Below are 114,688 nucleotides of genomic sequence, written 5' to 3'. Positions count from 1 at the left end.
TCGCGATAGCGTCACCGGCGAACAGAGCTCGTACCACCTTGGAGGTGAGGGTGTCCCAGATCGCAGGCGAGCCCGGGACCCAGGACTTCGTGGAAGTCCGGCTGCCCGCTGCGGGTGCCTACCTGTCTGTGCTGCGGACGGCCACGGCCGGCCTCGCGGCACGTTTGGACTTCACCCTCGACGAGATCGAGGACCTCCGCATCGCGGTGGACGAGGCCTGCGCGATCCTGCTCCAGCAGGCCGTGCCCGGCTCCGTCCTCAGCTGCGTCTTCCGCTTGGTGGACGATTCGCTGGAGGTGACCGTCTCCGCCCCGACCACCGACGGCCGGGCGCCGGAGCGCGACACGTTCGCGTGGACGGTCCTCTCGGCTCTCGCCGGGAAGGTCGAGGCCACGGTCGAGGAGAACAAGACGGTGAGCATCAGCCTCTACAAACAGCGCGGCGCGGGACCAGGCCCGGCGTGAGCGGCGGGGAGGTCCCGGTGCGGGGCGGGGATCGGCCCCGGGTAGGACACGAGGTCGACGGCGGCATTCCGGAGCAGCAGCACGCCCGGCCGCACCCGGCTGACACGGATGCGGAAAACGGCTTTTTGGACTCGGCGGAGCGACGGGCGGGCCCTGTGAGCGAGAACCAGCACGACCAAACACTGCCGGTCCAGCCACCGGGGGCCGCTGCCACGGCCCAGCCGGTGACCCCGGCCCCGGACACGCCGGACGCGGCCGCCGCGGACACCCCCGGAGCCTTCGCGGCCCCGGTGTTCACCGCGCCGCTGCCCCTGCCGGATCCGCGCGACCGCAGCGGCGCGCGGGCCCTCTTCATCGAGCTGCGGGCGCTGCCCGACGGCTCGCCGGAGAAGGCGGAGCTGCGCAACCGGCTCGTACGGATGCACCTGCCGCTGGTCGAACACCTGGCCCGGCGCTTCCGCAACCGCGGCGAGCCGCTGGACGACCTGACCCAGGTCGCCACCATCGGTCTGATCAAGTCCGTGGACCGCTTCGACCCGGACCGCGGGGTCGAGTTCTCCACGTACGCCACGCCCACGGTGGTCGGCGAGATCAAGCGCCACTTCCGCGACAAGGGCTGGGCGGTACGGGTCCCCCGGCGCCTGCAGGAGCTGCGGCTCTCGCTGACCACGGCGACGGCGGAACTGTCCCAGCAGCACGGCCGCTCCCCCACGGTGCACGAACTGGCCGAACGGCTGGGGATCTCCGAGGAGGAGGTGCTGGAGGGCCTGGAATCGGCCAATGCCTACAGCACGCTCTCGCTGGACGTCCCGGACACCGACGACGAGTCGCCGGCGGTCGCGGACACCCTGGGCTCGGAGGACGAGGCGCTGGAGGGCGTCGAGTACCGCGAGTCCCTCAAGCCGCTGCTCGAAGGGCTGCCGCCGCGAGAGAAGCGGATCCTCCTCCTCCGGTTCTTCGGCAACATGACCCAGTCGCAGATCGCCCAGGAGGTCGGCATCTCCCAGATGCACGTCTCCCGGCTGCTGGCCCGCACCCTGGCCCAGCTCCGCGAGAAGCTCCTGGTCGAGGAGTAGCAGGCCCCGCGCACGAGCGGCCCGTACGGGCTATCGGGCCTGCTCCGCGGGCCCGATGCCCAGCGCTTCGGTGGCCTTCGGGTTCACCAGCAGGGCGGTGACGCCCACCGCGGCCAGGGCCAGCGCCACGGCCGCGGCCTTCATCGCCCCTCCCGCGGTCCACAGCATCCACGCCACCGGCAGCGCCATCAGCTGGGTGATCAGCGCGGGGCCGCGGCTCCAGCGCCGGCCCAGGAGCAGCCCGCGCGCCGCGACCAGCGGCAGGGCGGCCAGCACGAGCAGGGTGACCCCGCCGGTCGCGGCCTGCAGGGAGTCGCCGTCACCGGAGACGGCCGTATAGAGGTCGGCGACCCCGGGCCCGGCCACGGCCAGCCCCTCCAGCGCGGTCAGCGCGGCGGCCGCGGTCAGCCGGCGGGGCAGCGGGACGGGGACGGCGGACGCGGTGGGACTGGGCTTCGTACTCACCCCAGCAGCGTAGCCGCGCCCCGGCCGCGCCCGGAGGGGACGGCCAGTATGGGCGGCTCCGGAAGGGGTCGGTAGGCTGACGCCCATGCGTGCACTCCTCGTGGCCAACCCAGCAGCGACGACCACCAGTGCGCGCACGCGCGACGTCCTGACCCACGCCCTCGCCAGCGAGATGAAGCTGGAGGCGGTCACCACCGAATACCGCGGCCACGCCCGGGACCTGGGCCGCAGGGCGGCCGAGACCGGCATCGACCTGGTCGTGGCCCTGGGCGGCGACGGCACCGTCAACGAAGTGGTCAACGGACTGCTGCACGAGGGACCCGATCCGGACCGGCTGCCCGGGCTCGCGGTGGTCCCCGGCGGCTCCACCAACGTCTTCGCCCGCGCGCTCGGACTGCCCAACGACGCGGTCGAGGCGACCGGCGCCCTGCTCGACGCACTGCGGGAGCGGCGCGAACGAACGGTCGGCCTGGGGCTCGCCGCCGGCACTCCGGGCACGGAGGACGAGTCGGTTCCGGCACGCTGGTTCACCTTCTGCGCGGGCTTCGGCTTCGACGCGGGCGTGGTGGGCCGCGTCGAGCAGCAGCGGGAACGGGGCAAGCGTTCGACCCACGCCCTGTACGTGCGACAGCTGATGCGCCAGTTCTGGGAAGAGCCCAACCGCCGGCACGGCACGGTCACGCTGGAGCGCCCCGGCGCGGATCCGGTGACGGACCTGGTGCTGTCGATAGTGTGCAACACGTCACCCTGGACATACCTGGGCAACCGGCCTCTTTACGCCTCCCCCGAGGCGTCGTTCGATACTGCACTTGACGTATTGGCGCTGGACCGTTTGTCAACTCCGGCGGTCGCTCGCTACGCGACACAGCTCCTGACCTCGACTCCTGAGCGCGGCCCGCACGGCAAGCATGCGGTGTCTCTGCACGATCTGACGGACTTCACCTTGCATTCCAAGGTGCCGCTTCCGTTCCAGATGGACGGCGACCACCTCGGACTGCGCACCAGCGTTCGGTTCACAGGCATACGCCGTGCACTGCGTGTGATTGTGTGAGTGGAAGGGCCGAAAGTCCTTCTACTCGAACGTTTACACGCCGGTCCACCCCTAGGAAGTAGGGCTGTGACCTAGTAGACACCGACGAATCAAAAAAAACTTTCCGGAAGGGGTTGTATCCCCGTCCGAGGTTTGCGAATCTCTACATGGCGATCGGGACAGCCCGCAGAACCCGGCACCCACACAGATCGCCAGAACCCCTCCACGAATCTCCGACAGCCCAGGGCGAGTTTTTCCCCAAACTGGGCGGTCTCCCTTCCCTCACGAAGGGATTCGTGAAAGCGTTCACATTCACAAGCAACCTGCCCGCAATACAAGGAGATGGAGCAGCCATGGACTGGCGTCACAACGCCGTTTGTCGTGAGGAAGACCCGGAACTCTTCTTCCCCATCGGCAACACCGGTCCTGCGCTGCTGCAGATCGAGGAAGCCAAGGCCGTCTGCCGCCGTTGCCCCGTCATGGAGCAGTGCCTGCAGTGGGCGCTCGAGTCCGGCCAGGACTCCGGTGTCTGGGGCGGCCTCAGCGAGGACGAGCGCCGCGCGATGAAGCGCCGCGCCGCTCGCAATCGGGCGCGCAACGCAACCGCCTGACATCGACTTTCGAGCCTCGAGCCGCAGCGCGTAGTACCCATATAAGCGCTCAGCAACGTGCTCTTGAACCCCGTACCGAAAACCATTCGGTACGGGGTTCAGTGCTGTCCGGCCCCGGTGGCCGGCCCCTGACGTCACCCTGAGTCACGGGCCGGGTGCGCTACTTCTGCGGGCTGGCCGGTATGTCGAGGACGACCTTGGTGCCGCGCGGCTCGGAGGCGACCATGTCGAAGGTCCCGCCGAGCTCGCCCTCCACCAGGGTCCGTACGATCTGCAGCCCGAGGTTGCCGGCCCGCTGGGGGTCGAAGCCCTCGGGCAGGCCGCAGCCGTCGTCGACCACCGAGATCAGCAGCCGGGCGTCGTCGCGGCCGCTGCCCGAGCGGGCGGCGGACACCTCCACGGTGCCGCCCTCCCCCTGGGTGAAGGCGTGTTCCAGGGCGTTCTGGAGGATCTCCGTGAGCACCATCGACAGCGGGGTGGCGACCTCCGCGTCGAGGATCCCGAAGCGGCCGGTGCGCCGGCAGGCGACCTTGCCCGGGGAGATCTCGGAGACCATCGCGATCACGCGGTCGGCGATCTCGTCGAACTCGACCCGCTCGTCGAGGTTCTGAGAGAGCGTCTCGTGCACGATCGCGATCGAACCGACGCGGCGGACGGCTTCGTTCAGCGCCTCGCGCCCCTGCGGCGAATCCATCCGGCGGGCCTGCAGGCGCAAGAGCGCGGCCACGGTCTGGAGGTTGTTCTTGACCCGGTGGTGGATCTCCCGGATGGTCGCGTCCTTCGTAATCAATTCACGTTCGCGACGGCGCAGTTCCGTGACGTCGCGGCACAGGACGAGCGAGCCGATCCGGGTGCCCTTGGGCTTGAGCGGGATGGCCCGCAGCTGGATGACCCCGCCGCTGCCCTCGGCCTCGGTCTCACGGGGGGCCCAGCCGCTGGCGAGTTTGACCAGGGCCTCGTCCACCGGACCGCGGGAGGGGGCCAGTTCGGAGGTGATGGTGCCCAGGTGCTGGCCGACCAGGTCGGAGGCGAGCCCGAGCCGGTGGTAGGCGGAGAGCGCGTTCGGGGACGCGTACGTCACCACGCCCTCGGCGTCGAGCCGGATCAGGCCGTCGCCGACGCGCGGGGAGGCGTCCATGTCGACCTGCTGGCCGGGGAACGGGAAGGAGCCCGCGGCGATCATCTGGGCCAGGTCGGAGGCGGACTGGAGGTAGGTCAGCTCCAGCCGGCTGGGTGTACGCACAGTGAGCAGGTTGGTGTTGCGTGCGATCACGCCGAGGACCCGGCCCTCGCGGCGCACGGGGATGGACTCGACGCGGACCGGCACCTCCTCGCGCCACTCCGGGTCCCCCTCGCGCACGATGCGGCCCTCGTCGAGCGCGGCGTCGAGCAGCGGGCGCCGGCCGCGCGGGACCAGGTGGCCGACCATGTCGTCCTGGTACGAGGTGGGGCCGGTGTTCGGGCGCATCTGCGCGACCGAGACGTACCGGCTGCCGTCGAGGGTGGGAACCCAGAGCACGAGGTCGGCGAAGGAGAGGTCGGAGAGCAGTTGCCACTCCGAGACCAGCAGGTGGAGCCACTCCAGGTCGGTTTCACTGAGAGCGGTGTGCTGGCGTACGAGGTCGTTCATGGAGGGCACGTGGCGAGCGTACCCCGGGTACGGGCCATGACTTTCCTCAGCGTGGATACTCCGGAGTATCCAGGAGACCCCGCTTCCGCGTAGGGTTGGAGGAAGTGACGGTAATCAGGGTTGCGTCATTGGATGGACAGAACAGATTGGTCTAGTCCACAATTGCATCAGGCTTCCGCCCTCCCCGCACAGGAGGACGGATCGAGGTAAGCCGCGCGATCTGCCCTGACCGCGCGTTCACCTCCCACCGGACGTCGGGCACCGCACACCCGTCGGCCGTAAGTACTCCGGGCTACGGTGCCGGGCGGGCTGAGGGTCCCGTTCGGCACCGTGGCCCAGAGGAATCCCGTGGCCCTTCCGCGGCCCGGACGCACCGTGCGCGAGCGCACCGCGGAAGCCGCGAGCGCACCGCGGAACCCGTCCTACTGCGGCCAGGCCCGCATCGCCAGCTCCGCCACCGCCTCCAGCTCCGCCCGCCCCGCGCCGTCGCGCGACTGCTGGGACATCCCCTGGAGCACCGCTCCGGCGTAGCGCGCCAGCGCCCACGTGTCCGTACCGGCCGGCAGGACCCCCGTGGCGACATCGGCCCGGATCCGCCGCTCGAAGGCCACCAGATTGGCCTCCCGCCGCACCCGCAGCGCCTGCGCCACCTCGTCCGAGGTGGTGTTGACGGCCGCGCTGATCACCATGCAGCCCGGCGGGTGGGCGGGGTCGGTGTAGACCTCCGCCGCCTCGTGCAGGACGCGCCCCAGCGCCGCACGGGCGGTCGGCTCCTCGGCGAGGGCCACGGCCGCGAAGTCGGCGTAGCGGCCGCCGTAGACCACCACGACCTCGTCGAAGAGCTTGCGCTTGTCGCCGAAGGCCGCGTAGAGGCTCGGGGCGCTGATGCCGAGGGATGCGGTCAGGTCGGAGATCGACGTGGCCTCGTAGCCGCGCTCCCAGAAGGCGAACATCGCCTTGTCGAGGGCCGCGTCACGGTCGAAGGAGCGGGGCCTGCCGCGCTGTCCGGTCACCATGCGCTCATTCTATAGCGGGCGTTACGGAATCTGGTACGGTCCTTTCTGTATCGACCGTTATCGAAAGGGGGGCGCGCCATGGGCGTGCTCAAGGGGAAGACGGCACTGGTCACGGGCGGCAGCCGGGGCATCGGGCGGGCCATCGCGGAGCGGCTCGGCCGCGACGGGGCGCTGGTCGCGGTGGCCTACGGGACCAACGCGGCGGCGGCCGGGGAGACCGTCGGCGCCATCGAGGCGGCCGGGGGCCGCGCCTTCGCGGTCGGGGCGGACCTCGGAGCCCCGAGCGGTGCGCAGGCCCTCTGGGCGGCGTACGCGGCCCATCCGCTGGCCGGCGAGGGGGACGGCGGGGTCGACATCCTGGTGAACAACGCGGGCACCGCCACCTTCGCCGGGATCGGCTCCACCGACGAGGAGACGTACGACCGGGTGCACGCGCTGAACGCGAAGGCGCCGTTCTTCGTGATCCGGCACGGCCTGGAGCGGCTGCGGGACGGCGGCCGGATCGTGAACGTGACCGGCACCCCGGACATCGCCCTGCCGGCGATCCTCGCCACGGTCATGGCCAAGGGCGCCGTGAACGCGCTGACCGTCTCGCTGGCCGCCGAGCTCGCACCCCGGGAGATCACCGTGAACTCGGTGGGCCCCGGCATCGTGGAGACCGACCTGAACGCCGCCTGGCTCGCGGACCCGGCGGCCCGCGCACACGCCGCCTCCCGTTCCGTCTTCGACCGGCTCGGCACCCCGCAGGAGGTCGCGGACGTGGTCGCCTTCCTCGCCTCCCCGGACTCCCGCTGGGTCACGGGCCAGCATCTGGCCGTGACGGGCGGACTCCAGCTCTCACTGCTGTAGCCGGCCCGGGCCCGGGAGGCCGCGGCGGCCGATCCGGCCCACCATGGAGTGTGTGCGAAGACCCGGCAACGGGGCCTCGCCTCTGCTAGATTGGTCTATACCACATTCACACTCCAGATCGGCAGGCCCCGCGTGGAAGTTGTCATCGTCCCGGACGCCAAGGCAGGCGGCGAGCTCATCGCGGAGGCCATGGCCGCCCTGGTCCGCCGCAAGCCCGACGCCCTGCTCGGCGTGGCGACCGGCTCTACCCCGCTGCCCATCTACCAGGCGCTGGCCGCCAAGGTGAAGGCCGGTCTGGTCAACGCCTCCAAGGCCCGCGTCTGCCAGCTCGACGAGTACGTCGGCCTGCCCGCCGGACACCCGGAGTCCTACCGCGCCGTGGTCCTGCGCGAGGTCGTGGAGCCGCTGGGCCTGTCCGAGGCCTCCTTCATGGGCCCGGACGGCTCGGCCGCGGACATCGTCGCCGCCTGCGACGCCTACGACCGCGCCCTCGCCGAGGCCGGCGGCGTGGACCTCCAGCTCCTCGGCATCGGCACGGACGGGCACATCGGCTTCAACGAGCCCTGCTCCTCGCTCGCCTCCCGCACCCGCATCAAGACGCTGACGGAGCAGACCCGCGTGGACAACGCGCGCTTCTTCGACAACGACATAGAGCAGGTGCCCCACCACGTCATCACCCAGGGCATCGGCACCATCCTCGACGCCCGCCACCTGGTGCTGCTGGCCACCGGCGAGGGCAAGGCCGAGGCCGTCGCGCAGACCGTCGAGGGCCCGCTGTCCGCCCTCGTACCGGCCTCCGCGCTCCAGCTGCACCGCCACGCCACCGTGGTCGTGGACGAGGCCGCCGCCTCCAAGCTGAAGCTGGCGGACTACTTCCGCCACACCTACGCCAACAAGCCCGCCTGGCAGGGTCTGTAGGTCGTACCCGCACACGATGAAGGGCCGGGCACCCCGCAGGGGGTGTCCGGCCCTTCATCGTGCTCGCCGCGCGCAGGAGAACCCCGCGCGCCCGAGAACGCCGGCGGGGCTGGAAGATCCAGCCCCGCCGGCGCATGAGACGCGGGGTGACGCCCGCAGGGGTTGCTACACCCCCGCGATGATCTCCGCGGCAGCGCGTCCGCAGACCCGGGCGGCGCCGTGCGTCGCGATGTGCAGCGCGCCGCGCGGTGCTGCCTGCGGCACGCCCATCTCGACCACGATCGTCTGCGGCCGCGCCGCGACGAGCGCGTCCAGCGCCTCGGTCATCCAGGGGTGCCGGTGCGCGTCGCGGACCACCGCGACGACGGTCCGGTTCCCCGCGGCGGCCAGGATGCCGTCGGCCGTCGCCCCCTCCTGGTACACGCCCGAGTCGGTGCCCGGGACGAGTGCGGACACCTCCCCGGCCACCCCCCACGGGGTCTCGTCGCCGACCGCGAAGTTGGCCACCGGGGTGAGCGTGGCGATGTACGGGGCGTTCACCGGGGCGGCCGCCGCGCGCGACCCCGTCACGACCACCGCCCGGCGGGCCGCCGCCAGTCCGATGCCGGGCGCGCTGCTCCCCTCCTGCCGCGCGCCCTGACGGACCTGGCGGGTCCACTCGGCCAGCGAGCGGACCCGGGCGGCGGCCTCGGCGAGGCGCTCCTCCGGGAGCGAGCCGTCGCGGACGGCCGCGACCAGCGCGTCGCGCAGGCTGAGCACGGTGCCCTCGTCGGCGAGCCCGCCGCCGACGCAGATGGCGTCGGCGCCGGCCGCGATGGCCAGCACCGAACCGCGCTCGATCCCGTAGGTCCCGGCGATGGCCTGCATCTCCATGCCGTCGGTGACGATGAGGCCCTCGTAGCCGAGCTCCTTGCGCAGCAGACCGGTCAGGATCTGCGGGCTGAGGGTGGCCGGGCGGGTCGGGTCCAGGGCCGGCACCAGGATGTGGGCGCTCATGACGGCCTTGCTGCCGGCCTCGATGGCGGCCCGGAAGGGTACGAGCTCCCGGGCGACCAGGGTGTCGAGGTCCACGTCGATGCGCGGCAGCGCGTGGTGCGAGTCGACGTTGGTGTCGCCGTGGCCCGGGAAGTGCTTGGTGCACGCGGCGACGCCGGCGGCCTGGAGGCCTTCGACGTACGCGGCGGTGTGCCGGGCGGCGAGGTGGGTGTCGGCGCCGAAGGACCGTACGCCGATGACCGGGTTGTCCGGATTGGAGTTGACGTCCGCGGACGGGGCCCAGTTGAGGTTGACCCCGCACTCGGCGAGGCGGCGGCCCAGCTCGCGGGCGACGTCGCGGGTCAGGTCCACGTCGTCCACGGCGCCGAGGGCCAGGTTGCCGGGGAAGGAGGAGCCGCCCCGGACCTCGAGGCGGGTGACGTCGCCGCCCTCCTCGTCGATGGCGACGAGGAGGTCGTCCCGCTCGGTACGCAGCTGCGCGGTCAGCGCGGCGACCTGCTCGGGCGAGGTGATGTTGCGGCCGAAGAGGCCGACGGCGGTGAGGCCTTCGGCGACCTGCCGGAGCAGCCAGGCGGGGGCGGTCGTGCCCTCGAAGCCGGGCTGGAGCACGGCGAGGGCGTCCCGGGTCACGGTATCGGTGCGGTGCGCAAGGACAGTCATGGGCCGTTATCCCTTCACGGCGCCGGCGGTCATGCCGCCGACGGCCTTGCGCTGGAGGAAGACGAAGATGAGCAGCACCGGGACCGCGAAGAGCGAGGAAGCGGCCATGGTGGCGCCCCAGTCGTTGCCGAAGGCCGTCTGGAACTGGGTCAGCCACAGCGGCAGGGTCTGCGCGGACTTGTCCTTGTTCAGGATCAGCACCATCGCGAACTCGTTCCAGGCCGTGATGAAGCCGAAGAGCGAGGTGGACATCAGGCCGGGGGCCAGCAGCGGGAAGATCACCTTGCGGAAGGCCTGGCCGCGGGTGCAGCCGTCGATCTGGGCGGCCTCCTCCAGCGTCACCGGGACGGCGGCGATGAAGCCGCGCAGGGTCCAGATGGTGAAGGGGAGGACCATCACGAAGTAGATCGCGGTGAGCAGCGGGAGGCTGTTCAGCATCTCGGAGTCGCGGGCGATCATGTACATCGCGATGACCATGACCTCCCAGGGCGCCATCTGGGCCATCATCACCGCGAGGACCAGGCCCTTGCGGCCCTTGAACTTCATGCGGGCGATGGCGAAGCTCGCGGCGAGGGCGACGAGCAGGGCCAGCGTGACGGCGCCGATGGTGACGATGAAGCTGTTCGCGACGTAGGTCCAGAACAGGTCGACGCCGGTGGCCTTGGTGAAGTTCTCCATCGTCGGCGTGAAGACGAAGACGGGGTCCTTGGAGAGGATCTCGCTGGACGGCTTCAGGGCCGAGGAGAACATCCAGTAGACGGGGAAGACGAAGAGGACGGCCAGCAGCAGGGCGCCGATGTTCTTGGCGACCGCGGCGGGACGGATCGGCCGGCGGTTGCGCAGCTGCTGGGGCTTCGCGGACGGCGCGGACGGCGCGGGCTTCGGGGCGGTGGTGGTGCTCACTGCTCCTCCTCCTGCTTCAGGATCAGACGGAAGTAGAAGGACATGACGATCACGAGCATCACGATCGTCAGGACGGAGATCGCCGCGGCCAGACCGTAGTGGCCCTGGCTCTGGCCCTCTACGTACGCGTAGATCGTCAGCGTCTCCGAGGCGCGGTCGGGGCCGCCCTTGTTCATCGCGTAGATCTGGGTGAACGCCTTGAAGATCCAGATGACCTCAAGGAACGTCGTGACCAGGAAGAAGGACTTGAGGTTCGGGAAGACGACCTTCCAGAACGTCTGCCACCCGTTGGCCCCGTCCATGCGCGCGGCCTCGTACAGCTCGCCGCTGACCGTGGTCAGGCCGGCGTACATGTTGAGGGCGACGAAGGGGATGGAGCCCCAGGCCAGCAGGACGGTGATGATCACCATGGTGGACATGCCGGTCTCGAACCAGTTGTGCTGGTCGTAGCCGGCGAAGCCGAAGGTGCGCATCAGCCAGTTCATGACGCCGTACTGCTCGTCGAACAGCCACTGGAAGACGGTCACGGAGGCGACGATCGGCATGGCCCAGGCCATCACCAGCGCCATCGACAGGACCAGGCGCATCCACTTGCCGAGCCGGTTCAGCAGGAGCCCGATGAGGCTGCCGAGCACCATGATCAGGAAGACGTTGGCTGCGGTGAAGACGAAGCTGCGGACGACCACGGTCCAGAACTGCGAGTCGCCCAGCAGCTCGGTGTAGTTGTCCACGCCGTTGAACGGCGCCTTCCGCTGGATGAACTCGATCTTGTCGACCTTCTGGAACGACAGGATGATGTTCTTGATCAGCGGGTACAGCAGCAGGGTCGCCATGCTGAGCACGGCGGGCCCGATCAGGAGGTACGGCAACCACCCTGAGGGGAGCGACTTTCTGCCCCCGCGAGGAGACTGGGACGCTGCCTTGGCTCCGGTGGGCGGCGGCGTCTGGGCCGGCCCCGCGGACTCGTGTGGTGCGTCCTGTGGAGCGGAAGTGGCCGCTCCCTGGGAGTGCACGGTCATGTCTGGGCTTCCTCGCGGTTGACTGTGGCGACTGGCACCCGCTTCCCCGCTCGGAGCAGGCGGCGCTTACGTCTGTCAATGCGCGACCGGGGGCGCGGTGGGCGCTCTGGGCGCCCACCGCGCCCCCGGTGCGTTCAGTACGGGTACTTCGGGGTGTTACTTGTTGATGCGGCTCGCGATTTCCTTGTCCGCGTCCGCGCCCGCCTTGGCGGCGTCGTCACCCTTCAGGACCTTCGTCATGAACTCCTTGATGGGGTTCGGCTCGGTCTCGACGTTGGCCCAGCCCGGGGTCACCGGGGTGATGTTGCCGTTGACGCCGGCCTTGGCCATCGCCTCGGCGAAGGAGCCCGCGGCCGGGGTGAAGTTCGCGCCGGCCTGGTTCGGGAGCAGCGCGCCCTTGGTCTCGGCGGCGTACTTGGTCATCTGGTCCTTGCCTGCGGCGAGGGCCAGCCACTCCTTGGCGAGGTCCTTGTTCTTGGAGCGCTCGGCGATCGCCAGGTTCGAGCCGCCGAGGAAGACGGTGCCCGGCTTGTCGGCGGTCTTGCCCGGGATCGGGAAGTAACCGAAGTCGGCTTCCTTGCCCGCGTCCTTCAGCGCCTTCTCGGCACCGCCGGCCTCCCAGCCGAGGCCGATCCAGGAGGCGACGCCACCCTTGGGAACGACGTCGGTGGACTGCTGCGGGTTCGCCTCGTCCTTGTCCTTCGGAGCGGTGGAGAAGGACTGGAGCTTCTTGTAGAACTCCATCGCGGAAGCGGCCTGGGCGGTACCGAGACCACCCTTCCACTTGTCGCCGTCCTTGACCGCGAGGTCGCCGCCCTCGTCCCAGATGAGACCGGCGAGGACGTACCAGCTCTGGCCGGGCAGGTAGATCGGCTGGGAGGCCGGGTCGGCCGCCTTCAGCTTCTCCAGACCGGCGACCCACTCGTCGCGGGTCTTGGGCGCCGTGACGCCGGCCTTCTCGAAGGCCTTCTTGTCGTAGATGACGACGCGGTTGGCCGCGTACCACGGAGCGGAGTAGAGCTTGCCGTCGATCTCGGCCGAGGCCAGACCGCTCTTCGCCCAGGCGTCCGCGCCGAGCTTCGCCTTGTCCTTGGTCAGGTCGGCGAGACCACCCGTGACCGCGTAACCGGCGGTCTGGGTGTTGCCGAGCTCCAGGACGTCCGGCGGGGTGTTCTCGGAGAGGGCCGTGGTGACCTTCTCCTGGATGCCCTTCCAGGGCTGAACCTCTACCTTGACCGTGACACCGGGGTGCTTGGCGGAGAACTCCGCGTTGACCGCGTCGATCCAGGTCTTCGGTGCGGAGCCGTCCATCACCCAGACGGTGATCTCCTTGGCGCCACCCGCGTCGGCCTTCGGCTTGTCGTCGCCGCCGTTGCCGCACGCCGCGACTCCGACCATCATGCCCGCGACACTGACCGCCGCGATGAGCTTGCGCTTCACGCCACCCTCCTCAGGGATGCTGCCTGCAACTTCCCTTGCCCGCCGCGGTGACTCAAAAAGCACCAAGTACTGCCCGTGGGGCCGGGATCTGATCCATATTGGTGTAGACCAGTAGCTGGAGCTTGGCCTAGACCTTTAGGGGTGTCAAGGGTCTAATGAGCGGGTGCTCGGTCCGTTATCGGACCGACACCTGGGGGAGGGAGGAGGCCCGCCCTCCCTCCCGTGTCACGATGTGACCGCACATATCGGAGGAGCCGGTGACGGCAACGAAACTGGAGTCGGGAAGGCGGGCGGCGATGGCCACCGAAGGGGCGATCACGGAGCCGGACAGCGGGGCGGCCACCCGCACGGCACGCGTTCCCAAGTACTACCGACTCAAGCGCCACTTGCTCGATATGACCGAAACCCTTCCACCCGGCACACCCGTGCCGCCCGAGCGCACCCTCGCGGCCGAGTTCGACACCTCGCGCACCACGGTGCGCCAGGCCCTCCAGGAGCTCGTCGTCGAGGGGCGCCTGGAGCGCATCCAGGGGAAGGGCACCTTCGTCGCCAAGCCGAAGGTCTCCCAGCCGCTCCAACTCTCCTCGTACACCGAGGACATGAGGGCCCAGGGCCTGGAACCCACCTCCCAGCTCCTGGACATCGGCTACGTGACGGCCGACGACACCCTCGCCGGCCTCCTCAAGATCACCACCGGCGGCCGGGTCCTGCGCATCGAACGGCTCCGCCTGGCCAGCGGTGAACCGATGGCCATCGAGACCACGCACCTGTCGGCGAAGCGCTTCCCCGCGCTGCGCCGTTCGCTGGTCAAGTACACCTCCCTCTACACCGCCCTCGCCGAGGTGTACGACGTGCGCCTCGCCGAAGCGGAGGAGACCATCGAGACCTCGCTGGCCACCCCGCGGGAGGCCGGACTGCTCGGCACGGACGTCGGACTGCCGATGCTGATGCTTTCGCGCCATTCACTGGACGCCGACGGGGAGCCCGTCGAGTGGGTGCGTTCCGTGTACCGCGGCGATCGTTACAAGTTCGTCGCCCGACTCCAGCGTCCCGCCGTCTGATTCGTAGTTGACTCTCGTTCCGCTATACGGACGGGGGCTTACGTCCAGCGGGCGGTCCCCCGTAGATTCCCTGCGCTCACGCAGATGATCAACGAGGGGACGAGGATCATGACGCAACCGGAACCGGAAGCCACGAGGGCGGTACGGGACGCGGCGAGTCCGGGCACCACGCCGGACTCGCCTTCTCCATCAGGGGGCATGTCCCCCAAGGCCGTGGCCGTGTGGGTGCTGGTCGGGCTCGTGGGAGCCCTCGGCTGGGGCGTGCTGGCGCTCTCGCGCGGCGAGGAGATCTCGGCCGCCTGGCTGCTCGCCGCCGCCCTGGGCTCGTACGCGATCGGCTACCGCTTCTACGCGCGCTTCATCGCGAACCGCGTACTGAAGGTGGACAAGACCCGCGCCACCCCCGCCGAACGCCTTGACAACGGTGTCGACTTCCACCCGACCGACCGCCGGGTGCTTTTCGGCCACCACTTCGCCGCCATCGCCGGCGCCGGACCGCTCGTGGGTCCCGTACTCGCCTCGCAGATGGGCTACCTGCCCGGCACCATCTGGATCGTCGTGGGCGTGATCTTCGCGGGCGCCGTCCAGGACATGGTCACGCTCTTCTTCTCCACCCGGCGCAACGGCCGTTCGCTCGGCCAGATGGCCCGGGACGAGATCGGCCCGGTCGGCGGCGCCGCCGCGCTGATCGGCGTCTTCGCCATCATGATCATCCTGCTGGCCGTGCTGGCCCTGGTCATCGTCAACGCGCTGGCGCACTCCCCGTGGGGCGTCTTCTCCATCGGCATGACCATCCCGATCGCCCTCTTCATGGGCTTCTACCTGCGCGTCCTGCGCCCGGGCAAGGTCACCGAGGTCTCCGTCGTCGGCGTCGCGCTGCTGCTCCTCGCCATCGTCGCCGGCGGCTGGGTCGCCGAGTCCTCGCTGGCGGACTTCTTCACCCTGGAGAAGGAGACGCTGGTCCTCTGGATGATCGCCTACGGGTTCGTGGCGTCGGTCCTGCCGGTCTGGATGCTGCTCGCCCCGCGCGACTACCTCTCCACCTTCATGAAGGTGGGCACCATCGGGCTGCTGGCCGTGGGCGTGGTCATCGCCATGCCGACGCTGAAGATGCCCGCCGTCACGGAGTTCGCCTCGCGCGGTGACGGCCCGGTCTTCGCCGGCTCGATGTTCCCGTTCGTCTTCATCACCATCGCCTGCGGGGCCCTGTCCGGCTTCCACTCGCTGGTCTCCTCGGGCACCACCCCGAAGATGATCCAGAAGGAGACCCAGGTCAAGGTCATCGGCTACGGCGCGATGCTGACCGAGTCCTTCGTCGCCATCATGGCGATCATCGCGGCCTGCATCATCGACCCGGGCCTGTACTTCGCCATCAACTCCCCCGCCGGGGTCGTCGGCGCCACCGTGGAGACGGCCTCGCAGGCCGTGACCACCTTCGGCTTCGCCATCTCCCCCGCGGACCTCGCCCAGGCCGCGAAGGACGTGGAGGAGACCAGCCTGCTGTCCCGTACCGGCGGCGCTCCGACCTTCGCACTCGGAATGTCGGAGATCTTCTCGGCCGTGATCGGCGGCGGCTCGATGAAGGCGTTCTGGTACCACTTCGCGATCATGTTCGAGGCCCTGTTCATCCTGACGACCGTGGACGCCGGCACCCGCGTGGGCCGCTTCATGCTCCAGGACACCCTCGGCAACGTGCACAAGTCCTTCAAGGACGTCAGCTGGAAGCCGGGCGTCTGGTTCGCCAGCGCGGTCGTCGTCGGCGGCTGGGGCTACTTCCTCTGGGTCGGCGTCAAGGACCCGCTGGGCGGCATCAACCAGCTCTTCCCGCTGTTCGGCATCGCGAACCAGCTGCTCGCCGCGGTCGCCCTGGCCGTCTGCACCACCCTGCTGATCAAGTCCGGCCGGCTCAAGTGGGCCTGGGTGACGGGCGTTCCGCTGGCCTGGGACCTGGCCGTCACACTCACCGCCAGCTACCAGAAGATCTTCTCCGACAACCCGAAGATCGGCTTCTTCGCGCAGCGGGACGTCTACCAGGACGGGATCGACGCGGGCAAGGTCCTCAAGCCCGCCAAGAACATGGACGAGATGCACACCGTGGTCACCAACGCCACCGTGGACGGCGTCCTGTCGGTGTTCTTCGCCCTGCTGATCATCATCGTGCTCGTGGACGCGGCCCGGACCTGCCTCAAGGCCATCCGCACGCCCGAGTCGGTCACCCTGGCCGAGGCCCCGTGGACCGAGTCCAAGATCGTCGCCCCGGCCGGTCTGATCCCGACCGCCGAGGAGCGGGCGGAACTCGCCGCCGCCGGACTCGACTCGGGCGGGGGCCGGGCCGAGGACTCCGTACGGGAACCCGCGTGACCCGGCTGCGCCACGTGCTGGGCCGGGCCCGGTACTTCGTACGGGAGTTCTCGGGCGAGGCGGCCTACGACCACTACGTGGCACACGCCCGTACGCACGACCCGGACGCAGCCGTCCCGTCGCGCCGGGACTTCGAGCGGGCCCGCACGGACGCCCGCGAGGGCGACCCGCGCGAAGGGTTCCGCTGCTGCTGAACCGGTGAGCCGCACAGGGGGCCGCCGCGGATCCGTCCACCCGACGGAACGCGGCGGCCCCGCCGCTTTCCCTGGCGCACACTCGATGCCATGGACATCATCATCAGGGCGGCGACCGCCGCCGAATACGAAGCACTCGGCGAGATCACCGCACGGGCCTACCTCGACGACGGACTCCTCACCTTCGCCGAGGACGACCCCTACCTGAGCCGGCTGCGCGACGTCGCCGGCCGGGCCCCCGACGGCGAGGTGCTCGTCGCCGCGGACGAGGACACCCTGCTCGGCGGTGTGACCTTCGCCCCTCCCGGCAGCCCGCTGTGCGATATCGCGGGCCCCGGCGAGGCCGAGTTCCGGATGCTGGCGGTCTCCCCCGCCGCCCGCGGCCGCGGCGCGGGCGAGGCCCTCGTACGGGCCTGCGTGAGCCGCGCCCGGGAACTGGAGGGCGTGGGCCACCTGGTGCTGTCCACCACGGAGAAGATGCTCGGGGCGCACCGGATCTACGACCGGCTGGGCTTCGTACGGACGCCCGAGCGGGACTGGTACCCGGTTCCGGGCCTCCCCCTGCTGACCTACCGCCTGGAGCTGTAGTCACGGACCGTCTCGCGGAGCGACACAACATGTGGTGGCTCACGCAAGCACCGGCCCCCACATGTATGCTCGTGCTCGCTGTCGTCGCAGGGGAATCCGGTGAGAATCCGGAACTGTCCCGCAACGGTATGAAATGCACCGACCTGCTCGGTACATCCGCAAGTCCGAGGACCTGTCGACAGTGCGCCCGGCTCGACCGATCCGGGTGCAGACACGTCCGGGCCTCGCGGTTGGGCCGGTGGACGCCACGTGGCGCATGCGCACAGCCCTGCCAGGCATGCGCGCCCCCACGTGCGCCCCCTCGCGCCCCGCACCAACGGTGTTCCCGGAGCCGAGCGAGGGAGAGCTCCCCCCGTGACCATCGCGCCTTCCGCACCGCGCGCCGAGTCCGACCCGTCCGCCTATGAGGGTCCGGGGGCCGCGCTCCTGCGCACGCTCACCGAGCTGACCGCCGACCTGCCGGACACCGACCCCGGCCGGGTCGCCGCCGCAGCCCTGCGCGGCCGCAGCGCCGCCGCCGACGAGGCTGAGCTGCGTACGCTCGCCACCGAGGCGGCCGCCGGGCTGATCTCCGAGGACCCGGCGTACTCCCGCCTCGGCGCCCGCCTGCTGACGCTGGCCGTCCGCGACGAGGCCGCCGGCCAGGGCTCCACCTCCTTCTCCGAGTCCGTCGAGGTCGGCCACCGCGAGGGCCTCATCGCCGACCGCACCGCGGACTTCGTCCGCCTGCACGCGAACCGGCTCGACGCCCTGGTCGACCACGCGCTCGCCGAGGGCGCCGACGACCGCTTCGGCTTCTTCGGCCTGCGCACCCTGCACAGCCGCTACCTGCTGCGGCACCCGATCACCCGTCAGGTCATCGAGACCCCGCAGTACTTCATGCTGCGCGTGGCCTGCGGCCTCGCCGAGAACGACGGCGTCCAGGCCGTGGAGGAAGTCGCCTCCCTCTACCGGCTGATGAGCCGCCTGGACTACCTGCCCTCCTCCCCCACCCTCTTCAACTCCGGCACCCGCCACCCGCAGATGTCCTCCTGCTACCTGCTGGACTCCCCGCTGGACGAGCTGGACTCGATCTACGACCGCTACCACCAGGTCGCGCGCCTGTCCAAGCACGCCGGCGGCATCGGCCTCTCCTACTCCCGCATCCGCGCCCGCGGTTCGCTGATCCGCGGGACGAACGGCCACTCCAACGGCATCGTGCCGTTCCTGAAGACCCTCGACGCCTCCGTCGCCGCCGTGAACCAGGGCGGCCGCCGCAAGGGCGCCGCCGCGGTCTACCTGGAGACCTGGCACGCGGACATCGAGGAGTTCCTGGAGCTCCGCGACAACACCGGCGAGGACCAGCGCCGCACGCACAACCTGAACCTCGCCCACTGGGTGCCGGACGAGTTCATGCGCCGCGTGAACGCCGACGCCGACTGGTCGCTGTTCTCCCCGGCCGACGTCCCCGAGCTGGTCGACCTGTGGGGCGACGCGTTCGACGCCGCCTACCGCAAGGCCGAGGAGTCGGGCCTGGCCCGCAAGAGCATGCCCGCCCGCGACCTGTACGGCCGGATGATGCGCACCCTCGCGCAGACCGGCCAGGGCTGGATGACCTTCAAGGACGCCTCCAACCGCACGGCGAACCAGACCGCCGAGCCGGGCACCGTCGTCCACTCCTCGAACCTCTGCACCGAGATCATCGAGGTCACCAACGACGGCGAGACGGCCGTCTGCAACCTCGGCTCGGTCAACCTCGGCGCCTTCGTCCTGGCCGAGTCCGGCGAGATCGACTGGGAGCGACTGGACGAGACCGTCCGCACCGCGGTCACCTTCCTCGACCGCGTCGTGGACATCAACTTCTACCCGACCGAGCAGGCCGGCCGGTCCAACGCCCGCTGGCGCCCGGTGGGCCTGGGCGCGATGGGCCTCCAGGACGTCTTCTTCCAGCTGAAGCTGCCCTTCGACTCCCCCGAGGCGAAGGCCCTGTCCACGAAGCTCTCCGAGCGCATCATGCTCGCGGCGTACGAGGCCTCCTGCGACCTGGCCGAGCGCAGCGGCCCGCTCCCCGCGTGGGAGCAGACCCGCACCGCGCGCGGCGTCCTGCACCCCGACCACTACGAGGTCGAGCTGAACTGGCCGGAGCGCTGGGACGCGCTGCGCGCCCGGGTCGCGAAGTCCGGGATGCGCAACTCCCTGCTCCTCGCCATCGCCCCGACGGCGACCATCGCCTCCATCGCGGGCGTGTACGAGTGCATCGAGCCGCAGGTCTCCAACCTCTTCAAGCGCGAGACCCTCAGCGGTGAGTTCCTCCAGGTCAACGGCTACCTGGTGCAGGAGCTCAAGCGGCTCGGCGTCTGGGACGCCCAGACCCGCGAGGCGCTGCGCGAATCCTCCGGCTCGGTCCAGGGCTTCGGCTGGATCCCCGCGGAGGTCCGCGAGCTGTACCGCACGGCGTGGGAGATCCCGCAGCGCGGCCTGATCGACATGGCGGCGGCGCGCACCCCGTTCCTCGACCAGTCCCAGTCGCTGAACCTGTTCCTGGAGACGCCCACCATCGGCAAGCTCAGCTCGATGTACGCGTACGCCTGGAAGCAGGGCCTGAAGACCACGTACTACCTGCGCTCGCGCCCGGCGACGAAGATCGCCCGCGCCGCACAGGCCGCCACCCCGGCGGCGCTCCCCCTGGCCGACGTCGACGCGGACGCCGCGGCAGCGGAAGCGCTCGCCTGCTCCCTTGAAAACCCCGAGTCCTGCGAGGCCTGCCAGTAATGAGCTCCAACGACACCAAGAACCTCCTGGACCCGGGCTTCGAGCTCACCCTCCGCCCCATGCGCTACCCGGACTTCTACGAGCGCTACCGGGACGCGATCAAGAACACCTGGACCGTCGAGGAGGTCGACCTCCACTCGGACGTAGCGGACCTCGCGAAGCTGACCCCGTCCGAGCAGCACATGATCGGCCGGCTGGTCGCGTTCTTCGCGACGGGCGACTCGATCGTCTCGAACAACCTGGTCCTCACCCTCTACAAGCACATCAACTCCCCGGAGGCGCGCCTGTACCTGTCGCGCCAGCTCTTCGAGGAGGCCGTGCACGTCCAGTTCTACCTGACGCTGCTCGACACCTACCTGCCCGACCCGGACGACCGCGCGGCCGCCTTCGACGCGGTCGAGGAGATCCCGTCGATCCGCGAGAAGGCGCAGTTCTGCTTCCGCTGGATGGACTCGGTCGAGAAGATCGACCGCCTGGAGACGGCCGCCGACCGCCGCCGCTTCCTGCTGAACCTGATCTGCTTCGCCGCGTGCATCGAGGGCCTGTTCTTCTACGGCGCCTTCGCGTACGTGTACTGGTTCCGCTCGCGCGGCCTGCTGCACGGCCTGGCGACCGGGACGAACTGGGTCTTCCGGGATGAAACCATGCACATGAACTTCGCGTTCGAGGTCGTGGACACGGTCCGCAAGGAGGAGCCGGAGCTCTTCGACGACGCGCTCCAGCAGCAGGTCGTCGACATGCTGAAGGAGGCTGTGGAGGCGGAACTGCAGTTCGGCCGCGACCTGTGCGGTGACGGCCTGCCGGGCATGAACACCGAGTCCATGCGCGAGTACCTGGAGTGCGTCGCGGACCAGCGCCTGGTCCGCCTCGGCTTCGCGCCGGTCTACGGCTCGCAGAACCCGTTCTCCTTCATGGAGCTCCAGGGCGTCCAGGAACTGACGAACTTCTTCGAGCGCCGCCCGTCGGCCTACCAGGTCGCGGTCGAGGGCACGGTCGACCTGGACGAGGACTTCTAGGCCCCCGCCCCCGGTTGCTCGCGGCCCCGCCCAAGGGAAGATCCACCTGGCCCGCCAGGTCCCCGGGCGGGGCCGCACTGCTTCTGGGGACCGGATAGCGGGATCCGGTTCCCGGCCGATCCCGACGGCCGCCCGGGGCGGGCTGTCCGGCCGCGCGGATCTGCCGTTCCAGGCGGTGCTCGTGCAGGGCTCCGTAGAGGGCCGGGGCGAGGAGGAGGGTGGCTACGGTCAGGACGGCGAGGTAGTCGAGGAGCGTGTTCATGGGTCCACTCTCGCCAGGGCGGCCGAAACCGGACAGTGGCAGGACTGTCATGGAAGAGCGAATTACTGCCACACTGGGGGGATGGTGAAGCCTCCCTCCCTCCACAACGTGGCCGTGGCCGTCGTGAACGGGGTCACGCCCTTCGAGATGGGCATCTTCTGCGAGGTCTTCGGGGTCGACCGCAGCGCCATGGGCCTGCCGACCTACGATTTCGCCCTCTGCGCGATGGAGGACAACCCGATCACCGCGGGCGACGCCCACTACCGCCTCACGCTCCCCTACGGACCCGAGCGGCTGGAGGAGGCGGACCTGATCTGCCTGCCCGCCGACCGCGAGGCCCCCACCCGCGTGTACCCGGAGCCGCTCCTCGACGCCCTGCGGCGGGCCGTGGACCGGGGCGCGCGGGTGCTGAGCGTGTGCAGCGGCGCCTTCATGCTGGGCGCGGCCGGGCTGCTGGACGGCCGGCGCTGCACCACGCACTGGATGCACGCCCCGGCGCTGGCCCGCCGCTTCCCGCGGGCCCGGGTCGACCCGGACGTGCTCTACGTGGACGAGGGCCAGGTGATCACCTCGGCCGGCACCGCCTCCGGGATCGACGCGTGCCTGCACCTCGTCCGGCAGGAGCAGGGCTCCGAGGTGGCCAACACCATCGCCCGGCGGATGGTGGTACCGCCGCACCGGGACGGCGGGCAGGCCCAGTACATCCTGCGTCCGCTGCCCCGCACCTCCTGCGACACCGTGGGCGAGGTGATCGGCTGGATGGCCCGCCACCTGGACGAGGAGATCACGGTGGAGCAGCTCGCGGAGCGGGCCCACATGTCCCCGCGGACCTTCGCCCGCCGCTTCCTCCAGGAGACGGGGACCACCCCGTACCAGTGGGTGCTGCGCCAGCGGGTCCTGCTGGCGCAGGAGCTGCTGGAGGCCACCGACGAGACGGTCGACGCGATCGCGGGCCGCTGCGGCTTCGGTACCGCGGCCGCCCTGCGCCACCACTTCCTGCGGACGCTGAGCACCACCCCGAACGCCTTCCGGCGCACGTTCCGGGGCCCTTCCGCGGCCTGAGCTCCGGCCGGTCCCGGCACGTGGCCGGGAATCGCCCCGACCTTGATCGTTTTGCCCTACGGTGTGCAGGTTCGCATACGACAGGGGGTTCCCATGACACGCGCCATCCGGACCGTCGGCCGGCACCCGGCCGCGGCCGGCCCGAGCGACCTCGGCTGGGACTAGCTCCGCGCCGGTCCACGGGAAAGGCGCCCCGCTCCGGTCAGGAGCGGGGCGCCTTTCGCGTACGGGAGGTGCGGCTACGCGTTGGGAACCGTCTCGTAGCGCGGGGTGCCCTCGTCCATCTGCCGCAGCGCGTCCTTGCGGTCCCGCTTCGAGAGCCGGTCGATGTACAGGTAGCCGTACAGGTGGTCGGTCTCGTGCTGGAGGCAGCGCGCGAAGTAGCCGGTGCCCCGCACCTTGATCGGGTTGCCCTGCGCGTCCTGGCCGGTCACCTCGGCGTAGTCCGGGCGGGCCAGCGAGGCGTAGGCGGTCGGGACCGACAGGCAGCCCTCGTTCGAGTCGTCCAGGATGCGGGCGGCGGCCGGCAGCTCGACGAGCTTCGGGTTGACCACCACGCCCGTGTGCCGGTTGCCGTCGTCGTCCGGGCAGTCGTAGACGAAGACCTTGGCGTCGACGCCGATCTGGTTCGCGGCGAGGCCCACGCCCTCGGCGGCCTTCTGGCTGGCGAACATGTCGTCGATCAGCTGCGCCAGCTCGTCGCCGAACTCGGTGACGTCCTTGCACTCGCGGTGCAGGACCGGGTTGCCGACCACCGTGATCGGGCGGGCGGTGCCGCGCTCGCGGTGGGCGAGCTCGCGCGCCTCACAGTCCTCGGTGTCCACGACGTACCCGTCGTTCACACCCTCGACCCCGACCACGTCGTTCTCCTGCTGCGCCATGTCCGCCGTACGCCTTCCGTAAGTCCACCAGTCACCGATGTGCCGGTACAGACTACGGCCCCGGCTCAGCAGACTTCTTCGAGATCCCGCCACTCCCGGCTGTCCGGACTGTCCGCGACCCAGCCGTCGAGCAGCCCGCGCACCAGGCCCGCGGGCGCCGCGATGCCGCACTCCCGCTCGGGCACCCACAGGGAGCCGGATCCGGCCGTACGGTGGCCCAGCGGGCCGGGGTGACCCGGCTCACTGTGGTCGTGCGGATCCAGGTGCTCCCCGTCGCCCTCACCGCTCGGCATGGCGCTCTCCGAGCAGGTCCGGCACAGCAGCCGCACCGAGGAGGACCAGTCCTCGGCGGCGAAGCCGGCGTCGGAGGCCAGCTGCTCCAGGGCGTTGCGGTCGGCCTCGGTGGCCGCCTCCAGGAGCACCACCCAGGTGGGCACCGGGGAGGGCGCCCACAGCTCGATCTCGTCGAAGACGGGGTACGAGGGCCCGGCCGCGGTGACCCGCTCGCCGTGCGGGACCCCGTCGTGCAGGACGACCTCGCCCCAGCGCCGCCCCGAGGAGGGCAGCGGGATCGACAGGACCTCCATGCGGGCCGGGTCCAGCCGTCGGCCCCAGACCACCTCGGCCTCGCCCTCGGGCGACAGCCGCACGGCCGCGCTCCCGAGCTCCATGCCGACCGGTTCGCCGTGGGCGGGGCCGCCGGGGCGGCTGCCCGTCCCGTGCGGGTCTCCGGGCACCTTCAGCCCGTACGCCTGCCAGGCGCGGCGGGCCAGCGGCCAGTCCTGGAGCGCGGTGGCGGCGATGCCGACGTTCCACCAGTCCGGGGCGCCGGTCTCCCGGTCGAGCAGGGCCACGGCGCGCAGCCCGGCGGCCCGGGCCTGCTCCCAGTCGTGGCGGAACTTGTGGAGCAGCGCCAGATTGAACCAGGACTCGGACAGCCAGGGTTCCAGGTCCGCCGCTCTGGTCAGCAGCGCGCCCGCGTCCTCGTACCGACCGTCGCCGATCAGCGTGAACGCGCGGTCGGTGGCCTGCCGCCACGAGGCGGAGGGCCGATGGCGTACCTTCCCGAAGATCCTCACGATTCCCGCCTGCCGGACACTCTTGCTCGGGACACTCCTGCTGCGAACACTCCTGCTGCGGCACTGCTGCCGCCGGGAACACTCCCACTGGCATCCAACCATGCCCACTCGGACGGCCGCTCATTACCCATGGGTTACCCAGGAGGGACGGGTACGACTCTGGCACGTCCGCCCCGGGCGAGCACCCTGGCGAGACACTCCACGACTTCCGGCTGGTAATCGTGCCCGGTCCCCAGGCGCAGCCGCTCCAGGGCCTCCAATGAGCCGCCCGGGTGACGGGCCCCGCCGCAGAGGTCGTCGTACGCGTTGACCGCGCGCACGATGCGGGCGGCGACCGGCTGGTCACGGTACGGATCCGCCTGCAGCTCCACGACGACCGCCACCTCGGCCGGGACCCCCGTCTGGCGGGCCACCTCGCCCCCGAGCCCGGCGATCCGGCGGGCCTCTGCCTCGGGGAGCTCGGCGGTGGCCCCGGCCGGGACCGGGTCGACGAGGGAGAGCTGCCCGATGTCGTGCATGAGGGCGGCGTACTCCAGGACCGTGAGCTCCCGCTCCGAGAGGCCCAGCTCCCGGCCCACGGCGCAGCTGAGCGCGGCGACCCGGCGGGAGTGGCCGGGCCGGGTGTAGCCGGCGATCTCGGTGGCGCGGGCGAGGGAGGTGATGGTCTGGCGGTAGGTGGTGCGGATGGCGGTGATCCGGTGGAAGGACATCTGGGTCAGGAGCAGGGGCACGCTGAAGACCGGGACCGCCCACAGGCCGGCGACGGCGACCCCGAGGGCCATGACCACGCCGGTGGCGCAGATCGCGGAGCCGATGCCCAGCTGCGCGCGGAGCTCGTCGCGGAGCAGCGGGGCGAACGGCCATCCGGTCCGCGCCCCGGCGAGGGCGGCGCCGAGGACCGCGTCGCACAGGGCGGTGAGCCCGAGCACGAGGACCAGGAAGACCACGAGGTACGGGCCCTGGCCGACCCGGTGTTCCAGCTGTCCGGAGTTGTAGAGCGGCTGGAAGCAGACGGCGGCGAAGGTGACGGTGAGGACGCGGCGGGCCAGGTGGTCGAGGGCGGGTCCGCGGCCCCGGGCGATGTGCGGGACGATGCCGAGGAGCGCGGCCGTGACCACCACAGCGACGATCTGCAGGACCCCGTGGTGGGTGGGGGCTCCGGCGTTCTGCCCGAGCAGGGCGTACGCGAGCGCCCCCGCGGATCCGAGCGGCGCGGGCTGCTGGCGCGCGGCGTCGCCGCTGTCCCGGCGGGCGAGCTCGCCGATGGTGATCAGGGTGCCGAAGGCCAGGGCGATGCCCGGGTCGGTCAGGCCGTTCCACACGGTGTGCCCGAGCGCGGCCACGGTCAGCGCTGCGGCGGCCCCGCGCACGGTGCCGACGGCCCAGCCCCTCACCGGCCGGCCCCCGCAGCCGGGGAGCCGGGGGTCCGCGGCGCCTCCTCGGCGCCCGCTCCGGGTTCCGCGGCGGATCCCGGCAGGCAGTGGCAGGGGTCCCCGGCGGCCGGGAGCGGGCCGCTCCCGCTCCCGCGGGTCTGCGCTGCGCCTGCGCCGTGGCCGGCCTGGGCGGGCAGTCCGGTCAGCGCCGCTCCGGCGGGCACGGCCGCGCGCAGGGCCCCCGGCGGCGCAGCGTCGGGAGCCTCGCCGGCGGCGGCCGGGATCACCTGGAGGTCGTCGTCCGAGGTCACCTTCGGATGCCAGCCCTGGCGGCCGATCGCGTCGACCAGCGCCTGCACCATGTCGGGGTCGAACTGGGCCCCCGCGCACCGTTCCAGCTCGGCCAGGGCCACCCGTACGGGCCGGGCCCTGCTGTACGAGCGGGTCGAGGTCATCGCGTCGAAGGCGTCGGCGACCGCCACGACCCGGGCGAGCACCGGGATCTGTTCCCCGGTCAGCCCGTAGGGGTAGCCGGAGCCGTCCACCCGCTCGTGGTGGTGCAGGATCGCCGCGCGGGCCTCGCCCAGGAAGCCGATGCCGCGCACCATCTCGTGTCCGTATTCGGGGTGGAGTTCGATGATCCTGCGCTCTTCGGGGGTCAGCGGTCCGTCCTTGCGCAGCAGCCGGGTCGGGACGCCGAGTTTGCCCACGTCGTGCAGGATCCCGGCGATGCGGACGACTTCGAGGCGTTCCTCGCCCATGCCCAGCTCGCGGGCGATCATCGCCGAGGCCTGTCCGACCCGCTCGCTGTGGCCGCGCGTGTAGCGGTCCTTGATGTCGACGGCCTGCACCAGTGCCCGGATGGTGGCCTGGTGGGCGGCGCGCTCGCGGTGGTACTGGGCGAAGACCCAGCAGGAGATGTACATCGGCAGCATGACGAGCAGTGCGGCCGGGAGTCCGTACGGGCTGCGCCACATGACGGCCATCATCAGCCCGGCGAGGCCGTGGACGCAGTGCGGGGCGAGGGACCGGGTGACCAGGCCCCGCCAGGCGGTGGCGGCGGGCCGGCGTTCGGCGGCGGCCAGGATGCAGCCGTCGAGGGCGGTCAGCACCAGGCAGAAGGCGACGGCCGCGGCGGCTGCGGGGAGCATCACGTACGGAAAGTCGGCGACCCAGGCGGCCGGGCCGCCCGGGCCACCGGGTCCTTGCGGTCCCGGTGGCCCGGTCCCGCCGGAGGGGCCCGCGCCCAGGGCGCCGGGGCCGCCCAGCAGCCCGTAGACCTGTCCGGCGGTGAAGGCGGCTATGGACTGCTGTGCCCCGTGCCAGATGCGGCGCACCCAGGCGGGCCGCGCGGTGACGGTCCCGGCGAGTCCGCCGGGCAGGGCGACGAGGGCCGCGGCGGCGGGCGGCAGGAGGAAGACGGCGGCCAGCACCACGGGGAAGAAGGAGCCGAGGCCCTCGGGCACCCGGCGGCCCATGAGCGGGCAGACCTTGACGAGTTCGCAGCCGAGGTAGAGCACGGCGAGCAGGCCGATGGACGGCCAGGGGGTGGCGGAACCGGTGAGGGCCGGGACGACGCAGGCGAGGCCGGCGAGGACGGCGCTCAGGACGCAGGCGCGCGCCAACGGCGGAAGTACCCGCATGGCGCTCTCCTCCCCCTGAGCCGTGCAAGTCAGGTACGAATCAAACCAGTACCCGAATGGGGAGAATAAGTGGGCCCTGGAGCGAGGTGGGCCACATTTTCGCATTGCACCATGCGGACGCCCCCGGATTACCACCTTCGAGTGAACGAAGTGCCCTTCCGGGGGCGGCTGTTCGAGATTGTTCAATCAGGTACTACTTCACCGGCGAACACGGCCGGGTTTCAACTTTTTCAGCCCGCCGCTGATCCCGGCATCGGCTCGGCGACGGCCGGCTCGGGCGGTGCGGCCGTAATGTCATGGTCCGGCACCGCCTGCCCCGAACGGATGAGCTCGATCCGTCCCATCACCTTCGAGCGCAGGTCGGTCGGCACGTCGTCCGATCCGCAGCAGCGCTTGACCAGCTTCTTCACGGCCTGCTCCAGGCCGTACTTCTCCAGACAGGGATTGCACTCGCCGAAGTGCGCCTCGAACTTCGTGCAGTCGCTGTCGGGCATCTCCTGGTCCAGGAACTCATAAAGGTGGTCCAGGACCTCGGAGCACTCCGTCTCGTGCGCATCTCCGCAGCTCATGAGCCCGAGCCTTTCAGGTCGTTCGACTCTCCCGCGCCGGCCGGGACGAGCCCGCGCTCACGGGCGTAGTCCTCAAGCATTCCACGGAGTTGACGGCGGCCACGGTGCAGTCGCGACATGACCGTACCGATGGGTGTACCCATGATGTCCGCGATCTCCTTGTACGCAAAGCCCTCTACGTCGGCAAGATAGACCGCGATGCGGAACTCCTCCGGAATGGCCTGGAGCGCTTCCTTCACGTCGGAATCGGGCAGGTGATCGAGAGCCTGCGACTCGGCGGAACGCAAGCCCGTCGACATGTGCGACTCGGCGCGCGCAAGCTGCCAGTCCTCGATCTCCTCGGCCGCACTGCGCTGGGGTTCGCGCTGCTTCTTGCGGTACGAGTTGATGAAGGTGTTGGTCAGAATGCGGTACAGCCACGCCTTGAGGTTGGTGCCCTCTCGGAACTGGTGGAAGGACGCGTACGCCTTCGCGTACGTCTCCTGGACCAGGTCCTCGGCGTCGGCCGGATTGCGCGTCATGCGCAGGGCGGCCGAGTACATCTGGTCGAGGTAGCCGAGGGCATCCCTCTCGAAGCGCGCATTGCGCTCCGGGGTCGTCTCCTCCGCGTGGCCTTCGTCGGTCCCGGCGACAGGACCCACCTCCTCCGACTGCGTGGCGACTCCGAAAGCGGACCCGCTCGAATCGGAGAATAGTCGACCATCCCGGTCGCCCGCCGCCCGAACCGTGCCGCGCTTGGGCGCGGGCAGCACTGTCCAGTCCAGGTCAGCGGCCTGCGGACGGTTCTGGCTGATGACCTGGGTCATGCGTTGCCTCTCCTCCGACGTCTTCCGTACGTACCGACATCCGGGACAACAGGCGGCCCGGGCGGCGCATTCCCGGGCCGGGCGCGGTTTCGGGACCAAAGCCGCCCCGGCGCCGGGGCGTAGGTCACACCGGCAGCCGACCGAGCCATCCGGCCACCGCCCCGGTGATCACCGCCAGGGCCTCCTCCTGGGTGGGGCCGGTCCGCTTCGGCACGGCGAAGCCGTGGTCCCCGCCCTCCACCTCCACCAGCTCGTACGAGGCTCCGCGCGCTCCCCGCGCCGGGAACTCCGCCGGCCGCCCGAAGGCGTCGCGGCCCCCCTGGACCACCAGCACCGGCCGCCCGGCGCCCAGCAGCTCCTCGGCCCGGGACTTCTCCGGCCGGCCCGGCGGGTGCAGCGGGAAGGCCAGCGCGAGCACCCCGGCCGCGCCCAGCTCCGCCGCGGTCCGGCAGGCCACCCGGGCCCCGGCGCTGCGGCCGCCCGCGACCACGGGCAGCCCGGGCCCGGCGAAGGCGGGCCACAGGGCGCGCCAGCCCGCGTCCAGCACCTTGGGCGCGGCGGCGACCTTCTTCCCGGCGACCCGCCAGGGCTGTTCGGCCAGCGCCACGGTGATCCCCAGGGCGGGCAGGGCCGCGGCCAGGGCCTGGAGGTCCCGGGCCTCGATCCCGCCGCCGGCTCCGTGCCCCAGGGCGAGCACCAGGCGGGCCGTGCCCGCCGGGGCCGGATGCCAGGTGATGCGGGCCTCGCCCGCCGGGGTGCCGACCGTCTCGGTGCGCTCGGTGCGCGTGCTGCTCATGCCCCGATCATGCCGTCCGGCGGCGCCCGGGGGCCGGTGCCGGGGCCGTCCGGAGCGGCGGGGCCGTCGGAGTGACGCCGGGACCCTCCGCATCCCCCGCGGGGGTCAGGAGCGGGCGTCAGAGGCGCGCGCAGGAGCGGGCGTCAGAAGCAGGCGTCAGGAGCGGGCGTCAGGAGCGGGCGTCAGAAGAGCGTGCCCTCCTCCGGGCCTTCCAGCTCCTCCAGCAGCTCGGGCCCGTTGTTGCGGACGTTGCTCGCGGCCGTGGACACCGGATAGGCGCGCATCAGCCCGCCCGGCGGCGGGGCCAGCAGGGCCTGGAGCTCGTCGGGGTCGGTCCGCGCCGGGTCCAGCCAGGCGTCCCACCGGTCCGGGGTGAGCATCAGCGGCATCCGGGGGTGGATGTCGGCGAGCGAGCGCGGGCCCTCGGCGGGGGCGACGCCGAGCGGACCCGCCTCGGCCTCGGTGGTGATCACCGAGCAGGTCGCCCACCAGGCGAGCGGATGGGCGTCGGGCAGGGTCCGGTCGCGCCTGAACTCGTATATCCCGGCCATGGCGAAGACGGAGCCGTCGCGGGGCAGGACGAAGTAGGGCTGCTTGCGCGACCGCTTCTTCTTGCCCTCGACCTCGAGCTGCCGCTCGTCGTGGGCGGTGACCCACTCGTAGTAGCCGTCCGCCGGGATGATGCAGCGGCGCTGCGCGAAGGGGCGGCGGAAGGACGGCTTCTCGGCGATGGTCTCGGACCGGGCGTTGATCATCCGGGCGGCTCCGTCGGGATTCTGCGCCCAGGACGGGACGAGCCCCCATTTCAGGACCCTCAGCTGGCGAACCGGACGCGGGTTCGGAGCGTCTTTCAGGGGACGGTCGAGGACGACGTGGACCTCTTTCGTCGGAGCCACGTTCCAGTCGGGTGCCAGCACCTCCTCCGGCTCCCACCGCTCCACCCCGAAGACCTCGGCCAGCTCCTCCGGCCCACGACTCGCTGCATACCTACCGCACATACTCTTCCGCCCCTCTGACCTGCGTGAACGCTACGTCACGCGGCCACATCCAGCACCAAACCAGCACGGTGCTGAGTAATCGCTACATCCATCACCCGGATCGCCCGTCCGGTGCTGTCCGGTGTCAGGTGCCCGTACGTGTCAGCCGTCTCGCTGATGTTCCTGTGCCCCAGCCACCTGGACACGTCCAAGAGTGGCAGACCACTGCTGAGCGCCGTAGAGGCGAACCAGTGCCTGAGATCGTGGGGCGACCACGTGTAGTCCAGGAGCCTGACCACCTTCCGGAAGTGCGTGGCGAAGTCCGAGGTGGCCACGTGGTTGCCGGTACGGGTCTGGAACAGCGCTCCGTCCGGCCCTGTGCCGTGTGTGGCGACGTGCTCGGCCACGGCCTCACGGATGTTCGTCGGTAGTGGCACGTCCCGCCAGTCGCCCTCACGCCGGTGCTTGAGAGGCCCCACCAGGAGACCCCGGCCGCCCTTGCCCCTGGTGATCTGACGGCGGACCCTCACACGGTCCTCGTCGAAGTCACCGACCCGCAGGCCCAGCACTTCCCCGGTACGCAATCCGAGCCCAGCCATGAGCCAGATGGAGAGCGCCAGCTCGGGACGGAACTCGTCTGCGATGTCTTGGATTTGCTGTCCGGTGGGAAGTCGCTTGTCGTCCACTGCCTTGCTCGGCAGCTTCGGGAGCTTGGCCCCGGTGAACGGGTTGCGGCCGATGTCGCCGTTGTTCACGGCCGCCTTGCACACGGACCGCAGGGGCGTCATGTAGGCGTCGACAGAGTTTGGGGTGAGCCCCGCCGCCGTCATCTCGCGAGCGAGCGTCTCGATGTCCTCGGGCCGGAGGGTGGAGAGCAGCCGGTGACCGAGGGCGGGGAAGATGTGCAGCCGGAACGCCCGGTCGTAGACCCCTTCCGTCCCCACGGCCAGATGCTGGCGCGCTACCCACTTCTCGGCGTAGACCTTGACCGGCACGGCCCCGCGCTTGGGGTCGAGGTAAGTCCCTTCGCGCTTGTCGTTCTCCATCTTCAGGCCGTGGTCTTCAGCCTGCTTCTTGGTCGGGAACGACTTCTCACGCTGCCGTCCGGCACGCCCTCCGGGCTCCCGGTACCGAACGGTCCACGTGTGCTTACAGCGGGTCTGCGGACACGGATACTCCTTGCTCTTCTGGTCGGTCTTGCACTTCTGGAACGTCGTAGCCATGAGTGGTGCTGATCTTCCGTTGCCGTGCCACGTGGCAGGAGCGCGGCGTTCTAATCGCTGTCTTTGAACTCACTCAGCAAGCGCTGAGCCTTATTGGTGAGAGTGAGTGAATCGGGGGGGATGAGTGCAAGCTCACGTGCACGCTTCACCCGTTCCGACATCGTTCCCTTGCTGATCCCCAGACGCTCGGCGAGAACCTGCTGAGGTGCGGCACTGCCCGTTTGCCTGATCCGGATTAGCTCCGCAACCAAGAGGGCGTAGTCCTCCTCCGTCCGACACCTCTTGGGCACGGGCCAGGGCTCCACCTCGCTCGCCCCAGCGAGGATGCGTCGCGCAGTCTGCTTGACCTCAGAGAGCGGGATCGCCGTCAGCACGGACGACGGGATTCCTTCAGTCGCCGTAGCAATCTCCACGGCCTCGTCAATGTCTGCGATGTCGACCCCGCCGGGAATGAACGTGATCTCCAAGTCGTGCGGGCCCCCGAACGGTTCTCCATCCGGCGGCCACGTCAGCTGAACCCGCCAAGGGCCGTAGTAGCGGGTCCATCGGAGGAAGCTTCCGCCGTAAGGAGTCCAGGCCCAGCCGTCTGGAAGCTGGCCCAGCCCCTCACGCCCTTGACCGCCTTGCTCACCTGTTGTCATACAACGAAACTATGCACCGAACCCGAATGTAGTCAAGTTCGGAAAGTGTGACAACGACCATTCCGAACTCGCCTAGAGTGCAGTTCGGACTGCCGTATGGTGGTGGCATGGCTCCCCGCAGTGACGCTGCGCCGACAGCCGGCTCTACCCACAGTGACCACACCGAGAGGCCCCATGACTCAACTTTTGACCATCGACGATGTGGCTCATGTACTTGCTGTCCCAAAGCACTGGGTCTACGACAACCACAAGTCGCAGGGAATCCCGTTCAAGAAGATTGGTCAGCGCTTGCGATGCCGACCCAATGACCTCAATCGCTGGATTGACCAGCAGGGAGAAGCGTAAACATGATCCATGTCTTCAATCCCGCGAAGGGTAACAAGTGGCTCTACCTGGAGATGATCCGAGAGCAACGAACCGAAGGGGACCTTCCTATCGGCCGGAACGGCATGGAGTACGTCATCGGAATCCTCACGCACCTGAACCGATCCAACGGTAAGACGTTCGTGGCCGATTCCACCATTTCTAAACAGGCTGGCTACAGAGGGAACAGCCACGAATTCAGGGAAGTAAGGAAGGTGATGATGGAATGCGGCTTCCTACACGTTTGGGGTACGAAGAGCCGTGCCTACGAGGTGTCACTCCTCGTACCTGAACGGTTGCACGAGGAATACGACGAGCTCCAGAGGTGCGCCAGGAGGGTGGAGGTTCTCCCCAAACCCTCCCGCATACGGGAACTAACCCATGACCCTCAACCCATGACTCATAACTCAGGTCCCGGGACCCTTGACCCGGGACCCTTGACTCAGATCTCTCTGACTCCCGACCCGGAAGGTCGTGAAAGTAAAGTAGAGGTAGCGCCGGTGAGTCCGGCTACAGATATGACTTCACATGTAGACACCCCTGAAGGGTGTCGTGACTCTGCTGACCTGACCTCTCCTGTCAGCTCTCCATCAGTTCCTGATTCCGAGCCGACAGGCTCGGGTGGCTCTGGAGCACCTGACTGCCCCTGCGGCAGCCAGGACCACGAGGTGGTCTACAAACCACAGCTGCGAGTTGCTGGCGAACTCCACCATAACGTTCTCGTCTGTCCTGAGATTGCCGCGTTCGGCGGCATCGGAGGCAAAGACTTTCATCTTGTCCTGACCTGAACTCACCCATCCTTAGCCCCCGGTTCTCGACAGCCGGGGGCTTTGCTGTAAGCGAACACATTACAGCGACATCCGGTCAGCCATGGCCCATTTGCGGCACTACTTAAACATGGAGGGGGTTTACTCCACCAGGGCGGATGCCCCGACAGGCAGGAACTGTCGGGGCCTCTCCCCATCCAGCAGCCCACCGATGTGGGTTGCTCTTCTATTTACCGCACTGATTCTGGCCAGAACGGGAGCCTATGAACGACGTGAAGTGTTGCAGCCGGTGCGAGCGTAAGAAGCCGATAGGCGAGTTCAACAAGAGTGCGGTCCACAAGAGTGGACGCCAGGCCTGGTGTCGCTCCTGCTTCAGCGACTACAACCGAACCTGGAGTAGCGAACACCGCCGGGTTCGAATCAAGAAGGAGTGTGCAGCGTGAAGGAATCTGGTTGCCTTCCTCAATGCAAGACCATCGAGACCTATGAGTCTGATCCCGAGCTGACCATCATGTGGGCAGCATTCCCGTCCAACAATCCAAACGGGGATCGACTTCACGTGAAGGGTTGCCCGAACAAGCGGTTCCTGCCCCGGAACCTATTCGCTGAGGACCTGCTCGCCGGCCTCGCTTATCGGGGTGTCCGCTGTGACGACTGAGACGCTCATTCCCGCTCACGGATATCGAGCTGTGTTCTACAAGCCGCCTGTTTGGCGACGCACACCCAGCGGTGAATACCACGTTCCCATGGGGTCGAAGTTGCTCTACACCTCACCGGTGCTCAACTTCGCCATCCTCCCTGCGGCACCTGGAGTCGCGAACGGAGGCCAGCGCGGGTACTCCCTCGTGTTGACCCGGGACGGCTCTGTGCAGGCATACAGCACCCCCGTGGGGGACTTCCTGGGGCTGGTTGAGCCGGGCCGCGATCCGGCCAAGTCTCCCTTCGCCTCCATCGCTCACCAGCGAGGCCTGGACGAAGCAAAGAAGCTCCACGACGAGGAGCGAATCAAGGAAATGACTAAGGCCGCCCTGGATGCGGCCAGCAAGGAGAACCACTGATGCAGAGCAACATGATCGACCACGCCCAGGGCCGCGCTGTCTACGCGGCGGGCCTCGACGCTCAGGAGCAGATCCGCGCTCTCGAAGCCAAGCTGCGCCGCCAGTCTGAGCCAACGCACCGAGAGGCCTTCAAGGTCCCGCCGACCGCTTCGGCGTACGACCCTCACTCGACCGACGACGGCGGGGTGAAGACTGCGGGCAAGAACCTGGACAAGGCTCGGGCCTACCTCTCCGACCTTCTGACTGAACACGCCGCGCGCCAGGCGGAGTTCGCCACAGCAGTCGAAGGCCGGCACCGCAGCCTGACCAAGCATCAGGAAGCCGTGTCTGCTGCTGTCCAGGCTGGCAAGCCCCTGCCCCCGGCCCCGGCCCCAGCCATGAATGACACCGCTCTGATCACCGCCCACAGCTCCCTGGACCGCCTCGAAGCAGGTATCCCGGTAGCTGCTGAGAACGTGGCTGCACGGGCCGCTGAGCTGGCTTCTGAGCGGGAACGATGCTGGGCCACCCCCGCCTACCGGAAGTGGGCGGACAAGGAACTCCAGCGGCTCACGGACGAAGTTGCGACCGCTGTCCAGACCATCCGGGGTTCCCTTGCTGCACGGAAGAGCATCATCAGCCACCTGCCGGACGCATGCGCAGACCTTGACGGAGTCGAGTTCAAGCGGCTGGGCAACCGCCTGGGAACCGGTGGGCTGAACCCCGGAGGAAACAACGGGGTCAGCGCCGCTGAGGCTCTGGAGAAGATTTCCGAGATGGCCACTCCCGGCAAGGGAGTCCGGTATTGGATGGCCTCTCAGCTCTCCCCTGCCGAGCGGGAAAACTACGAGCAGCGCAAGGCTGCCAAGCAGATTAAGGGGGCTTGACATGAACGTACGACGAGTCAATGGCCAGTACTTCGTCACCGAAGACGAGCCGGACACCGCGGCCCCCTCAGTCGGTTTTGAAGGATGCTCTGATCCCAGTCCCGAGAATGTCGAAAAGGCTCGACATCAGATGCAGATACTCGCGGATTATCTGGCTTGGGCGGACTACCGATGAAGATTCGCAGAGGTTGGGATGGACGGAAGTACATCGTAGAGGAGGAGCCTCCGACACATTCCCGCCCACTTGGACGAGGTGGGCTAGATCCCACGAATAGACCGCACACCTCAGACGAAATACGGGAGAACGAATGGTTTGCACTTCATTGGCTGCGACACCTACGCAATGAGGGATAGAGGCGGATCTAGAAGGGTCGGGCGTGATGATGCGCCCGACCCTTCCTTGCTTCACCACCACTAACTCGCAGGCATCGCCGGATGGAGCTTGATGATTAGTTGTGCAAGTTTGAGCGAACAAATCAAATGATTTTCGATTCGAAAGTCACAGCTGCTTGACGAACGAGCCTCCTGTTTACTCACACGTAAGCGATTGGGGTCATCGAGCACGCTTCCACAGAAGTGGATGCATACGCGCCGATTGATTGGATCAAATCAATTCGATCGAAGGAAACAGTTTCAAACTTTTCAGTTCGAAGTTTTGACTGAAGAAGCGAAATGCATTCGAGAAAGAATTGATCTGGTGTGAAAATTTTCGTTGCAGATCGACGCATGAGGGTGGGGGGCGCCCTGACTTCGCTCGCTTTTTGCCCGAGACGTCATAGCGTTTCTGATCCGCTGCACGCCCCAGATGCCCTTCGGGCGGGCCAGAACCCTTGCCACTACTGGTCAGGACCAGGTTTTGGCTCTCACTCAGGGCGGACGCAACCCTTGCAATTGCCGGGCTCCAACAGAGCCCCTATCACTCGAAAGGACCTCATGACCACAAAGAGCACGCCGGCCCGGCGAATCGAGGCCGAGCTACTGGCCAAATATGAGGCGGATGGAATTCGCCTGTCTGGATTTGAGAAGCGTTACGTGGAGTCCGCTTCGCAGCATATTGCGCGAGCTGAATCCATGGACGAATTGGTGAAGCGAGAGGGCCGGATGATTCCTGGCGGGAATCGGAACGGCGTCTACGTCCTCCATCCTGCAATTGCGGAGGCTCGCCAGTCGCGCGCCCTCTCGGACAAGATGCTGGGGATGGTGCAGAAGCCGACCAGTGCGGCGCCATCTCGTCGCCGGAATTCGACGCCGAGGAGTATCTAGATGGCCGAATGGATCGACGATCCTACCGAAAATGCCGAGCATCTTCGAATAGCCCGACTCATGTGGACCTACATGGACGGGATAGTGAGCCCGGATGGAATGCTACGGACCGAGTATGCGGAGATTCTGAAGGAGGCCGGAGATATTGAGTAGCCACGGATGGGGCAGCTCTACCCGCAAGGAGCATCTCCCTTCGCACTGGCCTGCGGTCCGTGCCGCAACCTGGCGTCGTGACAGTGGGCTGTGCGTCCACGTACGCCATGACACGGGAGACCTCTGTCTTGCCCCTGGCGCGGTGGTGGACCACATCGTGCCGGTGTCACACGGCGGGCGATCCATCGCCACCAACTGTCAGGTGCTCTGCAAGCACCCTCACGATCGAAAGACCGCCCGGGAGTCGGCGGCCGGTAAGCGGCAGACTCGGGAAGCTCGTTCCCTGCCGTCCCGTCGAGGTAGTCGAGTGCTGGGCTCACTGGACTGAAGACGGGCCCAACGGCCCTGCCGGCCGCAGGACCAAAGGCCTACCGCGGAGCTACTTGTCGAGCGGGCAGGGCAGGCCGGGTTCGGCTCGGTTCGGGGAGCAGGTCACCAGCGCTGCGGAGTGAAACACCTTCCCGCTGAGGTAGTGGCCGAGGGACACGTCCCCACCCCACGTCAGCCGCTCGACAGCGGACTTCACCAGCAGCAGGAGCCTCGTTGCCTCGGCGTCCTGGTGGGAGGCGAACCGTGGTGCAAACTCTGCGAGTTGGAGGCCCAGCCATTCGCCGGCCTCCTTCGGCTCCTCCCATGTCCCACGGATCGTCGAGGGGGGCTTCATCAGCCAGTGGGCCGTCTGGATCGGCGGCATGCCGCTCACGGGGAACTCGGCAACAGCCTGCCTGTACCGGTCGATGACCTCTTGCGGGCTGCCAGCAGTCGGAGGCTCCCCCGCAGGACGCCGGACGCCCTCCTTGTCGAACTCCGACTTCTCCCCAAGCCATGCGAAACCGTGGTGGTGCACTGCTGCTCCAACTCTGGGCCTTGCCCATCGTGCGTTCCTGGGAATGACGACGGCCCCACCCGTCGGCGTGAGGGCAGGGCCGTCAGTTCAGGTGGTGCTGTGGATCAGGCGGAGAGGTCGAACCGCGCGGGGTTGATACCCGCCGCGTCCAGCTCCGCCGTCGTGAAGCGCAGCGGCTGTACGTCCGGCCGCTTGCTGTCACCCACGGCCCAAGCGTCCGGGCCGATCTTGGCGAGGGTCACGCACGCCTCGCCGTCCGGGTGGGTGTTGCCTCCGCACGCCTTCGAGAAGGCGGCCATGTCGATGTTGAGCGCGTACAGGTCGGTCATCGTTGCCCTTTCTGATCTACTGACGGCCCCGTAAGGCCGTCCCCCGCCCCTCAGTGAGCGGAAGTCTTCGTACCCCGCAGGGCTTCGGCTATCTGCTCCACCACGTCAGCCGGGAGCATCCCCAGGTGGACGTACGGAAGGCCGTTGAAGGTCACCGTGGGGCGCATCCCGGTCCACACGGCCTCAGAGATACCCAGAGACCCGAGGGACGCGCGGAGAGATTCGAGTGCGTCAGTGGCCCGCGTGTGGCCGTCCCGCCACGTCTGCATGTCCATCACGCGGCCACGCTCTCAGCACTGGGGCACACGTTGTGCCGGTAGACCACGGAGGGCGCACCCGAGGTGCGGTCAACGCTGCGCCTCAGGACGGGCTCCAGCGATTTCACCTTGCGCTTGCAGGTCGAGCACTGCTGTCCGGGTGCGTAAGTCAGGTACTCCCAAACGTCCCGGTCGAATGCCGGTGCCTCTACCTTCTTCGCCCTTGCCATGCCGCACCCCTTCGCTGCCGTCCCCGTGCATCGGCAACCAATGGTGTACGAGCGAAAGGCTTCGTTCTAGGTGGTTTCCTGTTCGCGCAAAAACCCGTCGCGGATCGACTCAACGAAGGCGCGCATATCATCACCAGAAACCGCCACGCTGGCGAACCCGCCGAATTTGGCGATGTACGGGGCAACGTCCCTGGGATCGGTTACCACGATCTCGGCATGAACCATTTCGACAGCCACTGTTCGATCATCCTTGATGGAGAACGAGTGTCCAGGAAAGTCGACCTGCGGGGCACCCAACGGAACAACCCGGATGTCAACGTTGGGGAGCCGGGAGACAGACACGATTCGGTCGAGTTGGCCAACCATTACGAGCGGAGGGACGATACGCCAGCGAAGCACGGATTCCGTGATCACGAATCGGAATGTCTTGCCCTCAGCGTGGAGGACCGTTTGGCGGGCTAGCCTCGCGCTGATGGTGCGCTCCAGCTGTACGTCTGTGACGTTCTTTCGGAGGAACACGGCCCGAATGTATTCCGGGGTTTGGAGAAGCCCTGGAACGAGGGAGGGCTGAAAGAGGCGCAGAAGGTTCGTTTGGGCCTCCACGGCTTGCACCTGCTGCTGCTTCCGGCTGTAGCCCAAGCGCCGGACGAGGCGCCATGCGGTCACCTCTGTGGCTTCCGCCCTCGCGATTGCCATGTACTCGGCCTTGACTTCCTCAGACACGCCTATGGCGGTGAGAATGCAGTCAACGTCGGTGACGCTGGGCGACGTGTTGCCGTTTTCAATCTTGGAGAGCTTGGAACGGGACATAGCAGCATTGCGGGCTACCGCTTTGGCCTCCATTCCGGAGGACTCCCGCAGTGCCCGCAACGCTGACCCGAGACTAGATCTGTTCACTCGCCGTACTGTGCCCACCAGTCGGGAAACGGCACGGCCGCAGCCAGAGCCAAATCCCGGTATGTCAGGAACTCAAACAACTGACCTTCCCCGGTGAATTCAGTTCCCAGGTACTTGCCCTCGTTGTCGTAGCTCATGGCGCCGACAGTGTGGTTGTCGAACATCCAGAAGTCGGGCGCATTCGGGATAGGATTTTCCTGCTCGGTGATGTCGAGGATGAAGAACTCTTCCCCGGCCGCCATGTTACGGATATACCCCCATCCGAGTTCGAAGCGGAGATAATCTGTAAGGGGCCGGGTGACGATGTGGACGCGGTACATGCGCTTACCGGCCTGAGTCGCGTTGCCCACTGTGGTGACCCAGTCGGCCGTCTTGAAGTCCTCAGGCTGAGGCTTTCCAGCGAGGAAGTCTTGATAGGCACCGACGCCACCGGACTGGCTGTAGTCGTCCAGCGTTTCGAGGCGGAACGCTTCCTGCTCGAAGTCCTTGAGCCAGTCCCCCAGGGACTTAGATGAGGTTGTCACGGATGGCCTTCCGGATGAGTTCGATCGGGATCTCGACCATGGTTTCGTGCGCGGGGATGGTTCGCCCGTGGTCGGTGATCTCCTCCCCCTGGAACGCGAGGGTGCCCCGGTCGGTGACGTAGATGGTGGGGCACTCGCCCTCGTCGCAGTCTCCGACCAGCCGTGTCAGTTCGGTAGCCACTGTTCCCCCTCGTCGCCGCTGGTGTCCGGTCCGATGCTGTCGGGAGGGTGAGGGTGGGGCAAGGGGTTCTGGTTTCCACTACTGGAAACCGTTGCGGTCGGCCGGATCGCGTCGGCCAGCAGTGTAGGAATTCCCACGCTGCTCCGGGGGCAGGAACCCGGGCCACTGCCCCGAGCGTCCTAGTCAGCACAGCACCAGCTCAGTGGTCCCAAGCGGTCCGAAACAGTCCCCACGGGACCCAGCACGGAACCAGCACGGGCATGAGAAAGGCCCCGGATCACTCCGGGGCCCTATCCCTTTGACCTGCTGTTTTGCCCTCACAGGCGAGTCATGTTAGGTCGGCGTTCTCAATACCTACCGCACATGGCTGCCACACTGCCATGTCACCCGAACGCCACGACAAGGAGTCCGCCACCTCATGAACACCAGCACCACGGCCGGCCTGTGGGACCGGCTCACCGGCATACAGGCCGCGCCCGACCAGTGGCTGGTGATCCTGACGGGGCTGGCGGCGCTCATCGCGGTGGGGCCCCGGCCGGTGTGGCGGCTGTCGCGCAACGCGATCACCATCGCGCACGAGGGCGGTCACGGACTGCTGGCGCTGCTGACGGGCCGCAGCCTGGACGGGATCCGGCTGCACTCGGACACCAGCGGGGTCACCGTCAGCCGCGGCAAGCCCACCGGCATCGGGATGGTCCTCACGGCGGCCGCCGGGTACACGGCGCCCTCCCTGCTCGGCCTGGGCGGCGCGGCCCTGCTCTCGGCGCACCGGATCACCCTGCTGCTGTGGGCGGCGACCGCCCTGCTGCTGGCGGTGCTGGTGATGATCCGCAACGCGTACGGGCTGCTGACGGTGCTGGTCACGGGCGCCACCTTCGTCCTGGTCTCCTGGCTGGCCCCCGCGGACGTGCAGGCGGTCTTCGCGTACGCCGTGGTGTGGTTCCTGCTCCTCGGCGGCGTCCGGCCGGTCTTCGAACTCGGGGCGAAGCGCCGGGGCGGCGGGGCCCCCGACTCCGACGCCGACCAGCTCGGACGGCTCACCCACGTGCACCCGGTGGTGTGGCTGCTGCTCTTCCACGTGGTGGCGCTGTGCTCGCTCATCGGCGGCGGCCGCTGGCTGCTGGCGCTCTGACCGGCTGCCGGCCGGCTACCCGCCGGCGGGTGTCCGCCCGCCGAGACTCCCCCGGTGATCAAGATCTGCGGCCATGGGAAGCCACTAAAGTGGTGGCCATGACCGAGACCCCCGCGCTCCCCGCCCTCTGGCCCGCCCCGCTCGCCGACACCGCCGTCCAGGCCACCGTCACCGTGCCCGGGTCCAAATCGGTCACCAACCGCGCCCTCGTGCTCGCCGCGCTCGCCTCCGAGCCGGGCTGGGTGCGCCGCCCGCTGCGTTCGCGCGACTCCCAGCTGATGTCCGACGCGCTGCGCGCGCTGGGCGTCGGCATCGAGGAGACGGTCTCCTCCAGCTCCGCCGGCCAGGGCGACAACGGCGAGGCCTGGCGGGTCATCCCGGCCTCCCTGCACGGTCCGGCCACGGTCGACGTCGGCAACGCGGGCACGGTCATGCGCTTCCTGCCGCCCGTCGCCACCCTCGCCTCCGGCGACATCCGCTTCGACGGGGACCCGCGCTCCTACGAGCGCCCCCTGGGCCAGGTCATCACGGCGCTGCGCACGCTCGGCGCCCGCATCGACGACGACGGCCGCGGGGCGCTGCCGCTGACCGTCCAGGGCGGCGGGGCCCTGGAGGGCGGGACCGTCGAGATCGACGCCACGAACTCCTCGCAGTTCGTCTCCGCGCTGCTGCTCTCCGCCCCGCGCTTCAACCAGGGCGTCGAGGTCCGGCACGTGGGCACCAACCTGCCGTCCATGCCGCACATCCGGATGACGGTGGAGATGCTGCGCGCGGCGGGCGCGCAGGTCGACACCCCCGAGTCCGGCGGCGAGAAGAACGTCTGGCGGGTCGCCCCCGGCGCCCTGCTCGGCCGCGACCTGGTCGTGGAGCCGGACCTGTCCAACGCGCAGCCCTTCCTGGCGGCGGCCCTGATCACCGGCGGCACGGTCACCATCCCGGACTGGCCGCGCCGCACCACGCAGCCCGGTGACGCGCTGCGCCGGATCTTCACGGAGATGGGCGGCTCCTGCGAGCTGACGGACGCGGGCCTGGTCTTCACCGGCACCGGCAAGATCCACGGGATCGACGTGGACCTGGGCGAGGTCGGGGAGCTCACCCCGGGCATCGCGGCGGTCGCGGCGCTGGCCGACTCGGAGTCGGTGCTGCGCGGGGTGCAGCACCTGCGGCTGCACGAGACGGACCGGCTGGCGGCGCTCACCAGGGAGATCAACGGGCTGGGCGGCGATGTCACGGAGACCGCGGACGGTCTGCGGATCCGGCCGCGCGCACTGCACGGCGGCACGTTCCACACGTACGACGACCACCGGATGGCCACGGCCGGCGCCGTGATCGGCCTGGCGGTGGAGGGCGTGCTCATCGAGAACGTGGGGACGACCGCGAAGACCCTGCCGGACTTCCCGCAGATGTGGGCGGACATGCTCGCCCGGGCCGAAGCGGCTCCGGCAGGCGTGGGAGCGTAGGGCCGGTCATGCGCAGGTACGGGAAGCACACCGACGAGGACGACATCCGCCAGCGGCCCAACCCCAAGGGCAACCGGCCGCGTACGACCATCCGCCCCAAGCACGAGGACGCGGCCGAGGGCTTCGTCCTCACCGTGGACCGCGGCCGGCTCACCTGCCTGGTCGACGGCCGCCCGGTGCACGCGATGAAGGCCCGCGAGCTGGGCCGCAAGGCGGCGGTGGTCGGGGACCGGGTCTGGATCGTCGGTGACCTGTCCGGCAAGAAGGACACCCTCGCCCGCATCGTGCGGATCGAGGCGCGCAAGTCGGTCCTGCGGCGCACGGCCGACGACGACGACCCGTACGAGCGCGTGGTCGTCGCCAATGCCGACCAGCTGGCCATCGTGACGGCGCTGGCCGATCCGGAGCCGCGCCCCCGGATGATCGACCGCTGTCTGGTGGCCGCGTACGACGCCGGGCTGGAACCGCTGCTCGTGCTCACGAAGTCCGACCTGACCTCCGCGGACAAGATCCTGGAGATCTACTCGACCTTCGGCCTGAACTACGTGGTGACCAACCGCGAGGAGCTGGCGGCGGGCGACGCGGCCGACCGGGTGCGCGAGCACCTGAACGGCCGGATCACCGCCTTCGTCGGCCACTCGGGCGTCGGCAAGACCACGCTGGTGAACTCGCTGGTCGCCGAGGGCCGCCAGCGCGCGACGGGCGTGGTCAACGCGGTGACCGGCCGGGGCCGGCACACCACCACCTCGGCGCTCGCGCTGCCGCTGCCGGGCGGGGACGGCTGGGTCATCGACACCCCGGGCGTACGGTCCTTCGGCCTGCACCACGTGGACCCGTCCCGGGTCATCCTGGCCTTCCCGGAGCTGGTTCCGGGCACGGAGGGGTGCCCGCGCGCCTGCAGCCACGACGAGCCGGACTGCGCGCTCGACAAGTGGGTGGAGGACGGCCACGCGGATCCGGCGCGGCTGTACTCGCTGCGCCGTCTGCTGCAGACGCGGGAGCGCCGCGAGGGCGACTGACCGGGCGGGGCGGCCGGGCCGCCGGGGCCGCCGGGGCCGCCGGGGCCGGGCAACCGATCGAAGGGTGAAGGACCGGCGGGGTTTGCCGTTACCGATGTCTGGTAAATGCATAATCGCACCAAGTGACGCCCGGGCCCGTCCCGTGAGCGCGTCACATGACGCGGGGAGGCATACGCCATGGCGTGGCTGCTGGTCGTGGTCGCCGGGATCCTGGAAACGGGGTTCGCGGTCTGCCTCAAGCTGTCGCACGGCTTCACCCGGCTGTGGCCGACCATCGCCTTCGCGTGCTTCGCGCTCGGCAGCTTCGGTCTGCTGACGCTGGCCCTGAAGAAGCTGGACGTGGGACCGGCGTACGCGGTGTGGACCGGCATCGGGGCGGCCGGTACCGCGATCTACGGGATGGTCTTCCTCGGGGACCTGGTCTCCACCCTCAAACTCGTCTCGATCTCGCTGGTGATCCTCGGCGTCATCGGGCTCCAGCTCTCGGGCTCGTCCCACTGAGCAGCCGGAGCAGCCCGGCATGCCCCGGCTCCGGCGGCTCGGCCGGGGCGACCAGGTAGGACAGCGCGAGCCGCACGGCGAGCTCGCACCACTGCGCCCCCTCCTGCGCCCCGAACGCGGACCGGGCCCGCTCCCGGACCCCGCGGATCAGCTCGGCTGGTCCCAGTGCGGGCAGTCCCGGCCGGACCCCGCGGCCGGCCGGGACGGGTAAGTTCCCGTTCCAGCACCCCGTCAGCAGGGCCCGTACGAGGGGACGCTCCAGGCCCGCGCGCACGGTCCACTCCACGACCGCCGCGAGCCGTTCGGCGGGAGCGCCCGGGGCGGCCAGGACCCGGTCCACCCCGTCGAGGTACCAGGCCGCGTCGCGGCGGACCAGTGCGTGGCCCAGTCCCGTCTTGCCGGCGAACTCGTTGTAGAGGGTCTGCCTAGAGACCCCGGCGGCCGCGGCCACGTCGGTCATCCGCACGGCCGGCCACGGGCGCGCCGCGAGCGCCCCTCCCGCCGCTTCGAGCAAGGACTCCCGGGCCGTGGCCACCGTCGCCTCCCCTGTGACGCCTCCGGTCGACGTTTCCGTCAGAGTTGACGGACCGACAGATCCTGTCAAGGGTGCCCGTGCCGCACCGTGGACGCCTTCCCCGGCGGACCGGCCGCCTGGGTAGGGTTCTGGCATGCCCGAGTATGACGATGACCTGCGCCTTGCCCTCGAACTCGCCGATGCGGCGGACGCCGCCACGATGGAGCGGTTCCGCGCCCTCGACCTCAAGGTCGAGACCAAGCCCGACATGACCCCGGTGAGCGAGGCCGACACCGCCACCGAGGAGATCATCCGGGCCGGGATCTCCGCCGCACGGCCGGCCGACGCGATCCTGGGCGAGGAGTACGGCCTCAAGGGCGACGGCCCGCGCCGCTGGGTCGTGGACCCGATCGACGGGACGAAGAACTACGTGCGCGGCGTGCCGGTGTGGGCGACGCTGATCTCGCTCATGGAGGAACAGGCCGACGGGGTCTTCCGTCCCGTCGTCGGCGTGGTGTCGGCCCCGGCCCTGGGCCGCCGCTGGTGGGCCGCCCGCGGCCAGGGCGCCTACACGGGGGGCGCGCTCGGCGAGACCACGCCGCTCGGCGTCTCCAAGGTCGCCACCCTGGGCGACGCCTCCTTCGCCTACTCCTCGCTGAGCGGCTGGGAGGAGCAGGGGCGGCTGCCCGGCTTCCTGGACCTGACCCGCGCCTGCTGGCGCACCCGGGGCTACGGGGACTTCTGGCCGTACATGATGGTGGCCGAGGGCTCGCTCGACCTGTGCGCCGAGCCGGAGCTGAACCTGTGGGACATGGCGGCCCTGGCGGTCGTGGTGGAGGAGGCCGGCGGCCGCTTCACCGCCCTGGACGGGGTGGACGGGGTGCACGGCGGCAACGCGGCGGCCTCGAACGGGCTGCTGCACGCGGAGATGCTGGACCTGCTGCGCCCGCGCGGCTGAGGCTCGCGGGACGGGCGCGCGCCGCCGTGGCGGTGGCCTGCGCCCGTACGTGCCGAATGTGCCCCTTACGCGCCTCCTTGCTGACACTCCGTGTGCGTGGGAATCTGAGACTCCTCCGCTTGTGCGCTTGTGAAGGGCTTCTCTAAGTGCGGCCCCTCGCGCGCACCCCACCCAAGCGGAGGGACTCACCAGGAGGTGGCTCTCTTCATGCTCGTCCGCGACGCCATGAGCACCGTGATCCTCACCCTCGGCCCCACTCACACCCTGCGACAGGCGGCCTGCCTGATGTCCGGCCGGCGCGTCGGCGCCGCCGTCGTCCTCGACCCCGAACACAGCGGCATCGGCATCCTGACCGAGCGCGACATCCTCAACTCGCTCGGCGCGGGCCACGATCCCGACCGGGAGTCCGTGGGCGCGCACACCACCAACAACGTGGTCTTCTGCACCCCGGAGGCCACCGTGCAGGAAGCCGCCGAGGCGATGGCCCACGGCGGCTTCCGTCATCTGATCGTCCTGGAGCACGGCGGCCCGGTGGGCATCGTGTCCGTGCGCGATGTCATCCGCTGCTGGGCCCCGGCGCGGCGCACCACCGTGCCCGCCTCCGTGCCCGCGTAGGAACGGCCGACGGGCCGGCGCCCCCGCAAGGGGAGCACCGGCCCGTCGGCCTGCTACGGCAAGGCGTCGATCAGGCGCGGAGGGCCTGGACCGCGGCCTCGAGACGCTTGCCGAAGTCACCGTCCGCCTGGCGGAAGTTGTTGATCGCACGCTCGACGATGTCGTCGCGGGAGACCTTGGCGATGAAGCCCGAGAGGTTCTCGATCAGACGGGCCTTCTCGTCCTCCGAGTACAGGCGGTAGAGGTTGCCCGCCTGGACGAAGTCGTTGTCCTCGCTGTGGACGGGCGCGGCGTGGTTGCCCGTGCCGCCCGTCAGCGCGACCGGCTGCCACAGCGGGCGGTCCGTCTGGTGCGGGCCGCCGAAGCTGTTCGGCTCGTAGTTCTTCGCGCCCTTGTGGCGGCCGTCGTACAGGTAGCCGTCGCGGGAGTTGGTGCGCGCCTCGGTGGCGTGCGGACGGTTCACCGGCAGGTGGTCGGCGTTGATGCCGACGCGGTAGCGGTGGGCGTCGCCGTAGCCGAAGAGACGGCCCTGGAGCATCTTGTCCGGGGACGGACCGATGCCGGGGACGAAGTGCGCCGGGGAGAAGATCGACTGCTCGACCTCGGCGAAGACGTTCTCCGGGTTGCGGTTGAGCTCCAGCTTGCCGATCTCGATCAGCGGGTAGTCCGCGTGCGGCCACACCTTGGTGAGGTCGAACGGGTTGAAGCGGTAGTCGGCCGCCTCGGCCGCCGGCATGATCTGGACCTGCACGGTCCAGGACGGGAAGTCGCCGCGCTCGATGGACTCGCGCAGGTCGCGCTGGTGCGAGTCGGGGTCCTCACCGGCGAGCTGGTTGGCCTCGGCCTGGGTGAGGTTCTTGATGCCCTGGTCGGTCTTGAAGTGGTACTTGACCCAGAAGACCTCGCCGGCCTCGTTGTTCCACTGGAACGTGTGCGAGCCGAAGCCGTTCATGTGGCGGTAGGACGCCGGGATGCCGCGGTCACCGAACAGCCAGGTCACCTGGTGGGTGGACTCGGGCGACAGACCCCAGAAGTCCCAGACGTTGTCCGCCTCCTGCGAGCCCGTGTACGGGTCGCGCTTCTGGGTGTGGATGAAGTCGGGGAACTTGATGGCGTCCTTGATGAAGAACACCGGGGTGTTGTTGCCGACGAGGTCGTAGTTGCCCTCTTCGGTGTAGAACTTCAGCGCCCAGCCGCGGGGGTCGCGCACGGCGTCGGCCGAGCCGAGGTTGCCGGCGACGGTGGAGAAGCGCAGGAAGGTCTCGGTCTCCTTGCCGACCTCGGACAGGAACTTCGCCCGGGTCCACTGCGAGACGTCGCGGGTCAGCGTGAACGTGCCGTAGGCACCGGCGCCACGGGCGTGCACCACGCGCTCCGGGATGCGCTCGCGGTTGAAGTGCGCGAGCTTCTCCAGCAGCAGCTGGTCCTGGACCAGAACGGGGCCGCCGATGCCGGCGGTCTCGCTGTTCTGGTTGTCAGCAACCGGAGCTCCGGCCTCCGTGGTGAGCGGTCCCTGCGTCGTCACTATGCGCCTCCTGCGTAAATTTGCTGCAAACCTGTCCTGCGCCCTAACGTAACCGATCCTACGATGGACTTTGTCTAAGTCAAGTAAGCATCCAAGTCGACACAGATTCGGGAGTTACACCGAATCCCCTCGCTGTTACGCTGGCAGACATGAGTGACCTGCTGGAACGACTTCGCGGACGCGGATGGCGCATGACCGCACAGCGGCGCGTCGTGGCCGAGGTGCTCGACGGTGACCACGTTCACCTGACGGCCGACGAGGTGCACGCGCGCGCCGTGGACAGGCTGCCGGAGATCTCCCGCGCGACCGTCTACAACACACTGGGCGAGCTCGTCACCCTGGGCGAGGTCCTGGAGGTGTCCACGGACCGGCGCGCCAAGCGGTACGACCCGAACGCCCACCGCCCCCACCAGCACCTGGTGTGCGCCCAGTGCGGCGCGATCCGCGACGTACACCCGGCGGGCAACCCGCTGGCCGACCTGCCCGACACCGAACGCTTCGGCTTCACGGTGTCCACGGTCGAGGTCACGTACCGCGGCGTGTGCCCGAACTGCGCCGGGGCCTGAGGAGCACAAGCACGTACGGGAAAGGCCGGGAGCTCGATGAGCTCCCGGCCTTCTCGCTCCGCGTTCCCGTTCGCCTTCAGGAACGGCCGAAGGCCCGGATCCAGGGGATCCGGGCCTTCGGTTCTTCAGTAGCGGGGACAGGATTTGAACCTGCGACCTCTGGGTTATGAGCCCAGCGAGCTACCGAGCTGCTCCACCCCGCGTCGGTAAACCTGACTCTACGCGAGCACGGCAAGCAGATGCAAATCGGTTAACGGGACCCCTCCGCACCGCCTGCGCGCCCCTCCGCCACGGGGGCGCGACGGGGGTGCGGAGGGGGGCGGCTCAGGCCGAGAGCTCCTCGGCCAGGGCGTCGCGGAGGCGGGCCGCCCGCTCCGAGACCTCCGCCGGGCCCAGTTCCATGGCGCGCACGCACCACTTCTGGCCTTCCGTCAGGTCTCCCTGACGCGCCGCGAGCAAGCCCAGCCGCAGCGCCGCCCGCCCGTGTCCGGCCACCGCCGCCCGGGTCCACCACAGCGCCGCCTCGGGCTCGTTGCCCTCGCGCGCCAGCAACAGCCCCAGGTTGAAGGCGCCGTTGCGGGAGCCGGCCTCCGCCGCCTCCCGGTACCACCGTGCGGCCGCCCCCAGCTCGCCCCGCGCGGCGGCCAGCATGCCGACCCGGACCTGGGCGCGCCGGTGCCCCAGCTCGGCGGCCCGCTCGTACCACTCCTCGCTCTCGGTGCGCGCGGCTCCGCCCACCGGCTCGCCCAGCGCCACCGGCTCCGGCGGCGGGGCCAGCGACTCCAGCAGCGCGGCCAGCCGGAAGGCGGCCTCCGCGCTGCCGCCGCCGGCGGCGCAGCGCAGGTGCCGTTCCGCCGCCCGCTCCTCGCCGTCGCGGACCAGCGCGATGCCGACCTGGAGCGCCGCGTCGGTGTGTCCCGCCGAGGCCGCCCGCTCGTACCACTTCAGGGCGGTGCGGTCCTCGTCCCGGCTGGCGAACAGGATGCCGAGGTTGAAGGCGGCGTCCACGCTGCCCGCCTCCGCCGCCTTCGAGAACCACGGCTCCGCGCCCTCCGCGTCCCCGCCCTGGAGCAGCAGGATGGCCAGCGCGTTCGCCGCCTCGCGGTGTCCGGCGTAGGCGGCGCGCCGGTACCACTGCTCGGCCGGTCCGGTCCGCTCCTGGGCGGCGCAGAGCAGCGCGAGGTTGTACGCCCCGTTCTGGTCGCCCGCGTCCATCGCGGCCCGGTACCACTTCTCCGCCGTCTGGGTCTCGCCGCGCGCGGCGTGCAGGGCGCCCAGCGCGTTCGCGGCGTTGCCGTCGCCGTCCTGGGCGGCCCGCAGCCACCAGGTGGCCGCGTTCTCCTCGTCGCCGGCGTCGCGCAGCAGGAAGCCGAGGGCGCAGGCCGCCCGCGCCTCGCCCTGCTTGGCGGAGGTGAGGTACCAGCGCCCGGCCTCCTTCAGTTCCCCGCGCGCCTCCAGGAGCGCGCCCAGGTGCAGCCCGGCGCGCCGGTGACCGCGCGCGGCGGCCTGCCGGTACCACTGCTCGGCCTCGGCCGGGTCGCCCTTGCGCAGGTGCCGGGCGAGCCGGTAGGCGGCCTCGCGGTGTCCCTGTTCCGCGGCGGCGCGGAACCACCGCTCGACTCCCTTGTCACCTCGGTGCTCCAGCAGGTCGGCGAGGCCGTAGGCCCCCAGGGCGTGGCCTGATTCCGCCGCCTGGCGCATCCAGTACTCGGCGGCGGGCTCGTCGCCGCGCTCGCGGTAGTGGCGGCCCAGGGCGTGCGCGGCGGGAGCGGATCCGGCCACGGCGGCCACGCGCCACCAGCCGGCCGCCTCTTCGGGGTAGCCGCGCTGGTGCAGCAGGACGCCCAGGTTGTTGGCGGCCGCGCGGTCGCCCTCCCCGGTGGCCCCGCGGAGGTAGGGTTCGGCTCCGGCGAGGTCGCCGCGGCGCAGCAGGAGGGCACCCAGTACGCTCATCGCGCCCGGGTCCCCCTTGTCGGCGGCGACCCGGTGCCGTGCCTCCAGCGCGGCGTCGCTGGCCGCGTCGGTCAGCGCGAAGACCGCGTCGTCGAACAGCGCGTCGACCGACACGTCTGACACGCCCGATACGTCCGGCGTGGTCGGCGCCGTGGCCGTGGTCCGTACTGCCCGCGTGGTCATCGCGGTCCGTACGTCAACGGCCTGAGCCGCCGCCCCATCGGCCTCCGCATCCGATTCGGAGTCCGCCCTCACAAACCGCCCTGTCTCCAGCAGAGTTGACCTGTCCCCCATAAATCCCATCGTCGCATCACCTGCTACCCGCGTACACCTGGTATGTCGCAGTCAGTGAGGTCACTACAGCGTTTTGTCGACATGCCCACAGAGAGACAAGTCAAACACGCGCGTACCCCAACTCACCCATCCCAGTGACCGAGTCGGCGAAAAACTCGATTGGGCATGACGAAGGCCCGGATCCATCGGATCCGGGCCTTCGTCTTCAGTAGCGGGGACAGGATTTGAACCTGCGACCTCTGGGTTATGAGCCCAGCGAGCTACCGAGCTGCTCCACCCCGCGTCGGTAAACCAACAGTAGCACGACGCGGGGTGGAACCATTACCGCTATCCGGAGGGGGTCGGCGTGGGCGCGGGAGCCGTCACCTTGGCCTCGGCCTCGATGGCCCGCTTCAGCGCGGCCTGCAGATCGCTCTGGGCCTTTCCGTAGGCCGTCCAGTCGCCGGCCTTGAGCGCCTTGTCGGCGTCCTCGACCGCCTTCTGCGCATCACCCAGGGCCGCCTTGACCGTCGGGTCCTGGCTGGTCGGCGGCGGGGTGGTGGTCCCGTCGCCCGGCGGAGTGGTCGGCGGCGGGGTGGTCGCCGACTCGGCCCCGAACACCACGTTCAGTGCCTTCTCCAGCGTGTCCTCGAAGGCCGTCTGGTCCCCGTAGGTCACCAGGACCTTCTTCAGCAGCGGGTACTTCAGGCCGCCGCCGCGCACGTACACCGGCTCGACGTAGAGCATTCCCTTGTCGAGCGGGACCGTGAGCAGGTTGCCGTACTCCACCTGGGAATCGCCCCGGCTCAGGATGTTGATCTCCTGGGCGATCTCCGGCTTGGAGTTGAATCTCGCCTGGACGAGCTTCGGGCCGTCCACCGGGTTCTGGGTGGGCAGCTTCAGCAGCTGGATCTTGCCGTAGTCCGCCGTGGTCGGGTCCGCGTTGACCGCCATGAAGGCGCTCAGGTTGTCCCTGCCGTTCGGCGTGAGCGTGGTGGTGAGCGAGAAGGCCTGGTTGGGGTCCTTCTGGCCCGGCATCTTCATGGAGAGGTAGTACGGCGGAACCGCCGTCCCCGCCTTGGTGGTCGGGTCGTCCGGGACGGCCCAGACCTCGCTGCCGCTGAGGAAGGTCTGCGGGTCCGTGACGTGGTAGCGGGTCAGCAGCTCGCGCTGGACCTTGAAGAGGTCCTGCGGGTAGCGCAGGTGATCCATCAGGGCCGGCGAGATGTCCTTCTTGTCCTTCACCGTGCCGGGGAACGCCTTCATCCAGGTCTTGAGGACCGGGTCCTTGGTGTCCCACTGGTACAGCTTGACCGTGCCGTCGTAGGCGTCGACGGTGGCCTTCACGGAGTTGCGGATGTAGTTGACCTGGTTCTCCTGCGCCACCACCGCGCGCTGGGAGTTGGTCAGCGAGTCCGCCGTGCTGTCCCCGAGCTGCGTGCGGGACGCGTAGGGGTAGCCGTTGGTCGTGGTGTAGGCGTCCACGATCCACTGGACCCGGCCGTCGATCACCGCCGGGTAGACGGCGCCGTCGATGGTCAGCCACGGGGCGACCGCCTCGACCCGTTCCTTGGGCGTGCGGTTGTAGAGGATCTTCGAACCGTCGCCGATGGCGCCGGAGTAGAGGATCTGCGGCTCGCTGAAGGCCAGGGCGTACGCGGCGCGGTTCACCGGGTTGGACAGGCTCACCCCGCTGTCGCCCTTGTAGGTGGTCTCCTTCTCGCCCGAGTCGTTGGCGTAGTCGAGCTCCTTCTGCGGTCCGCCGACGATCGAGTACTGCTTCGTCTGCTCGCCGTAGTAGATCCGCTGCTCGTACTCCCCGAGGTCGCCCGCCGCGGGCAGGCCCGACTCGGTGAACAGCGGCTCGCCGTTCGCGGTGACCTCGGTGCCCTTGGCCGCGACCACACCGAATCCGTGGGTGTAACGGAAGTGGTCGTTGATCCAGTTGTTCTTCGGGATGCCCGCGAGGTTGATCTCACGGAGTCCGATGACCGTGTCCTGGCCCTTGTACCGGTCGACCGCCAGCGTGGCCGGGAAACCGTAGTAGCCCTTGTTCTGCTGGAGCTGCTGGAAGGCCGGGGAGACGATGTTCGGGTCGAGCAGGCGGATGCTCGCCGTGGTGTTGGCCTCCTGGCGGAGCACCTTCTTGTCCGCCTTCGGGTCCGGCAGGCCCGGGTAGTCCTTGACGGAGGCGTCCGCGACCCCGTAGGCGTCGCGCGTCGCCTTGATGTTCTTCTGGACGTACGGGGATTCCTTGGCCTGCTCGTTCGGCTGGACCTGGAACTTCTGCACGATCGCCGGGTACAGCCCGCCGATGAGGATCGCCGAGAGCACCATCAGGCCGAAGCCGATCACCGGGAGCTGCCAGGTGCGGCGCCACAGCGTCGCGAAGAACAGCACCGCGCAGATCGCGGCGATGGCGACCAGGATCGTCTTGGCCGGCAGGTAGGCGTTGGCGTCGACGTAGCGCAGGCCGGTCCAGTTGTCCGCGGCCTTGAAGTCGCTGGACTTCACGGCGAGGCCGTACCGGTCGAGCCAGTACGCGACCGCCTTGAGCGTGACGAAGAGGCCGAGCAGCACCGACAGGTGGCCGGTCGCCGCCGCGGTGGCCCGCGCACCCGGGCTGGTGACGCGCAGTCCCCCGTAGAGGTAGTGCACGACGGCGGCGGCGATCACCGAGAGCACGACGGCGGCGAAGCCGAAGCCGAGCAGGAAGCGGTACCAGGGCAGGTCGAAGGTGTAGAACGACACGTCCAGGTTGAACTGGGGGTCCTTCGTGCCGAAGGGCACCCCGTTCACATACATCAGCCAGGTCTTCCACTGGCCCGCCGCCGAGGCGCCCGCGATCAGGCCGACCAGGGCGGAGATGCCGAGCAGCAGCCACTTGCGGTACGGCGCGACGGTCATCCGGTAGCGGTCGAGGCTCTGCTGCTCCATCGACATCGCGCTGAGCGGCGGCCGCAGCCGGTGGGCCAGCCAGATGTTCAGCCCGACGGCACCGGCCATCAGCAGGCCGAAGACGGCGAAGAGGCCGACCTTGGTCCACAGGGTGGTGGTGAAGACGGTGGAGTAGTTGACGGAGCGGAACCAGAGCCAGTCCGTCCAGAAGCCGGCGAACATGATGAACGCCATGGCCAGGACGGCCAGCACGCCCAGGGTCATCAGAAGAGTCCGGGCGCGCCGGGACGGGCGGCCGACTCTCATCCGTGGCCCGGAGGGGCCTCCGCCGCGGTCCGGCATCTGGAAAGCCAAGGTGCGCACCTCGAAAGTCGCTGTGTGTAAGTGATGCGATGAGTTTTCAAAGCATGGGCCCCCGATCGTAGGGCCCACTCATGGAACTTACTGAGGCTTTAGTCAGTTCCCGGTATCCGGTGGAAAGGAGGCAGGATGTTGCCCATGTCCAACCTTTCGCCGTCCCCCGGCACCCCCATGGCGGCAAGCCCGCTGACCCGTGCCGTCCTCGAAATCGACGAGTACGCCTCCACCCTCGGCTGGGACAAGCCCGCCCGCCTCTTCGCCCTGGTCGACACGGCCAAGCTGCGCAAGGAGGCTCCCGGGGTCGCCCGCCAGCTCGGCCTCGACCAGGACGACACGGGCAAGAACCAGCTCACTCCGATCGAGCAGGACGAGGTGCCGGCCGGGACCCCGCTGGACAAGTTCCTCGGAACCCTCGCCTGGCCCCCGTCGATCCTCGGCTGCGCGCTGACCGTGGAGCGCCTGATGCTGCCGCCGTCGGCGGAGTCCTCCGTACCGGAGGGCCTCAACGACAAGCAGCTGGCCAAGTGGGTCGCTTCCCACCCGGACCGGCAGGAGGTGCGGCTGACCGTGGGCGTCCTGCGCGACGGATCGCGGGAGTCGGCCGTACGGCTGCGGGACAAGGACTCGGCGAACGAGGTGCTGACCGGCGCGACGCTGGTGCCCGGGCTCGCCGAGGCGCTGGCGGCGACCTTCCTGGACTAGGCGGGCGCCGGTGGGACGGTCAGGGCTTGGCGCTGCACTGCGTCAGCCCGGCCGTGTCCCCCTTGCTGATCTTCTCCAGCGCCTTCACGGCGTCGTCGATGGTGGAGACCTTCACCAGGGTCAGACCGTCGGGCACGTCGCCCGCGGCGGAGGCGCAGTTCTCGGCGGGCGTCAGGAAGTACTGGGCGCCGGCCTGGCGGGCGCCGATGGTCTTCATCTGGATGCCGCCGATCGGGCCGACCTTGCCCGTGTCGTCGATGGTGCCGGTGCCGGCGATGAACTTGCCGCCGGTCAGGTTCTCCGGCGTGAGCTTGTCGACGATGCCGAGCGCGAACATCAGCCCGGCGCTGGGACCGCCCACGTCGGCGAGCTTGATGTCGATGGTGAACGGGAAGGTGTGGTCGGTGCCGGCCCGGATGCCGACGATCGCGTGACCGTCGCCCTCCGCCTTGCCCGCGGTGATCGCGACCTTCGTCGTGCCGGTGGGCTCGCGGTGCGCCTTCTCGGCCTCGGCGGCCTCGGCGGCGGGGATGATGGTGAACTCGACCGGCTCGCCGGGCTTGTGCTTGGTGACCAGCTTGGCCACGTCCTCGGGCGCGTTGACGGGGGTCCCGTCGACGGCCTTGATGACGTCTCCGGCGTGCAGCTTGCCCTCGGAGGGGCTGCCCTTGACCACGGAGGCGACGATCACTCGGGCGGCGACCGGGATGCCGAGCTGCTTGAGGGCGGCCACCTTGGCGCTCTCCTGCGACTGGCTGAACTCCTCGGCGTTCTCCTGCGTGGACTCCTGCTCCGTCTTGCCGTCCGGATACAGGTTCTCGTGCGGTACGACGATGTTGTCGCCCGCCGCCCAGCCGTACACGGCCTCCAGCAGGTTCATGTCGTAGTCCGCGCCGGTGACGCGGACCGTCGTCATGTTCAGGTGCCCGGTGGTCGGGTACGTCTTGTGCCCCGAGATGTTCAGGACGGGCTCGCCGTGCGAGTCCCCGAGCGTGTTCACGGTCGGGCCCGGACTCATCTCGGAGTACGGGGCCTTCATGAACACTCCCGCGCAGAGCAGCGCGAAGAGCATGAGGGTGGAGGCGAGCATCGTCGCAGTGCGGCGTGGCATGGATCGACAGTACGTGACGGCCCTGACGAGCGGCCCCCGGGGCCGGTCCGTACGGGGCCCGGCACCGCGTCAGACGGAGTCCACGGTGTCCTTCTTGCGCTGGGCGTCCGCCTTGGCCGCGCCCGGTTCGCTCTGGCCCATGGCCTCGCGGAACCGTGCGTAGCCCGCGAGCTCGGATATGTCGCCGGATGTGCGGTCGCGTGCCGCCCAGCTGCCCCATATCGCCGCTCCGATCGCGGCGAACAGCGGAATCAGCAACCACGCCAAAGACGCCATGGGCGTGTCTCCCTACCCCGAAGTTCGTGTTGTTGGTGGCTTCAACGCTGCTGCCCGGGAGGGGGTTACGCAAATCGAGGGCGTGTTGCGCGTCCGAACGGGGCAACCGGCGTCACCCCCCGGCCCCTGCCTCAGCAGGCGCCGACCCACTCCTCCGTGCCGTCGGAGAACGTCTGGTGCTTCCAGATCGGGACCTCGTGCTTGAGGTCGTCGATCAGCATCCGGGCGGCTTCGAAGGCCTCGCCGCGGTGCGGGCAGGAGACGGCGACGATCACCGCGAGGTCGCCGACGGCCAGGTCGCCGATGCGGTGGACGGCGGCGAGGGCGCGGACCGGGTACTTCTCCACGACGCGCTCGGCGACGCGGCGCATCTCCGCCTCGGCCGAGGGGTGGCAGGAGTAGCCGAGCTGGTCGACGTCCGCCCCGCTGTCGTGGTTGCGCACCGTGCCGACGAAGAGCGTCGTGCCGCCCGACGCGTCGTCGCCGACGGCCTGGAAGACCTCGTCGATCGAAAGCGGGGTGTCACGGATTTCGAGCAGCCGGATCGGGTCCGGAGCGGCGTGCTCGCCGGGGTGGTCGAAGTGCGGTGCCATACCTTCCATCGTGCCCTAGCCGCCGACCCGGCGGAATAGCAGTTTCACCAGGGCCCCACCGGCCCCCTTGGGAGCCTCCTACAGAAACCCCCTGGTGGCGGCGGGGAAAGGAACCGCCGGAATCCAGCCCGGCGGCCCGCACGGGGAGCCTCATCTGCCTGCACGGGCAGGCCGGCCCGGCCGAAATCCAGCCCCGCCGGCGTGTGAGGCGCGGGGGTCCGGGGGGCGGCGCCCCCGGGAGCGGCGCCGCGCCGGAGGCCGTACCGCGGTCCCGGACGGGGTCAGATGCCCCGGCGCCGGCGCGCGGCGCGGATCGCGGCGGCCGCGCCGAGCAGCGCGACCGTCGCCCCCGCCGCACCCGCGGCCGTGGCGTCCTTGCGGCCCAGCCGGCGTCCCACGACGGTGTGCCGGCCCGCGACCTCCTGGAGGAGCTCGGCCAGCACTTCCTCGTTGGTCCAGCGCGGCCGCCAGCCCGCGGCGTGCAGCCGGCTGACGCTGACCACCCACGGGTGCATCGTGTAGGCGAGGTCCCCGGCCGGGGACGGGGTGAGGCCGATCCGGTGCAGCCTGGCCGCCGCGCCCAGGGCCACGGCCGAGGGGAGCTCCATGCGGCGGATGCCGCTCAGCTCCTCGACCTCCTCCTGTTCGAGCCAGCCCTCGCAGCCGACCGCCAGCTCCCCTTCGACCTTCTCCAGGGCCGCGTACTCCAGTGCGCTGACCAGGTCCTCGACGTGGCAGAACTGCCAGGTCGGCCGGGATCCGGCCACGACCAGCAGCCTCGGGGACTCGAAGTACCGGGTCAGTGCCGTGTCCGTGCCGCCGACCAGGACCGCCGGGCGGACCACGGTGACGTTCAGGCCGGGGTGCGCGCGCGGGGCCCGGCGGCCCAGCCGTTCGATCTCCAGCAGGTCGCCGACGCCGGTCGCCTCGGCGGTGGCCCGCAGCTCCGCGTCCTCGGAGAGCGGGATGTCGTTGTCCGGCAGGGCCCCGTAGACCATGGCCGAGGTGCAGAGCACGACCCGGTGGACTCCGGCCGCCGCGGCGGCGGTGAGCACGGTCTGGGTCCCCCGTACGTTGTACGCCGTACGGGCCGCCGGGTCGGTCTCCAGGTCGAGGTCGAGGGCCAGGTGCACCACGACGTCCGCGCCGCGCAGCTTCTCCGCGATCGCGGGGTCCCGTACGTCCAGCAGGTGCCACTGCGCGTCGGTGCAGTCCCCGCGCCGCTCGTCGATCGCGACGACCTGCTTTACCTCGTCGGACGCGGCCAGCCTGGCGACCAGGGCCGCCCCGACCCCCGAGGCGGCGCCGGTCACCGCGATCACGGGGCCTCGGCGCGCGGACCCGCCCGGGTTTCGCGTCCGGCGAACGCCCTGGGCGTCCTCGCCGTGCTCAGGGCGGTTTTCCGGGCCCTGCTCGTCCAAAGCGTGCGGATCTGGGGAACTCACCAGGCGTCTCCAGCGGTTGTCTTCAGTAGGGACGCGCCGTGACGCGCACCGACCAGTTGATGTCCATCCTGCCGCAGCCCAGGAGTCAGCGGAGCACCGAGCCCGGAAGCGGGTCTGGTGTCTACGCTGGGTGGTGTTGTCGAACCATTGCCCGCCGGCTCCCGCCGGCGGCCCTACGAGCCGAGGAAACCCGTGAGCGACACCCCATTCGGATTCGGCCTTCCGCCCGAGGAGCCGGACAACGGCGACGAGGGCAAGAAGAAGGGCAACGAGGGCGGTCAGAGCGGCCCGAATCCGTTCGGGTTCGGCACGGGCCTGCCCGGCGGCTCCGGCGGCCCGGGTGACGCCGACAACCCCTTCGCGGCCATGTTCGGTTCCATGAACCCGAACGACCTCGGCGCCGCCTTCCAGCAGCTCGGCCAGATGCTGAGCTACGAGGGCGGTCCGGTCAACTGGGACATGGCCAAGGACATCGCGCGCCAGACCGTGGCCCAGGGCACCCCGGACGGGGTCAAGGACGCCAGCGTGGGCATCGCCGAGAAGTCGGCGGTCGAGGAGGCCGTGCGTCTCGCCGACCACTGGCTCGACGACGTCACCTCGCTGCCGTCGGGCGCCTCGACGGCCGTGGCGTGGAGCCGCGCCGAATGGGTCGAGGCGACCCTGCCGGTGTGGAAGGAGCTCGTGGACCCGGTCGCCGAGCGCGTGGGCGCGGCCATGGGCGGCGTCCTGCCCGAGGAGATGCAGGCCATGGCGGGCCCGCTGCTCGGCATGATGCGCTCCATGGGCGGGGCCATGTTCGGCCAGCAGATCGGCCAGGCCGTGGGCACCCTCGCGGGTGAGGTCGTGGGCTCGACCGACATCGGGCTCCCGCTGGGACCGGCCGGCAAGGCCGCCCTGCTGCCGCTGAACATCGAGGGCTTCGGCAAGGACCTGGGCGTGTCCTCCGACGAGGTACGGCTGTACCTGGCCCTGCGCGAGGCCGCCCACGCGCGGCTCTTCGCGCACGTGCCGTGGCTGCGCTCGCACCTCTTCGGCGCCGTCGAGGGGTACGCGCGCGGCATCAAGGTCGACACCTCGAAGCTGGAGGACGTGGTCGGCCAGCTGGACCCGTCGAACCCGGAGCAGCTCCAGGAAGCCCTCCAGGGCGGCATGTTCCAGCCGCAGGACACCCCCGAGCAGAAGGCCGCGCTGGCCCGTCTGGAGACGGCGCTCGCGCTGGTCGAGGGCTGGGTGGACGCGGTCGTGCACGCGGCCGCCAAGCCCCGTCTGACCTCGGCCGACGCCATGCGCGAGACCATGCGCCGGCGGCGCGCCTCGGGCGGACCGGCGGAGCAGACCTTCGCGACGCTGATCGGGCTGGAGCTGCGGCCGCGCCGGCTGCGCGACGCCTCCCGGCTGTGGGCCTCGCTCACCGACGCGCGCGGCGTGGACGGGCGCGACGGGCTGTGGGAGCACCCGGACATGCTGCCGACCGCTTCCGACCTGGACGACCCGGACGGGTTCGTGCACCGCGAGCAGCTGGACTTCTCCGAGATCGACAAGATGCTGGGCGAGGCCGCCCAGAAGCGCGAGCAGGACGGCGACGACAAGAAGTGACCCTGCACGAAGACGCGGTCCTGGTCCTGAAGGGCTACGAGGGCCAGCCCGAACTGCGCGACATCTACCTGGAGCACCTCGCGGCCCATCCTGACGGGGTGTACAAGCCCTGCCAGGCGGGCCACATCACCGGGAGCGCGCTGGTGATCGACCCGGAGCGGGAGCGCGTCCTGCTGACCCTGCACAAGAAGCTGGGCATGTGGCTCCAGATGGGCGGGCACTGCGAGCCGGGTGATGCCACCCTCGCCGACGCGGCCATGCGCGAGGCCCGCGAGGAGTCCGGCATCGCCGCCGGGCTGACCCTGGTGCCCGGCGGTCCGGTGCGCCTGGACCGGCACCCGATCCCGGCTCCGTGCAACTGGCACCTGGACGTGCAGTACGCGGTGCTGGCGCCCGCCGGTGCGCTCGAAGCGATCAGCGACGAGTCGCTTGACCTGCGCTGGTTCCCGTACGCGCAGGTGGCGGAGGTGGCCGACACCTCGGTGGTGCGGCTGCTGGAGGCGACGCTCGCGCGGCTCTGAGCCGGCGGCACACGGGGAAGGGGCGGCCCGCCGATGCGGGGCCGCCCCTTTCGCGTGTGGTGTCCGTACCCGGATCAGTTCCAGGCGTTGTTCTGGTTCTGCGCGTGGGCGCCGTGCTGGCCCATGCCGAACTGCGCGGCCGCGCCCTGCCCGATCTGGGCGTTCTGCGGCGGGAGCGCCTCGCTGGGCTGGACCAGGGCGAAGCCGGTGCCGAGGAAGCTCAGCTCCCAGCCCTCGCCGGTGTTGCCGCGCCGCCGCCACACGCCGGTGGAGTGCGTCTGGGCCTGCATCTGTACGCGCAGGGAGGTGGACCAGGCGACGATGGCGTCCGCGTCGGCGTTGACGTACTTGTCGGGCGTGACCTGCATCATCAGCGGCTGCCCGGAGGTCATCAGCGCGACCTTGCCGCGGCCGGTGATGTTGAGCTGGTACTTGCCGGAGCCGGAGATCCCGTACTGGCTGTCCACCGCGATGGCCTCGGTGTGCAGGGTGGAGTCCAGGGCGAGCACGTAGCTGCTGTCGACCGTGAGGCCTTCCTGGTCCACGTCCACGACGTGCACGTACTGCGCCAGGTTGGCCAGGTAGACCGTGCCCTGTCCGGAGCAGCGCATCAGGTCGAGGCCCTCACCGGTGCGGGCGCGGGCATTGCGCTGGGTGGTGCTCTGGTACTCGCCGTCGAAGTCGATGATCCCCTGGTAGGCGACCATCGCGCCCTTGCGGGCGAGCACGTCGTCGGAGCCGCTCAGCGAGACCCGCAGCAGCTGCGGGTTCTGGACGGCGTACCGCTCCTGGGTCTGCGCCTCGGCGTGGGCGAAAAGTGAGCTCTGCATGGTGTGTCTTCTCCCCCTCAGCCCCGGGCCCGGAGCCGGTCGGTGCTGTCCTCGCTGGGCTGTACGACGACGATGCCCTGGCCGGAGAAGGCCATCTGGTAGGCCTCCCCGCTGCCCCGGCCGATCATCGACGAGGCCTTGAAGCTGCGCTTGCCCTTGACCTTGAGGTTCGGGGACCAGGCGACGAGCGCGTCGGGGTCGACGTAGGTCTCGTCCTCGCCGCGGCCGCAGTCGACCACGATCGGCGTGCCGCGCGAGGTGATCGCGACCCAGCCGGTACCGGAGACCGACACGTTGAACAGGCCCTGGCCGGCGAACTTGGCCATGCCCTTGACGCGCTCGACGCCCCACTGGAGGTGGGCGTCGAAGGCGAGCAGGTTGGTGCCGTTGACGGAGAGCGAGTCGTTGTTGAGGTTGATCACGACGACGTCCGCGCCGTAGTCGGCGAGGTAGAGCAGGCCGTCGCCCGTGCACTTCATGAGCGGGGCGCCTTCGCCGGTGATCCACTGCGAGGCCATCTGGCGGACGGCCGGCGGGTTGGGCTCGTACTGCACGAAGCCCTCGTAGGCGACCATCGATCCGGTGCGCGCGAAGAGGTCCTGGCCGCTCTGCATGGCGACCTTGAGCATCGCGCGGCCGTGGTTCTCCATGCGGGCCGTGACGGGGGTCGGGGCGTAGCCCGCGAGCTGCTGGTTCATTGCGTTCATGGCATTCATGTGGGGCTCCCTCAGACCTCGTACGGCTGGACGACGATGAAGTTACCGGGAGCGCCGCGGAACTGGAGGTTCACGGTCTCCCCGCTGTGGCCGGGGTAGGCATTGCGGCGCAGCCGGACCTGGCTGGAAATGATCACCTGGGCGGCCGAGGACCACGCGACGATGGCATTGCTGTCCGCGAAGGTGGTCGGGGTGACGGGCAGGACGACGGGCACGCCGTGCGTCTTGACGATCACCGTGCCGGTGCCCTGGAACTGCATGGTGAACAGGGCGCCGCCGGGGATGCCGTGGCCCTCGATGCGGCGGATCTCGTGCTGGAGCGACTCGTCGAAGGCGAGGACGTTCTCCGCGGAGACGCAGATCCCGTCGCCCTGGAGCTCGATGGCGTGCAGGTGGGCTCCGGTCTCCGCGAGGAAGACCTGGCCGCGGCCGGAGCAGCGCATCAGCTGCATCTCCTGGCCGGTGGCGTTGCCGACGACGCGGCCGGCGAAGCCCGCGCCCTTGTAGCTGAAGTCGACCTTGCCCTGGTAGAGCACCATGCTGCCCTGGCGGGCGAGGACGGCCTGGCCGCCCATCGACAGGTCGACGCGCATGAGCTGCTGGTTCTGCGGGGTCCAGCGGGCGCCGGTGGGCGCTTCCTTGTACGGCTGGAGGGCGGCGGCGAGTCCGGCTCCGGCGGCGGGCACCGCCTGCGGGGGCTGGCCGTAGCCCTGGGGCTGGTGGCCGTAGCCGGGCTGCTGGCCGTAGCCCTGCGGCTGCTGGCCGTACGGGGGCTGCTGCTGGCCGGGGACCTGGCCGTACGAGGGCTGCGGCTGCTGCCCGTACGGTGCGGGGGCCGGGGCGGGCGGCGCGACCTGCCCGTAGGGGGCCGGAGCGGGCGGGGCCAGGGGGGCGCCCATCGGTGCGGCCATGGTGGGGGCCGCGTGGACGGGCTGCTGGTACGGCGCGGGAGCCGGGACCTGGGCCGGTGCGGGGGCCTGGGCGGGCGCCGGAGCCTGGGGCGGCGCGCCGAAGGAGGGGGCCGGGGCCGGGGGCTGCGCCTGGGCGGGAGCGCCGAAGGACGGCGCCGGGGCGGCGCCCTGCGGGGGCGGGGCGAAGCCGGGTGCCCCGGCCGGTGCCTGCGCCTGCGCGGCGGGCTGCTCCTCCTCGGCGACCTCGCCGCCGAAGTTCTGGAGCAGCGCGGCGAGCCCGCCGTCGAAGCCCTGGCCGACGGCGGCGAAGCGCCACACGTCCTTGAGGTAGAAGTCACCGATCATCAGCGCGCGCTCGGTGCTGAATTCCGAGCCCGAGAAGGAGTAGCGGACGACTTCTTCGCCGCCCGCCACGACGCGGATGTAGCCGGGGCCGATCTGCGACATCTGGCCGGCGCCGTCGATCGAGGCGGCGAAGGAGAGCTTGTGGATGTTGGCCGGAATGCGGTCCAGGGTCACCCGGAAGGATTCCGTGTCGCCGGCCTGCGCGCCGAGCTGCTGGATGGACTCCTCCGGCGACTTCGGCTGGTTGAAGAAGACGAAGTAGCGGTCGTCCGAGAGCTGTTCGTCGGCGTCGAGGCCGAAGCAGCTGATGTCGATGGCGAGCCCGGGCCCGGCGATCTGGACACCCACGTAGAGGTCCGTGCCCGCCGTCAGATCACTGATTTTGGCCTTGTGACCGCGTTGGAATTCCCTGGCCATACGTAAGACCGTCCCCCATCCCGACTGTGAATGCGTGCCGCTCAGGCTAACGCCAACCTCGGACATCGGGCCAAGTCGGTACCGACCCGGTACATATCACGAGGTGTGACATCCCGGACAAAGGGCGGGTAAATGCGAATCATTCCTCGCGGGCGGCCGGAACCTTCGGAAGGCGTTCGGCGGCAACGATCCCCTCGAGGAACCCGCGCGCCCGCTCGGTGCGCGGATAGGCCTCCAGCAGCTCCCAGAATCCGGGGCCGTGTCCGGGTACGAGCAGGTGCGCGAGCTCGTGCAGCAGCACGTAGTCGACGACGTACTCCGGCATCCCCTGGATACGGTGCGAGAGCCGGATGCTGCCCTCGGCCGGAGTGCAGGAGCCCCAGCGGGTGTTCTGGTTGGTGACCCAGCGGACCGTGCGGGGACGGGCGCGACCGCCGAAGTACTGCTCGGACAGGCGCTCGGCGCGTTCGGCGAGTTCCGCGTCCCCGAGGGTGCGCTTGCTCTCCTGCGCCGCCAGCTTGTCGAGCATGACGCCCACCCAGCGCTTCTCCTCCGCCTCGGACATCCGGGCAGGGATGAGGACGACCGTACGATCACCCTCGCGGTAGGCGGATACGGTCCTGCGGCGGCGTGCGCTCCGGCGGACTTCGACGGCGCGCTGTGGTGGATCGGCGGACACGCCATGACGGTACCCGGTCGCCGCGGCGGAAGTCCCGCCCCTCCCCCGGTCGAACACGAACCGTTGCGCAGTCGGCGGCACCATTCATTTCATATACCTAATACCCCTCACCTGTGGACAAACTTGCGCAGGCTTTTCTCCGGCCGGGCAATGTTGCGGAAAGCGATGCGGCCGCACCGGAATGCGGTGCGCGAATCGAGGGAGGACCGCGATGTATCCGAAGGTGAAGCCGGCGCTGGCACGGGCCTGGCGGGATCTGCAGACGGTGCAATTCGGTGTGACGCCCGCCCACGCGGTGGTGCTCGGGCCGGTGGACACGGCGACGGGCTCGCTCCTCGACCTGATCGACGGGACCCGGGGCATGGACCTGCTCCGCTCGGAGGGCAAGGGGATGGGCCTCCCGGACGGCCGGGTCGACGAGGTGGTGCGGAGGCTGGCGGCGGCCGGGCTGCTCGACGACGCCACCGCGGGCGGCCCCCGCGCCCAGGCGGTGCGGGACCGGCCGGAGACCCTGGAGCGGCTCGGCCCGGACCTGGGCTCGCTGTCCTTGGTCCGCCCCCGGCCGGGCGGGGACTTACAGGGTGTCGCCGCCCGCCGGGTGATACGGGTTCAGGTGCGCGGGAGCGGCAGAGTGGGCGCGGTGATCGCCTCGGTCCTGGCGGGAGCGGGCATCGGCCGGGTCGAGGTGCTCGACGGGGGCCGCACGCAGCCCGCGGACGTGGCGCCCGGCGGCCTGGGCCCCGGCAGCGTGGGACGGCTGCGCGCCGAGGCCGCCCGGACGGCGGTCCGCGACGCGGCCCCCGGGCGCGGGCCGCGGACCGGGGAGAGCGAGGGACCGGAGCCGGGGCTCGCCCTGGTGGTGGTCGCACCCCGGGACGGCCTGCAGTCCTGGGCCCCCGATCCCCAGACGGCGGCCGACTGGGTCGCCACGGGCACCCCTCACCTCTACGCGGGGGTGCTGGAGGGCACCGGGCTGGTGGGCCCCCTGGTCCTGCCCGGAGCCACGGCCTGCGCCGGCTGCATGGAGCGCGACCGGATCGAGCGGGACCCGGCCTGGCCGCGCATGCTGGTCCAGTGGCGCTCGGCCCACCGCCGCCGCACCGCCGCCGCCTGCGACCTGGGCCTGTCCACCGCCGTCGCCGGCCTGGCCGCGGCCCACGCCCTGTCCTTCCTCGACGGCGAACTCCCCGCCTCCACCGCCACCCGCTGGGAAGCCTCCCTCCCGACCCTCGACTGGCAGTCCACCCCGGTCCACGCCCACCCCGACTGCCCGTGCGCGGCGTCGAAGGTCCCGGCGGGGCAGGGGGTGGGAGCATGAGGCGGCTATGCGGGAGCCGCGTCCGTCAGCCGTTCCTCGAGCGCCTGGCAGAACCCTTCGATACGGGGCTCGGCCGCCGGGGTCACGGCGACGAGGCCGCGGAGGTTGACGATCAGCGCGCGCAGCTGCCCCGGGGTCGGAGCCTCCTCCAGAAACTCCGCGAGGCGCTGCTCGGCCCGCTCCCAGTCGGGCAGCAGGCAGTGCGCGAGCAGGAGGCTGTCCGCTTCGAGGGCGTCCTGCACTCCGGCGTCGGGAGAGCTCCGCAGTTCCACCACGCGCGTCAGGTGGTGGTCACGCTCCGGGTGCCGGAGCGCGGCCCTGACCACGGCCATCTCGTAGTGCGCCCACGCGTCCTCGGGGTCGATCTCGATGGACCGGGCGAGGTCGGCGAGCGCTTCGGCGTGGCGACCGAGCAGCCTGAGGGTCAGCCCGCGGGCGGTGTGGGTCGAGGCGCTGGCGGGAAGGAGCTCGACCGCCCGGCCGTAGTCGGCCAGGGCCTCCTCGTAGGAGCCCAGCATCCGGCGGTAGTCGCCCCTCCTCCTGACGGCCCAGTTGTTCTCCGGACTGACCGCGTGGACGTGGTCCCAGTCGGCGAGGGCCCGCTCGAAGTCGCCGAGCTGCGCCCAGGTCGTCGCGCGTACGAACAGGGCGAGCGGATCGTCCGGCTCGTGTGCGAGCGCCTGATCGGCGTCGGCCAGGGCCTCCTCGTACCGGCCCAGCTCGCGGTGGACGGAGGCACGGCTGGTCAGGGCCCAGACGTAGTCCGGGGAGAGTTCGACGGCACGGCCGAGGTCGGCCAGCGCCTCCGCACGGCGCCCCATCGATTCGAGGACCTTCGCCCGGTGCACCAACGTCCAGGCGGAGTTGCCGGGTTGGATCGCCGCCGCCTGCGAGAGGTCGGCCAGCGCCTCCTCGTAGCGAGCCATCGCGCCATGGGTCGCACCTCGTCCGGTGAGCGCCTGCCGGTGCTCGGGGACGATTCCCACGACGGTGTCGAAGTCCGCCACGGCCTCCTCGTACCTGCCGGACACGTAGTGCAGCATCCCTCGGTTGACCAGGCTCAGGACGTGACGGGGCTTGATGTCGATGACCCGGGTGTACTCGGCGACCGCCTCGTCGCGGCGCCCCACGAGCTCGTAGATCCGGCCCCTGCCGTAGCGGGGGCGCGTGGCCCGGGGGTTCAGGGCGAGGGCATCGGTGTAGTCGGCCAGGGCCTGTGCGAAGTCCCGGCCGTTGCGGTGGTCCCGGCCGCGCAGGGTCAGGGCCAGGACCCTGTCTCCGGGAGCGAGGTCGGCGCGGGTCAGGAGGAGCGTCAGGGTGGCCGTGCCCGGGGTGGGCCGGTCCAGGGCCGCTCGGAGGTCTTCGGACCAGCGGGTCAAGGGCGGGGACTGCGTGTCGCGGGCCGCCTCGGCCAAGACTCCGGCCCAGCGGCGGAGGGTGGTGATGCCGTGGTCATAGGCGTCGAGCAGGTCGCGGAGGAAGAGTGGGAGGGCCGTGCGGGGGGCCGCGCAGAGATGGTGGTAGGCCTCCTGGAGGCGCAGGCTCCGCCAGGTTTCGTCCGCCCACCAGCCCTCGGACGGGGCCGTCGCCTCCTCCAGGTGCTCGCGGCGGAGCCGGAAGGCGTCGGCCAGCCGGGTGTGGAGCTGCTCCCACCGCACCGGGGACTGCCTGCGCTGCAGGCGCAGCATCGCGTCGCGGACCACCTCGTGGTAGCGGCAGTGGCCCGAGCGGTCGGTGACGAAGGGCATCGACCGGAGCCAGCCGAAGAGCTCGGCCGCCTCCTCGTCCACGGCCGCCCGGTAGACGTCCTCGTCCAGCTCCTGTGGGAACGCGCAGGCCAGGGCCGCGGCCCTGCGGGCGGGATCGGGCACCCACTTCAGGAACCGCTCGACGGCGGTGCCGCTCGGGTCCCCGATCTCCTCCAGCTCCTCCACCGTGCCCGGCTGCGTCTCGGCCAGGGTGGAGACCAGGACCGGGAGGCGGCCCGACAGGCGCAGGATCACCTCGACGACCCGTTCGTCGGTGACTCCCTTTCCGGTGAGGAGGAGGCGCGCCTCGGTCTCGGTGAAGACCTCCAGCGGCCAGTCGGTGACCAGGTCGTGCCAGTCCTGCCAGGTGCGGGCGGCCAGGTTCGACTGTCCGGCCAGGGTGACCAGCACGTTCGCCGGGAACACTCCGTGGCGTTCGCTGCCCAGCACGTCGCGGAGCCAGGCGTCCAGCGCGGGCCCGGTGCGCTCGTAGGTGTCGAAGAACAGCACGACCCAGGGGTGTCTGCGGGCCACCTCGGCGAGCTCTCCGAGGAACACCGGGGTCAGCGCGTCCACCGGGGAGAGGACCAGTTCCACGTCTCCGTGGTTGCGCAGCCGGGTGCTGAGGAGGGCCTTGACCCGGTCCGCACCGGCGGCGACCTGGTTCGGGTCGACCGCGCCGGTGAGCGCGCCGACGCCCGGGATCATGCCGAGCCCGGCGAGGCCGAGCTGCGAGGCGATCATGCTGGAAGGGGACGGCGGCGGGGCGCCCGCGCCGGCCGCATCAGGGCCGGTGGCGGAGGGGGCGGGGCCGGTGGCGGCCGCGAGGATTCCCGCGTCGGCCTCGTGCCGGCGCCGGCGATAGATGGCCAGCAGCTTGTCGAAGCCCTTCATGGCCAGGCCGCGCTGCGCGAACTGGGCGCTGATCGCCTCCATCGTCTCGACGACGTCCGCGACCGACTCGTCCACGTACGCGGTGACCGCCCCGCTCTCGCGGGCGATGGTCTCCAGGTGGCGCACCAGGGTCGACTTGCCGACGCCGCCGGGGCCGCGAATGTGGAAGAGGAACTGCGCCGCTTCCTCCGGGGGCTGCCTGAGGGCATCCCGGAAGGCGGTGACCTCACCCTGCCTGCCGATGAAGCCGCCGGAACGGCGCCGCCGGATCAGTTCCTGCCTCGAAGGTCCCCGTCCCGCCATCCCCCAGCCCTTCCACCGGCATTGTGCGGCCCGCTCCACCGCCATGCTGTCCCATGGGGGCGGCCGCCGTCCGCCGAGCGGTGGATTCCCGCCGGGTTCCGGGCAAGAGACTCGGACGGGGCCGGCGCAGGGCGTCATGACAGGATGCTTTTGGCCGGGAAGGCCTTCGGGGGGCTCCCCCGAACCGTCGCTTGCGGCTCGGCTGTCTGGGAATTGGAGGGGCTCATGTCTGATCTTCCCCGGAAGGCGGTCACCCGTACCGTCAAGCTGGCCGCGCTGCCGCTGGGCATAGCGGGCCGGGCCACCTGGGGGCTCGGCAAGCGGATCGGCGGCAAGTCGGCGGAGATCGTGGCGCGTGAGCTCCAGCAGCGCACTGCCGAGCAGCTGTTCCGGGTGCTCGGAGAGCTGAAGGGGGGCGCCATGAAGTTCGGCCAGGCGCTCTCGGTCTTCGAGTCGGCGCTGCCGGAGGAGGTCGCCGGGCCCTACCGGGCCGCGCTGACGAAACTCCAGGAGGCGGCCCCGCCGCTGCCCGCGGCCACCGTGCACCAGGTGCTGTCGGAGCGGCTCGGCGCGGACTGGCGGGAGCTGTTCGAGGAGTTCGAGGACAAGCCCGCGGCGGCGGCCTCGATCGGGCAGGTGCACCGGGCGGTGTGGCACGACGGCCGCCAGGTGGCGGTCAAGGTCCAGTACCCGGGGGCCGGCGAGGCCCTGCTGTCGGACCTGAAGCAGCTGAGCCGGTTCGCGGGACTGCTGGGGCCGCTCATCCCCGGCATGGACATCAAGCCCTTGATCAAGGAGCTGCGCGCGCGGGTCTCGGAGGAGCTGGACTACGAGCTGGAGGCCGAGGCCCAGCGGACGCACGCGGACGCCTTCGACGGCGACGACGACGTGGTCGTGCCGGACGTGGTGCACCAGGGCGACCAGGTGCTGGTGACCGAGTGGATCGAGGGGACCCCGCTGTCGGAGGTGATCTCCGACGGCACCCCGCAGGAGCGGGACCGCGCAGGGCAGCTACTGGCCCGCTTCCTCTTCTCCGGGCCCGCGCGCACCGGTCTGCTGCACGCCGATCCGCACCCGGGCAACTTCCGGCTGGTCTCCGGGGCGGACGGCCGGACGCGACTGGGCGTACTGGACTTCGGGACGGTCGACCGGCTGCCGGGCGGCTGGCCCAAGCCCATCGGCCGCTCACTGCGGATGGCCCTGGACGCCGACGCCGAGGGGGTCTACGGGCACCTGCGTGCGGAGGGGTTCGTGCGCGAGTCCATCGAGCTGGAGGCCGAGGCGGTGCTCGACTACCTGCGGCCGATGCTCGAACCGGCCGAGGCCGAGGAGTTCACCTTCACCCGGACCTGGCTGCGCGGCCAGGCCGCGCGGATCGCCGACCCCCGGTCCCCCGCGCACCAGTTGGGCCGGCAGATCAATCTGCCGCCCTCCTACCTGCTGATCCACCGGGTGACGCTGAGCACCATCGGGGTGCTGTGCCAGCTGGGTGCCACGGTCAGGCTCCGCGCGGAACTGGACTCCTGGCTGCCGGGGTTCCCGCCCGAGGAGGACTGAGCCGCCCGGCGACGGGCGGTCCCGAGCGGGCACTCCCGAGCGGGCGGTCACCACCAGGCGGAGTCGAGGCGGCCTTCGATGGCGCGGAGGTTCGCACGCGCGCAGTCGACGCAGAAGTACTGTCTGGTCCCGTTCTCCACGGAGCAGGTCCAGGTGGGCGGGGCGCCGGCCGGGGACTGGGCGCCGCAGCGCGCGCAGACGACGGGCGGGGCCTCGGTTCCCGGCGGTGCCGGGTGGGGAGTCGGCTGGTCCACCTCCAGACGATATCCCCGCGGGGCCCGGTGGGCGGTCCGCAACGCACCGGGGGGACCGGGCCCCTTCGGGCCCGGTCCCCCCGGTAGGTCTTCCGAACCGTTTCCGGCTCTTAGTGCATGACGGCCATGGCCAGCGCGCGCCGGGCGCGCAGCGAGACGCGCTCGGCCCGACGCTGCATGCGCCGCGCGGCGACCAGGCGTACGGCGCGACGCTCGGCGTCGACCTCACGCATGCGGTCGTCCATATGGGCACGAGCCAGGGCTTCTGGGATGAGTTGCATTTCGCGGGTCCTGTTCTGACGCGAGGTGTTCGCGCCGGCGGTGATGAAGTCTGCGGTGGCGGCGCCGTGCGGCTGCTCGCTCGTGGTGGCGTGGGGGGACATGAGGGCCTGCTTCAGGGGGTCGCGCGTGAGGGGGCGGTCGATGGTTCCGTTGGCGGTCATGCCGCAACAACCGGGTTCTTGCGCGGACGGCCACGGGGACGCTTCCGGGCGACGACGACACCCTGGACGAAGAGCTCGCCTCCCCAGACACCCCAGGGCTCGCGGCGCTCCAGCGCACCGGCGAGGCAGGCCTCGACCAGCGGGCAGGTGCCGCAGAGGGACTTCGCGTACTCGACGTCGGCCGGGGACTCGGCGAAGAAGACCTCGGGGTCGTAGGTGCGACAGGCGACGGGCACGCCGAGGTTCTCGATGGCGTCGTCGAGCGCGGTGAGCGCGGTGAGGGGAGTCAAGGTGGAGTCCTCCGGAACTGCGGGCGGGGAGAGGGTCTGGGTCTTCGGTACGGACGGGGCGTGCGCTTCGAGTTGCACGGTGGTTTCTTCCTCGTCTTGTTCGTCTAGTCGTTCCGGCCGGTCGGCCGGGGGCGGCTGGGGTACCTCGCCCCTTCGGTCCGTCGTCCCCTGTTCGGGGACAAACAGAAGGGCCGCGGATCCCGGGTGGGGTTCCGCGGCCCTGAAGGCGCCGGTCTGATCGTCAGATCAGACTGGATCACTCCAGGGTTCGAGCCCGCGGTAGGCCCACATCAGGTGGTGCTGCTTCTTCGTCTGCTTCGTCTGGGATCCGGCACCGGCTGCGGCCGCAAAGGCATAGGCGCCATGCGCCTGGGCTTCTGCTGCCAGTACTGCCACCGGTGCCTTGGTCCGTCGCTCATTGCGCTCACTGACCGGCAGCGCAATGAGCGCGGCGGGCAGGACGGGGCTGTCAGCGCAAAGAGCGGACAGACCGGTACCCGGGAGACCGGTACCCGTGAGGGCGAGGAGCGTGGAGGAGCCGAGCGTGCAGGAAGCGGCAACCGAGCGATCGGTCATTTTGGTGGTGGTGATGAAGCTGGTCACTGGTCTCGCCTCCTCTCGGCGTCTCGGGGACTCGGCCCGGAGGCCTGGTCCCATGCGTATTCGGATAAGTACAGCACGAATCGGGGGCTTCGGAGAAGCCACCGTTTCCGTTGCTAAGAACCTATGGGGCTTCGCTGGGCATGTGCAAACTATTTTTCCGACGAGTTTCTACGCGTCGTCAGGATCTTCCGTCCCAGGGTCCTCACCTGCACAGATGGCCAGCACATCGGCTCCGTACCGCTCGAGCTTGCGGGCACCCACGCCGGAGATCATCGAGAGCTCTCCCTCCTGCGAGGGCGAGGCCTCCGCGATGGCCATCAGCGTCTTGTCCGTGAAGACGCAGTAGCCGGGCATCCCCTGCTCCTTCGCCTGGACGGCGCGCCAGTCGCGCAGCCGCTCGTAGAGCCCTTCGTCCATGTCCGAAGGGCAGTCCTCGCAGCGCATCAGCTTCAGCTCGCCGGCGTCGGTCAGCGTCTTGCGGCAGACCCGGCACACGGCGGGGCCGCGGCGGCTGCGCTTGCGGGCCCCCGGCTCGGCCGGACCGCCCGGCCTGCTTCCCGGCGCCAGGGAGCCCGGCCTCAGGCCGTTCAGGAAGCGGCTGGGGCGCCGGGACCCGCGGCCGCCCGGAGTCCGCGAGAGGGCCCAGGAGAGCGTCAGGTGGTGCCGGGCGCGGGTGACGCCGACGTAGAGGAGCCGGCGCTCCTCCTCGATCTGCTCGTCCGTCTTCGCATAGGTGATCGGGATCATGCCGTCGGTCAGGCCCACGAGGAACACGGCGTCCCACTCCAGGCCCTTCGCCGCGTGCAGCGAGGCGAGGGTGACGCCCTGGACGGTCGGGGCGTGCTGGGCGGCCTTGCGCTCGTCCAGCTCGACCGTCAGGTCGGCCAGGGTCGCGGCCGGCCTGCTGCGGGCGAAGTCCTCGGCGAGCCGGACCAGCGCGGCCAGCGATTCCCACTGGTCGCGTACGGCTCCGGAACCGGCGGGCGGTGCGCTGGTCCAGCCGGTGGAGCTGAGCACGGCCCGGACCTGGGATCCGAGCTCCACGACGTCGTCGAGCAGCCGGTCGTTGCCGCCGGAGCGGGCGGCTCCGCGCAGGGCGAGGATCGCCTTCTGGACCTCGGCGCGCTCGAAGAAGCGCTCGGCTCCGCGCAGCTGGTACGGGACTCCGGCGTCGGCGAGGGCCTGCTCGTAGACCTCGGACTGGGCGTTGATGCGGTAGAGCACGGCGATCTCCCCCGCCGGGACGCCGGCGGCCACCAGGTCGCGGACCCGGTGGGCGATGCCCTCGGCTTCGGCGGGCTCGTCGGTGTACTCGGCGTAGACCGGGTCGGGGCCGGTCTCGCGCTGGGAGACCAGCTCCAGGCGGTGCTCGGCGGCGCGGCCCCTGGCCTGAGCGAGGAGCCCGTTGGCGAGGTGGACCACCTGCGGGGTGGAGCGGTAGTCGCGGACCAGCTTGACCACGGTGGCCTGCGGGTACTTGGTGCGGAAGTTCAGCAGGTGGTCGGGGGTGGCGCCGGTGAAGGAGTAGATCGTCTGGCTGGCGTCGCCCACCACGCAGAGGGTGTCGCGCTCGCCGAGCCAGAGGTCCAGCAGCCGCTGCTGGAGCGGGCTGACGTCCTGGTACTCGTCGACGACGAAGTGCTGGTACTGGGTGCGGATCTGTTCGGCGATGTCGTGGCGGTCCTGCAGGATGCCGACGGTGAGGAGCAGCACGTCCTCGAAGTCGATCATGCCGCGGTCGCGCTTGAGCTGCTCGTACGTCCCGTAGATCTGGGCGATCTCGGCCAGGTCCCGGGGGGCCTCGCGGCCGGATTTGCGGGCGGCCGCCGGGTAGTCGGCGGGCACCGTCTGCGTGACCTTCGCCCACTCGATCTCGCCGGTGACATCGCGCAGCTCGCCCCGGTCGAGGCGGATGCGGCAGCGCGCGCCCGCCTCGGCGACGAACTGGATCTTGCGCTCCAGCAGCCGGGGCACGTCGCCGCCGACCGCTTTCGGCCAGAAGTACTGGAGCTGGCGCAGGGCGGCGGAGTGGAAGGTCCGCGCCTGCACCCCGCCCGCGCCCAGCTCGCGCAGGCGGCCGCGCATCTCGCCGGCGGCGCGGTTGGTGAACGTGACGGCCAGCACGCTCGCCGGCATCAGCTGGCCGGAGCGGACCCCGTAGGCGATGCGGTGGGTGATCGCCCGGGTCTTGCCCGTGCCGGCGCCCGCGAGCACGCACACCGGCCCGCGCAGGGTCGTCGCGACCTCGCGCTGCTCCGGGTCCAGCCCCAGGAGCACCGCGTCGGCCGAGTCGGCGCCGGGCGTGAAGGATGAGGAGTGCGTTGCTGATGTCACCCCGCCATGCTGCCAGGTCTCGCGGGGCGGCCGGGAACTTGTCCACAGGGCCGCCCCGCCGGTCGTACCGGCGCGAAATGCGGGGTCGGGGAATGGCCGCGCGGTCCCGTACGTTCGAGTACTCGGACCAACGAGCCTTCACAGAGGAGAGCGCAGCATGCAGGACACGGGCACCGTCACGATGTACAGCACGACCTGGTGCGGCTACTGCAACCGGCTGAAGAAGCAGCTGGACCGGGAAGGCATCGCCTACACCGAGATCAACATCGAGCACGACCCCGCGTCCGCGGCGTTCGTGGAGAAGGCGAACGGCGGAAACCAGACGGTTCCCACCGTCCTCGTCACCTCCCCCGCGGGCAACGAGTCGGTCATGACGAACCCGAGCCTCGCCCAGGTCAAGCAGGCCCTCGCCGCCTGACCTGCTGCGCACCCCGCACGAAAGCCCCCGCCCAGGCGGGGGCTTCTGCGTCTCCGGGGACGATCAACTGCCCTGTTGGCTTGACCCCTTGATCACATTGATCAAGGGGGAGGAATCACCACGTGAGTACGACCGCGTTCTGCATCGGCGGGGATCGGGAAGTGCGCAGGCTCGGTTTCGGTGCGATGCGCCTGCCCACGGACCCGGGCCCGGGCCGTGAGAACTCTCTCACCGCGCTCCGGCGGGCCGTCGAGCTGGGCGTCACGCTGATCGACACCGCCTCCATGTACGGCTGGGGCGCCAACGAGGAGCTGCTGGCCGAGGCCCTGCACCCTCCGCGCGGCCCGTATCCCGTCAGGTCATGCTGCCCCCAGGCCAACGGGTGAGGGCCCCCGCCGGAGCGGGGGCCCTCACCGGTGTCCGGGGTGGGCCGGGGGGCCGGGGGATGCGTCAGGCGGTCGTGGTGGGCTTCGGGAGGGGCTTGCCGTACCAGAGCTCGACCAGGCGGGCCGCGATGGAGATGCCCGCCGGCGGGAGGACCTCGCCGGCCTCGATCGCCGTGCGCAGGTCGTCGCGGGAGAACCAGCGGGCTTCCTGGATCTCGTCCCCGTCGACCTCGATGTCGAAGGTGACGGCGCGCGCCGTGAAGCCCAGCATCAGGCTGTACGGGAACGGCCAGGGCTGGCTGGCGACGTAGTCGACCTCGCCGACCTTGACGCCCGCCTCCTCCCAGACCTCGCGGATGACCGACTGCTCGATCGATTCGCCCGGTTCCACGAATCCCGCGAGGGTGGAGAAGCGGCCCTCCGGCCAGTGCACCTGCCGGCCCAGCAGCGCCCGGTCCTGGTCGTCCGTGACCAGCATGATCACGGCCGGGTCGGTCCGCGGGTAGTGCTCGGCGCCGCAGCCCGGGCAGCGGCGGATGTGACCGGCCGCCGCGACCACCGTGCGCTCGCCGCAGCGGGAGCAGAAGCGGTGCATGCGCTGCCAGTTCTCCAGCGCCACCGCGTGCACCATCAGCCCGGCGTCCCGGGGGGAGAGCAGCATGCCGGCCTCGCGCAGGCCGGCCGGGCGCGCCGACTGGTCCATGCGGCCGGGCAGCGAGTCCTTCTGCAGCGCGAAGTACCGTACGCCGTCCTCGTCGGTCCCCAGGAAGTACCGGTGGGTCTCGGTGACCGGGGCCTCGAAGGCCGGGGTCATCACGATCGCGGTGCCGCCGTCGGGGGTGTCGTCGATCAGGACCTGGCCGCCCGAGACCACGAAGACGCGGGTGCTGGGGTGGCTCCAGGCCGCGGCGAGCCACGCCTCGTCGAGGCGGTGGTGCGCGGCGCGGTCGATGCCGCTGGGCGCGGCCAGCGAGATCGGACGCTCGGACTCGGTATGGGTGCTCACAGGTACTTCCAACTCCCCCGGTGGCGGGACACAGGCAGGCTCAGCAGGACGGACGGGTGTGCGGTGGCGGTGGCGGTGGTGACGGGTGGGGCGGCGCGATCAAGCGGACGCCGGCTTCCAGTGGGCGGCCAGGTCGCCCCAGAGGTAGGCGGCCGTCTCGACCCCCTTGGTGAGCAGGTCCAGCTCGACCTTCTCGTTCGGCGAGTGCCAGCCGTCGGAGGGTACGGAGATCCCGAGGAAGAGGACGGGGGCGTCCAGCACGTCCTGGAGGTCGGCCGCCGGACCCGAACCGCCTTCGCGGGTGAAGCGGACCTTCTCGCCGAAGGCCCTGCTCATGGCGCGGACGACGGACTGCAGCGCCGGGTGGTCCAGCGGGGTCAGGCACGGCCGGGTCGGGGCGCCGAAGGTGATGGAGTGCCGGATGCCGGCCGGGACGCGTTCGTCGACCCAGGCCGTCACGGCCGTCTCGACCGCGTACGGGTCCTGCCCGGAGACCAGCCGGAACGACAGCTTCAGGTGCGCCGAGGCCGGCACGATGGTCTTGCCGCCGGGGCCCTGGTAGCCGCCGCCGATGCCGTTGACCTCGGCGGTCGGGCGGGCCCAGACGCGCTCCAGGGTGGAGTACCCGGCCTCGCCCGATGCCGCGTACGACTTGGCCGTACGGAGCCACTCGGCCTCGTCGAAGGGGAGCTCGGCGATCAGCTGGCGCTCCGCGTCCGTGAGCTCGGCGATGTTGTCGTAGAAGCCGGGGATCGTGACCCGCTCGTCCGCGTCGTGCAGGGCCGCGACGAGGCGGGCCGCGACGGTGGCCGGATTGGGCACGGCGCCCCCGAAGGCACCCGAGTGGATGTCCTGGTCGGGGCCGAACAGGTCGATCTCGCAGTCCGCGACGCCGCGCATGCCGGTGCAGACGGTGGGGGTGGTCTCGGACCACATGCCGGTGTCGGACACGATCACGACATCGGCGGCGAGGCGGGCCGCCTCGCGCTCCACGAGCGCGCGGAAGTGCGGAGAGCCCGACTCCTCCTCGCCCTCGACGATCAGCTTGAGGTGCACGGCGGGGGCGGACGCGCCGGTCGCGGCCAGGTGGGCCCGGACGCCGAGGGTGTGGAAGAAGACCTGGCCCTTGTCGTCGGCGGCGCCGCGCCCGTACATCCGGCCGTCCTTGATCACCGGCTCGAACGGGTCGGTGTGCCAGCCGTCCGCGAGGGCGGCGGGCTGCACGTCGTGGTGCCCGTACACGAGGACGGTCGGGGCGGCCGGATCCTCGCTCGGCCACTCCGCGAAGACGGCGGGCGCGCCGGCCGTCTGCCAGACCTCGGCGACCGGGAAACCGGTCTCCTTGAGCTTCGCGGCCAGCCAGTCCGCGCTACGCCGTACGTCGTCCGCGTGCTCGGGCTGGGCCGAGACGGAGGGGATGCGCAGCCAGTCGGCGAGGTCGTCGAGGAAGGCCGCGCGGTGTGTGTCGATGTACGTGCGGACGACGCTGTCCGCCGGGGTGTCGCTCATGCCCACGAGCCTAGCCGTCCGTTCGACGGTCACCTTCCGTGTCCGTTTTGCCTTGGAGGATCTGCTCAAGGCGGGCGCGGTCGGGGAGGTTGCGGGGGCGGATGACGCGGCCGCTGCGGACGTGCAGGAACACGGCCGTGACCCGGGCGAGGGGGGTGTTCGTGGCTTCGGCCCAGGCCAGGCGGTAGACGGCCAGCTGGAGGGGGTCGGCCTCGGTGGTGCGGCCGGTCTTCCAGTCGACGATCTCGTAGCCGCCGGCGTCGGTGGCCGTGTCTGCGGCCGTGTCTGTGTCCTTGGCCGCAGCCGTGTCCGTGTCCGTGGTGCGGTAGACGGCGTCGATCCGGCCTCGGATCACCCGGCCGGCGAGGGTGAGCTGGACCGGGACCTCCATGCGGTACGGGGTCCGGTCGGCGTACGGGCTCCGCTCGAAGGCCGCCTTGAGGGATTCGAGGTCGGCCTCGTCGGCGATGTCCTGGTCGGAGGCGTCCCCTCCGGGGGGCTGGGCCCCGGGGAGGTCGGTGAGGGGGTCGAGGACGTCGAGGTGGGGCAGCGGGAGCTCCTCGAACCGGGACTCGACCCAGGCGTGGAACCGGGTGCCCTGGCGGGCGGCGGGCTGCGGGGGCTTGGGCATGGGGCGGGCGAGGTCGCGTACGAAGCCCTGCTCGTCGGAGGCGAGGCGGAGCAGCTGGCTGGCGGACAGCGCGGACGGGAGCTCCACGTCGCGGACCGCCTCGCGGGCGCGGCGGAGCTCACCCTCCAGGGCGTCGAGGTCACGGTCCCAGGAGGCGATGGCCCGGGCCTCCTCGGGGGTGAGGCGGGCCGTCTGCCGTCCGGCGGCGGGGCCGTCCTCGGGCCACAGGTCCTCGTCACCGCCGAGCGCGCTGGGGCGCGGCCGGGGGGTGGCGCGGTCCCCGTCCTCGAACTCGGGCCACAGGTCCTCGTTGCCCGCGGGCGCGGTGGGGCGCGGCCGGGGGGTGGAGTCGGCCCAGGCGCCGGAACCGTCCTCCGGCCACAGGTCCTGGCTGCCGGCGCCGGGCGCGGCCCAGGCTTGGTCCCCGTCGTCCGGCCACAGGTCGTCGGGGGGTGGGGGGGCTTCTTCTTCCCCCACCCCGCCCCTTCCCGAAACCGGGGCTGCGCCCCGGGCCCCCTGCGGGCCTCCGCCTGCGGCGGGCACGGCCCGTCCGGGCACGCCCGGACCCGTCCGGGCCTGCGGCCGGCCGTCCGCGCCGGCCGGTCCGTCCACCGGGTCCGGCCACGGGCCGTCCATCGCCGCGGGCCCGTCGGGCCCTGTCGGCCACGGGGTGGCCGCAGACGCTGGGGTATCCGCCGGGTCCGGCCCCAGGGTGCCTTCAGAGGCATCCGCCCGGTCCGGGTCCGGGGTGGCGGCCGTCGCCGACACGTCGGCACCTGCCCAGCGCGAAGTGGCCGCAGACGCCGAGCCATCCGCCGGGTACGGCCCCGGGGTGGCGGCGGTTGCCGACTCGTCGGCACCTGCCCGCTGCGGAGTGGCCGCGGACGCGGAGGTATCCGTCGGGTCCGGGGTGGCGGCGGTTGCCGACCCGTCGGCGCCTGCCCGCTGCGGGGTGGGCGTGGTCGCGGAGGCGTCCCCCGGGTCCGGGGAGGCCGCCGTCGCCGACACGTCGGCGCCTGCCCGCTGCGAGGCGGACGCGGAGGCATCCGCCCGGTCCGGGTCCAGGGTGGCCGCCGTCGCCGACCCATCGGCACCTGCCCGCTGCGCGGTGGGCGTGGTCGCGGAGGCGGTCGCGGGGTGCGGCGGCCAGGGGGTGGGTGTCGGGGCCGGGTAGGGGGGTTCCTCGTCGTAGGCGGGGTCTTCGCAGTGGGGGGGCCAGAGGTAGGGGTCCGGCTCCGGTGGGGTCGGGCGGGGTGGGTGGAGGTAGGACTCGACCAGGGTGGCGGCCTCGCGGCGGAGGGCGAGGGAGGCGGGGTCCAGGGGGAGGGGCCAGGAGTGGTCCGGGGTGGTGTCCGTGGACAGGGACGGGTTTTCGGCGTCGGGCTCCGGGGCGTCGGCCCAGGCTTCGATCTCGCCGTGGCCCGCGGCGCAGTGCTCGTACAGGGCGGTCAGGAACGCGGACGGGCCGCGCGGCTTCTTCTGCGTCGGGCCCCACCAGTGGCCGGAGGCCAGGAGGAGGGAGCGCGGGCGGGTGAAGGTGACGTAACCGAGGCGGAGTTCCTCGACGGCCTTGTGGGACTTGAGGGCCGACTTGAAGGAGCGCAGGCCCGGCGAGGTCCATTCCGGGGTGGGCGGGAGGGTCGGCGCGTCCCCGCGCAGGGCGTACGGGAGGACCTTCGCGTACGAGGTCCAGGCCTCCGGGGCCTTCTCCTTCGGGAAGGAGCCGGCGGAGAGGTCGGGGACCACCACCACGTCCCATTCCAGGCCCTTGGACTTGTGGGCCGTCAGGACCTTGACCGTGTTCTCGCCGCCGGGAAGTGCGTGGTCCAGGCCCTTCTCGTACTGGGCCGCCGTGCGCAGGAAGCCGAGGAAGGCGAGGAGGGAGGCCTCCCCGTCCAGGGAGGCGAAGCCGGCCGCCACGTCCATGAAGCTCGACAGGGTCTCCCGGCGGCGGGCCGCCAGCGCGTGCGGGGACGAGGCCAGCTCAACGTCGAGGCCGGTCGTCGCCAGGACCCGGTGCAGTACGTCCATCAGCGGGTCGGAGAGGGAACGCCGCAGGTCGCGCAGTTCCTGGGCGAGGTGTGCGAAGCGGACCCGGGCGGCCGCGGAGAAGGGCAGCCGGTCGGGGGCGGACTGGCCCGCGCCGTCCAGGAAGGTTTCGAGGGCGTCGGCCAGCGACACGATCTCCGCCGGGTCCACGCCCTCCACGGCCGCCGCGAGGCGGTCGTCGTCCGAGGAGGACGAGTGGGAGGAGCGGGAGATCAGGGTGCGGGCGCGGCGGCCCAGCAGGGCCAGGTCGCGGGCGCCGATGCGCCAGCGCGGCCCGATGAGCAGCCGGACGAGCGCGGCATTGGCGCCCGGGTCCTGGAGGACCTCGCAAACGGCGACGAGGTCCGCGACCTCGGGGAGGTGGAGGAGGCCGGACAGGCCGACGACCTCGACGGGCACGTCGCGTTCGACCAGGACCGCCTGGATCCGTGCGAAGTCGCCGCCCGAACGGCACAGGACGGCGATCTCGCGCGGCTCCGTACCGGTGCGGACCAGGTGGGCGACGGAGTCCGCGATCCAGTCGAGCTCCTGCGCGTGGGTCTCCAGCAGGGCGCACCGGACCGAGCCGTCGCGCTCCGCGCCCGGGGCGGGGCGCAGGGCCTCGACGCCCTCGTGCAGGGCGCGCAGCGGGGCGGCGAGCTCGTTGGCCAGGTCCAGGAGGCGGCCGCCGCTGCGCCGGTTCTCGCTGAGGGAGAACCGGGTGGCGGGGCTGCCGTCGGCGTAGGGGAAGTGCTCGGGGAAATCGTCGAGGTTCGCCACGGAGGCGCCGCGCCAGCCGTAGATGGCCTGGCAGGGGTCGCCGACGGCGGTCACGGCGTGGCCGGTCCCCCCGCCGAACAGCCCGGAGAGCAGGAGCCGCTGGGCGACCGAGGTGTCCTGGTACTCGTCGAGCAGCACCACGCGGAACTCCTCGCGCAGCAGGGCTCCGACCTCGGGGCGGGTGGTGGCGAGCCGGGCGGAGAGGGCTATCTGGTCGCCGAAGTCGAGGAGGTCGCGGGAGCGCTTGGCCGCGCGGTAGCGCTCGGTCAGCTCGAGGAGTTCGAGGCGGCCGCGGACCGCCTCGGGGACCTTGCGCAGGTCTTCGTTGCTCAGCTTCACGTCCGCGAGGGCGGAGAGGAGCTCCGTGTCGTACGCGCGCAGCCGCTCGGGGGGTACGAGGTGCTCGGAGAGCTCTCCGTCCTGCGCGAGGAGGTCGCTGACCAGGTCGGGAACCGATTTGGTCAGGGCGGGGTACGGGCCCGGGGCCTCGCGGAGCACCCGGGCGGCGAGCTGGAAGCGGGTGGCATCGGCGAGCAGCCGGGCGCTGGGCTCCAGACCGATGCGCAGGCCGTGGTCCTTGAGGAGCTGTCCGGCGAAGGCGTGGTACGTGGAGATGCGCGGCTCGCCGCCCGCGGAGTCGGCCTCGGCCGGGGAGGGGTCCGGGTCGCTGATCCCGGCCCGTGCGAGGGCGGTCCGTACCCGCTCGGCGAGCTCGCCCGCGGCCTTGTTCGTGAAGGTCAGACCGAGGACCTGCTCGGGTGCGACCGCGCCGGTGCCGACCAGCCAGACCACGCGGGCGGCCATGACGGTGGTCTTGCCGGAGCCGGCGCCCGCCACGATGACCTGCGGGGCGGGCGGGGCGGTGATGCAGGCCATCTGCTCGGGCGTGAAGGGGATCCCCAGGAGCTCCTTGAGCTGCTCGGGATCGGTCAGGACCTGTGGGCGCTGGGGCGTGGGGCCCTGGTGGGCGGGGCCCTGGTGGGCTGACGGACGTGCGGGCACCTGAAAAGGCTAGCCGCCCGCACCGACAGTCCCCGCCGCGCTGGCCTCCGGCGGGGGGGGAGCTCGGGTGGTGGCACCGGCCATGCGGGGTTGCCCTGCGGGGCGGAGTCCCCTACCCGCCCTTCCACCGTTCCCCGGGCTCCGCCCGGACCCGCGCCTCAAACGCCGGCGAGGCTGGGGTGTCCCCGGGCGCTACCCGGAGCCCGGTCCTCAAGCGCCGGACGGGCTGGGAGAGGTCCCGGGCTGCGCCCGGACCCCCTGGGGCTCCGCCCCAGACCCCGCTCCTCAAACGCCGGCGAGGCTGGATTGTGCCGCTCCGCGGCAAACCAGCCCGCCCCGCGCACATCCAGCCGAACGCCGGCCACAATCAGCCCCTCCGGCGTTTGAGGAGCGGGGGCCCGGGGGCTGGCCCCCGGCAACGGCGCCGCACCCGGCAACGGGTCCGGGCAAAGCCCGGGGAACGGGCGAAGGGCGGGTAGGGGACCTTGCCCCGCAGGGCCCACCCAGCCGCACCGGCGTACCCGGGGCCGGGGACCTCCGCCGCACCGGCGTGCCCGGGTGCTCGGCTGCCGCTCCGGCGTGGGTCGCGCGGCCTACTCCACCGTCTGGCGGCCCTCCGGGCGGGCGCTGCACGAGGCGCGGAAGGAGCAGTGGTCGCAGTGCTTGCCCAGGGCGGGGGCGAAGCGCTCGTCGAGGACCCGGCCGGCGGCGGTGGCGAGCAGGTCGCCGACCCAGGCACCGGGGGCGCCCCCCTCCAGAGCCTGCTGCGCCTGGATCTTGGGCACCGTGTCGCCGCCGTCGCGCTGGGCGGCGCCCTGGCGCAGCTGGACGAGTTCGGCACCGCCCGGCGCGGGCCGCAGGCCGTCGAAGACCTCGTCGACGGCGCCCTCGCGCACGGCGAGCTGGTACACGGCGAGCTGCGGGTGGCGTTCGACCTCCTTGGCGGTCGGCGCGGACTTGCCGGTCTTGAAGTCGACGACGTACGCGCGGCCCTGCGCGTCCGCCTCGACCCGGTCCATGGAACCGCGCACCCGGACGGCATACTCCCCCGCTTCGAGGGTGACGTCGAAGTCGTGCTCGGTGGCCACGGTCTCCCGGCCCCCGCGGTCGGTGGTGTGCCAGCGCAGGAAGCGCTCCAGGGCGGCGCGGGCGTTGTCCTTCTCCTGGCGGGACTTCCAGGGGGCGTCGAAGGCGAGCGAATCCCAGACGGAATCGAGGCGTTCCATGAGGACGGCGAGGTCGGCGGGGGTGCGGCCGGAGGCGACCTCGTCGGCGAGGACGTGGACGACGTTGCCGAAGCCCTGGGCTGCGGTGGAGGGGGCGTCGGCCTTGACCTCGCGGCCCAGGAACCACTGGAGGGAACAGGTGTTGGCGAGCTGCTCCAGGGCGGAGCCGGACAGGGCGACGGGGTGGTCGCGGTCGCGGAGCGGGACGCTGCTGCGGGTGGGCTCGTACAGCCCCCACCAGCGCTGCGGGTTCGCGGCCGGGACCAGCGGGCGGTCCTCGTCGTCGGTGAGCACGGCGAGCCGGGCGAGGCGCCGGGCGGCGGCGTCGCGCAGGGCGGGCGAGGCGTCGGGGTCGACGGTGGTGGCGCGGAGTTCCGCGACGAGCGCGGGGACGGCGAGCGGGCGGCGGGGGCGGCCGGTGACGTCCTTGACGGGGACGCCGAGCTCGGTGAGGAGGCGGGAGGGCTGGTCGCCGTCCTCGGCGGGGGCCTTGACCGCGGTGACGACGAGGCGCTCGCGGGCGCGGGTGGCGGCTACGTAGAAGAGCCGGCGCTCCTCGGCGAGGAGCGCGCCCGGGGTGAGGGGTTCGGCGAGGCCGTCGCGGCCGATGCGGTCGGCTTCGAGGAGGGAGCCGCGGCGGCGCAAGTCGGGCCAGAGCCCTTCCTGGACGCCCGCGACGACGACGAGTCCCCACTCCAGGCCCTTGGAGCGGTGCGCGGTCATGAGGCGGACGGCTTCGCGGCGGACGGCGCGGGGGGTGAGGGTGTCTCCGGCGATGTCCTCGGCCTCGAGCTGTTCGAGGAAGTTCAGGGCGCCGCGGCCGCCGGTACGTTCCTCCGCGCGGGCGGCGGTCTCGAAGAGCGCGCAGACGGCGTCGAGGTCGCGGTCGGCGTTGCGGCCGGCGGGGCCGCCGCGGCGGGCGTTGCGTTCCAGCCGCTGTGGCCAGGGGGTGCCGTCCCAGAGGGTCCACAGGACCTCCTCGGCGGTGCCGCCACCCGCGAGGAGCTCGCGGGCCTTGCGCAGCAGCAGGCCGAGGCGTTGTGCTCCGCGGGCGTAGGCGGGGTCGTGGGCGACGAGCCGCTCGGGCTCCGCGAGGGCTCTGGCGAGCAGCACGTCGGAGGGGGCGGGGGTCTTGACCCCCGCGGCCCGCTCCTCGTCGCGCAGCGCGCGGCCGAGGCGGCGCAGGTCGGCGGCGTCCATCCCGCCGAGCGGCGAGGCCAGCAGCACGAGCGCGGCCTCGACCCCGATCCACCCGTCCCCGGCGGTGTCGCCTGCGGCGGCCCTTCCCGACGGGGCAGCCCCGCCCGTCCCGGCGCCTGCGGCGCCGGATGCACCGCCGACTCCGTCGGACGGCCCGGCCGGTGCCGCGTCCGGGGTGTCGGCGGAGCCGGACGGCGCCGTAGCGGGGGAAGCACCCCGCCCACCCGCCCCAAAGTTGCGAGCAAGCTCGCCCGCACCGGCGCCTGCGGCGCCCGATGCCTCCCCGACCCCGTCGGGCAGCCCGGCCCGTACCGCGTCCTGGGTGTCGGCGGAGCCGGACGTACCGGTGCCGTCTCCGGCGGCGGGTGAGGTGTCCCGCCCACCCGCCCCAAAGTTGTGAGCAGACTCGCCCACACCGGCGCCTGCGGCGCCCGACGCCTCCCCGACCCCGTCGGACAGCCCGGCCCGTACCGCGTCCTGGGTGTCGGCGGAGCCGGACGTACCGGTGCCGGCTCCGGCGGCGGGTGAGGTGTCCCGCCCACCCGCCCCAAAGTTGCGAGCAAGCTCGCCCGTACCGACGTCCGCGCCGGGGAAAGCACCCCGCCCGCCCACCCCAGAGCTGCGAGCAGGCTCGCCCACATCGGCGCCTGCGGCGCCCGACACGGCCTCGGCCCCGCCCGGGTCAGCGGCGGAGGCAGGCACGGCCGGGCCGGACGGCTCGGTGCCGCCTGCAGCGGCGGGAGTGGCACCCGTGGCGGCGGGACCGACCGTGGGGGCGCCGGACGTGGCCTCGGCTTCAGCCGCGGCGGCAGCGGAGGCGGGTGCGGGTGCCGGGGAGGCGGTGGGTGGGGGGAGGGCGGATTCGGCGAGGGTGCGGAGGGCTGTGAGGAGGGGGGATATGGCCGGCTCGTGGCGGAGGGGGGAGTCCGTGCCGTCGGTTTCGGCCGGGACTCCCGCTGCGATCAGGGCGCGGCGCATCTGCGGGAGGGTGCGGCCGCCCGCGCGGACCAGGACGGCCATGTCCTGCCAGGGCACGCCCTCTTCCAGGTGGGCCCGGCGCAGGATGTCGGCGATGTTGTCCAGTTCCGCGCCGGCGGTGGGGTAGGTGAACACCTCGACGCGGCCGCCCTCGCGGGTCGAGGCGAGCGCGCGGTGGGCCCGTACCGCCGCCGAGGGCAGGCGCGGCAGCGCCATGCGGGTGGTGAGGTGGCGGGTGGCGGCCAGGAGGGCCGAGGAGGAGCGGCGGGAGGTGGTGAGGGCGCGGACCTCGGCTCCGGGGAAGGAGGTCTCGAAGTCGAGGATGTTGTTGATGTCCGCGCCGCGGAAGGCGTAGATCGACTGGTCGGGGTCGCCGAAGGCGGTCAGCCTGCCGGCGGGTCCGGCCAGGGCGCGCAGCAGGCGCAGCTGGGAGGCGTCGGTGTCCTGGTACTCGTCCACGTAGATCACGTCGTACAGGGACGAGAGCGAGGGGGTGCGTTCCGCCAGGAGGACGGCGCGGTGGAGGAGTTCCGCGTAGTCCAGGGTGCCCTGGAGGTCCAGGACGTCGAGGTACTCGGCGAGGAAGGCCGCCGCCGCCTTCCAGTCCGGCCGGCCCAGGCGGGTCGCGAAGTCGGAGAGGGCTCCGGGGCCCAGGCCCAGTTCGCGGGCGCGGGCGAGCACCGCGCGGACCTCGTCCGCGAAGCCGCGCGTGGTCAGCGCGGCCCGCAGGTCGTCCGGCCAGCGGATCGAGCGGATCCGGCGCTGGCCTTCGAGGAGGGTGCGGACCATGACGTCCTGCTCCGGGCCGGAGAGGAGGCGCAGCGGGTCCGCGAAGAGTTCGGTGTCCTGGTGGGAGCGGACCAGTCCGTAGCAGAAGGAGTGGAAGGTGGTGGCCTGCGGGGCGCGCGCCCCGCCGAGCCGCAGGGCGGTGCGGTCGCGCAGTTCGACCGCGGCCTTGCGGCTGAAGGTGAGGATCAGGACGCGTGCGGGGTCGGTCCCGGACTCCACGCGGGCCGCGACCGCCTCGACCAGCGTGGTCGTCTTTCCGGTGCCCGGTCCGGCCAGGACCAGCAGCGGACCGCCGGTGTGCTCAACCACCGCGCGCTGCGCTGCGTCCAGCACAGGAGGATCCACCCGCTCCGCACCGGTACGCACCAGGCGGTACGCGTCCGGGGTCCGCGCACGCCGCCGCTCGGTGCGGTGGCCGTCGGAGGAAGAGGTGTTCACGTGGGGTGCCGGTCCTGGTGGGTCTGCCGTTGCGGCGGTCGCTGCCGCAGCGGTTGCTGCTGTGGTGACGGCCCGGGCGGTGGCCGCGGCCGAAGCCTGAGCCCTGGCCCAAGCCGGAGCCTGAGCCCCGGCCGGAGCCGGAGCCCCGGCCGAAACGGCGGCCTGCGCCGAAGCCGAAGAGGCAACGCTACGGCACTGCGCGCGGCGGGCGCAGTTTCCCCGGTACTGCCGACCTCACTGCCATCCGGTCCCACGCGTCCCCCGTACGGGGCTTCGCACGTCCCTTCGACCACCCGTGCGGGCCTCGCATGGCCGAAGCTGTCACATGTGACCTTCGTCCCGCGCTGCGTCCGCGCCGTCCCCGTCCCAGCGCGCCCGCCGCATATCGAGCCGCGGTTCGCCGTCGCCGGTCAGACGCAGCGGGGTGGCCTCCGCGCGGTAGTTCTCCAGCGCCCGCAGCTCGCTGCCGGGCAGCGGGCGGCCGTCGGCCCGCACCACCCGCCACCAGGGCACGGCTCCCCCGTACAGGGCCATGACGCGGCCCACTTGGCGGGGGCCGCCCTCCCCGAGCCACTCCGCGACATCGCCGTACGTCATCACCCGGCCGGGCGGAATCCGCTCGGCCGCCTCCAGCACCCGCTCCGCGTACGCGGGCAGCTCTTCGCTCATTCGGCCCATGGTGCCGCACCGGACCGACAGGGGAGCGGCAAGCGCGTGGAGGCCCGTGTTCCGGACCGGCTCGCACCCTGCTGCCCCCCGCGGCCGCCGGTCCGTGCCACCATCTTCCGGGCGGTGACGCGTGATACGTGATCAAGAAGAGACGGAAGTGACGGGAAGGGAGCAGGGTGTGAGTCCTCCGGACGGCGCGGCGACGAACGACGGCGCGCGCTCAGACGAAGCCCCGCCACCGGGTCGCGAGGACGATATGCACGCCGGCTTGCCCTTGCCCCTGTCTCCGGAAGCGGAAGCGAACGCGGACGCGGACGCTGAAGCGGCACCGCCACCGGCGCCGGCACCGCCACCGGTGCAGAAGCCGGCCCCCGCCCCGGCCCCCGACGACGTCGAGGCCCCGCACGGTCACACCCCGACGGCCGCCGACCAGGTGGAGGTCGACGAGCCGCTGCTCGCCGCCCGCGTGCACCGCCCCTCCGACCTCGTACGCCTCCTCGTCGGGGTCCTCGGCATCGCCGTCGTCCTCGGCATCGCCGCCTTCGCCCACGGCACCACCGCGGGTCTGGAGGCCGACATCAGCAACGGCACCGGGCAGGCGCCCGACGTGCTGATCAAGGTCGCCGGTCTGGTGTCGAGCATCGCCGTGCTCCTCGTCCCGGTGGCCTTCGCCATCGAGCGGCTGATCAAGCGCGACGGGCTGCGCATCGCCGACGGCGTGCTCGCCGCCGTCCTCGCGCACGGGGTGACCCTCGCCACGGACCTGTGGGTCTCCCAGGGCGCCCCCGAGACCATCCAGGAAGCCCTCACCCGCCCCACCGGGGCCGGCGGGGCCCTCACCGATCCGGTGCACGGCTACCTCGCGCCCGTGATCGCGTACATGACCGCCGTCGGGATGACCCGGCGCCCGCGCTGGCGCGTCGCGCTGTGGGTGGTCCTGCTGCTGGACGCCTTCGCGATGCTGGTCGGCGGCTACACCACCCCCTTCTCGATCATCCTGACCGTGCTGATCGGCTGGAGCGTCGCGTACGGAACCCTGTACGCGGTCGGCTCGCCGAACGTCCGCCCCACCGGGCAGAACCTCCTCGCGGGCCTGCGCCGGGTCGGCTTCCAGCCGGTCAGCGCGATGCGCGCCGAGTCCCCGGAAGGCGGCGACAGCACCGAGGTCAGCGACCGCGGGCGGCGCTACCACGTCACCCTGGAGGACGGCCCGCCGCTCGACGTCACCGTCGTGGACCGGGAGCAGCAGGCCCAGGGCTTCTACTACCGGGTCTGGCGCCGCCTCACGCTGCGCGGGATCACCACCCGGCGCAGTCTGCAGTCGCTGCGCCAGGCGCTGGAGCAGGAGGCGCTGCTCGCGTACGCGGCCATCGCGGCCGGCGCCAACGCGCCCAAGCTCATCGCCACCTCCGAGCTGGGTCCGGACGCCGTGATGCTCGTCTACGAGCACCTGGGCGGCCGGAGCCTGGACTCGCTGGCCGACGAGGAGATCACCGACGAGCTGAGCCGCAACGCCTGGCAGCAGGTACGGGCCCTGCAGTCGCGGCGGATCGCGCACCGGCGGCTCACCGGGGACGCCCTCGTGGTGGATCGTTCCGGCAGCGGCAGCGACGGCGCCCCGGCGGGCACCATCACCCTGACCGATCTGCGCGGCGGCGAGATCGCGGCCGGCGACCTCGTGCTGCGCATGGACATCGCGCAGCTGCTCACCACCCTCGGCCTGCGGGTCGGCGCCGAGCGTTCGGTGGCCTCGGCGGTGTCGGTGCTCGGCCCGGACGCGGTGGCGGACTGTCTGCCGCTGCTCCAGCCGATCGCGCTGAGCCGCTCCACCCGGGCCACGCTGCGCAAGCAGGCGCGGGAGCGGGCGGACCGGGAGCGGGAGGCCGTACTGGAGTCCTCGCGGGCGGCGAAGGCCGCGCGCGGGGCGGACTCCGCCTCGTCCTCGGCGCGCTCGGCCATCGGCAAGGTCGAGAAGAAGGCCGAGAAGAAGGCCCTGGACGACGCGCTCGACGGGGCCCGCGAGGAGGATCTGCTGAGCCAGATCCGCCAGCAGGTGCTGCTGATCCGTCCGCAGGCGCCGGTGGAGCCGGCCCGGCTGGAGCGGATCCGGCCGCGCACGCTCGTGTCGTTCATCGCCGGTGCGTTCGGCGCGTACTTCCTGGTCACGCAGATCGCGCACGTCGACTTCGCCACCACGATCGGCGATGCGCAGTGGGGCTGGGTCGGGGTGGCGCTCGCCTTCTCGGCGCTCACCTATTTCGCGGCGGCGATGAGCCTGCTGGGCTTCGTGCCCGAGCGGGTGCCGTTCCTGCGGACCGTACTGGCCCAGGTCGCCGGTTCCTTCGTGAAGCTGGTGGCTCCGGCGGCGGTCGGCGGGGTCGCGCTGAACACCCGCTTCCTCCAGCGGGCCGGCATCCGGCCGGGGCTGGCGGTGGCCAGTGTGGGCGCCTCGCAGCTGTTCGGGCTGGCGAGCCACATCCTGCTGCTGCTGTCCTTCGGCTATCTGACGGGCACCGAGAAGACCCCCGAGATGACCCCGTCGAGGACGGTCATCGCGGGTCTGCTGACGGTGGCCGTGCTGGTGCTGGTGGTCACGGCCGTGCCCTTCCTGCGCAAGTTCGTGGCCACCCGGGTGCGGGCCCTGTTCGCGGGAGTGGTCCCGCGCATGCTGGACGTGCTCCAGCGGCCGCAGAAGCTGCTGACCGGCATCGGCGGGATGCTGCTGCTGACGGGCTGCTTCGTGATGTGCCTGGACGCCTCGATCCGTGCCTTCGGCGGCGGCGAGGACATCAGCTACGCGAGCATCGCGGTGGTCTTCCTGGCCGGCAACGCCCTGGGTTCGGCCGCGCCGACGCCGGGCGGCATCGGAGCGGTGGAGGGCGCCCTGACCCTGGGCCTGGTCGCGGCGGGGCTGGACGGCCAGGTGGCGTTCTCGGCGGTGCTGCTGTTCCGCGTGGTGACCTTCTGGCTGCCGGTGCTGCCGGGATGGATCTCCTTCAACTTCCTGACCCGCAAGGAAGCGATCTGAATCCCCCGGCGGTCCGCATACTCCGGGCGGTCCGCATACTCCGGACGGTCCGCCTCCCCCGGCGGCTCCAAATCCCCTGGAGTCCTGTCGGCAGCCCCGCCTAGGGTGACCGGATGAACGCGATACAGGTGGTCACCGACCGGAGCGAGTGGCGGGCCGGCTTCGAGGAGCGGGTCCTCGCCGGGTACCGGGCCGCGGGCTGTTCGGAGCCCCTCGCCCGGGCCCTGCTGGAGCGGGCGCTGAAGGGCGCCGACGACTGGACGGTGGCCGCGGACGGCGCCGGCTGGATCGCGGTCGGGGTGTCCCAGGACAACGGGGCCACCGTGGGCCGGATCCACGATCTGACGGCGGAGCCGGGTCCGGCCGCGGCGGCGGCCCGCGCATGGGCCGAGCGCTGGTGCGCCGGACGGGGCGCGGAACGGGTGGAGGTCCGGCTCAGCGGCGCCGCCGGGCCCGCGCACGCGGTCTTCGCCGACTACCCCGTACGGGGCCAGAACCGGATGCGCACCGCCGCCGAGCGGCCGGAGCTGCCGCCGGGCCTCGGCGTCCGCCCGCTCACCGAGGAGGAGTACCCCGGCTGGTACGCGGGCGAGGAGGCCGCGTACATCGCGGACATCGTCCGCGCCGGAGCCCTGACCGCGGAGCAGGCCAAGGCCAAGTCCGACGAGGACTTCGCCCGGTCCCTCCCGCAGGGCTACCGCACCCCCGGGCACGCCTTCTACGCGATGGAGGCGCAGGGGCAGGTGATCGGCACGGGCTGGGTGAACCACGGCTTCCTGCCGGGCGTCACCTTCGGCTTCTCGCTGGAGGTCTACGAGGAGCACCGCGGCAAGGGCTACGGGCGGGCCGCGATGGCCGTCGGCGAGTGGGCCACCCGGCAGGGCGGCGACGAGGCGATGATGTTCAACGTCTTCGGCGGCAACGAGGTGGCGATGAGCCTCTACGACAGCACCGGGTTCGCCGTCCTGGACGAGTTCCGCTCGCTGCCCCTCTGAAGCGGCCCCGGCCCACTTCCCTGAGGCACTAGAAGACCAGCAGCAGCGAAGCCAGCAGGGCCGCCGAGCCCACGATCTCGACCGCTCCGACCACCGCCACCTTGAGCCCGCGGCCGGGGAGCGCGGCGGCCCGGGCCAGGTAGGCCGCGAAGGGCAGGGCCAGCCACGGGGAGAGGCAGGCCGCCAGGGCGCCGGCCACCGCGTGGTAGGTCACCGAACCGCGGTAGTACGTAAGGGAGTTGCGTTCCCTGATCATCGTCTTCACGTACGGGACCGTGCCCGCGAAGTACAGCAGGCAGGCGGCGGCGGGCGCCCACGGCAGTCCTCCGCCGCCCAGCCGGGCGGCCACCGGCAGCATGCCGCACGCCGGGGCCACCGCGACCAGCCCGTTGACCAGAGCCCGCTCGCGGTTGGTGCGCGCGAACCAGGAGTTCACGGCCACGAAGGGCGCCGCCACCGCGCCCGCGAGCAGCAGCCAGGGGTGGAGCACCGCGAGCGGGATCCCCGCCAGGGCGGTCGCCGCACCGAGGACGAGCGCCGGGCGGACGTGCCGCCGGGCCACCTGCGGGCGCCGCGCGGCGACCCGGCGCAGGCGCAGCCACTGCTGGGCGTGGAAGACCGCGGCGTAGCCGAGGAGCCAGGCCGTCAGCAGCAGGGCGTGCTGCGCCCCGGGCCGCGGCGAGAGGAACGTGCCCGCGAGGAAGGGCACCGTAAGCATCGCCCACGCCCCGTGCTGGTCCGGAATCCAGGCCGCTTTCCTTCCCCTGTTCCGGGACACCTCGGCGAAGCCTTCCGCTCGTCGATATCCGGATAACTGGTATTCGGACTCGTAATTTTCCGTCTCCACAATGGAGTTGACCTCTCCAGCGTGGCATCCACTCGGCCTGTGAAAGACCGGGATTAGGTCACCCCCGTACGGGACCTTTGTCATCGGATTCGCCTCCGCGCCGGGCGTAGCGTCGTGCCTGGGTCATCTTGCCCAGACCCCGCACCGCCTTTTATTCCGGCCTGGAGGGTCGCCTTGCACGAGCGCCACGCACGCGAAGAACGCGACGGACGCGACGTACGCGACCGACACCAGGACGCCGTCGAATCGCTGATCAAGGCGGGCAGTTTCTTCCGGACCGCCGAGGTCTCGGAGGACCTGCGGACCGTCCACCACACCGGCGGCCGCGCCGCGGAGGCCTTCTACCGGGACCGGTGGAGCCACGACAAGGTCGTGTACTCCACCCACGGCGTGAACTGCACCGGCTCCTGCCGGTGGAAGGTCTACGTCAAGGACGGGATCATCACCTGGGAGACCCAGTCCACCGACTACCCCTCCGTGGGCCCCGACAGCCCCGAGTACGAGCCCCGCGGCTGCCCGCGCGGCGCCTCGTTCTCCTGGTACTCCTACTCCCCCACCCGGGTGCGCTACCCGTACGTGCGCGGCACCCTGCTGGAGATGTACCGCGAGGCCAAGGCGCGTCTCGGCGACCCGGTCGAGGCCTGGGCCGACATCCAGTCCGACCCGGTCCGCCGGCGCTCGTACCAGCAGGCCCGCGGCAAGGGCGGCCTGGTGCGGGCGACGTGGGAGGAGGCGACGGAGATCGTCGCCGCCGCGCACGTGCACACGATCAAGGAGCACGGGCCGGACCGGGTGGCGGGCTTCTCGCCGATCCCGGCGATGTCGATGGCCTCGCACGCGGCCGGCGCCCGCTTCCACTCGCTCATCGGCGCGCCGATGCTGTCCTTCTACGACTGGTACGCCGATCTCCCGGTCGCCTCCCCGCAGGTGTTCGGGGACCAGACGGACGTCCCCGAGTCGGGCGACTGGTGGGACGCCGCGTACCTGATGATGTGGGGCTCGAACGTCCCCGTCACCCGTACCCCGGACGCCCACTGGATGGCCGAGGCCCGTTACCGCGGCCAGAAGGTCGTCACCGTTTCCCCGGATTACGCGGACAACACCAAATTCGCCGACGAATGGATGCACCCGCACCCCGGTACGGACGGTGCGCTGGCCCTCGCGATGGGCCACGTCATCCTCAAGGAATTCTTCGTCGACAAGCAGACCCCTTTCTTCACGGATTACGTCCGCCAGTACACGGACCTGCCGTTCCTGGTGTCCCTCAAGGAGACCGAGCAAGGCCTGGTTCCGGGGAAGTTCGTCACCGCGGCCGACCTCGGCCGGGAGACGGAGAACGCGCGGTGGAAGACCGTGCTGGTCGACGACGCGACCGGCGAGGCCGTCGTGCCGAACGGCTCGCTCGGCCACCGCTGGGGCAAGAACGAGAAGCCCGAGTGGAACCTCGACCTCGGGGACACCGTCCCGCGGCTGACGCTCCACGGCACCGCCGACGAGAGCGCGGAGATCGTCCTCCCGCGCTTCGAGGACGACGAGCGGGGCGGCACGATCCGCCGCGGCGTTCCGGTACGGCGGCTCGCGACCGCCGACGGCGAGCGGCTCGTCACGACCGTCTTCGACCTGATGCTTGCCCAGTACGGGGTCGGCCGCGAGGGCCTGCCCGGCGTGTGGCCCACCGGCTACGAGGACGCGAGCGCCCCGGGCACCCCCGGCTGGCAGGAGTCGCTGACCTCCGTCCCGGCGGCCCAGGCGGCGCGCGTGGCACGGGAGTTCGCGCAGACCGCCGAGCAGTCGAACGGCCGCTGCATGATCCTGATGGGCGCGGGCACGAACCACTGGTTCCACTCGGAGACCATCTACCGCTCCTTCCTGGCCCTGCTCACCCTCACCGGCTGCCAGGGCCGCAACGGCGGCGGCTGGGGCCACTACGTCGGCCAGGAGAAGTGCCGTCCGGTCACCGGCTGGGCGACGCTGGCCGCCGCCTCCGACTGGTCGCGCCCGCCGCGCCAGATGATCGGCGCGGCCTGGTTCTACCTGCACACCGACCAGTGGCGTTACGACACCCTGCCGGCCGAGGCGCTGGCCTCCCCGCTGGCCACCGGGGCCTTCGAGGGCATGACCGGCTCGGACTGCCTGGCGGCGAGCGCCCGGATGGGCTGGATGCCCTCGTACCCGACCTTCGACCGCAACCCGCTGGAGCTGGGCGAGGCCGAGGACCCGATCGCGGAGACCGTCCGGCAGCTGAGGAGCGGCGAGCTCGGCTTCGCCGGCGAGGACCCGGACGCCCCGCACAACTGGCCGCGCGTGCTGAACGTGTGGCGGGCCAACCTGCTGGGCTCCAGCTCCAAGGGCAACGAGTACTTCCTCAAGCACCTCCTGGGCACCCACTCCAACCTGCCCGAGGACGGGCCGCGCTGCACCCCGAAGGACGTGACGTACCGGGAGGAGGACGTGGAGGGCAAGCTCGACCTGCTCATGTCCATGGACTTCCGGATGACGTCGACGACGCTGCTCTCCGACGTGGTGCTCCCGGCGGCCACCTGGTACGAGAAGCACGACCTGTCCTCCACGGACATGCACCCCTTCCTGCACGCCTTCACCCCGGCCGTGGACCCGCCGTGGCAGGCCCGCTCCGACTACGACGCCTTCAAGGGGCTGGCCGAGCGCTTCGGCGAGCTCGCGAAGACCCACCTGGGCGTGCGCAAGGACCTGGTCGCCACCGCCCTCCAGCACGACACCCCGGGCGGCGAGATGGCCCAGCCCGGCGGGGTCGCGCTGGACTGGTCGAAGGGCGAGTGCGAGCCCGTACCGGGCCGGACCATGTACAACCTGGCGGTCGTGGAGCGGGATTACGGGGCGGTCGGCGAGAAGTTCGCCGCGCTCGGGCCGCTCGTCGACGAGCTGGGCGTGACCACGAAGGCCGTCACCTTCGACGTGGCCGAGGAGATCTCCTACCTCGGTGCGAAGAACGGTACGGTCCGCGGCGGAGTCGCCGACGGCCGCCCGCGCCTGGAGACCGCCCAGCAGGCCTGCGAGGCGATCCTCTCCCTCTCCGGCACCAGCAACGGCCGCCTGGCCACGCAGGGGTTCGAGACCCTGGAGAAGAAGGTCGGCACGCACATGGCCCACCTGGCCGCCGAGGCCGAGGGCAAGCGGATCACCTTCGCCGACACCCAGGCCCGCCCGGTCCCGGTGATCACCTCGCCCGAGTGGTCGGGTTCGGAGTCCGGCGGGCGCCGGTACACGGCCTTCACGATCAACACCGAGCACCTCAAGCCATGGCACACCCTCACCGGCCGCCAGCACTTCTTCATCGACCACGACTGGCTGCACGAGGTCGGGGAGTCCCTCCCCGTCTACAAGCCGCCGCTGAACATGCACACCCTGTACGGGGAGCCCGAGCTCGGCACGGTCGACGAGAAGACCAAGTCGGTGGCGGTCCGGTACCTGACCCCCCACAACAAGTGGGCGATCCACAGCCAGTACCAGGACAACCTCTACATGATGACCCTGGGCCGCGGCGGCCAGACGGTGTGGATGTCCCCGCAGGACGCCGAGGCGATCGGCGTCGCGGACAACGACTGGATCGAGGCGGTCAACCGCAACGGCGTGATCACCGCCCGCGCGATCGTCTCCCACAAGATGCCGCCCGGCACGGTCTACATGAACCACGCGCAGGAGCGCACGGTCGGCGTCCCCAAGACGGAGAAGACCGGCCGCCGCGGCGGCATCCACAACTCGCTCACCCGGGTGATGCTCAAGCCCACCCACCTCATCGGCGGTTACGCCCAGCTCACCTGGGCCTTCAACTACCTCGGCCCGACCGGCAACCAGCGCGACGAGGTGACGGTCATCCGCCGCCGCGACCAGAAGGTGGAGTTCTAACAACATGCGCGTGATGGCACAGGTCGCGATGGTCATGAACCTCGACAAGTGCATCGGCTGCCACACCTGCTCGGTCACCTGCAAGCAGGCGTGGACCAACCGGCAGGGCACCGAGTACGTCTGGTTCAACAACGTCGAAACCCTCCCCGGCCAGGGCTACCCGCGCCGCTGGGAGGACCAGGAGAAGTGGAAGGGCGGCTGGGAGCGCACCCGCTCCGGCAAGCTCCGCCTCAAGGCGGGCGGCCGCCTCGCCAAGCTGGGCAAGATCTTCGCGAACCCGGACCTGCCGGAGATCGACGACTACTACCAGCCCTGGACCTACGAGTACAAGAACCTCACCGAGGCTCCGGCGGGCGACGACATGCCCACCGCCCGGCCCGTCTCCCAGCTCACCGGCGAGCCCATCGACAAGATCGAATGGGGTCCGAACTGGGACGACAACCTCGGCGGCGCGCCCACGCACGCCCCGCAGGACCCGATCATCGAGAAGATCCGCGACGAGGTCGGCGAGAAGATCCGCTTCGAGTTCGAGCAGAGCTTCATGTTCTACCTCCCGCGCATCTGCGAGCACTGCCTCAACCCCGCGTGCGTCTCCTCCTGTCCCTCGGGCGCGATGTACAAGCGCGAGGAGGACGGCATCGTCCTGGTCGACCAGGACCAGTGCCGCGGCTGGCGGATGTGCGTGACCGGATGCCCGTACAAGAAGGTGTACTTCAACCACCAGACCGGCAAGGCCGAGAAGTGCACGTTCTGCTTCCCGCGCATCGAGGTCGGCATGCCGACGGTGTGCTCGGAGACCTGCGTGGGCCGGATGCGCTACCTCGGCGTGATGCTCTACGACGCCGACAAGGTGGCCGAGGCCGCCGCGGTCGAGGACGAGCACGATCTGTACCCCTCCCAGGTGGAGTGCTTCCTGGACCCCGCGGACCCGGCCGTGATCGCCGCCGCCCGCGCGGCCGGCATCACCGACGAGTGGCTCGACGCGGCCCGCAACTCCCCGGTCTACGACCTGATCGCCACCTACCAGGTCGCCCTGCCGCTCCACCCGGAGTACCGGACGATGCCGATGGTCTGGTACATCCCGCCGCTCTCTCCCGTCGTCGAGGCGGTCGCCGCCACCGGCAGCGACGGCGAGGACGCCGGGAACCTGTTCGGGGCCATCGACGCGATGCGCATCCCCGTCGAGTACCTCGCCGCGGTCCTGACCGCCGGCGACACCGTGCCCGTGGAGGCGGTGCTGCGCCGGATGGCCGCGATGCGCGCCTACATGCGCCGCGTCAACCTGGGCGAGGAGCGGGACGAGTCGATCGCGCGGGCCGTCGGACTGTCCGGGCAGGAGATGGAGGACATGTTCCGCCTCCTCGCCATCGCCAAGATCGAGGACCGCTTCGTGGTCCCCAGCGCCGCCCGCGCCGACGCCGACGCGCTGGCCGATTCCCACCCGCTGGACGAAGCCGGCCAGGGCTGCCCCGTCGGTGCGCTGCCCGAACCCCGGGTGATGCTCAACCTCGGGGATACCAGGAGGCGTTCGTGATCCGGCACCCGATGAGGGGCGATGCACTGGTACGCCTGGTCGCGGGCTGCGTCTTGCAGTACCCCGGCGACTACTTCCACGACGAACTCCCGCGGCTCCGTGCGGCCCTCGCCGGGGCGACCGCCGAACCGGCCGCACTGCTCGGCGCGTTCCTCGACGAGGCCGAACCGCAGACCCCGATCGAGCTGTGCTCCCAGTACACCTCGACCTTCGACACCCGCAACCGGCGCTGCCTCTACCTCACCTGGTGGGTCGACGGGGACACCCGCCGGCGCGGGCTGTCCCTGGTCCGGCTGAAGCGGATCTACCGGGACTTCGGGCTGGAGTTCGCGGGCGAGGAGCTGCCCGACTTCCTGCCGGTGGCTCTGGAGTTCGCCGCCCGCGAGGAGGAGGCCGGCACCCGGCTGCTCCAGGAGCACCGGGCCGGGCTGGAGCTGCTGCGCCTCGCGCTCACCGAGTCCGGATCCCCGTACGCCCGGGTCCTGGAGGCCGTCTGCGCGACGCTGCCCGGGCCCTCCCCCGAGACCAAGGCGGAGGCGAAGGCCCTCGCGAAGAACGGGCCGCCGCAGGAGCTGGTGGGCGCGGGCTCGGCGCTCGAACCGTTCGGGCCGGGCCTCGACATGCCGGCCGACTTCCCGGGCGCGGTCCCGACCGACCTCCCCTGGCCCACGACGGCTTCCCCGGCCGCTGCCGCCGTCTCCGAAAGGATGCCCGCCTGATGGACCTCCTCCTGTGGGGCGTACTGCCGTACGTCTCGATCGCCCTGCTGATCGCGGGCACGGTCTGGCGGGCCCGGTTCGACAAGTTCGGCTGGACCACGCACTCCTCGCAGCTGCACGAGTCGCGGCTGCTGCGCATCGGCTCGCCGCTCTTCCACTTCGGCATGCTCTTCGTGGTCCTGGGCCACGTGGTCGGCCTGCTCGTCCCGAAGAGCTGGACCGACGCGGTGGGCCTGAGCGACCACGCCTACCACCTGATGGCGGTCTCCACCGGCACGGTGGCGGGCGTCGCGGCCGCCGCCGGCATCGGGATCCTGGTCTACCGCCGCTTCAAGGTGCCGGCCGTGCGCCGCGCGACGCTGCGCAGCGACCACCTGATGTACACGTTCCTGCTCGGCGCGATGGTGCTGGGCCTCACGGCCACCCTCCTCAACTCGACCGGGATGACGAACGACTACAACTACCGCGACGGCATCTCGCTGTGGTTCCGCAGCCTGTTCACCTTCACCCCGGACTACCACCTGATGGCGGGCGCCCCGCTCGCCTTCAAGCTGCACATCCTGTTCGGCTTCACGCTGTTCGCGCTGATCCCGTACTCGCGGCTGGTGCACGCCTTCTCCGTCCCGGTGAAGTACCTGTTCCGGCCGTACGTGGTCTACCGCAAGCGGGACCCGGAGCAGCTCGCCGACCGCCCGAGCAAGCGCGGCTGGGAGCGGGTCTCGTGACGCCCCGAACCGGTCCCGCGGACCCCCGCCCCGGCCCCGCGAACGGCCGCTCTGGCCTAGCGCACGGCCGCCCCGGCCCCGGGCACGCCCGCCCCGCCCACTCCGTCGTGCGCAGCCCCCGCCACGCGGTCTCCGACCGGCCCTTCATCGTCATCTGGGAGGCCACCCGGGCCTGCCCGCTGGCCTGTCTGCACTGCCGGGCCGAGGCGCAGACCCTGCGCCACCCCGGGGAGCTCGACGGGGCGGACGCCCGCCGGGTGATGGACCAGATCGCCGCCTTCGGCAAGCCCAGCCCGCTCTTCGTGATCACCGGCGGGGACCCCTTCCAGCGCGCCGACCTCACCGACCTGATCGCGTACGGAACCTCGCTCGGCCTGCGCGTCGCGGTGTCCCCTTCGGGTACGCCGACGCTGACCCGGGAGAACCTCGTAGCGGTGCGGGAAGCGGGGGCCATCGCGCTCTCGCTCTCCCTGGACGGTTCGACGGCCGAGCGGCACGACGCCTTCCGCGGGGTGCCCGGGGTGTACGACTGGACGCTGGAGGGCTGGCGGGCGGCCCGGGAGCTCGGGCTCAAGGTGCAGATCAACACCACGGTCACCCGCGACAGCCTGGAGGACCTGGCCGACATCGCGGCGCTGGTCAAGCGCGAGGGCGCGATGCTGTGGTCGGGCTTCGTGCTGGTCCCGACCGGGCGCGGGGAACAGCTGGACTCGCTGACCGCCGACGAGATCGAGGACGTCCTGCACTTCCTGTACGACTGCGGGGCGGTGATGGCCACCAAGACCACGGAGGGCCACCACTTCCGGCGGGTCGTGCTCCAGCGCACCGTGCTGGACGCGCGCGGCGAGAAGCCCGTCCTGGGCCCGCTCCACGAGCGCCTGACGGCCCGCGCCCGCGAGCTGGGGGTCTTCGACGGGGAGCGGCGGGCCGTGCGCCGGCCGCCCATGGACGTCTCCTCGGGGCGCGGCTTCGTCTTCATCTCGCACACCGGCGAGGTGCACCCCAGCGGCTTCCTGCCGCTGTCCGCGGGCAACGTGAAGAACCACCCGCTGACCGACATCTACCGGGGCTCGGTGCTGTTCACCAAGCTCCGCGACCCCTCGCTGCTGCGCGGGAAGTGCGGGGCGTGCGAGTTCAAGACGGTGTGCGGCGGATCGCGCTCGCGGGCGTACGGCTTCACGCGCGACGTGCTGGAGGCGGATCCGTACTGCGCCTACGAGCCCGGCAGCTTCCCGTACCAGGAGGACCTCAGGGCTTTGGCCGAAAGCATGAGGCGCTGACCCACCCCGTTCCCATAAGTTCCATAGGGGAACATATCGACCACGGCTCCGGCCACGGGAGAACACAATGCGTTCAGTGATCGTCATCGGTGGCGGTATCAGCGGTCTGGCCGCCGCATGGCAGTTGCGCGGCCAGGCCGATGTGACCGTCCTGGAGAGCCACGCCAAGGTCGGCGGGAAGCTCCGGACCGGCACCATCGCCGGCATCACCGTCGACGAGGGCGCGGAATCCCTCATGGCCCTGCGCCCGGAGGCCGTGGAACTGGCCGCCGCCGTCGGACTCGGCGAGGCCCTCTGCGACCCCGCGAAGGCCCCCACCACCATCTGGACCAACGGCGCCCTGCGCCCGCTGCCCGCCGGACACGTCATGGGCGTCCCCACCGACCCCTCCGCGCTGATCGGCACCGGGCTCCTCTCCCCCGAGGGCGTGCAGCGGGTCGCCGCCGAGGAGACCCTCCCGGCCACCCCGCTCACCGAGGACTGCTCGGTCACCGAGTACCTGGCCGGCCGCTTCGGCCAGGAGGCCGTGGACCGGCTCATCGAACCCATGCTGGGCGGGGTCTACGCCGGCCTCGCCGAGCGGCTCTCGCTGCGCGCGGCCATGCCCCGGATCGCGGCCCTCGCCGAACAGGGCACCCCGCTCCTCCCGGCCCTGCGCCGGATGCGCGCGGCGGGCGCCCCCCGCTCGGGGGCCGTGGCCGTCCAGGGCGTCGTCGGCGGCACCGGGCGCTTCCCGGCGGCCGTCGCGGAGGCCTGCGGAGCCCGCATCCTCACCGGGACCACGGCCCGCTCGCTCCAGCGGGTCGCCGACGGCCGCTGGCGCGTCCAGGCCATGACCGGCGACGGCGCACTCACGATGGAGGCCGACGCGGTCGTCCTCGCCCTCCCCGCCTTCGCGGCCGCGGAGCTGCTGCGCCCGCACTCCCCGATCGCCGAGGCCGAGCTCTCCTCGATCCCGCACGCCTCGACGGCCGTCATCACCATGGCCTTCTCCCGCGCCCAGGCCCACTTCCTCCCCCAGGGCAACGGCTTCCTGGTCCCGCCGGTCGACGGCCACACCCTCAAGGCCGCCTCCTTCCTCTCCAACAAGTGGTCCTGGCTGCACGACTCGGCCCCCGAGACCTTCGTGCTGCGCGCCTCCATCGGCCGCATCGGCGAGGACGAGCTGCTCGGCCGCCCCGACCGCCACCTGGTCCGCTCGGCGATCGCCGAGCTCCACCACGCGGTGGGCCCCATGGGCGAACCCCTGGCCACCCGCGTCACCCGCTGGGACCGGGGCCTGCCCCAGTACGGCGTCGGGCACCGCGAGCGCGTCGCCCGCATCCGCGAGGCCGCCGGCAAGCTCCCGGGCATCGCCCTGTGCGGAGCCGCGTACGAGGGCGTGGGCGTGGCCGCCTGCGTCGCCACGGGGCGCGCGGCGGCGAAGCAGATCCTGACGCAGCCGTAGCGAGCCGCCCGGCCCTTCGTATCGGGCGGGTATCGGGGAGCGCTTGATTCGCCATCCGATCGGCCCGCGGGGCCGTGATGAAGGGAATCACGGCTTCCGCGGCCCTATCGTTCCCTTCAGGTACCCGCCCCGCCCCGTCCGCCGAACAGGAGTCGTCCCCGTGTCCACCCCCACCCCGGCTCCTGCCGCTCCGCGATCCGTGCGCGTGCTGCTGGTGGAGGACGACGAGCTGATGCGCCGCTCGTTCACCGTCTCCCTGGAGCGCTACGGATACACGGTGCGGGCCGCCGCCGACGGGCTCACGGGACTGGAGAACTTCCGCGACGAGGACTTCGACCTGCTGATCCTCGACGTGATGCTGCCCGGCCTCGACGGGATCGGCCTGTGCCGCAAGGTCCGGGAGACCAGCCTGGTACCGGTCCTGATGATGTCGGCGCGCGGCGACGGGCTGGACATCGTCGCCGGTCTGGAGGCCGGCGCGGACGACTACGTGGTCAAGCCGGTGGACACCAACGTGCTCGTGGCCCGCATCCGCTCGCTGCTGCGCCGGGCCACCTACGCCCCCGCCCCCGCCCCGGCAGGAGCCGGACGGGGCGCGGCCGAGGCGGCCGGACCGTCCGAGGGCGAACTGCTGGCCTTCGGGGACCTGACCATCCACACCGGCGGCCTCGACGTGGCCGTCGGCGGCACCCCGGTGGCGCTGACCCCGACCGAACTGAAGCTGCTGCTGGAGTTCGCCGCGCACCCGGGGATCGTGCTGGAGCGGCACACCCTCCTGCGCAACGTCTGGGACTACGGCTGGGACGGCGACAGCCGGGTCGTGGACCTGTGCGTGCAGCGGCTGCGCGGCAAGCTCGGCCGGGACCGGATCGAAACGGTCCGCGGTTTCGGCTACAAGCTCAGGCGTTGAGCGCGGTGCCCGCCTTCGATCGGCCGCAGCAGCCCCGGGTTCCCCTGAGCTGGAAGATCGCCGCACTGGCCGGGGCCACGGCCTGCCTGGTCGCGCTGGTGGTGGGCCTGCTGGTGCACGTGTGGACCAAGCACGACATCCGGCACCGGGCCGAACGGCAGGCCCGCGACGACGTGGTCTCGGCCACGGACGTCTACCGCCGGTCCGGGGCCCTCACCAGCGATGCCCGCCTCGACCCGGCCGACCTGCCCTACGCACTGACCAGGCCCACCGACGACGACCCGCACGTGTCGTACGGCGGGAACAGCCCCGGGAGCACGGACCCCACCGTCTGGGGCGCCCAGCGGGTCGGCGGACCGGGCACCCCGGTGCTGGCCGTCCAGGTCACCATCCACAACGAGTTCCGCGAGCTGTACCGGCTCGACCTGACCATGGCGGTGGCCTCGCTGATCGCCCTCACGGTCGTCACCCCGCTGGCGGGCTTCGGGGCCGGGGTGCTCGCCCGCCGGCTGCGGCGGGTCTCCGAGACCGCGAGCCGCATCTCCCGCGGGGACCTGGACGCCCGGACCGGACCCACCAAGGGCGGCGACGAGGTGTCCGACATCGCCGCGACCGTCGACCTCATGGCCGACACCCTCAGCCGCCGCCTGGCCGACGAGCGCCGGTTCACCGCGGACGTGGCGCACGAGCTGCGCACGCCCGTCGGCGGTCTGCTGGCCACCGCGGATCTGCTGGCGCCCGGCGAGACTGAGGATCTGCTCCGGTCCCGGGTGCGCGATCTGCGCGGGCTGGTCGAGGACCTCCTGGAGATCTCCCGGCTGGACGCGGGCGCCGAACTGCCGGTCCACGCCCGGGTCCCGCTCGGCGCGGTCGTCGCCGAGGCCGTGGCGCGCACCGGCCTCGACACCGAGGTAGACGCCCGGCCTGCCGACAGCGTGGAGACCGACCCGCGCCGCCTCGAACGGATCGTCGGCAACCTCGTCGTCAACGCCCACCGGCACGGGAAGGGTCCGGTGCGGGTCACCGTCGAGGACCGTACGGTCGTCGTACGGGACCACGGCCCGGGATTCCCCGCGCACCTGCTGCACGACGGCCCGCGCCGCTTCCAGACGGGCGCGGCGGAGCGCGGTACGGGCCACGGCCTGGGCCTGACCATCGCCGTGGGCCAGGCCGGGGTGCTCGGCGCCGAACTCCGCTTCACCAACGCCCCGGACGGCGGCGCGGTCGCCACGCTGCACTTGCCGGGCTGAGGGCCGGGCGGCTCGTCGGCTCGACGGGTCGACGGGTCGACGGCCCGACGGCCCGACGGCTCGTCAGCTACAGGACCGATACACACGGGAGCGGTCGCCGATACTCCGCGGCCCGAGCCCCGATACCTCCCCCGGACACCCTTCGAAGTGCAGCTTCCCGCGCCCGAAGAGGAGTCCCCGTGACCGCCCCCCTTGCCCCGCACCCGCACCACGCGCCGACCGGCATCGCGGCCGCCGCCACCGGCCTCTCGAAGGTCTACGGCAGCGGAGACACCCGGGTCGTCGCCCTGGACGGGGTCGACATCTCCTTCCGCGAGGGCGAGTTCACCGCGATCATGGGCCCCTCCGGCTGCGGCAAGTCCACCCTGATGCACTGCGCCGCCGGGCTCGACTCCTTCTCCTCCGGCTCCGTCCGCATCGGCACCACCGAGCTGGGCTCCCTGAACGACGAGCAGCTCACCCGGCTGCGCCGCGACCGGATCGGCTTCATCTTCCAGGCGTTCAACCTGCTGCCGACGCTGACCGCGCTGGAGAACATCACGCTGCCGCTGACCATCGCCGGCCGCAAGCCCGACAGCCAGTGGCTGGACCACGTGGTGTCGATGACCGGGCTCGCCGACCGGCTCGGGCACCGTCCCGGGCAGCTCTCCGGCGGGCAGCAGCAGCGCGTGGCGGTGGCCCGGGCCCTGGTCTCGCGCCCCGCGATCATCTTCGGCGACGAGCCCACCGGAAACCTCGACTCCCGCGCCGGGGCCGAGGTCCTGGGGTTCCTGCGCGACTCGGTGCGCGAGCTGGGCCAGACCGTGGTCATGGTCACCCACGATCCGGTCGCCGCCGCCTACGCCGACCGCGTGGTCTTCCTCGCCGACGGGCGCCTGGTCGACGAGATGCAGCAGCCCACCGCGGAGCGGGTCCTGGACCGGATGAAGGCGTTCGACGCCCGCTTCCGCACGAGCTGACCCCGCCGCGCTCCCGCACCGCACCAGCCGCCCGCCCGCTCACCCGGGCCCGCCTCCCAGGATCCGCATCCCATGTTCCGTACCGCCCTGCGCAACGTGCTCGCGCACAAGGCCCGCCTGCTGATGACCGTGTTCGCGGTCATGCTCGGCGTCACCTTCGTCACCGGCAGCCTCGTCTACGGCGACAGCCAGAAGCAGGCCAACACCGACCGGGCGAGTGCCGGCTACGACCGCATCTCCCTCAACGTCTCGCCCAACGGCGTGCCCGGCGGCCCGCCCGGCACCCTCGACGCGCGCACCGCGGCCTCCCTGGCCGAGGTCCCCGGCGTCGCCGCCGCCGCGGGCCGGGTCAGCGGCTTCGCCGCCGTCGCCGACCGCGAGGGCCGGCTGCTGGGCAGCGCCGACTTCCGCAAGGGCGGCAACTTCGCCCCGGCCAAGGACGGAAGGGACCCGGCCTACGCGTTCACGGAGGGATCCGGCCCGGGCGACGGCAAAACCGTCGCCCTCGACCAGGCCTCCGCCGCCAAGGGCGGCTACCGCGTCGGGGACACCGTGCGCATCGGTACGAGCACCGGCGCCGGGTCCTACCGGCTCAGCGGCATCTTCCGTACCGACGTCTCCAAACTGACCCCCGGCGGCAGCCTCGTGCTCTTCGCCGACGCCACCGCCCAGCAGTTGTTCCTCCAGCCCGGCCATTACACGGACATCGAGATCACGGCCGCCCCCGGCACACCCGCGACGCAGCTCCTCGACCGGGTCGAAGCCGTGATCCCCAAGGACTCCACCGCGGTCACCGGCGCCCAGCTCGCCCGGCTCCACGCCAACCTCGCCTCCACCGGCAGCGACACCATGAGCCAGATCATGGTGGGCTTCGCCGCGGTCGCCCTGTTCGTGGCCACCTTCCTGATCTCCAACACCTTCACCATGCTGGTCTCCCGCCGCACCCGGGAGCTGGCCCTGATGCGGGCCGTCGGCGCCACCCGCAAGCAGGTCCGCCGGATCCTGCTCACCGAGTCCGTCCTCGTCGGCCTGATCGCCTCCGTGGGCGGCATCGTGGCCGGCACCGGGGTCGCCGCCCTGCTCCAGAGCGTCTTCTCCTCCGCCGCCCGCCCGGACGCCCCGCTGACCCTGCTCCCCTCCACGGTGGTCATCGCGCTGCTGGTCGGCACCGCCCTGCCCGTGATCGCCGCCTGGGTGCCCGTCCGGCGGGCCATGGCCATCCCGCCCGTCGCCGCGCTCGGCGCTGCCGAACCCGCCGCCCCCGCCCGGGTCGGCTCCCTGCGCACCGGGATCGGCGCCGCCCTGCTGCTCACCGGCCTGGCCACGGCCCTGTACGGAGCCCTCACCGCGTCGGACACCCAGGACGCCCGGACCGTCATCGCCCTCGGCGCGGCCCTCACCCTGACCGGCGCGCTCGCCCTCATCCCCCTCCTGGCCCAGCCGTTCACCGCCCTGCTCCGCCCGCTGCTGCTCCGCTTCAGCCCGGTGCACGGCGACCTCGCCGCCCGCAACACCGTGCGCGACCCGCGGCGTACCGGCGCCACCGCCTCGGCGCTCGCCATCGCCCTCGCCCTCGCCTCGGGCCTGTCGGTCCTCGGCGCCTCCGCCACCCAGTACCTCGACGGCGCGACCACCCGGGACATCACCGGCGACTACCTGGTGCAGGCCCCCTCGGGCGGCCAGCGGCTGACCCCCGCCACCGCCGAGCCCCTCAAGAACCTGTCCGGCGCCACCTTCAGCCCCCTCAACCAGTCCACCGAGTACCGGATCGGCGGCGTCCCCTCCGTCCTGACCGGCGTCGACCCCGCCGCCATCGGCCGCCTCGTGCGCTACGAGGTGACCGCGGGCTCCCTCGACAGCCTCGGCCAGGGCAAGGTCGCCGTCGCCGACTACAAGGCCCGGGCCAACGGCTGGAAGGTCGGCCAGAGCCTCCCCGTGAAGCGGCTGGACCAGCAGGGCGAGATCACCATCGGCGCGATCTACCACGCGGACGAGCAGAGCAAGGTGCTGCCCAGCATCACCGCACCCGACTCCCTGGTCGCCCGCTTCGACCCCGCCCCGAACACCGACGCGATCGTCGTGGCCACCGCGGGCGGACCCGGCCGGGCCCAGCTCGCGAGCGTCGTCCAGGCACTCGGCGACAACCCCGCCCTGTCCGTCCTCGACAAGGAGGCCATCCGGGCGGAGGACACCAGCGGCATCGGCGACCAGCTCGACATCTTCTACGCGATGCTCAGCATGGCTCTGGTGATCGCGGCCCTGGGCATCGCCAACACCCTCGCGATGTCCGTGCTCGAACGCCGCAAGGAGATCGGCACGCTCCGCGCCCTCGGCCTGGACCGCACCGGAGTGACCCGGATGATCCGCATCGAGGCCCTGCTCGTCGGCGCCCTCGGCGCGACCATCGGCACCGTCATGGGGGTCTTCACGGGCTGGGCCCTCGGCAACACCCTCCAGGAGAGCGTCGCCGGATACGCACTGGTCATCCCCTGGGGCCAGCTGGCCCTCGGGGTGCTGCTCGCCATGGCCGGCGCCCTGCTCGCCTCCCTCTGGCCGGCCCGCCGGGCCGCCGGCGTCGACATCCCCGCCGCCACGGCCGCCCACTGACCGCTCGCGCGCACCCCGCCCCCACGTGCCCCGAATGGGTCAGCGCGGGGGCGGGGTGCGCGCGGCGCGCCCAGGATGAAGACATGCCGACACACGCCCTGCGGGTCGCCGCTGCCGCTGCCGCCGCCGCCGCCCTGCTCGCCACCAGCGCCTGTTCCGACGGCGGAGGCAAGGAGAAGAGGGGCAAGGACGGGGCCGCGCAGGGCATCAAGAAGCCCGAGTGGGGCGAGTGCCAGGCCCCCTCCCCCGCCGAGGGAGTCGGGCAGGTCCCCGGCAAGGACTGGCAGTGCGCCGTCCTCGACGTGCCCCTCGACTACGCCCAGCCGGAAGGGGAGACGATCCCGCTGGCCCTGATCCGGGCGAAGGCCCGGGACAAGAACAAGCGGATCGGTTCGCTCGTCTTCAACTTCGGCGGCCCCGGCGGCTCCGGCATCAGCACCCTGCCCGGCGCGGCGAAGGACTACGGGGCCCTGCGCGAGCGCTACGACCTGGTCAGCTTCGATCCGCGCGGGGTGGGCCGCAGCGCGCCCGTGCTGTGCGAGGACGACAAGGGGCTCGACGCCTACTACGCCGCCGACTCCAGCCCCTCGACTCCGGAGGAGGAGAAGCAGTTCCTCGCCACCTCCAAGAAGTACAAGGAGGCCTGCGAGAAGAGGTCGGGCAAGGTGCTGCCCCACGTCGGCACCGAGAACGCGGCCCGGGACCTGGACCGGCTCCGCCAGGCCCTCGGCGACGAGAAGCTGAACTACTTCGGCATCTCCTACGGAACCGAGCTCGGCGGGGTCTACGCCCACCTCTTCCCCAAGAACGTCGGCCGGGCCGTCTTCGACGCCGTGGTCGACCCGACCAAGAACTCCGAGGAGGGCGCCCTCGGCCAGGCCAAGGGCTTCCAGCTCGCGCTCGGCAACTTCGCCCAGGACTGCGTGAACCGCGGCGACTCCTGCCAGCTCCAGGGCAGCACCGCCAAGGAGATCGAGGCGAACATCATCAAGCTCCAGAAGGAGCTGGCGGCCAAGCCCATCCCCGGCTCCGGCGACCGGCTCCTCACGGACGACGCCGCGACCAACGGCATCGCCTTCGCCCTGTACTCCAAGGAGGCCTGGCCCCTGCTGGAACAGGGCCTCGACGAGGCCGAGGGCGGCCAGGGGCAACTGCTGCTCGCCATGTCGGACGCGCTCAACGGCCGCGATCCCAAGGGCACTTACAGCAACATCGGATCGGCCAACACCGCCATCAGCTGCGCCGACTCCAAGGACCGCTACACGCTGGCGCAGACCAAGGCGAAGCTGCCGGAGTTCCGTGCCGCCTCGCCCGTCTTCGGGGACTTCCTCGGCTGGGCCATGATGAGCTGCACCGACTGGCCCGTGGCCGGCGTCTGGAACACCCCGGACGTCTCCGCCCCCGGCTCGGCTCCCATCCTGGTGATCGGCAACACCGGTGACCCGGCGACCCCGTACGAGGGCGCCCGCAAGATGGTGGAGCGGCTCGGCCCCGGCGTCGGCGTGGAACTCACCTTCAAGGGCGAGGGACACGGCGCCTACAACAGCGGCGACCCCTGCGTGCAGCAGGCCGTCAACACCTACCTGCTCGACGGGAAGGTGCCCGCCGCGGGCACGGTCTGCACGGCGTCGGCCTCCCCGCCCCCGAGCTCGCCCGTTTAACCCCGGCCCCGGCACGCCGGAGGGACCGCACCTCGCGCGAGCGAAGTACGGCCCCTCCGGGCGACGGCCAGTGAACCGCCTACGAGTAGACCGGCTGCTAGTAGACCGGCTTCTCGGGCTCGATCTGGTGGACCCAGCCGATGACTCCGCCGCCGACGTGGACCGCGTCCGCGAAGCCCGCGGACTTCAGGACCGCGAGGACTTCCGCACTGCGGACACCCGTCTTGCAGTGCAAGACGATGCGCTTGTCCTGCGGCAGGTCCGCCAGGGCGGTGCCCATCAGGAACTCGCCCTTGGGGATCAGCTTCGCACCGGGGATCGAGACGATCTCGTACTCGTTGATCTCGCGGACGTCGATGATCTCGATCGGCTCGTCGTTGTCGATCCACTCCTTGAGCTGCTTGGGAGTGATCGTGGAGCCGAGCGCGGCCTCCTGGGCCTCCTCCGACACGACGCCGCAGAAGGCCTCGTAGTCGATGAGCTCGGTGACGGTCGCGTTCGGACCGCAGACCGCGCAGTCGGGGTCCTTGCGGACCTTGACCTGGCGGTACTGCATCTCCAGGGCGTCGTAGATCATCAGGCGGCCGACCAGCGACTCGCCGACGCCGGTGAGGACCTTGATGGCCTCGGTGACCTGGATGGACCCGATGGACGCGCAGAGCACGCCCAGCACGCCGCCCTCGGCGCAGCTCGGGACCATGCCCGGCGGGGGCGGCTCCGGGTAGAGGCAGCGGTAGCACGGGCCGTGCTCGGACCAGAAGACCGAGGCCTGGCCGTCGAAGCGGTAGATCGAGCCCCAGACGTACGGCTTGTTCAGCAGCACGCAGGCGTCGTTGACGAGGTAGCGCGTGGCGAAGTTGTCCGTGCCGTCGACGATGAGGTCGTACTGGCTGAAGATCTCCATCACGTTGTCGGCTTCGAGCCGCTCCTCGTGAAGGACCACGTTGACGTACGGGTTGATGCCCAGCACGCTGTCGCGGGCCGACTCGGCCTTGGAACGGCCGATGTCCGCCTGGCTGTGGATGATCTGGCGCTGCAGGTTCGACTCGTCGACCTCGTCGAACTCCACGATGCCCAGCGTGCCGACGCCGGCCGCGGCCAGGTACATGAGGGCGGGAGAGCCGAGGCCGCCCGCGCCCACGGCGAGCACCTTGGCGTTCTTCAGGCGCTTCTGGCCGTCCATCCCGACATCGGGGATGATCAGGTGACGCGAGTACCGGCGGACCTCGTCAACGGTGAGCTCAGCTGCTGGCTCGACCAGGGGTGGCAGCGACACGGGGACTCCAGGGTCATCCCCGCGGAAGCGGGGAGCTTTTGTAGGTTGTTCTATCCCGTAACACTGCCACGCCCTCTTTCATTCCAAGACACCCGTCCCAATCCGCGAGACGATTTCGTCCCAGTACCCGGGCATCGACGCCCAGGGGTCCCGGTCCCCGGCCCCGCGCCGGTCGGTGAACCAGATGGTCCCCGCGCCCTGCCAGCGGGCGATCCGCAGCGCCTCCTCCAGGTGCGTGCGCGGGACTCCGTGCACGAGGTGGCAGAAGGTCTCGGGCGGATGGTCCGCCGTCCACTCCGCCACCTGCGACCACCGGTAGTCGGCCCAGGTTCCGGAGAAGGTGACCAGCTGGTCGGCGGTCTCCGTGTACCCCTCGTAGGGGTGGGTGCCGTGTCCGAGGACGATCCGCAGGCCCTCGCCGAGCCCCCGCAGGGTGTCCGCGACCCGGCGCACGGCGGCCAGTTCCGCCTTCCCGGCGGGGGCGTCCGCGAGGTAGAAGCCGTCGGTCGCGTACCAGTCCCGGAAGCGGTGGGCGTCGGAGACGAGCTCCCCGAACGACCGTTCCCCGTCTCGCATCGCGAGATGACCGAGGACCGAGCCACCCGCGCTGCGGAGTTTCGCGGCCGCCTCCGTGCAGTGCGGGTCGGGCCGGCCGCCCGGGCCGTCCGTGACGTTCAGGACGGCCCAGTGCAGCGGGGTGCCGGGCCGGGTCAGCTCTCCCCATTCCACCGGTGCCAGCAGCGGGTGCGCGTACCCGGGGACCCCCAATCCCAGCCGGCCCGCCTCGGTGGCCGCCTGGCCGGCGGCCGGCGGGGTGGTCAGATGCGGCACGCCGCCTCCATCCAGATGTCCGCGAGGGACTCCTCCAGGTTGATCCGCGGCCGCCAGCCGAGCCGGTCGCGGGCGGTACGGACGTCCGCCTGCTGCCAGGCTCCGCAGCCGTCCGGGTAGGGGTACGGGGGCTGGGCCGTCGCGGCGGCGATCTGCTCGGCCGTGGCCTCGGAGCGCGGGGAGCCGATGGCGGCGAGCCCGGCGGGCCGGCCGGGATGCCCGTGGGCCTGCGGGTGCTGGGCGTGCTGCGGTACGTCGACCTCGTGCAGCGAGCCTCCGTACCCGGCGACCCGTGCCAGCACGGCGGCCGCGTCGCGCAGCCGGACCGCCCGGCCGGTGCCGATGTTGACGACGCCCTGGGCCGCCGACAGCGAGGCGGCGTGCACCGCCCGCGCCACGTCCCGTACGTCGACGAAGTCGCGCTGGACGCCGAGCCCGCTGAGCTTGAGCTCGCCGTCCCCGGACTGCATGGCGCGCCGCATGGCCTCGGCCAGCCGGCCGAGGGGGGATCCCGCGGGGGTGCCGGGGCCGACGGGCGAGAAGACCCGCAGGACGACCGCGTCCAGCCCGGAGCCGAGGACCAGCTCGGTGGCGGCCAGTTTGCTGACTCCGTACGGCCCTCCAGGTCTGGGCACGGCGTCCTCGGCCGTGGAGGACCCGGGCTGGCTGGGCCCGTACTCGGCGGCGCAGCCGAGCTGGACGAGCCGGGCACCACAGCCGCTGCGGCGCAGCGATTCGCAGATGGTGGCGACGGCGACGGTGTTGTGCCGGGTGAGCTCGCGGGCGCCGCCCCGGGTGGCTCCCGCGCAGTTGATGACGACGCCCGGGTGTACGGCGTCGAGGAACCGGGTGAGCGCACCGGGGCTGCCGGTGGCGAGGTCGAAGCGGACGTCGGCGTCGTCCCCGCGGCCGAGCGCGGTGAGCTGGACCGCGGGGTCGGCGAGCAGCCGGTCCGCGACGTAACGCCCGAGGTATCCGTTGGCTCCGATCAGCAACACCCTCATCGCGCGGCCCCTTGGTTGGTTGGCTGGCCGGTCATGTCCTGTTTCTCCTTGCTGGGTGGGTGGATCGGGGTGGGGGGTACGGCGCTTCGGCGTGTGCTTCCGAAGGGTTCAGGGCCGCTGCGCGTGCGCGGAGGCCCGCGACAGTGCGAGGACGGCGGGTACGAGGACTCCCGCGGCGGCGGCGAACGGCGCCGCCGGGACCGGGAGCAGGGCGAGTACGAGGGCCAGCGCCGCGGCGAGGGCTCCGCGCGGGGCTCCGTGGCGGAGCAGCAGCCGGGTCAGCAGGAGCAGCACCGCGAGCGGTACGGCCACCGCCAGGGGGGTCCCGGTCAGCGCGGCCGCCCCCGCGGCGGCCGCTGCGTACAGCGCGAGCGTGCCGATCAGCAGCGGTCGCACCCCGTCGGCGAAGTCCTCCAGGGCCCGGCTCCCGGCGAGCCTGCGCCGGGCGAGGGCGGCGAAGACGGAGCCGGCCAGGTGTCCGGGAGCGACGGCCACGGCCAGGGCGGCCCCGAGCGGGGTCCCGTGGCGGTGGACGGCCCAGCCGACGGCGGCGGCGGCCAGCAGGTACGCGGCGGCGGGGAACCGGCCCCCGGCGGCCCGGCCGGGCCGGCCGAGCGCGGCCACGGTGACGAGCACCGCCAGGGCTCCGGCCCAGGGCACACCGGCGGCGGCCGCGCCGAGGGCGAGGGCCCCGGGCAGCAGCGCGTAGCCGAAGCCCCGTACCGCCTTGGCGTGGACCGGGATGCCGGCCGGCGGGGCGGGCTGGGCGGCGTCGCGGGAGCTCCGGGCGTAGAGCTCCTCCGCGAGGGAGAAGACGTCCCGGTGGCGGAACCGGGCGGCGGTGCGGTCGGTGATGCCGTGCGCCTCCAGCCCGGCGGCGATCTCCAGCGGGTCCACGGCGTGCTCGCAGAGCTCCCGGTGGCGGTGGAGCAGCGCCTTGACGGGGTCCCCGGCGGAGCGGGCCCTGCGCGGCGGGGGCGGGTCCAGCGGGGGGACGGCTTCGTCCAGCGGCACGGTCATGCGGAGGCCTCCGAACCGGCGGGGTGCCCGGCCCGCACGGCGGACGGGACACCGGATTCGGTGTGCGGGGCGGCCCAGGTGGGGGTGGCCCAGTGGCCCGGCACGCGGGCCTCGGGCGGCTGCTCGAAGGGCACCCCGGTGCCGTCGGGACGGGCCGGGCCGTGGGCCAGGAGGTGCAGGTAGGACTGCTGGAAGGCGGCGACGTTCTGCTCGACGGTGAAGAGTTCGAGGGCCCGCGCCCGGGCGGCCGACCCGAGCCGCTGGGCCCGCTCGGGGTCCTGCAGCAGCGTGATGCAGGCCTCGGCGAGTGCGCGCGGATTGCGCGGCGGCACCACGAGCCCGGTCCCGCCGATCACCTCGACCACGGCTCCGACGTCGGTGGACACGGTGGCCCGGCCGCAGAACATCGCCTCGGCCAGGGTGATGGGGAAGCCCTCGATGACGGAGGAGAGCACCACCACCCGCCCGGAGCCGTACGCGCGGGCCGGGGAGGGCACGTCGGGTCCGCCGATCTCCTCGAAGGTGACCGGGTTCTCCCCGACCGCGTGGGCGTCGGCGGCCTCGTCGGGGAAGAGCTGCGCGGCGAGCGAGCGGCAGTCGGCGAGGTAGCCGTGCCCAACCGCGTGGTTCCCCGCCCCGGCCTCGGTCGCGGATCCCGCGCTCGCGGAGCCCGCGCTGCCCACCGCGGTCGCGAAGATCCGCAGCCGGGCGCGCGGTTCGGCCTTGCGCACCTCGGCGAAGGCGTGCAGCAGGGCGATCAGGTCCTTGGCGGGGTCCACCCGGCCGACCCAGATGAGGGTGTGCGGGTCCCCGCACGCGGGGTCCTCGCCCACCGCGGCGAATCGGTCCGCCTCCATCCCGGGGTAGACCGTGCGCAGCCGCTCGCGGGAGGCTCCGCAGCGTTCCTGCCAGCGCCGGGCGTGCGCGTTGCCGGGGGTGAGCAGGTCGGCCTGGGCGTAGATCTCGCCGGCCAGCCGGGTGTGGAAGGCCGCGAGCAGGGCCCGTACGGCCGGCCGCTCGTCCCGGGCGGAGGTCTCCAGGTAGTGGGCCCGGAGCTGGACCCCGTACTCGGTGACCAGGAGCGGCACTCCGAAGAAGCGTTTGGCCAGGAGGCCGGGGAGGGCCGCCACCCCGCCCGCGGCGGCGTGGCAGACGTCGACCTCGCGCAGGTCCTCGTACCAGTCCAGGGACAACGGCCGCAGCATCCGCTCCAGTTCGTCCACGAACTCCAGCAGGTCCGCGACCTGTGCCCGCTGTACGGCCCGGCTCGCCTCGGGGGCGCGGCAGGCGGACTCCACCGCCCGTACGGCCGTCTCCGAGCGCAGTGCCGCGTACAGCCCGCCCTGTTCCGAGGCGAGCCCGGCGAGCCCGTACAGCCCGTCCGCGAACCGGGCGGGGTCGGCTCCGCAGATCCCGCGGACCAGTTCGGTGAAGGCGGCGGCGAAGCGGCGCCGCTCGCGCCGCCGGTAGCTGCGCCCGTCGTCGGCCGGTGCCCACAGCGGGGCGGTCCGCACCCGGGTGACGTGGACGGGCAGCGGCACGTGGCCGCGCTCCTCCTGCTCGGCGCTGCGGCTCAGGGCGTAGAGCTCGAACTCGTGCTGGGGAAGCCCGCGCACGAGCCGGTCGCACCACAGCCTCGCTTCCCCCGTGGCATACGGATAACCACCTTCCGTGAGCAGTCCGATCCGCACGAGTGGCACCCCCGATCTCCCGTTTCAGGCGGTCTCCGTCGGTCCGGCGACCCGCCGGATACGAACTCAAGCGGATATGCCGAAGGGGGGGGGGGGGGGGGGGGGGGGGCGCCCCCCCCCGGGGGGGGGGGTGGGGGGGGGGCCGGAGGGGGGGGGGGGGGGGCGGCGAGTAACAAGTGGGGGGGCCCCCGCGCGGGGCCCCCC

Annotated in this window: 97 protein-coding genes, 2 tRNA genes, 1 pseudogene and 1 riboswitch; of the genes and pseudogenes, 47 read left to right on the top strand and 53 right to left on the bottom strand. The window is 71.4% G+C overall.

The genetic code is table 11. The features are described 5' to 3' along the window. Positions 1-50: 50 nt before the first annotated feature. Both ACIA8F_RS04740 and ACIA8F_RS04735 read left to right on the top strand, forming a co-directional pair. Complete coding sequence (locus ACIA8F_RS04740) at positions 51-464, top strand: anti-sigma regulatory factor (RefSeq protein ID WP_214949331.1); 414 nt, start codon at positions 51-53, stop codon at positions 462-464. Next, the gene (locus tag ACIA8F_RS04735) at positions 461-1,540 is read left to right on the top strand and encodes an RNA polymerase sigma factor SigF (RefSeq protein WP_399376747.1); all 1,080 of its coding nucleotides are present in this window, start codon (positions 461-463) and stop codon (positions 1,538-1,540) included. The genes ACIA8F_RS04740 and ACIA8F_RS04735 overlap by 4 nt, the downstream gene beginning before the upstream one ends. A gap of 30 nt (positions 1,541-1,570) precedes the next feature. Here the strand turns inward: ACIA8F_RS04735 and ACIA8F_RS04730 are convergent, their stop codons facing one another. Continuing rightward, entirely contained in the window at positions 1,571-2,005 is a 435-nt protein-coding gene (locus ACIA8F_RS04730) for a hypothetical protein (RefSeq protein ID WP_399376746.1), read from the bottom strand. Between the two features lie 85 nt (positions 2,006-2,090). On the opposite strand from ACIA8F_RS04730, the gene ACIA8F_RS04725 reads away from it, so the two are divergent. Both ACIA8F_RS04725 and ACIA8F_RS04720 read left to right on the top strand, forming a co-directional pair. After that, positions 2,091-3,056, top strand: a complete 966-nt coding sequence (locus tag ACIA8F_RS04725) for a diacylglycerol/lipid kinase family protein (protein WP_399376745.1) — start codon at positions 2,091-2,093, stop codon at positions 3,054-3,056. Positions 3,057-3,388: 332 nt separating this feature from the next. After that, positions 3,389-3,646, top strand: coding sequence for a WhiB family transcriptional regulator (locus ACIA8F_RS04720; protein WP_004937597.1), 258 nt, complete (start codon positions 3,389-3,391; stop codon positions 3,644-3,646). A gap of 160 nt (positions 3,647-3,806) precedes the next feature. Here the strand turns inward: ACIA8F_RS04720 and ACIA8F_RS04715 are convergent, their stop codons facing one another. Next, positions 3,807-5,276, bottom strand: coding sequence for a sensor histidine kinase (locus tag ACIA8F_RS04715; RefSeq protein WP_250750383.1), 1,470 nt, complete (start codon positions 5,274-5,276; stop codon positions 3,807-3,809). Between the two features lie 422 nt (positions 5,277-5,698). Next, positions 5,699-6,292: a TetR/AcrR family transcriptional regulator gene (locus tag ACIA8F_RS04710; RefSeq protein WP_399376744.1), complete on the bottom strand. Its 594-nt coding sequence runs from the start codon at positions 6,290-6,292 to the stop codon at positions 5,699-5,701. A 78-nt stretch (positions 6,293-6,370) separates the two neighbouring features. Between ACIA8F_RS04710 and ACIA8F_RS04705 the strand changes: the two genes are divergently transcribed. Further along, a complete protein-coding gene (locus ACIA8F_RS04705) occupies positions 6,371-7,141 on the top strand; it encodes an SDR family oxidoreductase (RefSeq protein ID WP_399376743.1) in 771 nt (256 codons plus the stop codon). Between the two features lie 132 nt (positions 7,142-7,273). Beyond that, the gene (gene nagB, locus ACIA8F_RS04700) at positions 7,274-8,059 is read left to right on the top strand and encodes a glucosamine-6-phosphate deaminase (protein ID WP_399376742.1); all 786 of its coding nucleotides are present in this window, start codon (positions 7,274-7,276) and stop codon (positions 8,057-8,059) included. Between the two features lie 165 nt (positions 8,060-8,224). Here the strand turns inward: nagB and ACIA8F_RS04695 are convergent, their stop codons facing one another. From ACIA8F_RS04695 to ACIA8F_RS04680, 4 genes are all read right to left on the bottom strand, one after another. Continuing rightward, on the bottom strand, positions 8,225-9,715 hold the full coding sequence (locus ACIA8F_RS04695) for a glycoside hydrolase family 3 protein (RefSeq protein WP_399376741.1): 1,491 nt from the start codon (positions 9,713-9,715) through the stop codon (positions 8,225-8,227). Between the two features lie 6 nt (positions 9,716-9,721). Next, the gene (locus tag ACIA8F_RS04690; protein WP_399376984.1) at positions 9,722-10,558 is read right to left on the bottom strand and encodes a carbohydrate ABC transporter permease; all 837 of its coding nucleotides are present in this window, start codon (positions 10,556-10,558) and stop codon (positions 9,722-9,724) included. A gap of 56 nt (positions 10,559-10,614) precedes the next feature. Beyond that, on the bottom strand, positions 10,615-11,637 hold the full coding sequence (locus ACIA8F_RS04685) for a carbohydrate ABC transporter permease (RefSeq protein ID WP_399376740.1): 1,023 nt from the start codon (positions 11,635-11,637) through the stop codon (positions 10,615-10,617). A gap of 156 nt (positions 11,638-11,793) precedes the next feature. Further along, complete coding sequence (locus ACIA8F_RS04680) at positions 11,794-13,077, bottom strand: extracellular solute-binding protein (RefSeq protein ID WP_399376739.1); 1,284 nt, start codon at positions 13,075-13,077, stop codon at positions 11,794-11,796. 296 nt (positions 13,078-13,373) lie between these two features. On the opposite strand from ACIA8F_RS04680, the gene ACIA8F_RS04675 reads away from it, so the two are divergent. The 7 genes from ACIA8F_RS04675 to ACIA8F_RS04645 all read left to right on the top strand — a co-directional run bounded on the left by ACIA8F_RS04675 (position 13,374) and on the right by ACIA8F_RS04645 (position 22,372). Beyond that, a complete protein-coding gene (locus ACIA8F_RS04675; RefSeq protein WP_383953242.1) occupies positions 13,374-14,138 on the top strand; it encodes a GntR family transcriptional regulator in 765 nt (254 codons plus the stop codon). Positions 14,139-14,336: 198 nt separating this feature from the next. Further along, complete coding sequence (locus tag ACIA8F_RS04670; protein ID WP_399376738.1) at positions 14,337-16,499, top strand: carbon starvation CstA family protein; 2,163 nt, start codon at positions 14,337-14,339, stop codon at positions 16,497-16,499. Further along, the gene (locus tag ACIA8F_RS04665) at positions 16,496-16,693 is read left to right on the top strand and encodes a YbdD/YjiX family protein (RefSeq protein WP_399376736.1); all 198 of its coding nucleotides are present in this window, start codon (positions 16,496-16,498) and stop codon (positions 16,691-16,693) included. Before ACIA8F_RS04670 ends, ACIA8F_RS04665 begins: the two co-directional genes overlap by 4 nt. Positions 16,694-16,783: 90 nt before the next feature. Continuing rightward, positions 16,784-17,281 (top strand): GNAT family N-acetyltransferase, encoded by a 498-nt coding sequence (locus ACIA8F_RS04660; protein ID WP_399376734.1) that lies wholly within the window; start codon positions 16,784-16,786, stop codon positions 17,279-17,281. 90 nt (positions 17,282-17,371) lie between these two features. Then, positions 17,372-17,454, top strand: a riboswitch (cobalamin riboswitch). A 181-nt stretch (positions 17,455-17,635) separates the two neighbouring features. Beyond that, positions 17,636-20,032 carry a ribonucleoside-diphosphate reductase subunit alpha gene (locus ACIA8F_RS04655; protein ID WP_399376733.1) on the top strand — a complete coding sequence of 799 codons (2,397 nt, stop codon included), beginning with the start codon at positions 17,636-17,638 and terminating at the stop codon, positions 20,030-20,032. After that, the gene (locus ACIA8F_RS04650) at positions 20,032-21,048 is read left to right on the top strand and encodes a ribonucleotide-diphosphate reductase subunit beta (RefSeq protein ID WP_399376732.1); all 1,017 of its coding nucleotides are present in this window, start codon (positions 20,032-20,034) and stop codon (positions 21,046-21,048) included. Before ACIA8F_RS04655 ends, ACIA8F_RS04650 begins: the two co-directional genes overlap by 1 nt. 343 nt (positions 21,049-21,391) lie before the next feature. Beyond that, complete coding sequence (locus tag ACIA8F_RS04645) at positions 21,392-22,372, top strand: helix-turn-helix domain-containing protein (protein ID WP_399376731.1); 981 nt, start codon at positions 21,392-21,394, stop codon at positions 22,370-22,372. Between the two features lie 239 nt (positions 22,373-22,611). Here ACIA8F_RS04645 and def read toward each other — a convergent pair whose 3' ends face one another. The 10 genes from def to ACIA8F_RS04595 all read right to left on the bottom strand — a co-directional run bounded on the left by def (position 22,612) and on the right by ACIA8F_RS04595 (position 32,186). After that, complete coding sequence (def, locus tag ACIA8F_RS04640; protein WP_399376730.1) at positions 22,612-23,253, bottom strand: peptide deformylase; 642 nt, start codon at positions 23,251-23,253, stop codon at positions 22,612-22,614. A 65-nt stretch (positions 23,254-23,318) separates the two neighbouring features. Further along, a complete protein-coding gene (locus ACIA8F_RS04635; protein ID WP_383953216.1) occupies positions 23,319-24,332 on the bottom strand; it encodes a tetratricopeptide repeat protein in 1,014 nt (337 codons plus the stop codon). Positions 24,333-24,466: 134 nt separating this feature from the next. Continuing rightward, positions 24,467-25,726: an HD-GYP domain-containing protein gene (locus ACIA8F_RS04630; protein WP_399376729.1), complete on the bottom strand. Its 1,260-nt coding sequence runs from the start codon at positions 25,724-25,726 to the stop codon at positions 24,467-24,469. After that, positions 25,723-27,348, bottom strand: a complete 1,626-nt coding sequence (locus ACIA8F_RS04625) for an HD-GYP domain-containing protein (protein ID WP_399376728.1) — start codon at positions 27,346-27,348, stop codon at positions 25,723-25,725. Before ACIA8F_RS04625 ends, ACIA8F_RS04630 begins: the two co-directional genes overlap by 4 nt. A gap of 230 nt (positions 27,349-27,578) precedes the next feature. Then, positions 27,579-27,917, bottom strand: a complete 339-nt coding sequence (rsrA, locus tag ACIA8F_RS04620; RefSeq protein WP_266904672.1) for a mycothiol system anti-sigma-R factor — start codon at positions 27,915-27,917, stop codon at positions 27,579-27,581. Continuing rightward, positions 27,914-28,558, bottom strand: coding sequence for a sigma-70 family RNA polymerase sigma factor (locus ACIA8F_RS04615; RefSeq protein WP_008741505.1), 645 nt, complete (start codon positions 28,556-28,558; stop codon positions 27,914-27,916). Before ACIA8F_RS04615 ends, rsrA begins: the two co-directional genes overlap by 4 nt. 289 nt (positions 28,559-28,847) lie before the next feature. Further along, on the bottom strand, positions 28,848-29,519 hold the full coding sequence (locus tag ACIA8F_RS04610) for an alpha/beta family hydrolase (RefSeq protein WP_399376726.1): 672 nt from the start codon (positions 29,517-29,519) through the stop codon (positions 28,848-28,850). 182 nt (positions 29,520-29,701) lie between these two features. After that, positions 29,702-30,517 (bottom strand): SOS response-associated peptidase, encoded by an 816-nt coding sequence (locus ACIA8F_RS04605; protein ID WP_399376725.1) that lies wholly within the window; start codon positions 30,515-30,517, stop codon positions 29,702-29,704. Positions 30,518-30,552: 35 nt separating this feature from the next. Further along, a complete protein-coding gene (locus ACIA8F_RS04600) occupies positions 30,553-31,719 on the bottom strand; it encodes a tyrosine-type recombinase/integrase (RefSeq protein ID WP_399376724.1) in 1,167 nt (388 codons plus the stop codon). A 50-nt stretch (positions 31,720-31,769) separates the two neighbouring features. After that, positions 31,770-32,186, bottom strand: coding sequence for a hypothetical protein (locus ACIA8F_RS04595; RefSeq protein ID WP_399376723.1), 417 nt, complete (start codon positions 32,184-32,186; stop codon positions 31,770-31,772). A gap of 270 nt (positions 32,187-32,456) precedes the next feature. On the opposite strand from ACIA8F_RS04595, the gene ACIA8F_RS04590 reads away from it, so the two are divergent. From ACIA8F_RS04590 to ACIA8F_RS04560, 7 genes are all read left to right on the top strand, one after another. After that, complete coding sequence (locus tag ACIA8F_RS04590) at positions 32,457-32,705, top strand: helix-turn-helix domain-containing protein (protein ID WP_399376722.1); 249 nt, start codon at positions 32,457-32,459, stop codon at positions 32,703-32,705. 2 nt (positions 32,706-32,707) lie between these two features. After that, entirely contained in the window at positions 32,708-33,511 is an 804-nt protein-coding gene (locus tag ACIA8F_RS04585) for a hypothetical protein (RefSeq protein WP_399376721.1), read from the top strand. A 626-nt stretch (positions 33,512-34,137) separates the two neighbouring features. Further along, the gene (locus tag ACIA8F_RS04580; protein ID WP_399376720.1) at positions 34,138-34,548 is read left to right on the top strand and encodes a hypothetical protein; all 411 of its coding nucleotides are present in this window, start codon (positions 34,138-34,140) and stop codon (positions 34,546-34,548) included. Continuing rightward, positions 34,548-35,414 carry a hypothetical protein gene (locus ACIA8F_RS04575; protein WP_399376719.1) on the top strand — a complete coding sequence of 289 codons (867 nt, stop codon included), beginning with the start codon at positions 34,548-34,550 and terminating at the stop codon, positions 35,412-35,414. Before ACIA8F_RS04580 ends, ACIA8F_RS04575 begins: the two co-directional genes overlap by 1 nt. A gap of 933 nt (positions 35,415-36,347) precedes the next feature. Next, positions 36,348-36,677 carry a hypothetical protein gene (locus tag ACIA8F_RS04570; RefSeq protein WP_399376717.1) on the top strand — a complete coding sequence of 110 codons (330 nt, stop codon included), beginning with the start codon at positions 36,348-36,350 and terminating at the stop codon, positions 36,675-36,677. Continuing rightward, positions 36,678-36,830, top strand: coding sequence for a hypothetical protein (locus ACIA8F_RS04565; protein ID WP_399376715.1), 153 nt, complete (start codon positions 36,678-36,680; stop codon positions 36,828-36,830). Positions 36,831-36,972: 142 nt separating this feature from the next. Then, positions 36,973-37,158 carry an HNH endonuclease gene (locus tag ACIA8F_RS04560; protein ID WP_399376713.1) on the top strand — a complete coding sequence of 62 codons (186 nt, stop codon included), beginning with the start codon at positions 36,973-36,975 and terminating at the stop codon, positions 37,156-37,158. Between the two features lie 51 nt (positions 37,159-37,209). Here the strand turns inward: ACIA8F_RS04560 and ACIA8F_RS04555 are convergent, their stop codons facing one another. The 5 genes from ACIA8F_RS04555 to ACIA8F_RS04535 form a co-directional block, all read right to left on the bottom strand. After that, positions 37,210-37,677, bottom strand: a complete 468-nt coding sequence (locus ACIA8F_RS04555; RefSeq protein WP_399376711.1) for a hypothetical protein — start codon at positions 37,675-37,677, stop codon at positions 37,210-37,212. A 104-nt stretch (positions 37,678-37,781) separates the two neighbouring features. Continuing rightward, positions 37,782-38,006, bottom strand: a complete 225-nt coding sequence (locus ACIA8F_RS04550; protein ID WP_399376710.1) for a DUF397 domain-containing protein — start codon at positions 38,004-38,006, stop codon at positions 37,782-37,784. Positions 38,007-38,559: 553 nt separating this feature from the next. Beyond that, positions 38,560-39,363 carry a helix-turn-helix domain-containing protein gene (locus tag ACIA8F_RS04545; protein ID WP_399376983.1) on the bottom strand — a complete coding sequence of 268 codons (804 nt, stop codon included), beginning with the start codon at positions 39,361-39,363 and terminating at the stop codon, positions 38,560-38,562. Between the two features lie 23 nt (positions 39,364-39,386). Further along, positions 39,387-39,914 (bottom strand): DUF6879 family protein, encoded by a 528-nt coding sequence (locus ACIA8F_RS04540; RefSeq protein ID WP_399376709.1) that lies wholly within the window; start codon positions 39,912-39,914, stop codon positions 39,387-39,389. Beyond that, positions 39,898-40,095 (bottom strand): hypothetical protein, encoded by a 198-nt coding sequence (locus tag ACIA8F_RS04535; protein WP_385782670.1) that lies wholly within the window; start codon positions 40,093-40,095, stop codon positions 39,898-39,900. The genes ACIA8F_RS04540 and ACIA8F_RS04535 overlap by 17 nt, the downstream gene beginning before the upstream one ends. A gap of 418 nt (positions 40,096-40,513) precedes the next feature. Between ACIA8F_RS04535 and ACIA8F_RS04530 the strand changes: the two genes are divergently transcribed. From ACIA8F_RS04530 to ACIA8F_RS04515, 4 genes are all read left to right on the top strand, one after another. Then, positions 40,514-41,227 carry a M50 family metallopeptidase gene (locus ACIA8F_RS04530; protein WP_399376708.1) on the top strand — a complete coding sequence of 238 codons (714 nt, stop codon included), beginning with the start codon at positions 40,514-40,516 and terminating at the stop codon, positions 41,225-41,227. A gap of 98 nt (positions 41,228-41,325) precedes the next feature. After that, positions 41,326-42,687 carry a 3-phosphoshikimate 1-carboxyvinyltransferase gene (gene aroA, locus ACIA8F_RS04525; RefSeq protein WP_399376707.1) on the top strand — a complete coding sequence of 454 codons (1,362 nt, stop codon included), beginning with the start codon at positions 41,326-41,328 and terminating at the stop codon, positions 42,685-42,687. Between the two features lie 8 nt (positions 42,688-42,695). After that, complete coding sequence (gene rsgA, locus ACIA8F_RS04520) at positions 42,696-43,706, top strand: ribosome small subunit-dependent GTPase A (protein WP_399376706.1); 1,011 nt, start codon at positions 42,696-42,698, stop codon at positions 43,704-43,706. A gap of 177 nt (positions 43,707-43,883) precedes the next feature. Next, positions 43,884-44,207 carry a multidrug efflux SMR transporter gene (locus ACIA8F_RS04515; RefSeq protein ID WP_112447780.1) on the top strand — a complete coding sequence of 108 codons (324 nt, stop codon included), beginning with the start codon at positions 43,884-43,886 and terminating at the stop codon, positions 44,205-44,207. Here ACIA8F_RS04515 and ACIA8F_RS04510 read toward each other — a convergent pair. Next, complete coding sequence (locus tag ACIA8F_RS04510) at positions 44,173-44,742, bottom strand: TetR/AcrR family transcriptional regulator (protein WP_399376704.1); 570 nt, start codon at positions 44,740-44,742, stop codon at positions 44,173-44,175. The genes ACIA8F_RS04515 and ACIA8F_RS04510 overlap by 35 nt on opposite strands. A gap of 133 nt (positions 44,743-44,875) precedes the next feature. Here ACIA8F_RS04510 and hisN point away from each other — a divergent pair, with 133 nt between their 5' ends. Both hisN and ACIA8F_RS04500 read left to right on the top strand, forming a co-directional pair. Continuing rightward, on the top strand, positions 44,876-45,679 hold the full coding sequence (hisN, locus tag ACIA8F_RS04505; protein WP_399376703.1) for a histidinol-phosphatase: 804 nt from the start codon (positions 44,876-44,878) through the stop codon (positions 45,677-45,679). Between the two features lie 207 nt (positions 45,680-45,886). Beyond that, the gene (locus tag ACIA8F_RS04500; protein ID WP_383953246.1) at positions 45,887-46,294 is read left to right on the top strand and encodes a cyclic nucleotide-binding/CBS domain-containing protein; all 408 of its coding nucleotides are present in this window, start codon (positions 45,887-45,889) and stop codon (positions 46,292-46,294) included. Positions 46,295-46,364: 70 nt separating this feature from the next. On the opposite strand, the gene ACIA8F_RS04495 is transcribed toward ACIA8F_RS04500, so the two are convergent. Then, positions 46,365-47,819 (bottom strand): catalase, encoded by a 1,455-nt coding sequence (locus ACIA8F_RS04495; RefSeq protein ID WP_399376700.1) that lies wholly within the window; start codon positions 47,817-47,819, stop codon positions 46,365-46,367. Positions 47,820-47,968: 149 nt separating this feature from the next. Between ACIA8F_RS04495 and ACIA8F_RS04490 the strand changes: the two genes are divergently transcribed. Then, positions 47,969-48,385, top strand: a complete 417-nt coding sequence (locus ACIA8F_RS04490) for a Fur family transcriptional regulator (RefSeq protein WP_266881047.1) — start codon at positions 47,969-47,971, stop codon at positions 48,383-48,385. Positions 48,386-48,514: 129 nt separating this feature from the next. On the opposite strand, the gene ACIA8F_RS04485 is transcribed toward ACIA8F_RS04490, so the two are convergent. From ACIA8F_RS04485 to ACIA8F_RS04470, 4 genes are all read right to left on the bottom strand, one after another. Beyond that, positions 48,515-48,588 (bottom strand) — tRNA-Met (locus ACIA8F_RS04485). Positions 48,589-48,709: 121 nt separating this feature from the next. Then, positions 48,710-50,641, bottom strand: coding sequence for a tetratricopeptide repeat protein (locus tag ACIA8F_RS04480; RefSeq protein WP_399376698.1), 1,932 nt, complete (start codon positions 50,639-50,641; stop codon positions 48,710-48,712). A 200-nt stretch (positions 50,642-50,841) separates the two neighbouring features. Then, a tRNA-Met gene (locus ACIA8F_RS04475) sits at positions 50,842-50,915 on the bottom strand. A gap of 44 nt (positions 50,916-50,959) precedes the next feature. Further along, positions 50,960-53,872 carry a UPF0182 family protein gene (locus ACIA8F_RS04470; RefSeq protein ID WP_399376696.1) on the bottom strand — a complete coding sequence of 971 codons (2,913 nt, stop codon included), beginning with the start codon at positions 53,870-53,872 and terminating at the stop codon, positions 50,960-50,962. Between the two features lie 126 nt (positions 53,873-53,998). Here ACIA8F_RS04470 and ACIA8F_RS04465 point away from each other — a divergent pair, with 126 nt between their 5' ends. Further along, the gene (locus tag ACIA8F_RS04465; RefSeq protein ID WP_399376695.1) at positions 53,999-54,571 is read left to right on the top strand and encodes a PPA1309 family protein; all 573 of its coding nucleotides are present in this window, start codon (positions 53,999-54,001) and stop codon (positions 54,569-54,571) included. 19 nt (positions 54,572-54,590) lie between these two features. Here the strand turns inward: ACIA8F_RS04465 and ACIA8F_RS04460 are convergent, their stop codons facing one another. From ACIA8F_RS04460 to ACIA8F_RS04445, 4 genes are all read right to left on the bottom strand, one after another. After that, on the bottom strand, positions 54,591-55,682 hold the full coding sequence (locus tag ACIA8F_RS04460) for a PDZ domain-containing protein (RefSeq protein WP_399376693.1): 1,092 nt from the start codon (positions 55,680-55,682) through the stop codon (positions 54,591-54,593). A 69-nt stretch (positions 55,683-55,751) separates the two neighbouring features. After that, on the bottom strand, positions 55,752-55,958 hold the full coding sequence (locus ACIA8F_RS04455) for a hypothetical protein (RefSeq protein WP_399376692.1): 207 nt from the start codon (positions 55,956-55,958) through the stop codon (positions 55,752-55,754). 131 nt (positions 55,959-56,089) lie between these two features. Next, positions 56,090-56,551 (bottom strand): molybdenum cofactor biosynthesis protein MoaE, encoded by a 462-nt coding sequence (locus tag ACIA8F_RS04450; protein WP_399376691.1) that lies wholly within the window; start codon positions 56,549-56,551, stop codon positions 56,090-56,092. A 281-nt stretch (positions 56,552-56,832) separates the two neighbouring features. Next, the gene (locus tag ACIA8F_RS04445; protein ID WP_399376690.1) at positions 56,833-57,996 is read right to left on the bottom strand and encodes an SDR family oxidoreductase; all 1,164 of its coding nucleotides are present in this window, start codon (positions 57,994-57,996) and stop codon (positions 56,833-56,835) included. Between the two features lie 192 nt (positions 57,997-58,188). On the opposite strand from ACIA8F_RS04445, the gene ACIA8F_RS04440 reads away from it, so the two are divergent. Together ACIA8F_RS04440 and ACIA8F_RS04435 are read left to right on the top strand one after the other, a co-directional pair. Next, the gene (locus ACIA8F_RS04440) at positions 58,189-59,592 is read left to right on the top strand and encodes a zinc-dependent metalloprotease (protein WP_399376689.1); all 1,404 of its coding nucleotides are present in this window, start codon (positions 58,189-58,191) and stop codon (positions 59,590-59,592) included. Next, the gene (locus ACIA8F_RS04435) at positions 59,589-60,113 is read left to right on the top strand and encodes an NUDIX hydrolase (RefSeq protein ID WP_399376688.1); all 525 of its coding nucleotides are present in this window, start codon (positions 59,589-59,591) and stop codon (positions 60,111-60,113) included. Before ACIA8F_RS04440 ends, ACIA8F_RS04435 begins: the two co-directional genes overlap by 4 nt. Positions 60,114-60,187: 74 nt before the next feature. Here the strand turns inward: ACIA8F_RS04435 and ACIA8F_RS04430 are convergent, their stop codons facing one another. From ACIA8F_RS04430 to ACIA8F_RS04415, 4 genes are all read right to left on the bottom strand, one after another. Continuing rightward, the gene (locus ACIA8F_RS04430) at positions 60,188-60,943 is read right to left on the bottom strand and encodes an AIM24 family protein (protein WP_399376687.1); all 756 of its coding nucleotides are present in this window, start codon (positions 60,941-60,943) and stop codon (positions 60,188-60,190) included. A 17-nt stretch (positions 60,944-60,960) separates the two neighbouring features. Further along, positions 60,961-61,641, bottom strand: a complete 681-nt coding sequence (locus tag ACIA8F_RS04425) for an AIM24 family protein (protein ID WP_254384365.1) — start codon at positions 61,639-61,641, stop codon at positions 60,961-60,963. A 29-nt stretch (positions 61,642-61,670) separates the two neighbouring features. After that, positions 61,671-63,332 (bottom strand): TerD family protein, encoded by a 1,662-nt coding sequence (locus ACIA8F_RS04420; protein WP_399376685.1) that lies wholly within the window; start codon positions 63,330-63,332, stop codon positions 61,671-61,673. A 139-nt stretch (positions 63,333-63,471) separates the two neighbouring features. Then, positions 63,472-64,095 carry a M48 family metallopeptidase gene (locus tag ACIA8F_RS04415; protein ID WP_399376684.1) on the bottom strand — a complete coding sequence of 208 codons (624 nt, stop codon included), beginning with the start codon at positions 64,093-64,095 and terminating at the stop codon, positions 63,472-63,474. 127 nt (positions 64,096-64,222) lie between these two features. On the opposite strand from ACIA8F_RS04415, the gene ACIA8F_RS04410 reads away from it, so the two are divergent. Then, complete coding sequence (locus ACIA8F_RS04410; protein ID WP_399376683.1) at positions 64,223-65,329, top strand: ThiF family adenylyltransferase; 1,107 nt, start codon at positions 64,223-64,225, stop codon at positions 65,327-65,329. A gap of 5 nt (positions 65,330-65,334) precedes the next feature. Here the strand turns inward: ACIA8F_RS04410 and ACIA8F_RS04405 are convergent, their stop codons facing one another. Beyond that, the gene (locus tag ACIA8F_RS04405; RefSeq protein ID WP_399376682.1) at positions 65,335-68,274 is read right to left on the bottom strand and encodes a tetratricopeptide repeat protein; all 2,940 of its coding nucleotides are present in this window, start codon (positions 68,272-68,274) and stop codon (positions 65,335-65,337) included. A 225-nt stretch (positions 68,275-68,499) separates the two neighbouring features. On the opposite strand from ACIA8F_RS04405, the gene ACIA8F_RS04400 reads away from it, so the two are divergent. Further along, positions 68,500-69,831, top strand: a complete 1,332-nt coding sequence (locus tag ACIA8F_RS04400; protein WP_399376680.1) for an ABC1 kinase family protein — start codon at positions 68,500-68,502, stop codon at positions 69,829-69,831. Positions 69,832-69,878: 47 nt separating this feature from the next. Here ACIA8F_RS04400 and ACIA8F_RS04395 read toward each other — a convergent pair whose 3' ends face one another. The 5 genes from ACIA8F_RS04395 to ACIA8F_RS04375 all read right to left on the bottom strand — a co-directional run bounded on the left by ACIA8F_RS04395 (position 69,879) and on the right by ACIA8F_RS04375 (position 73,755). Then, positions 69,879-70,085 carry a hypothetical protein gene (locus tag ACIA8F_RS04395; protein WP_243336061.1) on the bottom strand — a complete coding sequence of 69 codons (207 nt, stop codon included), beginning with the start codon at positions 70,083-70,085 and terminating at the stop codon, positions 69,879-69,881. Positions 70,086-70,195: 110 nt separating this feature from the next. Beyond that, the gene (locus ACIA8F_RS04390; RefSeq protein WP_399376679.1) at positions 70,196-70,528 is read right to left on the bottom strand and encodes a hypothetical protein; all 333 of its coding nucleotides are present in this window, start codon (positions 70,526-70,528) and stop codon (positions 70,196-70,198) included. Continuing rightward, the gene (locus ACIA8F_RS04385; protein ID WP_214949242.1) at positions 70,525-70,896 is read right to left on the bottom strand and encodes a WhiB family transcriptional regulator; all 372 of its coding nucleotides are present in this window, start codon (positions 70,894-70,896) and stop codon (positions 70,525-70,527) included. The genes ACIA8F_RS04390 and ACIA8F_RS04385 overlap by 4 nt, the downstream gene beginning before the upstream one ends. Positions 70,897-71,064: 168 nt before the next feature. Then, positions 71,065-71,475, bottom strand: coding sequence for a hypothetical protein (locus ACIA8F_RS04380; RefSeq protein WP_399376678.1), 411 nt, complete (start codon positions 71,473-71,475; stop codon positions 71,065-71,067). A 114-nt stretch (positions 71,476-71,589) separates the two neighbouring features. Further along, positions 71,590-73,755, bottom strand: a complete 2,166-nt coding sequence (locus ACIA8F_RS04375) for an ATP-dependent DNA helicase UvrD2 (protein ID WP_399376677.1) — start codon at positions 73,753-73,755, stop codon at positions 71,590-71,592. A 157-nt stretch (positions 73,756-73,912) separates the two neighbouring features. Here ACIA8F_RS04375 and ACIA8F_RS04370 point away from each other — a divergent pair, with 157 nt between their 5' ends. Next, the gene (locus tag ACIA8F_RS04370; protein WP_399376676.1) at positions 73,913-74,173 is read left to right on the top strand and encodes a mycoredoxin; all 261 of its coding nucleotides are present in this window, start codon (positions 73,913-73,915) and stop codon (positions 74,171-74,173) included. Between the two features lie 122 nt (positions 74,174-74,295). Next, positions 74,296-74,508, top strand: a pseudogene (locus ACIA8F_RS04365) (aldo/keto reductase); the annotation flags it as partial. Between the two features lie 115 nt (positions 74,509-74,623). Here the strand turns inward: ACIA8F_RS04365 and nudC are convergent. The 5 genes from nudC to ACIA8F_RS04340 all read right to left on the bottom strand — a co-directional run bounded on the left by nudC (position 74,624) and on the right by ACIA8F_RS04340 (position 86,815). Beyond that, a complete protein-coding gene (nudC, locus tag ACIA8F_RS04360; RefSeq protein WP_399376675.1) occupies positions 74,624-75,577 on the bottom strand; it encodes an NAD(+) diphosphatase in 954 nt (317 codons plus the stop codon). Positions 75,578-75,664: 87 nt separating this feature from the next. Next, entirely contained in the window at positions 75,665-77,074 is a 1,410-nt protein-coding gene (locus ACIA8F_RS04355; RefSeq protein ID WP_399376674.1) for a dipeptidase, read from the bottom strand. Between the two features lie 10 nt (positions 77,075-77,084). Next, positions 77,085-81,446, bottom strand: a complete 4,362-nt coding sequence (locus ACIA8F_RS04350; protein ID WP_399376982.1) for a UvrD-helicase domain-containing protein — start codon at positions 81,444-81,446, stop codon at positions 77,085-77,087. 662 nt (positions 81,447-82,108) lie between these two features. Then, complete coding sequence (locus ACIA8F_RS04345) at positions 82,109-86,146, bottom strand: UvrD-helicase domain-containing protein (RefSeq protein ID WP_399376673.1); 4,038 nt, start codon at positions 86,144-86,146, stop codon at positions 82,109-82,111. Positions 86,147-86,467: 321 nt separating this feature from the next. Beyond that, on the bottom strand, positions 86,468-86,815 hold the full coding sequence (locus ACIA8F_RS04340; RefSeq protein WP_399376671.1) for an MGMT family protein: 348 nt from the start codon (positions 86,813-86,815) through the stop codon (positions 86,468-86,470). Positions 86,816-86,945: 130 nt separating this feature from the next. Here ACIA8F_RS04340 and ACIA8F_RS04335 point away from each other — a divergent pair, with 130 nt between their 5' ends. Further along, the gene (locus ACIA8F_RS04335; RefSeq protein WP_399376670.1) at positions 86,946-89,843 is read left to right on the top strand and encodes a YbhN family protein; all 2,898 of its coding nucleotides are present in this window, start codon (positions 86,946-86,948) and stop codon (positions 89,841-89,843) included. A 113-nt stretch (positions 89,844-89,956) separates the two neighbouring features. Then, on the top strand, positions 89,957-90,838 hold the full coding sequence (locus ACIA8F_RS04330) for a GNAT family N-acetyltransferase (protein WP_399376669.1): 882 nt from the start codon (positions 89,957-89,959) through the stop codon (positions 90,836-90,838). A gap of 28 nt (positions 90,839-90,866) precedes the next feature. On the opposite strand, the gene ACIA8F_RS04325 is transcribed toward ACIA8F_RS04330, so the two are convergent. Then, positions 90,867-91,616, bottom strand: a complete 750-nt coding sequence (locus tag ACIA8F_RS04325; RefSeq protein WP_399376668.1) for a YwiC-like family protein — start codon at positions 91,614-91,616, stop codon at positions 90,867-90,869. A 318-nt stretch (positions 91,617-91,934) separates the two neighbouring features. Here ACIA8F_RS04325 and ACIA8F_RS04320 point away from each other — a divergent pair, with 318 nt between their 5' ends. The 11 genes from ACIA8F_RS04320 (at position 91,935) to ACIA8F_RS04270 (ending at position 108,662) form a co-directional block, all read left to right on the top strand. Then, positions 91,935-95,570, top strand: coding sequence for a nitrate reductase subunit alpha (locus ACIA8F_RS04320; protein WP_399376981.1), 3,636 nt, complete (start codon positions 91,935-91,937; stop codon positions 95,568-95,570). A gap of 4 nt (positions 95,571-95,574) precedes the next feature. After that, complete coding sequence (gene narH / locus ACIA8F_RS04315; protein ID WP_399376667.1) at positions 95,575-97,104, top strand: nitrate reductase subunit beta; 1,530 nt, start codon at positions 95,575-95,577, stop codon at positions 97,102-97,104. A gap of 11 nt (positions 97,105-97,115) precedes the next feature. Continuing rightward, positions 97,116-97,823 (top strand): nitrate reductase molybdenum cofactor assembly chaperone, encoded by a 708-nt coding sequence (gene narJ / locus ACIA8F_RS04310; protein ID WP_399376665.1) that lies wholly within the window; start codon positions 97,116-97,118, stop codon positions 97,821-97,823. Beyond that, positions 97,823-98,548: a respiratory nitrate reductase subunit gamma gene (narI, locus tag ACIA8F_RS04305; RefSeq protein ID WP_399376664.1), complete on the top strand. Its 726-nt coding sequence runs from the start codon at positions 97,823-97,825 to the stop codon at positions 98,546-98,548. Before narJ ends, narI begins: the two co-directional genes overlap by 1 nt. A 107-nt stretch (positions 98,549-98,655) precedes the next feature. Then, the gene (locus ACIA8F_RS04300) at positions 98,656-99,828 is read left to right on the top strand and encodes a TIGR04053 family radical SAM/SPASM domain-containing protein (RefSeq protein WP_399376663.1); all 1,173 of its coding nucleotides are present in this window, start codon (positions 98,656-98,658) and stop codon (positions 99,826-99,828) included. 67 nt (positions 99,829-99,895) lie between these two features. After that, positions 99,896-101,275, top strand: coding sequence for a protoporphyrinogen oxidase (hemG, locus tag ACIA8F_RS04295; RefSeq protein ID WP_399376662.1), 1,380 nt, complete (start codon positions 99,896-99,898; stop codon positions 101,273-101,275). 160 nt (positions 101,276-101,435) lie between these two features. After that, positions 101,436-102,185: a two-component system response regulator CseB gene (cseB, locus tag ACIA8F_RS04290; RefSeq protein WP_399376661.1), complete on the top strand. Its 750-nt coding sequence runs from the start codon at positions 101,436-101,438 to the stop codon at positions 102,183-102,185. 5 nt (positions 102,186-102,190) lie between these two features. Next, the gene (locus ACIA8F_RS04285) at positions 102,191-103,435 is read left to right on the top strand and encodes a sensor histidine kinase (RefSeq protein ID WP_399376980.1); all 1,245 of its coding nucleotides are present in this window, start codon (positions 102,191-102,193) and stop codon (positions 103,433-103,435) included. A gap of 179 nt (positions 103,436-103,614) precedes the next feature. Continuing rightward, positions 103,615-104,394, top strand: a complete 780-nt coding sequence (locus tag ACIA8F_RS04280; RefSeq protein ID WP_399376660.1) for an ABC transporter ATP-binding protein — start codon at positions 103,615-103,617, stop codon at positions 104,392-104,394. Between the two features lie 72 nt (positions 104,395-104,466). Further along, complete coding sequence (locus ACIA8F_RS04275) at positions 104,467-107,001, top strand: ABC transporter permease (protein WP_399376658.1); 2,535 nt, start codon at positions 104,467-104,469, stop codon at positions 106,999-107,001. Positions 107,002-107,084: 83 nt separating this feature from the next. Continuing rightward, positions 107,085-108,662 (top strand): alpha/beta hydrolase, encoded by a 1,578-nt coding sequence (locus tag ACIA8F_RS04270; protein ID WP_399376657.1) that lies wholly within the window; start codon positions 107,085-107,087, stop codon positions 108,660-108,662. 97 nt (positions 108,663-108,759) lie between these two features. Here ACIA8F_RS04270 and moeZ read toward each other — a convergent pair whose 3' ends face one another. The 5 genes from moeZ to ACIA8F_RS04245 all read right to left on the bottom strand — a co-directional run bounded on the left by moeZ (position 108,760) and on the right by ACIA8F_RS04245 (position 114,484). Next, the gene (gene moeZ / locus ACIA8F_RS04265; protein WP_327254829.1) at positions 108,760-109,938 is read right to left on the bottom strand and encodes an adenylyltransferase/sulfurtransferase MoeZ; all 1,179 of its coding nucleotides are present in this window, start codon (positions 109,936-109,938) and stop codon (positions 108,760-108,762) included. Positions 109,939-110,016: 78 nt separating this feature from the next. Beyond that, positions 110,017-110,769, bottom strand: coding sequence for a spherulation-specific family 4 protein (locus ACIA8F_RS04260; RefSeq protein ID WP_399376655.1), 753 nt, complete (start codon positions 110,767-110,769; stop codon positions 110,017-110,019). Beyond that, entirely contained in the window at positions 110,757-111,773 is a 1,017-nt protein-coding gene (locus ACIA8F_RS04255; RefSeq protein ID WP_399376653.1) for an NAD-dependent epimerase/dehydratase, read from the bottom strand. Before ACIA8F_RS04255 ends, ACIA8F_RS04260 begins: the two co-directional genes overlap by 13 nt. Positions 111,774-111,881: 108 nt before the next feature. Beyond that, positions 111,882-112,793 (bottom strand): hypothetical protein, encoded by a 912-nt coding sequence (locus ACIA8F_RS04250; protein ID WP_399376652.1) that lies wholly within the window; start codon positions 112,791-112,793, stop codon positions 111,882-111,884. Next, positions 112,790-114,484 carry a DUF3492 domain-containing protein gene (locus tag ACIA8F_RS04245; RefSeq protein ID WP_399376979.1) on the bottom strand — a complete coding sequence of 565 codons (1,695 nt, stop codon included), beginning with the start codon at positions 114,482-114,484 and terminating at the stop codon, positions 112,790-112,792. The genes ACIA8F_RS04250 and ACIA8F_RS04245 overlap by 4 nt, the downstream gene beginning before the upstream one ends. Positions 114,485-114,688 lie beyond the last annotated feature (204 nt).

Origin of the sequence: Streptomyces sp. NPDC051563, from assembly GCF_044454225.1 — a bacterium.
Taxonomy (GTDB): domain Bacteria; phylum Actinomycetota; class Actinomycetes; order Streptomycetales; family Streptomycetaceae; genus Streptomyces.
This window is presented reverse-complemented; position numbering and strand designations above follow the sequence as displayed.

What these genes read in the sequence shown, in the direction of transcription:
- ACIA8F_RS04530 (WP_399376708.1), top strand. Translation starts at nt 40,514, where the DNA reads ATGAACACCAGCACCACGGCCGGCCTGTGGGACCGGCTCACCGGCATA.
- ACIA8F_RS04330 (WP_399376669.1), top strand. Translation starts at nt 89,957, where the DNA reads ATGAACGCGATACAGGTGGTCACCGACCGGAGCGAGTGGCGGGCCGGC.
- ACIA8F_RS04570 (WP_399376717.1), top strand. Translation starts at nt 36,348, where the DNA reads ATGACCACAAAGAGCACGCCGGCCCGGCGAATCGAGGCCGAGCTACTG.
- ACIA8F_RS04390 (WP_399376679.1), bottom strand. Translation starts at nt 70,528, where the DNA reads ATGACCGCCAACGGAACCATCGACCGCCCCCTCACGCGCGACCCCCTG.
- ACIA8F_RS04695 (WP_399376741.1), bottom strand. Translation starts at nt 9,715, where the DNA reads ATGACTGTCCTTGCGCACCGCACCGATACCGTGACCCGGGACGCCCTC.
- ACIA8F_RS04340 (WP_399376671.1), bottom strand. Translation starts at nt 86,815, where the DNA reads ATGAGCGAAGAGCTGCCCGCGTACGCGGAGCGGGTGCTGGAGGCGGCC.
- ACIA8F_RS04725 (WP_399376745.1), top strand. Translation starts at nt 2,091, where the DNA reads ATGCGTGCACTCCTCGTGGCCAACCCAGCAGCGACGACCACCAGTGCG.
- ACIA8F_RS04480 (WP_399376698.1), bottom strand. Translation starts at nt 50,641, where the DNA reads ATGGGATTTATGGGGGACAGGTCAACTCTGCTGGAGACAGGGCGGTTT.
- ACIA8F_RS04600 (WP_399376724.1), bottom strand. Translation starts at nt 31,719, where the DNA reads ATGGCTACGACGTTCCAGAAGTGCAAGACCGACCAGAAGAGCAAGGAG.
- ACIA8F_RS04270 (WP_399376657.1), top strand. Translation starts at nt 107,085, where the DNA reads ATGCCGACACACGCCCTGCGGGTCGCCGCTGCCGCTGCCGCCGCCGCC.
- ACIA8F_RS04490 (WP_266881047.1), top strand. Translation starts at nt 47,969, where the DNA reads ATGAGTGACCTGCTGGAACGACTTCGCGGACGCGGATGGCGCATGACC.
- ACIA8F_RS04625 (WP_399376728.1), bottom strand. Translation starts at nt 27,348, where the DNA reads ATGCGGGTACTTCCGCCGTTGGCGCGCGCCTGCGTCCTGAGCGCCGTC.
- ACIA8F_RS04275 (WP_399376658.1), top strand. Translation starts at nt 104,467, where the DNA reads ATGTTCCGTACCGCCCTGCGCAACGTGCTCGCGCACAAGGCCCGCCTG.
- def (WP_399376730.1), bottom strand. Translation starts at nt 23,253, where the DNA reads ATGGCGCAGCAGGAGAACGACGTGGTCGGGGTCGAGGGTGTGAACGAC.
- ACIA8F_RS04705 (WP_399376743.1), top strand. Translation starts at nt 6,371, where the DNA reads ATGGGCGTGCTCAAGGGGAAGACGGCACTGGTCACGGGCGGCAGCCGG.
- ACIA8F_RS04405 (WP_399376682.1), bottom strand. Translation starts at nt 68,274, where the DNA reads ATGGCGGGACGGGGACCTTCGAGGCAGGAACTGATCCGGCGGCGCCGT.
- ACIA8F_RS04715 (WP_250750383.1), bottom strand. Translation starts at nt 5,276, where the DNA reads ATGAACGACCTCGTACGCCAGCACACCGCTCTCAGTGAAACCGACCTG.
- ACIA8F_RS04410 (WP_399376683.1), top strand. Translation starts at nt 64,223, where the DNA reads ATGTATCCGAAGGTGAAGCCGGCGCTGGCACGGGCCTGGCGGGATCTG.
- ACIA8F_RS04550 (WP_399376710.1), bottom strand. Translation starts at nt 38,006, where the DNA reads ATGACCGACCTGTACGCGCTCAACATCGACATGGCCGCCTTCTCGAAG.
- rsgA (WP_399376706.1), top strand. Translation starts at nt 42,696, where the DNA reads ATGCGCAGGTACGGGAAGCACACCGACGAGGACGACATCCGCCAGCGG.
- ACIA8F_RS04670 (WP_399376738.1), top strand. Translation starts at nt 14,337, where the DNA reads ATGTCCCCCAAGGCCGTGGCCGTGTGGGTGCTGGTCGGGCTCGTGGGA.
- ACIA8F_RS04255 (WP_399376653.1), bottom strand. Translation starts at nt 111,773, where the DNA reads ATGAGGGTGTTGCTGATCGGAGCCAACGGATACCTCGGGCGTTACGTC.
- ACIA8F_RS04460 (WP_399376693.1), bottom strand. Translation starts at nt 55,682, where the DNA reads ATGCCACGCCGCACTGCGACGATGCTCGCCTCCACCCTCATGCTCTTC.
- ACIA8F_RS04370 (WP_399376676.1), top strand. Translation starts at nt 73,913, where the DNA reads ATGCAGGACACGGGCACCGTCACGATGTACAGCACGACCTGGTGCGGC.
- aroA (WP_399376707.1), top strand. Translation starts at nt 41,326, where the DNA reads ATGACCGAGACCCCCGCGCTCCCCGCCCTCTGGCCCGCCCCGCTCGCC.
- ACIA8F_RS04430 (WP_399376687.1), bottom strand. Translation starts at nt 60,943, where the DNA reads ATGCAGAGCTCACTTTTCGCCCACGCCGAGGCGCAGACCCAGGAGCGG.
- hemG (WP_399376662.1), top strand. Translation starts at nt 99,896, where the DNA reads ATGCGTTCAGTGATCGTCATCGGTGGCGGTATCAGCGGTCTGGCCGCC.
- ACIA8F_RS04590 (WP_399376722.1), top strand. Translation starts at nt 32,457, where the DNA reads ATGGTGGTGGCATGGCTCCCCGCAGTGACGCTGCGCCGACAGCCGGCT.
- ACIA8F_RS04420 (WP_399376685.1), bottom strand. Translation starts at nt 63,332, where the DNA reads ATGGCCAGGGAATTCCAACGCGGTCACAAGGCCAAAATCAGTGATCTG.
- ACIA8F_RS04675 (WP_383953242.1), top strand. Translation starts at nt 13,374, where the DNA reads ATGGCCACCGAAGGGGCGATCACGGAGCCGGACAGCGGGGCGGCCACC.
- ACIA8F_RS04575 (WP_399376719.1), top strand. Translation starts at nt 34,548, where the DNA reads ATGCAGAGCAACATGATCGACCACGCCCAGGGCCGCGCTGTCTACGCG.
- ACIA8F_RS04250 (WP_399376652.1), bottom strand. Translation starts at nt 112,793, where the DNA reads ATGACCGTGCCGCTGGACGAAGCCGTCCCCCCGCTGGACCCGCCCCCG.
- ACIA8F_RS04685 (WP_399376740.1), bottom strand. Translation starts at nt 11,637, where the DNA reads ATGACCGTGCACTCCCAGGGAGCGGCCACTTCCGCTCCACAGGACGCA.
- ACIA8F_RS04585 (WP_399376721.1), top strand. Translation starts at nt 32,708, where the DNA reads ATGATCCATGTCTTCAATCCCGCGAAGGGTAACAAGTGGCTCTACCTG.
- ACIA8F_RS04400 (WP_399376680.1), top strand. Translation starts at nt 68,500, where the DNA reads ATGTCTGATCTTCCCCGGAAGGCGGTCACCCGTACCGTCAAGCTGGCC.
- narI (WP_399376664.1), top strand. Translation starts at nt 97,823, where the DNA reads ATGGACCTCCTCCTGTGGGGCGTACTGCCGTACGTCTCGATCGCCCTG.
- ACIA8F_RS04380 (WP_399376678.1), bottom strand. Translation starts at nt 71,475, where the DNA reads ATGGGACCAGGCCTCCGGGCCGAGTCCCCGAGACGCCGAGAGGAGGCG.
- ACIA8F_RS04720 (WP_004937597.1), top strand. Translation starts at nt 3,389, where the DNA reads ATGGACTGGCGTCACAACGCCGTTTGTCGTGAGGAAGACCCGGAACTC.
- ACIA8F_RS04465 (WP_399376695.1), top strand. Translation starts at nt 53,999, where the DNA reads ATGTTGCCCATGTCCAACCTTTCGCCGTCCCCCGGCACCCCCATGGCG.
- ACIA8F_RS04710 (WP_399376744.1), bottom strand. Translation starts at nt 6,292, where the DNA reads ATGGTGACCGGACAGCGCGGCAGGCCCCGCTCCTTCGACCGTGACGCG.
- rsrA (WP_266904672.1), bottom strand. Translation starts at nt 27,917, where the DNA reads ATGAGCTGCGGAGATGCGCACGAGACGGAGTGCTCCGAGGTCCTGGAC.
- ACIA8F_RS04660 (WP_399376734.1), top strand. Translation starts at nt 16,784, where the DNA reads ATGGACATCATCATCAGGGCGGCGACCGCCGCCGAATACGAAGCACTC.
- ACIA8F_RS04565 (WP_399376715.1), top strand. Translation starts at nt 36,678, where the DNA reads ATGGCCGAATGGATCGACGATCCTACCGAAAATGCCGAGCATCTTCGA.
- ACIA8F_RS04425 (WP_254384365.1), bottom strand. Translation starts at nt 61,641, where the DNA reads ATGAACCAGCAGCTCGCGGGCTACGCCCCGACCCCCGTCACGGCCCGC.
- narH (WP_399376667.1), top strand. Translation starts at nt 95,575, where the DNA reads ATGCGCGTGATGGCACAGGTCGCGATGGTCATGAACCTCGACAAGTGC.
- ACIA8F_RS04355 (WP_399376674.1), bottom strand. Translation starts at nt 77,074, where the DNA reads ATGAGCGACACCCCGGCGGACAGCGTCGTCCGCACGTACATCGACACA.
- ACIA8F_RS04515 (WP_112447780.1), top strand. Translation starts at nt 43,884, where the DNA reads ATGGCGTGGCTGCTGGTCGTGGTCGCCGGGATCCTGGAAACGGGGTTC.
- ACIA8F_RS04500 (WP_383953246.1), top strand. Translation starts at nt 45,887, where the DNA reads ATGCTCGTCCGCGACGCCATGAGCACCGTGATCCTCACCCTCGGCCCC.
- ACIA8F_RS04605 (WP_399376725.1), bottom strand. Translation starts at nt 30,517, where the DNA reads ATGTGCGGTAGGTATGCAGCGAGTCGTGGGCCGGAGGAGCTGGCCGAG.
- ACIA8F_RS04645 (WP_399376731.1), top strand. Translation starts at nt 21,392, where the DNA reads ATGGTGAAGCCTCCCTCCCTCCACAACGTGGCCGTGGCCGTCGTGAAC.
- ACIA8F_RS04610 (WP_399376726.1), bottom strand. Translation starts at nt 29,519, where the DNA reads ATGAGCAGCACGCGCACCGAGCGCACCGAGACGGTCGGCACCCCGGCG.
- ACIA8F_RS04455 (WP_399376692.1), bottom strand. Translation starts at nt 55,958, where the DNA reads ATGGCGTCTTTGGCGTGGTTGCTGATTCCGCTGTTCGCCGCGATCGGA.
- narJ (WP_399376665.1), top strand. Translation starts at nt 97,116, where the DNA reads ATGAGGGGCGATGCACTGGTACGCCTGGTCGCGGGCTGCGTCTTGCAG.
- ACIA8F_RS04415 (WP_399376684.1), bottom strand. Translation starts at nt 64,095, where the DNA reads ATGGTGCCGCCGACTGCGCAACGGTTCGTGTTCGACCGGGGGAGGGGC.
- ACIA8F_RS04450 (WP_399376691.1), bottom strand. Translation starts at nt 56,551, where the DNA reads ATGGCACCGCACTTCGACCACCCCGGCGAGCACGCCGCTCCGGACCCG.
- ACIA8F_RS04650 (WP_399376732.1), top strand. Translation starts at nt 20,032, where the DNA reads ATGAGCTCCAACGACACCAAGAACCTCCTGGACCCGGGCTTCGAGCTC.
- hisN (WP_399376703.1), top strand. Translation starts at nt 44,876, where the DNA reads ATGCCCGAGTATGACGATGACCTGCGCCTTGCCCTCGAACTCGCCGAT.